The following is a 115,343-nucleotide window of genomic DNA, read 5'->3' as shown; positions in this document are numbered from 1 at the left end:
GCTGATAGGATTTACGAATATCCTCATTTGAATATTTAACCAGGTGTATTTCTTCATATACCTTCTTAAGCCTTTTCAGCGTGAGCTCACTTAACTCATCTTGAAGAATGGCACCCTGAAATAGATTTTCCCCTGTATCTGCAAGTGCCTCAAGGTAACTGTAGGATAATTCCTCTTGTAAAATAAGTGCTGTTTCATTAAATAGTGTAAATAACTGTTCAACCGGAGACAGTTTCATTATTTCCCCTCCACTCCTAAATTTCCTTATTTATTCTATACGAGTATGTATTTTTTAAACAAGTATAAAGGCCTCGCTTTTGAGCCGAGGCCTTTTAAAGATTTATAATTATTTTGCCGCTTTTGCAGCTTCAATTGCAGCTTCGTAGTTTGGATGGTTCGTTGCTTCGCTAACATACTCGACGTAGGTCACGGTATCATTCGAGTCAACAACAAAAACCGCGCGAGCTAATAAGCGTAATTCTTGGATTGCAACCCCATATGCTTCTCCAAAAGATAAATCGCGGTGATCAGAAAGTGTTTGAACATTTTCAATGCCGCTTGCCGCACACCAGCGTTTTTGTGCAAATGGTAAGTCCACACTTACTGTTAAAATTTTTACATTACCTAAGCCGTTTGCTTCTTCATTGAAACGGCGTGTTTCTGCATCACATACGCCTGTATCCAAAGAAGGTACAGAAGAGATTAGACGAACTTGACCTTTTGTATTTTCTAACGTTACTTCCGATAGATCATTTGCAAGTACAGTAAAGTTTGGAGCTTTGTCCCCAACCTTCACTTCACTTCCTAACAAGGTAATCGCATTTCCTTTAAATGTTACATTTGCCATTCTTTTCATCCTCCTTTGTCTTTTAAAGTCATCCACAATGAGATGAATTGACTTTAATATGTACAGTGTAAATATATCTTTTCAACAGTGTATTTGCAATTATTTAAACCTCAAGAAAAAAGTTAACCTTCCTTTGATGAGGAAGATTAACCTTCTCCTTATAATTCAAGATCCACTTTTGGCTGCTGCTGTTGTTGGCTTTGCTGTTGCCTATTCTCTTCTTTCTTCGAGAACATTTGCTGAATTTTATCGACTGCCTGCGGTGCAAGTTCTAAAATCTTTTCATATAAATGGGTACTTTCATCAAGATGCAGCATTTTGACACCATGTGAATTTACAATTAAAAAAGCGATTGGCGTGATGGAAACACCGCCGCCGCTTCCGCCGCCAAATGGAAGGGCTGATTTTCCTCCGCTTTGCCCTTGGCTTTGACCTTGGCCTTGACCCCCACTTTGGCCGCCTTGCGACTGGGAGCTGTCGAGTTTAAACTCACTCCCTCCAGCAGCAAATCCAAACCCTACCTTCGATACTGTTAAAATGACACTTCCGTCAGGGGTTTCAACAGGATCCCCGATGATAGTATTCACATCAATCATTTCTTTCAAGCTTTCCATTGCGGTCGTCATCAAACCTTGAATTGGGTGGTCAGACATGTCTATTTCCTCCTCTTTCAAACTGATTTCGTTTTTTCACTTTTAAAATTACTGGGCGGTTTCCCGCCTTTCCAGAATTTAATCAGCTTTAATCCTGCGAGAATAGCATACCCGATTCGAAACTGAAACATACACGTTAACTGTGTTTGAATGACAGCAGCTTGAAAATGGGGGGTAACCGATAAATGCGGCATCTGCTTTAACCGAAAATAATGACTAAGAATGCTGACAATACTCCCTTTTATTGCCCAAATCGCACCTGTCATCATTCCGGTATGCGCCGCATCACCAACACCCATCAGTGTCTGCCATTCAAAACTCTTTATTGTAACCCTTTTTAAAAATTTCCTAACAATCACATGCAAATGGATAACCTTTTCTAACAGTTCTTTTGTTTTTTGAAAGCTACTCGTAACGTCATTTTGGGTAATTTGGTTTACCGTAGAATCTGGGTCTTCAGGAGCCGTCTCCCCCATATGTGAATGACTTTCTACCACCAAACTTGGTGAATTATCATCAATTTTTATCAAAGGGACATTTAGCTTATATTTTATGAGTCCAAACCATATCTTAAACACTACCTTTAAATCATCATTGTCATTATGATGATAATAATTTACAAGAATCGTTAACTTCGTAAAAATAATTAAAATGAAAAAGAACAATAGGACCATTATAGAAAGCCAGAGCCAAAACAATTTGTTCACAACCTTTCAGCCTATTATTATTCGCTTTTATGAAAAAAATAAACCTGCCAACTTAATGTTGACAGGCCCTGAATCCTTATCTATCTACATGTATTACCGTGGTATCAGTAAAGATATCATGCAACCCTTGCTTTTTCGGTAAAAAGGCAACAATGATATAGCCAATGATGATCGTTGCCGAGATAAACCGACCAATCCATTCACGAAAAATAATCGTTCCCCAGGACATCTCATCATGTTTTAAGTCCACAACTTTTAAGCCAAAGACCATTTTGCCAAGCGTTTGCTTAAAGAATTTTGTCATTAACACAAAATATAAATAAAAGATGACCGCAGATGCAATCGAAACGGGGGCGAATATAGAAAATTCGGTTAGAGAAATGTCAAACGCTCGAAATATCGGGTTTATTAGCAGGCGTTCGAAACTTCCCACTACTAGCAAATCAAGCAAATATGCCCAAAAACGCATCCAGAAGCCCGCATATCGAAAAGGGTGATCCTGTAAAACAGGTTCATTCGATTCCATTTAACTTCCCCCCCTTATTCTGCATATAAGTACATTAGGCGTGGAGAATTGGGCTTGGAAAGGATTTTCATGAGCCCCGCCATTTCTACATCACCACTGATTAATTTTTGCGCTTGAAACTTAAATAACGAGCCTAAACCGAGATCATCCGAATAGCGAACTACCTTTGCACCTTTAAGCTTCTCCTGCTTTTTCATTTGATTAATGACATCTTCAAGGTAACCAAAATCATCGATGAGATTGATTTCTTTTGCCTGCCGTCCATCGTACACCCGTCCATCTGCTATCTGTTTTACTTCCTCGACACTCATATGGCGGCCCTCAGAAATGACCTTTACAAATCCCTCATACGAATTATCGATCATTTTTTGTAAAATTTGCCGCTCTTCATCCGTCATTTCTCTCGTAGGGCTCATAATGTCTTTATATTTACCACTTTTAATCGTGACAAAATCGACACCATATTTATCTGCCAATCCCTTGTAGTTATATCCTTCCATTATGACGCCAAGTGACCCTGTTAATGTTTCCGGGCTGGCAAAGATTTTTTTGGCTGCTGTTGAAATATAATATCCACCTGAAGCTGCCATCGACCCCATCGAAATATAAACTGGTTTTTTACTACCCTTTTGGATATCAATTAGCTTATCGTGTATTTCTGCACTCTCAACGACACCGCCGCCTGGTGAATTTACTCTAATAATGACGCCCTTCACCGAATCATCCTCTTGCAAGTAGGTTAACTTTTTCATAAAATCTTGATGGTTATAACCTGCGCTTTGCAGGAATGATCCTGTTTCACCACTATCTTGGATGACACCATCAACATCAAGAATGGCAATTTTCTTTAATTCACTGCCTTCCTTAACGACTTCCTCTGTAAATGGTTGTTCAGCAGTCGCCATAAAATCACTGAAATCTGTTTTAATCCCTTTAAAGGCAAATGCCGACAAAAAATTAATCACAATCGATACAAAAAATAATGCCGCGGCAATTCCTAGGGCGGCCCAACGTTTTCCATTCAACTGTATCTCCCCCTCACTTTTCTTTCGTCTAGAATTCACATCCCTGCTTTCATATTGTTTCAAAAAAGTGCTAAACTAATTTCAGACTATCATTATTTTAACAAAGATTAATTTCCAAATGTTACATTTTCATCTTTAAAATGGAGGGATAGGGAATGGAAATAAGACGTAATATTTATTTTTATCACAAGCGGGATGCGGACATGCTCTCTAAAATGGCTCCCCTAGTCGAAGTGGCTGACCGATATGGTTTTACCATCGTAAATGATTATCGTAAAGCTAATATCATTGCCAGCGTGGGTGATGATGGTACTTTTCTTCAAGCGGTGAGAAAAACGGGTTTCCGAGATGATTGTTTATATATGGGGATATCAATCAAGGATAGTTTGAGCATGTATTGCGATTTTCGTATAAGTGATACCTCCAAACTGATTGAGGCCATCACAACGAATGAACAAATCGAGGTTCGCCGCTATCCGATGATTGAAGTGAACGTTGATGGCCAAGGCACCTTCACATGTTTAAACGAATTTAGTATTCGCTCATCGATTATTAAAACACTCGTCATTGATGTTTTTGTGGATCAGCTTCACTTAGAAACGTTCCGTGGTGACGGATTAATTGTTTCAACGCCAACGGGCAGTACTGCCTATAATAAATCCGTGAATGGATCGATTGTTGACCCGCTTCTATCCTGCATGCAGGTGAGTGAGGTGGCTTCTGTTAATACAAATCGCTACCGTACACTTGGTGCCTCATTTATTATTGGCAGTGAACGGACACTTACACTTAAGGTTATTTCCGAAGGCAACGACCATCCAACAATGGGAATGGACAATGAAGCCTTAAGTATTCGTCATGTGGATAAAATAAACATAAAAATAAGCGGTAACAAAATTAAAACCTTAAAGTTAAAAGACAATTCCTTCTGGGATAAAGTGAAGAGAACCTTCCTATAAGAAAAGCGCAGGGCGCGCGGAGCTAGACAATTCTCAAAGTCCAAACTTATACTTCTTTTCATTTTTAAAAAACCTTATCCGCAAATAGGATAAGGTTTTTTCTTTATTATAGTGTCGCTCGCTTTTCTTTACGCCATTTCATTTCTGTCACGAGCTTTGTTTTTGAAAGTGAATAAATGGTTAGTGCTGTCCAAATAAACATGAAAGCTAAGAGCTGTGATTTTGAAAAATGCTCTTGATAGACAAATACGCCTAAAATAAGGGTTAAGGTTGGTGCAATATATTGCAAGAAACCAAGTAAAGAGAGCGGAATCTTTTGTGCCCCTTTTGCAAAATAAAGGAGTGGCACAGCGGTTGCAACTCCTGCCCCCATCAATAATAAATCCGTTCCTATACTCGCTGTTAAAAAGGAGTTTGAGCCTTGTATAATTAAGTAAATCATGTAGATAGCTGCAATGGGTGCAACAACAAGGGTTTCTAAGCTCAGTCCCACGGACGAATCCACGTTAATCAACTTTTTCGCTAACCCATATAACCCAAAACTTAGTGCCAAGGAAATCGCAATCCAAGGAAATGCACCATGAGAAACGGTGACGATTACTACGCCAACTGCCGCCAAAATAAAGGAGATATATTGGTAGATCGTTAACTTTTCCTTCAGTACCACCATTCCCAATAAAATACTTACAAGGGGATTTATATAATAGCCAAGGCTCGCTTCAATCATATGCCCGCTATTCACTGCCCAAATATAAATAAACCAATTCACGCTAATTAATATAGAGGCAATCCCCAATGCGTACATTTGCTTTTTATTTTGAGCAAAACCTTTTAAGGTTCGGACAAATAATCCCCATTTTTTCGTAAAGAAAAGAATAATTAACATAAAAATAAAGGACCAAAATATCCGATTTGCAAGAATCTCCTTGGCATTTACATGATTCAATAATTTCCAATAGATTGGCAATAGCCCCCAAATAAAATAAGAAAAGGCAGCATGAATGGCCCCTATCTGTGTGTCCGTCTTTTTCATATGTCTCCCCAAGCCCCTATTCTTTCTAGTTTCGAAATATCTTCATTATAACGTGAAACTCCAAAAATGGGGGATTTTTTTACTTAGCACCTACTCTTTTTCAAATACAATTGTGCCGCCAATAACCGTCATTTGAACAGGAACCTTAGGTATTTCAAAAGGTTGGAGGCTGAATATATTATGTTCCAGCACAGTAAAGTCAGCTAAATAACCTTCCTTAATCATCCCACGGTCGTGTTCATGACATGCCGCAAAGGCGCTACCCTTCGTAAATAAACAGATAGCCTCATAAACACTTAATGCCTGTTCTTTGCCATAAACGATTCCTTTAGGATCATTTCTATCTGTTCTTGTTACCGCTGCGTGGATCCCAAACAATGGATTAGGCATTTCAATCGGTGCATCGGAACCACCGGCACAGTGGAGACCTGCATGTAAGAGGGTTTTCCACGCATAGCAATAATCCATATTTTTATGGCCAATCCGATCCATAACCCACGGAAAATCTGACGCAAGAAAAACAGGTTGGATATCAAGGATGACAGGAAGCTTCTTCGCCCTGTCAATTAGGTCTTGACGTACAATTTGAGCATGAATTAGCCGGTCTCTACCAGGTCCCATGAGTGGATGGACTTCGATTGCATTTAGTACATATTCAAATGCCAAATCGCCAATGGCATGGACGGCTACAGGAAGATTGCGGGAACGTGCCTTAGCGACTAAAACATTTAATTCCTCTTGATTAAATATGGCTACACCATTCGTATCTGGTGCATCATTATAGGGATGGCTTAGAAGTGCAGTCCTTCCGCCGAGCGCACCATCAGCAAAAATCTTCATTGCACCGATTTCAATCCATTCATTACCCGAATGGAAACTTGCACCTTCATTCACCATATCATCCACAACCCCATGGTGAACAAGTAAATGAGTACGGAATTTATTTCCCTCTTCTTCAATTACTTTTTTAAACGTCTCAAATGTACGATGGTATCCCCCGTAATAATGTAAATCCTCTGTGTGAACACCTGTAATCCCTAGCCGACATAAATCTTTTATGGCAGCCTTCATTGCCTTTTGTAAATATCCTTCTGAAACAATAGGCACCACTTTGTTGATGAGGTCCTGTGCTGTATCCTTTAAAAGACCTGTTAACCCAGACTTGGCCTCCTTTTCAATCACCCCTCCGGGGGGACAAACTGTTTCCTCTGATACTCCAGCCAATTCAAGTGCTTTCGTATTAACAACCATCGCATGACGGCAAATCCGTTTTAGAAGAACCGGATTTTCGGGGAAAATTTCGTCTAATTCCGTTCGATGGATCATTTCCGACTGTCCCCATAGGTTCTCATTCCAACCATCACCAATAATCCATTCGCCCTTTTTAAACTGACTTCCATATTCCTTAACGGCTGCAAAAATGGCTTCTTTTGAGGTCATCTTTGATAGGTCAAGACGGATTAATGTTTCCCCGTGTCCAATTAAATGGATATGGCTATCAATAAAGCCGGGGAACATCGTCCCGCCGTTTAGGTCGACCCGTTCCGTAATCCTTTGGTTAAAAATTTCTTCTAATTGCCCTTTTTCACCTGTTTGTACAATTTGATCTTCCTCCGTAAAAATGGCTTCAACCGTTGATCCCTCACTTTCTAATGTATAGATGGTTCCTCCGTACCATAACTTGCCCATTTTTAGTTCCTCCCTTCGTTTCTAAAAAAGACTAGCAGACGGTAAACACCGCCTGCCAATATGTCCTGAAAAATTATACTTGTTTCAGCGATTCCATTTCTTTTTGACGAAGCTCAATCCGGCGAATTTTTCCAGAGGTTGTTTTTGGGAGTTCGGTCAAATACTCAATTTTTCTAGGATATTTATACGGAGCTGTAAGAGTTTTTACGTGCTCCTGTAAGGTTTTCGTTAACTCCGGGTCGACAGGACTGACATCGTCCTGTAAAACAACAAACGCTTTAACAATAAAGCCGCGAATTTCATCGGGACTAGCAACAACGGCACATTCCTTAACAAACGGATGTTTCACAAGCGCATCCTCTACTTCAAACGGCCCAATCGTATAGCCTGAGCTAATAATAATATCATCACTGCGGCCTTCGAACCAGAAGTAGCCTTCTTCATCCATTTTGGCTCTATCGCCCGTGACATAATAATCTCCGCGGAACTGCATGGCCGTTCTTTCGGGGTCTTTATAATAATTTTTAAATAAGGCAGGAGTTTCAACATGGACGGCGATATCACCAACTTCCCCAACGGCACAAACTTGGCCATCCTCATTGATAATCTCTACCCTATTTCCAGGTGTCGGCTTGCCCATTGAGCCCGACTTCAATTCCATCCCTTTTGTAACTCCCACAAGTAATGTATTTTCGGTTTGCCCATAACCGTCACGAACATCAATGGCAAAATATTTTCTAAATGTGTCAATTACCTCACGATTTAACGGCTCCCCTGCGGAGACGGCGCTGTGAAGGTTTGGCAACTGATAATCAGCTAAATTGTCTACTTTTGCCATTAACCGATATTCCGTCGGTGTGCAGCAAAGGACATTGACATCATATTTTTGCAAGAGTGCTAAATATTTTTTCGGTTCAAATTTTCCGTTATACACTAAACCAGTTCCACCTGAACCAAGGACAGAAAGGAACGGGCTCCAAATCCATTTTTGCCAGCCTGGGCCTGCTGTTGCCCAAACCGTATCGCCCTCTTCAATACAAAGCCATTTAGATGCTGCTGTTTTTAAATGAGCGAATGCCCAGCCATGAGTATGGACTACACCTTTAGGATTTCCAGTTGTCCCTGATGTATAGGATAAAAAGGCCATATCATCACGAAGAGTTTCAGCAATCGCAAATTGTTCACTAGCTTTTTCCATTTCAGCATCTAGATGAATCCAGCCTTCTTCCTCAGCTCCCAATGTGAACTTAACCAATGGTTGTGTTTCGGTAATATGTTCAAATTGATCAACATATGGGTAATAACTGATGACTGCCTTTACATCTCCGTGTGAAATACGGTACTGCAGATCTTTCTCCCTTAGCATTTCCGAACTAGGGATGACCACCATTCCCGTTTTTAATGCGGCCAAATACACCACGTACGCTTCAATCAAACGCGGTACAATAACGAGAACCACATCACCCTTGTTTAAACCATTCTGAGTAAACACATTCCCCGCTTTGTTCACTCGCTTCATTAGTTGCTCATATGTAACTTGTTTTGTTTCACCTGACTCATTTTCCCATTTTAATGCCACTCTTTGTGGATTTGCTGCAAATCGCTCCATTTCAGAAACTAGATTATACTGTTCTGGTGCAATTAGATCTTCCCTCTTCATGACTTCTCCTCCTTAAAAATAATGATCTTATATAATAATTATACAGAAATAAATAAAAATTTGGATATATTAATTAATTTTTATTTAGTCCTAGTACCTGATGCTAATTATAAACCTATTATCTAAAAGTGAAAATAAAAAAGAGAGCGGGAGTTATCCTCCACACTCTCTGTAGCCATTGTATTTATTTTTGATTAACGAGAGAATCCGCCGCCTAATTGTTGTTCAGCCATTGCTACTAGACGTTTTGTGATTTCACCACCAACGGAACCGTTAGCACGTGAAGTAGTATCTGCTCCAAGGTTTACACCAAATTCGTTTGCAATTTCAAATTTCATTTGGTCAAGAGCTTGTTCCACACCAGGAACTAATAATTGATTTGAATTGTTGCTTGCCATGTGATATCACCTCCTTGTGAGTATAGAATGTGTAAATCTTATTAGCTTCATTCTATAATCCATTTGGTAATTGTTCACAAAAAATTCAAATTTTGCTTTTAAAATAATGATTGAAATTCTGTATGCTTGTCGTCAACTGGTTTAATAACGATAGTCTCCACTTCATTGATGGCAACTTGAATCATTGGCTCAAAATCAAAAAAGCTTTCAAAATGTTGTACTTTTTCCCTTTTCGGCTTGGTTTTCGGAGAAGACGGCACAAAAATCGTACAGCAATCTTCAAACGGCCTATTAGAAATTTCCAAGGTATCGATCTCCTCGGCAAGTTTAATAATATCCGTTTTATCCATCGTAATCAAAGGACGTAAAATTGGTGTATTTGTCACTTCATTAATCGCGAACATACTTTCTACCGTTTGGCTGGCTACTTGTCCAAGGCTTTCACCGGTAATAATAGCCAGACCTTCACGCTTTTGTCTAATTCCCTCAGTTATTCGAAGCATCATTCTTCTTGTCGATGTCATGGAGTAATTCTCTGGAATTTGCTCACGAATCGCCTGTTGAATAGCTGTAAAGGGCACGATATGAAGGGTAATCGCACCGTAAATCTCAGCAAGCTTCCGTGATAAATCGATCACTTTTTCCTTTGAACGCTCACTTGTGAATGGTGGACTGAAGAAATGGACGGCTTCAATTTCTAATCCCCGCTTCATGGCTAAATATCCGGCTACAGGGCTGTCAATCCCACCAGATAACATGAGCATCGCCTTTCCGCTTGAACCCATAGGAAGACCGCCAGCACCTTGAATGGTTTCACATGAAAGATAAATAGCTTCCTTTCTGACCTCAATTCGTAAATTGATATCAGGGTTCCTCACGTCTACTTTAAGTCCTGGAATGGATTGAAGCAAATGACCGCCAATTGTGTGGTTAATTCCGTCTGTATTTAATTCAAACGATTTATCCGATCGTTTTGGCGTAATTTTGAAGGTCTGCCCTTCCATGTAAAGAGATGAGACTAAATCTAGTGAGGCTTGTTTTAATACCTCAACATCCCTTTCCACCTTGATGGCGGGACTGAAGGATTGAATCCCAAATATATTCTTTAATTTTTCGATAATTTCTATCCCATCTTCACCATTTAATAATACATACATCCGATCACGACTTGATTCGATTTTAACTTTTGGGAAGGGAGCGAGGGCAATTCTGACGCTTTTTCTAAGTTTATCGACAAATTTATTGCGATTTCGGCCCTTTGTTGAAATCTCCCCATAGCGTATGAGTATACGATCATATTTCATTTATTCCATAACCTTTCTTAATTGGTTTGCTGTATTTTTCATTGCTAAGATTACCGTTTTTGCTTCCTCTTCCGTATTTTCGAAAGAAAGGCTAATCCTGATTGCACTTTCAGCTAAACTTTCGGGAACACCCATAGCCAACAGTGTTTTACTTGGTGACTTCCTTTTGGAAGAACAGGCACTAGTCGTCGAAACAAATACCCCTAGCTGCTCAAGAGCATGGATAAACACTTCCGATTTCATTCCGGCAAGGGAAAAGTTAACGATATGGGGCGCTGAATTTTCAATAGGTGTATGGATGACAACACCTTCTATTTCGGAAAGCCCTGCCCTTAGGATCGACTGAATTTTTTCCATTTTTTTAATCCCCGTATCACTTTTATCCATTGTCATTCTTAGGGCTTTTGCCATTGCCACAAACCCAGCAACATTTTCAGTACCGCTGCGCATCCTTCGTTCTTGATCACCGCCTGAAAATAAGGGAGTAATTTTTGCCCCTTCACGTATAAACAAGGCACCTGTCCCTTTTAACCCATGAAACTTATGCGCAGAAAGCGAACAAAGATCCACATTGCTGCTATATAGTGACAAGGGAACTTTTCCAATTCCCTGGACAGTATCAACATGAAATAATATTGTTGGATGATTTTTGACCAGTTCCCCAATTTCTTTAATCGGCTGAACAGTCCCTACTTCATTGTTCACCTGCATGATGGAAATTAAAATAGTATCTTTCCGGATAGCCTTTTCCACATACTCAACACGAATTCTACCATTTTCGTCAACCGGCAGATAGGTAATTTCGAAGCCCTCCTGCTCAAGCTGTTCCATGGCAGCACGTACCGAGGCATGTTCAATACTGGATGTTATGATGTGGCGGCCTTTATTTCGGTTCATGAATGCAGCACCTTTTATCGCAATGTTGTTACTTTCTGTCCCGCCCGAGGTAAAATAAATTTCAGTGGCTTTTACCTTTAAAAGTTTTGCCACCTGTTCCCTCGCTTGCGATAATAGCTTCTCAGCCTGCCCTCCCATACTGTGAAGTGAGGATGGATTACCATAATATTCACTTGAAACTGTTAAAAAGGAATCTAATACTTCTTTATATGGTTTAGTCGTTGCACTATTATCAAAATAAATCATCTTATCTCCTCCGTACAAATGTAAATCTTATCATAAAGATCATCAATTTAAAAAGAAAAACCGATTTGACCATTAAGGGTCGAATCGGTTTTATCTATTCGGTTACAATAGTTGCTTTTATTTTTTTCAAAGCTTCTGGGTCTATTCCTTCAAGTGACGCGGCAACTTGCTCCAATGCCTCTTGATAATCGTAGTGCCTAAATGCCATTTCTGCATCAGTTAATCCTTTGGCAATAGATGGATACTGACTTCTATATCGATTTCCATACTGAATGGCTCTTTCAGCTAGCGTCACATTTTCTATTAATTCATAGGTTGTATTAACAAGTTTCTCAACAGTTAAAACAGCGACTTCCAAATACTGATTAAGGGCGGAAACATTAAGCGGCTTTTCTTCAAGCTGATAACGAACATTTTGAATGCTTTCGTTCGTATCTTCGAATAAATAATGATAATCTGCGGGCACTCCCGGTACATTATTTTTCTTCACAAGACGGACAGTATCGCCAACCCTTTTCGTTAGTTCCATGATTTTTTCTCTTGCTTCAAGTTCATCTTTCCTAAGTGCCTGGAGTTTAACGGCAAATAACTGCTGCCCCTCAAGGATGACATCGAGTTGATCTTTAATATCACTTAATTCTTCACTGAGTACGGTTTGTGCAGTTCCGTTTAGTTTTAACTTTTCAACCAAAATTTCATAGTGCTTATAAACAGCCGCAAGTTCCTTTTCAAGCTCCCTCAGTGTTTCAAGGTCACTATCCGATATTTGATAACTTTGCTGTACCTGCAGCACCTCATTGGAAAGAAGCTCATTTTCTCTTTGTGCCGAAACTAGTAGTTCATAGGCTGCCTTTTCATTTTTTTGCACGTAATGCTTGGCATGTACTTCCTTCTCCAAAAGGTCAAAAAGAATGTCGATTCGATCTTTTACTTCTTTTACACCTTCTTCAGCTTTATCAATTTCAATCGCTTCAATGAATGCCAGGTTTTCAGCCAGTTTTTCCTCCAGGCGTTTAATTTCCTGCCCAACATTAATATGTTCCAAATAATATTCCTGCTCCACCATTTCTCGTTGTCCTTCTATACAGTCGGAAAGTTGATTTGGAAGCAATGAGTGACACTCAATTAACAGCTGTGGAATGACATCCATATGCTGTTTTATGGTTCCAAGCTGACCTTGCATCTGTAAAACCACTTCTCTTGCCTCGAGGTAATTGCCAAGTTCCGTTTTCTCATCGAATTCCTGAAACTTTTGTGCCGTTTCATTAAGCTTCATTTCTAAATGCTTTTCAGCAATACCAAAGCTATGCCGGTGAGCAAGCAGCGTTTTCTTCGCTTCTCGATATAATTCTTTTAACTCCTCTATTTCTAATCTATTTTTTTCTTCACTGCCAACTAGCTCATGTAGCTCTTCCAAGATCTTTTTTATCTGATTCTCAGTTTCTTGCAATCTTGAATCAATTGCTTGTTGAACCTCTTTAGCCTTTTTGAATCGGTACTTGTCAATGTATTCCTCCGCATCAAATAGCATTTCCTCTAAGTTTGGGAGCTTTACTGTTACTACGTCATCCCACTCGCTCCGCCAACCCTCGAAAAGCTCTTCTGTTTGTCCAGTCATATTTAATTGCTTTACCTTGGACATTTCATCTGGTATTGGTCGATTTAATAAATCAATTTTCCATGCTTCCAATCGATCCATTTCTTTAAAGTACTTTTTCTTTATTAAATATCCTACTAGAAACAAGGCCAGTAATAGGATGAAAAATCCAATGAAATATTTCACAAGTAAGCCCCCTAATTCAAACAACATGATTCTCCTGATTCAGTAACACATCTATATTAATAAATCTCTTCCTGTTCTATTCAATGCTTTTATGATACCATGTAAACGACAATTTTTGACTATAATTTTCAATTTTTTTGTAAAAAGAAAAAAAATAGCGATTTCCGCTATTTAATGATTGCGCCCTTTTTAATGGACAGATCTGAGCATAATGTTTTATCAATCCAAAAATGAATATCCTTTAAATATTTTTGTTCAAAAAATGGTTCATTTGGAAAGATGTACAATACCTCCCGCATATAGTGATTATTCATATATGGCATCATCAAAAAACTTTTTAGTTGGATGATTAAATAAGGAATCGAATGGGGCCGAAATTCATTCCACTCAAACCCTCTTTCAAAAATCTGCTGGAAATAGTATTTTTCTTTAAGTGAATAAGTCGACATGATTTCCCTCACCACTTGGGAATCCATGGACATTTCTCGATAAACAAAACTTGTGAGTTGGATATTTTCAGATTGAAAATGGAGCAGATCAGCCGCAATCTTCTTCAAGCACTCCTTAGCGCCGCGATCAATGGATGCATAGGCCCCCTCAATTTTACTCATGTATTGTTCAAAAAAATGCATAAAACAATATTCCAAGAGACCTGGTTTATTATGGAAGTGATATGCTATCGCTGCAGTATTAACTTTTGCGAGACTAGCAATATCCCTAATAGATGTTCCTGAATACCCATTTGTATTAAACAACGATATTGCAGCCTTCACAATCGCATCTTTTGCATTTTTCTTCATTCCTTCTCCCCCTTCAGGATCCCCTTATATAATGATTCTTGATGTCACAATTGTTTCCTTTATGAAAATATCGACAAAGTCTGCTCTTTTTCTTTTTATTTTGATAAAATGAATAGTAAATCTTAAAGGAAAAAGGTGAAAATACTTGTTTAACGTCGAAATGTATACTGGCAGTCGTGAAGAAAATTATGAACTTGTAAAAAAACAGCTACAGGCCCTGCTTCATGATGAGCCAAATCAAATTGCAAATCTTAGTAACGCCTCTGCACTATTAAACCAATTTCTCGACCGTGTTAACTGGGTTGGATTTTACTTAATGGATACCAATGGGGAACTTGTGCTTGGACCATTTCAAGGATTACCTGCCTGTATCCGGATTCCCCTTGGTAAAGGAGTGTGCGGCACAGCAGCCTTGAAAAGGGAAACGATCCGTGTGATGGACGTTAATCAATTTCCCGGCCATATTGCTTGCGATTCCGCAACACAATCAGAAATTGTCATTCCACTTCTCAAAAGGCATCAATTAATCGGGGTCTTAGATATTGATTCTCCCGAAACAGACCGCTTTGACGAACTTGACCAAGAAAAACTGGAAGAATTTGTTGCCGTATTAATGGAACATATCTAAAAAACTCGCCACGCTGGCGAGTTTTCTTTAAATTTTTTGAAATGCCTGTTCTAAATCTTCCTTAATATCTTCCCAAGCCTCCAGACCAACAGAGAGACGCAGCAAGGTATTTTCAATCCCCATTTTTTGTCGTTCTTTCTCCGGCACAACCGCATGGGTCATGGTTGCCGGGTGCTGGATTAACGTTTCGGCATCACCAAGACTAACGGCTATTTTTATCAATTGCAATTGATTCATAAATTTTTGCGCTGTTTCCTTTGTTCCTTTTATCGAAAATGCGATGAGTCCGCCCGGGGTTTTCATTTGTTTTTTCATAATCACATAATCCTTGTTTTCGGGATCGCCGGGATAATAAACATCCTCAATTTTTGGATGATGTTTTAAAAATCCAAATATTCGGCTTGCATTTTCTGCGTGACGATCCATCCTCACCGGAAGAGTTTTTATTCCTCTTAGAAGCAGCCATGCATCGAAGGGTGAGATGATCCCGCCGATGTCTTTTTGCGTCGTTCGTGCTACATGCCGGATAAATTCCTTCTTCGCGATCACTAATCCGGCAATGACATCCCCATGGCCACAAATATATTTCGTCGCGCTATGAATGACGATGTCACAGCCCCATGTGAGAGGGGTTTGTAAATAGGGTGAACAAAAGGTATTGTCAACAACAACAGGTATTCCCTTTTTAGTTGCTATTCTTGCGACCATTTCAAGATCTACAAGCTTCATTGTTGGGTTAATCGGGGTTTCGATGTAGATACACGCTGTATTTGCCAGAATTGCATTTTCTACTGTTTCCATTGAATCCATCAAGGAAAAGTCATGACTAATCCCATACTTTTCCTTTAAAAGTTCAAGCAATCCAAAGGTACAACCATACACGCCTTGTGAACAAAGGATATGATCGCCTGTCTTAGTTAATGTCAATAACACCGCACTAACTGCTGCCATTCCCGAAGAAAAAGCTAAAGCCGCCTCACCGTTTTCTAATGCTGCCACCCTGTCTTCCAATACTTTTACTGTTGGATTACTTAACCGTGAATAAATGTAACCCTCTTCCCTCCCGGCAAACCTATTTTCTCCTTGTTCCGCATTGGCAAAGGTAAAGGTTGATGTTTGATACAGTGGCGGAACTAAACTACCTTGATGTTTATCGGCCTCGTATCCCGCGTGAATAGCCTTTGTTTCAAACCTTGAGTTGTTTTCTTCCAAAGTGGTCCCTCCTGTATTTGAATGCGCTCTCATATTTTGCTATAGATTATGTATTTGGCAGTAATATCGGTAGGGCACCCAGTTAAATGAGTGCCTCATTTACCCTACTATGATTGCCTTCTATCACAACTTTGTTCTTTCCGGTTTCTTTTGCCATATATAACGCCTCATCAGCCCTTTTAAATAAGGATTGATAGGAATCTTTACTCTCTTTATTCCAATAAGAAACGCCACATGAAACCGTAATATGAGGCTTGGAACGTTTTGCAACTTTTTTTACCAACCGACACGCTATTGCTGCTCCTGTATCTAAAGGAACTTTAGGAAGATAAATGGCGAGCTCTTCGCCACCCCAACGGGCACCAATATCATGTTCGCGCATGTTTCCCCTTATAAGATTGGCGACTTGTATTAACACTTCATCACCAATTTGATGTCCATATGTATCATTTATTTCTTTAAAATTATCAATATCCAGCAAAATAAAGGTACCTTCCTCGTCGTTCTTCATGGAACACTGAATTTTTTCATCCAAAAATTTTCGCGAATGAAGTTTTGTCAAATGGTCAGTGGTAACCATTATTTTTAATTCTTCTCTCAGCATGGAGTTGGTTAACGCTAATGAAGTATGGTGCACCAGCGACTGAAGAAGCGTAAAAGACTCAAAGGTAAAGAAATATGGACAATGATGCATGATCATGCAAAAGCCTCTTAATCTTTCGCCGACAACTACTGGTACAGCCATAATAGAATGAAAGCTTGTTCCATGATTTTTTTCTGGAAGAGTAAAATCCCCTATAAAAAGCGGTTCGTTTTCCTTTTGCAACTTTTCTATTATGTGGTTTACATAGACTCGGGCCTGCCTTGTGAAAAAGTAGGGGGTTGACCCTGGAAGTATTTTTGCTTTTGTTTGTTTTTGGGAAAATAGAAAAAAACCAACCTCGTTCGCTTCAAAAGATGTCTTAATTTGTGTAGACATAAATTCAAAAGTCTCAGCCATCGGCCGGTTAGAATTTAGTTGGTGTGAGGTTTCGTTTATTAATTGCAGGTCAGAAATAGTTCGTAGTGATAGTTGATATAACTGAGCGTTTTCCAACGCTCCTCCCGCACAGCTCGATAATAATGCCATAAACTCTACATCGTTTATAGGAAATCCCTTTGTATGAGGTGCAATCACCTGTAGGACCCCATAGATCTCCCGCTTCCCTTTTAGGGGTGCATAAAGGACAGCATGTCCCGTTTGAGTACTCTCAAATTGAACAGCGCCGGATTCAAATGCCTGTATGGCAGCAATATTTTCACCATCGTATTCAAGGTCAATAATAGGAAGGTCATTATGGCTATATGTATCCATTGAAAGAAGTAATTGATATGAGAAATTGGGATAAATTTCTTTTAGTACAATAAATAATTCCCCTAATAAGACATCTACATCAAGGGATAAATGAAGTCTTTCCGCTATTTGAAATAATTTTTTATATTTCACAACATCCAATAGTAAATCTCCTTCAAGATCGAACATTTATCATCTCACCTATTTTAATTCCATATATATACATCGTAACCTAATTATAGATAATATTGGGATACTTTTGTTATATTTTTTTGAATAATTTATTATTTTTTTATAAATTGTTTTTCGATACTTATCTTTGTTTAGAACAAATAAACTTGACTATTAAGGAATAAAAATTATATAATACTCCTTGTGTAAAATATTGCAGCCTATAAGAATAAACTTAACTGGCTCATTTTGTTCCTCACACCTTTGTGATGGTGCATCGAGTAACCCTCCGCTGCTAGGGCGATGGTGCATGAAAACAAAATGACTATTATTGTGTTTCTTAACGGTTTTTATTTTACCAAAATAAAAACACGAAGGAGGAGTCATTCATGGCTCGTTATACTGGCTCTAGCTGGAAAATATCCCGTCGTCTTGGAATCTCTCTAAGCGGCACAGGTAAAGAATTAGAAAAGCGTCCTTACGCTCCTGGACAACATGGTCCAAACCAACGCAAAAAGCTTTCTGAATACGGATTGCAATTACAAGAGAAGCAAAAGCTTCGTCATATGTATGGTGTAAATGAGCGCCAATTCCGCAACCTTTTCGTTAAGGCTGGCAAAATGAGCGGCGTTCACGGCGAAAACTTCATGATTCTTCTTGAATCACGCCTAGACAACCTAGTTTACCGTTTAGGTCTTGCTCGCACTCGTCGTGCAGCACGTCAATTAGTTAACCACGGACACATTATGGTTGATGGTTCTCGCGTAGATATCCCATCATACCGCGTAGCTCCTGGTCAAACAATCAGCGTTCGTGAAAAGTCACGCAACCTTGACGTCATCAAAGAAGCAATCGAAGTGACAAACTTCATTCCTGATTACTTAACATTTGATGCAGACAAATTAGAAGGTACATTCACTCGCTTACCAGAGCGTTCTGAACTTGCTGCTGAAATTAACGAAACATTCATCGTTGAGTTCTACTCACGTTAATTGATTTGTTTCCTAAAGAGTAATTTCAAAAACCCTAGAAACTGCGTTTTAACACGGTTTCTAGGGTTTTTCTTTGCTTACATTTGGCTCTCCTAGGTATGCAGCCTTCCTTTTAACCAGGCGCGGGGACGATAGGGACCGACCGGGATTTGGATTAAGCTTGTTTTTTCTTTCGAATCAATCCCGTAAAGTTCATCACATGGGTTCACGTCAAATCCTAATAACGGATGTCCTCCCATTCCTAATGCACACGATACCAAAAGCAATCGTTGCAAGAGTATGCCTGCTTCCATTTGTTGAATGCGATATCCTCTATATCCCAATTCCTTTTTGAGGTGTTCCCGGTCTCCAATGACATGCAGTACTAGTGGAACTTGGAACAGATTTACATTGGGCATTGTTAATCCATTTTGTAAATACTCCCGAAAATCCCCCCGAGCTATTCTTCGAAGTGCATGAGCGCTTTTGTCATACGCGTAGGCACCGTTTGGAACTCCTTCCACATTATAAAAACAGCCATTTAACGAAACACGGTTCTCAATCCCCCCCTGTCTGTCGTCAAGGTCACTAAGATACGAGAAGGAAAATGTTTCTTTTAACAAAACGGAAAGTTGTAATAGACTCACCCTTCCGATAATAAAATCAAGATCTGGAGAATGCCGCTCTCTAAAAATGGATGCAAGATCGTATGAAAAGTGCTCAGCGAAGGGAAGAAAAATTATTTCCGAATCTAAGGAATGTTTCACATTACTTTCTTTCTTTATCTTCACAATTGACTCTGTTGTTTCAAACATTGATGCTCCATTTAATTTTCTTATACTAGGATAATCGATAACCCTCTTTGAGCGGTTATCGGAAAAAGGCTCCAACAGTGGCACTTCCCGGCACAATTCAGTGGCAGAAACACCTTCCAGTTTACTATATTGGTTATCTGCACGATAGATGTTTGGATTAACAGATAAAGGAATAACCGCATATACACTTTCATCCTGATCTGACAGCCCAAGCAGATGATTAATCGACTTATCGAGAAATTGGTAGCATACCGCAGGCGTTATCCCCATCGCATTGGCCACTTCTAAAGATTGCCCTATTAGCACACCGGCATCAAGCCCTTGGAGCCTGTAGGAAAAATTATTGTATTTGTAAAAGTTCTTCCAAAAAAATGTCGTGACAAAAACAGTACAAAAACTTTCAGAAAGATCATAGCTATTTCCAAGACTTCTTGATAAGTAGGAATCGTAATTTCCTTCCCGCAGTAATAGGAGGCGGTGGTGAGCCGCATCGTAATGGTAAATTCCTACTGGTGCATCCTTCAGCTTTACATACACATATAATTCATTGGGATATAATGCCCCTCCTGAGGGAACAAATCTACGGAATAACTGGGCATAGCTCATATCGGCTGTTTTCTTGTTGTCTTCGATTAAAGCGGTATGGGCGTACTGAGAAATACCGTATACATACCATAAGAAATGCCCTAGTTCCTTAAGACTCAGTTCCGTTTGAACCTTCCCTTTGGCCAGTGTTAACGGTACATCTGCACTTAGTGGAATCTCTGGTAAGTCCCGGTACAGTTTAAATGGAAGCGGTGCATCCTCCCAGTCCACTTGCCAATCTGGAGGAGCAACTTTTTCCGTATTAAAGTGCAGATGATGGACAAATGTTTCAAGCTCCATTCTTACACCTCTTTTCTATTATGGGAATGGGTGGGGATATGGATTAAGCTGTTCATACGATAAAGGCTGTTTCATAAATCCAAGTTTCATTGGCACGCTAAGAACCCTCTCCAGTCCTTTTACACGAGTTAGGTGATGTCCGAATGTCATCGGCAACATACCTGGGATTAATACTTTCACACAGAATAATCCATTCCGTTTGGTTATCGGTGACGTTTGGTCCACCACAATGACCTCAAGATCTAATCGGCGGAACCTTTGAAGAATATCCTGAAGATCTTCAAGCAAATCAGTGTTTGCGGGCGGTTCCTTGAATTCTTCCGCAAATGTACATAACGGACGTTGATCATCTAATAAAAAATTCAGCCGTTCCTCTGCTTCTCGCAGCCCATAGAGCAAACCATGATCCTCCATGCTGCGTACGGCAAAGGAATTCTGTAACATTTTTTGATATTTCTGCTGGTTTGCCTCCAATTTTTCGTCATGCACCATCATTCCTGCAAGCTCGTAAATAGCACTTTTTACAGCCGATACTGGATCAAGGCTAGCACCAGCTGCACAAATGAGATTTACACCCTTTGATCTTCTGTTCTTTGCCACTGCCCACACGCTTGGAATTCCATGTTCCATTGTCGAATTGAACATATGAAGGTCATATCCCGCCACTTCTCGTATCCGCTCAATCATCAGCTGTAATTCTTTATCGTTCACCGAACGAATGTCAAGACGCGGTAGGGGGAGTTTTGCATACCAAGTTATCAAGAATGAATCTCGCTCGACAACTTCCATTATGGCATGGAAAATAGCTTCTTCTATACTTCCCCCTAAGGCACATCCATTGGAGGTTTCATAAACAAATCCCTCACCATTCCCCAGACTGTAATAAGCGAGTAACTCTGGTACAAGTATGGGACGTTCTTGAGAAAACGAATATCCCCAAACCCAATTCATTGGGACATCAGGATGAAACGGTTTAAACGGAAAATGGGGCGTGGCATATTGTTCCTTTTCATGCAAACCAACACTTGCAGGATTTAGTGCATTTTGCTTTACATTATGATAACTATCACGAACTACTTTCCTTTTTCCTCGAGGACCGATCCCGCAATATCGTTCCAGCCCCTCTAAAATGGCAGTCAGCTCACTCATTTCATAGGAGTTAGACCGGCCCGCAACTCCCTCGTCCACTTCAAATAATGGCATGTTCACTAAAACATCAGCAAATGGCAGCGTGAAATCCTGCATTTTTCCATTCATGATACCAGTTCGGTAATCCAGATAGTCCTTGGCCAGTACTGTTTTAAATTCATCCATAGAAAGGCTGCGATAACCACTTCCATTAAATTTAGGACTAGATTTTAACTTAATTTGAGCTAATTCTACTGTATCATCAGGTAATGGACTGCAAATCGGGCACAAGGGATCTGGTAAGAAAAGGTGAATAGAATTGGTTAACGTTCTCAGGTTCAAAATGAAAACCCTTTCTTCTAAATGGCTGGGCTTCCTTTGAAGAACCCTATCCACTTCCTTACAAATTAAAGATGCCATTTGTGATAGACCTGTTCTTGATGCCCATGCATCTCGATTTCCACTTTTGCCTGCTGCCCTCCTTAGCTGCAACTGCCACATTTCTTTCCGATCGGATCCAGCTATCAAGCGCCGAATATCTGCGCAGCAAGAACAGCCTGCACTATCAGGGTGTACAAAAGGACCAATAATTCCTTCCCCAAATGAAACAAAACCCCTAAGCCACGGGATACCTTTTTTCCTATATTTTTCTTCTGCTTTTTGATAGATGGCTGGCTTCCAGTCATCGTGCAGAACCAGAGCTATTTCTGTTTCTTCCGGAACCTCTTCAAATAGGCTTTGACGCCTAACGGGATGATTACCAGACAGATGATCAAAGACATAGTCCGCTAATAAACCATCTCCATTAATGAGAATATGGGCGGCCATCAGGAGTCCTCCTCTCGAACCTTCACACCATACACCCCCGCCAATTCCTGTTTTAAAAAAGGCTCGAATGTCAGATCATAAACGAGAAGGCGTTTATTGTTGTCGTTCAATACCTGAATGGAAGATTGCAAGAGCTCCAACTGCGTGATTTCTTCACAAGATGGGATTCCGAGTTTAAATTCTTTTTCTTTCAGAAAAACAGCTGATTCCGTTGTCCTTTCGGTTGCATGCAGCTGATTTTGTTTATCCGAAAGCGCTTGTTGTAAGGCCATTCGTAAAGCCAAAGTTGTATTTAAACCTGTACCAGTGTATTTTCGCCCTTGCGACTTTACCCATATTACAGGGAAACCTAGTATTTCATTTTCTAAACCGATGGTCGGTGCACCATTTAGGGTCGTTAAGGTTTTTAAATAATATCTACAGTGTTGATCTTCAATTTCTCCTAATTGTACGCGAAAAACAGGATTCAATGGATCCACCTTTTTATTTCTCAATTCTTCCACTAAATAAGATTGTAAACCGCGGCAAACCGCCTCTTCGACTATTTCTCCTGCACCAATTCCTATCATGCCCCTTGAAATGTTTTCACCAGCCATATCAATTTGTTTACAACATGCCTTGAACAATTGTGAAACATACATTTCAATGCCAGTCAGCCCCGCTTCCCGCCTTGCCTCCTCATGTGTAAGACCCGAACAGGTAACCTCTGGCAGGAGATCTGCCGGTCCCTCTGAGACTGGATTAACCGCTTGAACATAGCACTGCGAAAGAGGGAGCTGTTTCAAGTCTCGCTCCTCCCAGGTATGGAAAATTCCTGTTTCTTCAGATGTTAATAGATTGAAGTATTCCAAGAAGTTACTTGAGGATTCATTTTTACTCTTTTCTTGCTTTATCCTTACATCGAGATCTTCCACTAGTCTGGGCGAGACCCTTTTATTTGTCACCAATGGATGTTTGATGTATGAAATCCAGTCTCCCTCCAGCGTTTCAAGATCGAGTTTATAAATTTTATTACCCTGATCTGATCCTGCAATTCCTGTTGCCTTCTTAAAAAGTTCGAATACGGTGACATTGGCCAGAATGGATCCAGTAGTGGTAGAGTAAGATTGCGGCTGCCGCTCTCTTTGCAAGGAGGATTGATGGATTCGACGCCAGGCGGACTCCCAGCACCCCTTTGATTCCGGGTGTACCAATGGACCAGCAAGCCCCACATGCTCTAAATATATGGCAGGCAAAAATGTCTTCCTTTGCTCTTTGCAAACCATATTCAGATCCTTTAGTTCTTTTACATTTCCATCCTGTGTGACATATAGAATCCAATCATACGGAAGCAAAGCCTCTTGCCAAAAACTCCTTTCGTCCCTTTTTTCAAATGGTATTTGCTCAACCTCTACATCAGAGTCAGCATTGTAGGCATTGCGTACTAACTCATTTATCCGCAATTGATTTGTAGGGACTGAGTCAGTTAAGATGAAATGGAATTTGGGAAGTCCCGATTCAATTAATGCGGAAGAAAGTGAAACCATTAGCGGTCCAGAACCGATAACCAGAACTTTAGTCTGACGGTATTCTTGAAAACGATACGCTCCGGAATCCACAAAATTCTCGATAAATTCAATTTGTGAAGCATACTTTTCCAGCACTTTTGGGTTTAAATCATGTTTCCTATCTTGGCTTACATCGCGAACAAAGCCACTCTTGTACAACGTTTCACCAATCTCAAATACCCTGTTGCGATACGGTGCCGTTAATCCCTCTGTTAATTCTCCCAGTGATTTCTCCCCGTTAAACATCGGCATTAATTGTTCAATCCATTGGTAAATCGTATGTCCTTCCATTCGAAATGAACTTACGTTATTTCTAAAATACACACCACCTTTTGGATCTGGCAGGTAAAATGAATCCCTTTTGACCTTTAAACGTGTGGACGGGGTAAGTTTTGTCATTCAACTCCTCCTTCATTCAAAGCAATCCTAATGATCCCCTACCATTTTATGTCCTTTAATTTGTCCATTAGAATAAACAAAAAAAAGTGCCTCCTGCCGCACATGTTCGCGCAGGGGCACTTTTTTCGAAACATAACTATTATTTTCTGAGACTCCAAGACAACTATATAAAACCGATACCGAATCCAAAACAGCCGAAACCGAAACCGAAACAGCCGCCACCGAAGCAGCCGCCGCAACCTCCACATCGAAAACCGCAGCCGCCACAACGAAATCCGCAGCCCCCGCAACGAAATCCAATCAACCGCATATCTTGGCTCTGAGGATCTATAGGAACAATTGGACCAACTTGGTAATGATCCATTCCTAATAATTGTAAACCATTCTGAAAATTATGCATTTCTTCCTCCCCTTTGTATTTATTCAACAGGTTGCACCTAATACGAGAGTGGAAACGAAGGTAATTTGTCAGTTTTGTGTAAATTAAACTTTAAAGTACCACGAGTGCTCTCTTCAACAAAATATGATTTTTTTAGGTTGTTGCCACTGATTTAATAGCCTATTTTACATACGCTAGCCACCTTATGGATTGGCAAGTTGAGGGAGGTTTTAAAAACATACGATGCCTTTTATACAACAAAAAAGGCCCCGGAAATCCAAAGGGCCCAAACTCAGTTAATATTTAATTAACGTGTACTTCTTTTTTCCTCTTCTGATAATCGTAAATTGCCCTTCAATCCGATCATTTACATTAAGGACATAATTTGTATCCGTGATCTTCTCACCATTAACGGTAACAGCACCATTTGTTATGTCCTCACGTGCCTGTCTTTTAGATGAGGAAATTTTCGCTGAAACGAGCAAATCAACTAAATCACCCTCTGCTTCTTGTGCATGAAAGGAAGGAACATCCTTAAAGCCTTGTTTGATTTCCACAGCGGATAGATCTTTTACATTTCCGCTAAATAAAGCTTGCGAAATCTTAATCGCTTGCTGTAATGCTTCCTCACCATGGATTAGTCGTGTCATCTCTTCTGCTAACGCCTTTTGTGCTTTACGAAGATGCGGTTCTTCCTCAACAGACATTCCTAATTCCTCAATTTCTTCATGTGATAAGAAAGTGAAAAATTTAAGGTATTTGACAACATCCGCATCAGCCGTATTAATCCAGAACTGGTAGAACTCATAAGGTGTTGTCTTCTCTGGATCAAGCCAGACGGCGCCGCCTTCTGTCTTTCCAAACTTTGTCCCGTCTGCTTTCGTCACAAGCGGAATCGTTAAACCAAATGCTTTTGCGCCTTCTGGCTGCATTTTTCGAATTAATTCCAAGCCTGAGGTAATATTACCCCATTGATCACTGCCGCCAATTTGTAATTTACAATTATGATGTTCATACAAATGATTGAAATCCATCGCCTGTAAAATGGTGTAGGTAAATTCAGTAAAGGAAATACCTGTTTCAAGTCGGGAAGCAATAGTATCTTTTGCAAGCATGTAATTCACCCCAATATGCTTACCGATATCACGTAAAAACGAAACAATATCCATGGACCCTGCCCAATCATAGTTATTCACCATAACAGCGCCATTTTCACCCTCAAAATCAAAGATAGCTGCTAATTGCTTTTGGATGCCGGCAACATTTTCCTGCACCTTCTCTAAAGTTTGCAGATTTCTCTCTTCACTTTTTCCGCTAGGATCTCCAATTAAGCCTGTTGCACCACCAACTAATACAATCGGGCGATGACCATGTTGCTGAAATCTTCTCAACGTTAAAAATGGTACCAAGTGACCAATATGCAAGCTGTCTGCTGTTGGATCAGCACCGCAGTATAAAGAGATTTTCTGGTTACTTAAAACATCTTTTAGTCCTTCTTCATCTGACTGTTGGTAAATAATCCCTCTCCAAGCTAAATCCTCTAATAAATTCATTCAAAATCCCTCCGTTAAAAAAATAAAAACGCCCCTGCAATCATGCAGGGACGTAAAATACGCGGTACCACCCAGCTTGAGGAACAAACTCCTCCAACTTAAAAAAGATAACGGTTTGACCGTTTTCCGCTACTCGCCATTGGTTTCACAGAAAAAGCTCAAGGAGGTAATTCATTCTTCTATATGTATCAGCTTTCACCACCGCTGACTCTCTACAAACAGGGATAGAAGAACTACAGTTGGTTCCCTTCACAGCTTCAAAATTATTATTTTGTTATCATTTTTTTAACATATTTCCCCCCTCCTGTCAAATAGCAACTGGAAATTTCAGAAAAATGTAGAAGGTTGTCAGTTTTTACCCTTCTGTATGCTATAATGAAGGGGATTTTATATTGAGGTGATGCCCTGAATGAAAGAAAGAATACAAGTGTGGATGGAAAAAGCAAAATCCGTACTTACATTGATTACCCATAGAAAAACCGTTAAAAGTGCTAGAATCACCTATCAGGTTTTTTGGAACCTGTTTCTCCTTGTGCTGACTGTCCTCATTCTTGGAGGATCCTTTGCAACAGGGGTGGGTGCCGGCTATTTTGCCTCACTTGTTAAGGATGAACCCATCCATTCATACGATAGTATGAAGAAAGATATTTATAATTACACGGAAACCTCAGATTTATATTTTGCCAATGATGTCTATCTTGGCAGGCTTCGAACCGACCTCGTCCGTGAAGAAGTAAAGCTTGATCATGTTTCGAAGGATTTGGCCAATGCTGTAATTGCAACTGAAGATGAATACTTCTATCAGCATAAGGGGGTTGTTCCTAAGGCCGTTTTCCGTGCTCTCTTTCAAGAGGTGACAAACTCTGCCGTTCAATCTGGCGGAAGTACATTAACCCAGCAATTAATTAAAAATCAAATTTTAACAAATGAAGTTTCATTCCAGCGGAAAGCAAATGAAATTCTACTTGCGCTTCGGTTAGAGAAATTTTTCGATAAAAAGGAAATTCTAGAGGCCTATCTAAATGTTTCAACGTTTGGAAGAAATTCCTCCGGTCAGAATATTGCCGGAGTGCAAGCAGCGGCAAAAGGGATCTTTGGGAAAAATGCTAGTGATTTGTCACTGCCACAAGCAGCTTTCATTGCCGGACTTCCGCAAAGCCCGTTTGGATATACACCTTTTACAAGGGAAGGTACGGTGAAGAATAATCTTGAGCCGGGTCTGACACGAATGAAGACCGTATTGAAAAGAATGGTTGATGGGGGGTACATCAACCAACAGCAATATGCAGAAGCTTCGGCTTACGATATTACAAAGGATTTTACTCCGCCTGCCCCTAATCCGCTTGAAAAATATCCATGGCTTACGTTTGAAATTGAAAAGCGTGCCGTTGAGGTTCTTACCACTGTGCTTGCCGAAAAAGACGGATACACTGAAAAGGACCTAAAAAATGATGATACTCTATTTTATAAATATAAAACGTTAGCTACCCATGATCTGCATCAAAATGGGTATCAAATTCATTCGACTATTGACAAAGATATTTTCGATGCCATGCAAGTCGTAAAGGATAATTATAAAAACTATGGCCCTGATAAAGCCCAGCAAAAAGAGGATCCTGAAACAAAAGAAACAATTACGGTGATGGAGCCGGTCGAGGTTGGGGCAGAACTGATTGAAAATAAGACGGGAAAAATTATCAGCTTCGTTGCCGGTAGAGATTATGATAAACAAAAGCTCAACCATGCAACAAGTGCTGTCAGACAAAACGGCTCCACCATGAAGCCGCTGCTTGTTTACGGCCCAGCAATTGAATTGGGGAAAGCCGCACCGGGAACACCTCTGCCAGACGTAGCATTAAGCTTGGCTCCAGGCAAAAGCACACCTTGGCCACGAAACTACGATTTAAGGTATAGCGGGATTGTTTCTGCCCGTTATGCATTGGCAAAATCATATAACGTTCCTGCAGTAAAATTATACAAGGATATCGTTGATCAACAACCGGCTAAATATCTTGAGAAGATGGGCTTTACTTCGCTTATTAAACCGGATTTCGAAAACCTATCTACGGCCATCGGCTCGTTGGAAAACGGGGTTACAATTGAAGAAAATACGAATGCATTTAGCACATTTGCAAACAACGGGAAATTTATCGACGCGTATATGATAGATAAAATTGTCGATAAAGACGGAAAGGTTGTTTATCAGCACGAAGTGAAGCCGGTTGATGTCTTTAAGCCTCAAACTGCTTATTTAACACTTGACATGATGCGTGATGTTATTAAGTCTGGTACTGCAGCGGGAGTGAACAGCAAATTAAACTTCAGAGCCGACTGGGCCGGTAAAACCGGTACAGGGAATGAATATATTGATTCTTGGTTCGTTGCAACCAACCCTAATGTTACGTTCGGGATTTGGACAGGATATGATACACCAAAATCCCTTAAGACCTCCGGCATGTCCTATAGCCAGCGGACAAATAACCTTTGGGCAGAATTACTAAATTCTGCTTATAGCATTAAGCCGGAATTAGTGGCTCCAAAAGAGACCTTTCAAATGCCTGAAGGAATTGTAAAACGTTCCTATTGCGCTGTGTCTGGTTTGTTGCCATCTTCAGCTTGTTCAAAAGCAGGTTTGGTTGAAAGTGATTATTTTAATGTGAATGATGTTCCTAAAAAAGTTGATGATAGCTTGGTGGAAAGCAAGTTTGTCACCATTAACGGGAAAAAATATTTGGCTCTGGATTCCACACCACAAGAGTTTTCCCAGTTTGGTGTGATCTTAAACCCTGACTTTATTACGCGAATGGTCGGAAAGAACTTTAGGAACACAAGTCAACTTATTCCAAAGAAAGATCGTTGGGGGAAAATTCTCGTTCCTGATGCTAAAATGGTAGATAACGGGAAAAGTCCTGATGGAGTAAGCCTTACCGTTTCCGGTAATACGATCACCTGGACGTCGTCACCGGATAATGACATTGTCGGTTATCGAGTCTATCAAGGCGGCACTAAGGTAGCGAGTATTATCAGCGGCTCTAGCCTTTCCTTTACAGGAGGCAACGGGGACTATCATGTCACAGCCGTCGATATTGCCGGCAAAGAATCCGCACCATCGAATCATGTTGCGATAGGGGCAGTTACAGAAACTGAACAACCAACACCTTAAACAGAACAAAACTTTCTATACTTTAGGGGTGCAACCAAATAAGCGGAGTTTTTCCGGCTAAATGCAGAATGGGACACGTTTTAGGGCAAAATAAACGGAGCTTTTCCGGTTATGCCAAGCAAAATCCCTCATTTTGATATTTTTCGAGCCAATAGTCGGAATTTCTCCGTTTATTTTAGCTATTTTCAGTGCTATTTCCTAATTAAGCGGAATTTCTCCGCTTATTTTTCTAACTCGCAGTCATGCGGCTAATGAACTTGTACCACTTATGGGTGCTTATTCAAAAAAGGCTTAGAGATAGTAGCATCTCTAAGCCTTTTTGACTGTGACGTTTATGTGATTGAATCTGCGATTTATCGTTTTGCACCTCACAAGTAAATCCGTTAAATACTTTCCGCAGCGGTTTTTTATTTATTAGTCTTCCATTGTAGACAAGTCGCCTGTTGGTAGGTTTAGTTCCCAAGCCTTCAAGACACGTCTCATAATTTTCCCACTTCGTGTTTTAGGCAGCTTATCACGGAAATCGATCTCTCTTGGTGCCGCGTGGGCAGCGAGTCCCTTTTTCACAAACTGTCTGATTTCCTCTTTCAGTTCATCCGTAGCATCATAGCCATCTCGAAGGGCAACAAAGGCTTTAATAATTTCGCCCCGGACAGGATCTGGCTTACCAATAACCCCGGCTTCCGCTACTGCCGGATGCTCGACAAGTTTACTTTCCACTTCAAATGGGCCAACCCGCTCTCCTGATGTCATAATAACATCATCTACTCTTCCCTGGAACCAGAAATAGCCATCCTCATCCATGTATGCAGAATCCCCGGATACGTACCAGTCACCCGGCATGAAGTAGGATTCAAATTTCTCAGGATTATTCCAAATAGTGTACATCATCGAGGGCCAGCCTTTTTTTATGGCAAGATTCCCCATCCGATATGGCGGCAGCTCATTCCCCTGGTTGTCGACAATTGCTGCCTCAACACCTGGAATTGGTTTACCCATTGAACCTGGCTTGATCGTCATACATGGGTAGTTACTAATAAGCTGTGCGCCTGTTTCTGTCATCCACCAGTTATCATGAATGCGCTTATTAAATACCTTTGATCCCCATTTAACAACTTCTGGGTTTAACGGCTCACCTACACTTAATACATGGCGAAGGCTGCTAAGATCGAATTTCTTTACTAATTCATCCCCTGCACCCATCAACATCCGAAATGCGGTAGGAGCACTGTACCAAACCGTTACACCGAAATCTTCAATCATTTGGTACCAAGATTCGGGGCTGAAACGGCCGCCAATAATGACGTTGGACGTTCCCGTTAACCACGGTCCAAAAATACCGTAGGATGTCCCTGTAACCCAGCCTGGGTCGGCTGTGCACCAATATACATCGTCTTCTTTTAAATCAAGAACCCATTTTGCTGTTTGATAATGCTGAATCATGGCATTATGTACATGCAAGACCCCTTTTGGTTTTCCTGTAGAGCCGGAGGTATAATGCAGGATCAGGCCATCTGTCCGATCAACCCATTCAATTTTGAGGTCCTTGCTGGCCGATTCAAATTTCCCCAAAAAGTCAATTACCTGCCCTTGATCCTGGACATTTTTTCCAATAAGAAAAATATGCTTCAAATCAGGTAATTCATGAACTGGTACACGTTCCAACAATTCAGGCGTCGTCACTAAGACTTTTGCTTCACTGTCTTGAAGGCGGTCTCTTACAGCCCCTTCCATAAATGCTTCAAATAATGGCCCCACGATGGCACCGAGTTTGATCGCACCTAAAACAGTAAAATAAAGCTCCGGAGACCTTGGCATGAAAATAAAAACGCGATCGCCTTTTTCCACATCCCCGTAACTCTTTAATACATTTCCCGCCTTATTTGATAGTTCTTTCATTTCCTTAAATGTATATTTCTCATTTCGGGAGCCATCACGATAGTATAGGGCAATCTTATTTTTCCGGTGAGTTTTCGCATGACGGTCAATGGCTTCATAGGCCAAATTAACAAGTCCTGTTTCACTCCAAGAGAATTCCTTTTCTGCTTCCTTCCAGTCAAAATGCTTGTATGTTTCATCATAATTGCTCAGATTATGCTCCCCTTGCACAACTGGCAGCGCTTCCACTTTCATTTCCATCTCCCCCTCTTTGCTAATATGAGATTATTATAGTACAAATAGTAAGTATTCACAATTTTAAAAATAATATTTAAGAAAATTTTGTTAACAAAATAATTTTATATAAAGCAGAAAATTTTGTGAAATCGCTTTCTATCGATAAATTTTATGTATAATAGAATTAATACTAACGATCTCTCAGGTAGGTGACCGTATGGAACACAAGAAGATTTACAATGCAAAACAATTAAAAACTCCACGGGGAACCCTTATTATTGAAGGCCCCATTCCTTCTAATAAACTAGCAGGCTATGAATTCCATGAAGACCTTGTTGCATTCCGTCCGCCTGAACAGCAGCATCAGGCCTTAATCGGTATTGCTGAACTACCGGAAGGTCGAATTATTATTGCACGACACCGGAATACAATCGTTGGTTATGTCACCTATCTATACCCTGATCCGCTTGAACGCTGGTCTGAGGGTAAAATGGATAATTTAATTGAATTAGGTGCGATTGAGGTAATTCCTGAATTTCGCGGCAGTTCAGTTGGTAAAAACCTTTTAATCGTTTCAATGATGGATGATGCGATGGAAGATTATATTACCATCACTACTGAGTATTATTGGCATTGGGATTTAAAGGGAACCAAATTAAATGTCTGGGATTATCGCAAGGTCATGGAGAAAATGATGAATGCCGGTGGCCTCGAGTGGTATGCGACCGATGATCCTGAAATTTGCTCCCACCCTGCCAACTGTCTGATGGCGCGGATGGGGAAACGAGTCGATTTAGAGTCCATTCAAAAGTTTGACCGGTTACGATTTATGAACAGATTTATGTATTAACATTTTCCTGACATTACTCTGGATTGAGGGTGATTTCTTATGATAGTAGAAGAAATTATGAAAACAGATGTTGCAACACTATTTCCGACTGATACCATTGCAGATGCTATGAAAGTAATGGAGACACGAAAAATCCGTCATATCCCAATCGTTAATGATGAAGGGCATTTGGTTGGCTTGGTTACTGTAGCAAAAATACAGGAGGCCACCCCATCCATTTTTCATGCCAATGAACATCCTGAAGATTTGAAAAAATCACTTGCGACGATCATGGAGCAAAATATCATAACAGGGCATCCACTTGATTTTGTAGAAGAGGTGGCGGGACTTTTCTATGAACACAAGATCAGCTGTATCCCCATCATAAATGATAGGAAACTAGTGGGAATTGTAACTGAAACGGATTTGCTGCGCACAATGGTTGAGCTAACTGGTGCCCATCAGCCGGGTTCACAAATCGAAATTAAGGTACCTAACCTTGCAGGTGTACTTAGTGATATTACTACTGTTATCAAAAGACGGAAGGCGAACATTCTAAGTGTCCTTGTTTATCCGGATAAAACGGATGATCATTTTAAAATTCTAGTGATTAGGGTTCAAACCATGAACCCGACGGCACTTATTCAGGAACTTAATCAAGCAGGACATCATGTCCTATGGCCAAATCTTCCGGGGATTTCCCAATGAGTGATCGCTGCTCCTTTGTTTTTTCAGAAGAACTGCTGAACTATAAATTCAGCAGTCATCATCCTTTTAATCAATTCCGGCTTAAATTAACAGTAGACCTATTAAATAAACTGAATGCACTAGATCCTGAACAGGTGATTCCGCCTAAAATGGCATCTGAAGAAGAGCTGTCCCTAATTCATGACAGTAGTTACATAGAAGCGGTGAAAAAAGCAGGACAGGGACAACTACCGAAGGAAATAGCTGAAAATTATGGGTTAGGTACAGAAGATACCCCGATTTTTCCTAATATGCATGAAGCAAGTTCCTTATTGGTTGGCGGTACATTAACAGCTGTGGATCAAGTGATGACTGGTAAGTCCCTCCATGCTCTCCATCTTGGTGGAGGATTGCATCATGGCTTTCGCGGCAAAGCATCCGGATTTTGCATATATAATGATAGTTCAGTAGCCATTAAGTATTTACAGGAAAAATACCATGCACGCGTGTTATATGTGGATACGGATGCCCATCACGGTGATGGTGTTCAATGGTCATTTTATGATGACCCTACTGTATGTACCTTATCGATTCATGAGACCGGGAGATATTTGTTTCCGGGCACAGGAAATCTAAATGAGCGGGGACAAGGGAAAGGCTATGGCTATTCCTTTAATATCCCTGTCGATGCTTTTACCGAAGATGAATCATGGCTGCATGCCTACACACAATCCATTAAGGATGTGGCTGCCTTTTTTAAACCGGATGTTATTCTGACTCAAAATGGTGCCGATTCACATTATTACGATCCATTAACGCATTTATCAGCAACAATGAATATCTACCGGGAAATACCAAAAGTTGCCCATGAAATTGCCCATCAATATTGCAATGGGAAGTGGATTGCAGTTGGTGGCGGCGGGTATGACATCTGGAGAGTAGTCCCAAGGGCGTGGGCACTTATTTGGCTCGAAATGACGGAAAACTCAAATTGTTATGGCAGATTACCGGAGGCTTGGCTCAATCAGTGGCAAAAAGAATCACCGGTTACATTACCAAAAGAATGGGACGACCCTGAGGATTTATATACTCCAATCCCAAGAAAAGCGGAAATTACCGAAAAAAACTTACTGACGCTTGAAAAGGCACTATATCCGATTCGTAATCAGCAAAAAAGTGAATCAATGTAAAAAAGGCTGCCGTATTGGCAGCCTTTTTTGGTTATTTTGTTGATTGCCTGTGTTCAATCCGATGTGGAAGAACCACACTATTTTCTTCCGTTTTTTCTTTATTCATTAATTTGGTTAAGAGTCGCATGGCAACAGCCCCCATGTCATATAAAGGTTGTACAATCGTGGTAAGCTGTGGACGTACCATCAGTGCCAGTCTTGTATTATCTGAGGTGATGATCTCAAAATCCTTAGGAACATTAAAGCCCTTGTCCTCTGCACCATGAACGACTCCCAGAGCCATTTCATCTGAACCCACTAAAATAGCAGTTGGTCTTTCAGTAGCTTCCAGTAATTTTTCTATAGCTTCAATCCCGGAGTCGTACGTATAATCCCCTTCAAAAAGTAGCTCTTCATTAAAGGGGAGGCCGGCTTCCACAAGCGCACGCTGATAGCCTTTTAATTTTTTCTGGGCATTTTTTGGCTCATGAAGCGGTCCAACCACAAAGGCAATCTGTTTATGACCTTTTTCAATGAACTCTTTGGTCGAATCATAAACGGCAGCCTCATAATCGATATTGACAGATGGAATTTGATTTGATTCTTCAATAGAGCCAGCTAAAACAATTGGCACCGGTGATTTTTCAAATTCCGCCACATGGTCAGCACTAATATTTCCACCCATAAATACAATTCCATCAACTTGTTTTCCAAGCATGGTATTCAGCAAGTGTAATTCCTTCTCTTTGTTTTGGTCGGAATTGCTTAAAATAATATTGTATTTATACATGGTGGCGATATCTTCAATACCGCGTGCTAATTCAGCGAAAAAGATATTTGAAATATCAGGAATGATCACACCCACAGTAGTGGTTTTCTTACTTGCTAATCCTCTTGCTACTGCATTTGGCCGATAGCCTAATCTTTCAATAACCTCTAACACCTTTTTACGGGTTACCGGTTTTACATTTGGATTTCCATTAACAACACGGGAAACCGTTGCCATTGATACATTTGCTTCCCTTGCCACATCATAAATAGTGATATTCACTTAAAACACTCTCCTAAAACGTACATTGTTTTTCTTTATTTTACAACAGCTTGAATAAACTTAGTCATGAAATGTATGTGATAAGTTAAACAATCTTAACATGTACTTAATGATACGACAAGAATAGTAAAGCCGCAATTGCATTTGTCAATTATTTTTTAAAAATACCTCTTTTTCATGAAAAAACCTTCTGCAAAGGCTGCAGAAGGTTTTTTCGGAAAATAGCTAAATTAAAGCTTAACAAAGTTGGATGCAAGCAATTCACTAAAGAAATGGTCAAATTGATCAAGATTCATTTGTTGTTGCGCATCAGATAGGGCAACTGCAGGATCTGGATGAACTTCAGCCATTACTCCGTCAGCACCGATGGCAATAGCAGCCTTCGCACATGGAAGCAGTAAATCTCTTCTGCCGGTGGAGTGCGTAACATCTACCATAACCGGTAAATGTGTTTCTTGTTTTAAAATAGGAACGGCAGATATATCCAGTGTATTCCTTGTTGCGCGTTCGTAGGTTCTAATTCCACGCTCACACAGAATAATTTGTCCGTTTCCTTGTGCCATTATATATTCTGCAGCATTAATAAATTCTTCTATCGTTGCTGAAATTCCCCTTTTTAACAAGACTGGCTTTTTCACCGCACCGGCGGCTTTTAATAGTTCAAAGTTCTGCATATTGCGGGCACCAATTTGAATGACGTCAATATAGTCGCAGGCCATTTCAATATCAGCCGGGTTTACAATTTCACTGATGACAGCCATATCAAACTCATCTGCTACACGTTTTAAAATTTTCAGTCCCTCTACGCCCAACCCTTGGAAATCATATGGAGAGGTTCTTGGTTTATAAGCACCCCCGCGAAGTAGCTTTAACCCTTTTTCCTTCATTGCTTTTGCCACTGTTGCTACCTGCTCATAGGACTCAACCGCACAAGGGCCAAAGACGAAATGCTGCTTTCCATCGCCAATCGTTTCGCCTTTTAGATTCACAATCGTATTTTCAGGCTTTTTCTTCCTCGAGACAAGCAATGCTTTTTCATGGTCATCTTTTTGTAAATCTAATCCTGCTTTAAATATTTCTTTGAAAAGATGGTCAATAGTTGAATTCTCAAATGGTCCATCATTATGCTCTTTAATCACTTCAAGCATTTTTCTTTCACGGACTGGGTCATAACGGTATACCCCTTGATTTCCTTTAACCTGCCCTATCTCTTGAACAAGCTGCGCTCTCTCGTTAATAATCTTCAACAATTCTAAGTTTAGTTCATCAACCCGCGTTCTCAATTGATCCAATTCATTATTAGCCATTATTGATCCCCGTCCTTTCTCCCCGCAAATCATTATATCCAGAAATATTAAGTAGTATTTTCCGCCATTAACGAATGATTTACAAGCTCTAAGTGTTAAATTTTAAAAATTTTAATAATTAGGCTTTATTATAGCTGAAATGGTTTCCTTTGTCATCTCTTTTTTCTTTAATAATTAAACGCTTTTAAGCACTAAAGTAAAATGATATAATAGCTTATTTTATGTGAAAGAATCTCAATATGTTCGTTTTTTCAATAAATAAAAGGATGAACGATTCATCCTTTTTGTCATTCAATCGTTATTCCTTCTCACTGCCTGCATTTCCCAAAGAACGACTGGTAATTTTCCAGTGTGAAGCGTTCCATTCCACTTTCCCATTTGCAAAAAGAAAAGCTTGTGGTGATTCGTGCTTAATCTGAAATCTCTCTGCGACCTCATTTGATAGTGGGCGTGAATCTTGAACGGCTAAATAATAGGTTGGTACATTCTGATTTTCATTCGCAAATTTTTCATACTCCTTGTATGCTGCATGGCTGATTGGACATGTTAAACTATGCTTTAAGAGATAAAATTTGCTTTCATTTGTTAGCAATTGATCAAATTGTTCAATGGATTCAATTTTCTTAAGCATTTATACACCCTCCAGTTGAAAAGCGGAAGCGCCTTGATCAGGGGTTTATGGCCCCGATCCCCTAGGCGCTGGAGCTAGACATAAAATTAGTAAACGGTGAAGTCATTTTATCACTTCACCGTTTTTATCACAAATAATTAAATTTTAACCTTGCTTTCCTCTTCGTCAAACGCCTTTTGCGCTGCCTCTAATTTTTTTCTGATCTCACTGCTGTCTACTGATTTAATTTCAATTGAATTTTTAGCGGGACGATTTTCGTTTGGAGAATGAATGGGAATATAGTTTACTTCCGATTCCACCGCTTTTTCTTTTGGATTTTCGTATTTTCCTTTTACTTTACTGATTAACTCGTTGGATTGCTGAACAAGTTCTTGGGATAGGGATGACGTTTTACCCTTAAGCGTTCCTGCTGAACCGCTCAATGTACCCCTGAGCTCCTTTCCTGTCTTCGGAGCCAAGAGAAATGCCGCTGCGGCTCCAAGCACACCGCCGATTAATGCACCTAGTAAAAAGCTATTAGAAGACTCCTCATTGCGGCCCTGACTCGTTTCTCGTGATTCATATTCTCTACTGGACATGTTATAACCTCCTTTATTTAGTGAGCTCTAACCTTCTGTCTTTCCTCTGTGCTACCTTCCGCCTTTGATTGCTTTCTTGCCTGCCACTTATCCTTTAATTCAAGAAAAATATTACTCCATTGAACAAGTTGCGAGATTTTCTCCTTACTCTCTTCTACCTGTTGATCAACTGTATTAGTAATATTCTTAAGTGTTCCATTAAATTGGGAGACTGTTGTTCCCACATCTTTTACCGCTTCCACTACACTATTTAACCGTTCGGATTTTTGCTGAATATCGTCGGCAAGGGCATTGGTCTTTTGTAAAAGTACCGTGGTTTCTGTTGTCACGCCGTCTAATTGTTTTTCTAAACCAGTCAATGTGTTTGAAACACTTGTAAGTGTACCTTGTAGTGATTTAAGCGTTTTTGATAAGTAGATGACAAGCACCAAAAAAGCAATGGCTATCAAGGCTACGCTTAAGTATAAAATAATTTCCATCGTGCACCTCCGTAGTAACTATCCATATGTATTACCCATCCATTACGGATATAAACCTCGTTCATTATCTTATACTACTTCCCTATTTTTGTCTTGTTTTCCTGCCATTTATTAAAAAATTTGCCAATACTATTTGTTGTTAGTTCAACTTTCCCTACCCGTTCGGGTACAATAGATGTGTATGGTCATATATTTTTGATGGAGGCGTTAGTGTGAAAGATCCTCGTATAGAGAAACTGGCTAAAAATTTAATCAATTATTCGGTGCAGCTCCAAAAAGGCGAAAAGGTATTAATTGAAAACTTCGGATTGCAGCGTGAACTTGTTACTGCACTCGTGAAAGAGGCATATGCAGCAGGGGGATCGCCCTTCGTACTGCTAAAAGATCATCAGGTCGACCGCTCTTTGCTATTAGGCGCACAGGAAGAGCAATTTGGCATGATCGCTGAATTCGAGGCAAATGTCATGAGTAAAATGGATGCATACATAGGATTGCGCTCAGGAGATAACATCAATGAACAGGCTGATGTCCCGGATGAAAAAATGAAAATCCACGGGAATACAATCGGCAAAAAGGTCCACCGAGATATCCGCGTTCCAAAAACGAAATGGGTGGTGCTACGATATCCAACCTCAAATATGGCGCAATTAGCCAAAATGAGCACAGAGTCGTTTGAAAACTTCTACTTTGATGTATGTAACCTGGATTACAGCAAAATGGATCAGGCCATGGACGGCCTTGTTGAACTGATGAACAAAACAGACAAGGTTCGCATCACAGGCCCTGGGACAGACCTTAGCTTCTCAATAAAGGATATCCCAGCCATTAAGTGTGCGGGACGGCTAAATATCCCTGACGGTGAGGTTTACACTGCCCCTGTTCGTAACTCAGTTAACGGAGTGGTAACGTATAATACACCATCCCCCTATCAAGGTTTTACGTTTGAAAATGTGAAGCTAACATTTAAGGATGGAAAAATTGTTGAGGCCGTGTCGAACGACACGGATAGGATTAATAAAGTATTTGATACCGATGAAGGGGCCCGCTATGTTGGGGAATTCGCCATTGGCGTAAATCCATTTATCCTAACCCCTATGCAGGACATTTTGTTCGATGAAAAAATTGCCGGCAGTTTCCACTTCACACCTGGGCAATGTTATGATGATGCTTTTAATGATAACCATTCTAATATTCACTGGGATATGGTCAATATTCAGCGACCAGAGTACGGCGGCGGAGAAATCTATTTTGATGATGTATTAATTCGAAAAGATGGATTATTTGTAATATCGGAGCTAGAAGTATTAAACCCGGATAATCTCAAATAAGTAAAAGGATGCCAACTAAACGCTGGCATCCTTCCTTTTTATAAAAGTTGTTTTTCATATGATTCCTGGAATTTTTGTATATCACCGGCGCCCATAAAAATAATCACACTGTTGTCAAATCCGTTTAATACGGAAGTGTTTTCTTCGGAAAGGATTTCAGCGCCCTCAATTTTATCTTGTAAATCTTTGATCGTCAGCTTCCCATGATTTTCTCTTGCTGATCCAAAAATTTCACATAAATACGTTTTATCTGCCTGCCGTAAGCTCTCCGCAAAATCCTCTAAAAATGCCTGTGTTCGTGTGAAAGTATGCGGCTGAAATACTGTAACAATTTTTCGGTCAGGATATTTCTGTTTTGCCGCCTCAATCGTTGCCTTAATTTCAGTCGGATGATGGGCATAATCGTCGATTAAGATTTGAGAACCAATTCTTTTTTCAGAAAACCTTCTTTTGACACCTTGGAACGTTTGTAAGTTCTCTTTCACCACTTCTACCTTAATTTCTTCGTAATGACATAAACCAATGACTGCAAGTGCATTCAGTACACTATGATCGCCGAAGGTTGGGATTGAAAATGTGTCATAGAAGGTATTACGGATAAAGACATCAAAGCTTGTTCCATGTGTGGTTTTCACAAGATTTTTAGCTTGATAATCGTTTTCTTCGCCAAATCCATAAAATAAAACCGGAACCTTGGCCTGGATTTTTTGCAGCTGTTCGTCATCCCCATAAGCAAAAATTCCTTTTTTCACCTGAACAGCCATCTCTTGAAAGGCGGAGAAGACATCATCAATATTGGCAAAATAGTCGGGATGGTCAAAATCAATATTCGTCATGATGGCATAGTCCGGAAAATACGATAGAAAGTGTCTTCTGTATTCACATGCCTCAAAGACAAAATACTCCGCCCCCTCTTCCCCTTTTCCTGTTCCATCGCCGATTAAAAAGGAAGTAGGCTTTGCCCCTGCAATGGTATGGGCCAGGAGGCCTGTGGTAGACGTTTTTCCGTGTGCACCTGTAATGGCGATACTAGTAAAATTTTGCATAAAGTCGCCTAAAAAGCGATGGTACCGAACTATAGGAAGGCCAAGCTTCATAGCCTCTTGAATTTCTTCATGGGTATCAGGAAACGCATTTCCTGCAATTATGGTCAATCCCGGCTTAATATTTTCCTTTTGGAAGGGAAGAATCGTGATCCCCGATTTTTCAAGGGCATCTTGGGTAAAAAAGTGCTTTTCGACATCGGAGCCTTGCACCTGAAATTTCATATCATGCAGAACTTGTGCAAGTGCACTCATTCCAGACCCCTTAATACCTACAAAATGGTAAATAGTCATAGAAGAACCTCCAACCAAACGTAATACTGTAAAACAGTATATGACATCTGTCTGTATTTGCTAATTGTCTTTTAGAATCTAAGAAACGTATCGATTAATTATTACTTGAATGAAAACCATTTAGTTATTATACCACTGTTCTTTTGTAAAAACTATTTGCATTCTAATATTTTATATGGGCAAGACCGTTCTCCAGTATATTATTTGTCCCGGAAAATAAAGAATGCGACAGGTTACGAAAATGTACTAATCCTGCATTGTCTCTAGATCAGCTTCCGTTATTAATACATCACGCGGCTTGCTGCCATTCGCCCCGGTAATATATCCGTTTTGTTCAAGCATATCCATTAATCTGGCTGCCCGGTTATAGCCAATTTTGAAGCGCCTTTGTAAGCTTGAAGTGGATGCACCACCTTGATCGACGATAAACTCACACGCCTCATAGAAAAGCTCATCTTCTTCTTCCATTACCTGTGCCTTTTTAAGCAATTCTTCCTGTTCAAACAAATACTCAGGCTCCCGTTGCTCTTTTACATGGGCAACGACAAGATCAATTTCTTCATCCGATACGAACGTACCTTGGAGGCGTACAGGTTTGGAGGAGCCATTTTCTAAAAATAACATGTCGCCTCGTCCAAGCAATTTCTCTGCACCGCTAATATCGATAATCGTGCGCGAATCTACCTGTGAAGAAACGGAGAAGGCTACACGTGTCGGGATATTAGCTTTAATTAATCCTGTTATGACATCCACTGATGGTCTTTGTGTCGCAACAATTAAATGAATACCACAGGCTCTTGCTTTTTGGGCAATCCTGCAAATCGCCTCTTCGACATCTGCCGGCGACATCATCATCAAATCAGCTAACTCATCAATGATGATCACAATAAACGGCAGCTTATCAGAATAGCGCTTATGCTTCATCGCTAACTCATTAAAACGATTGATGTCACGGACCCCAGTATGGGCAAATAGTTCATACCGTCTCTCCATCTCATCCACAGCCCATTTTAATGCTGCTGTTGCTGCTTTCACATCCGTGATTACGGGACTGACTAAGTGTGGGATCCGGTTATAAGGTGCAAGCTCGACCATTTTCGGATCAATTAGTAATAGTTTTAAATCTTCCGGGCTTGCCTTATACAACAGACTAATCAAAATGGAGTTAATACATACACTCTTTCCTGATCCGGTCGCCCCGGCAATTAATCCATGCGGCATTTTTTTCAAATCGGTCACAATCGGTTTTCCAGCGATATCAAGTCCGAGCACAGCAGTTAAGGGTGAAGAGGATTCATGAAAAACGCTGCTCCGGATAATTTCGTTAATTAGTACTGGTCTTGATTTTTGATTTGGCACCTCAATCCCAATCGTATGTTTTCCGGGGATAGGAGCCTCAATTCGGATATCCCGTGCTGCAAGACTTAGTTTTATATCATCGCTTAAGTTGGTTATTTTATTTACTTTTACCCCAGGCTCCGGTTGGACCTCAAAGCGGGTGACGGAAGGCCCCTGTGTCACATTGACTACACTTGCACCGACATTAAAGTTTTTCAATGTTTGGTTTAACAGCTCTTCTTGTCCCTGTAACCACTCGTGGTCCCTGACCTCGGTTACAGGCGGGTTTAACAAACTAGATTCAGGGAGTACATATAGACCATCTTCCGAGAATATTTCAACTTCACTATTTCCTCTGGATTCCACTATTGGCTTTTCGATTGGAATAATCTCAGCATTTACCGCTGACTGCTGTTCTAATTCCCTTTTTCGCTTTTGTTCCAAGAATTCTTCCAATTCCTTTTTTCGCTTTTGTTCTAATTGCTCTTCCAATTCTCTTTTTCGCTTTTGTTCTAATTGCTCTTCCAATTCTCTTTTTCGCTTTTGTTCTAATTGCTCTTCCAATTCTCTTTTTCGCTTTTGTTCTAATTGCTGCTCAAGTTCCCTTTTGCGTTTTTGTTCTTCCCATTTTTGTTTGTCCTGCTTTAGCATCATTACGTTGAAAGGTAAACGCGACCGTTTTGGAGCTTGGGGTTCGGGGTCAGGGATGGCTGCATCTACGTCCTCCCTCTCCTCACTTTCAACTGCCAATTCCGCTTCCGGAGTGACAAACTTCACTTCAGTTACCGCTTCTTCTTTTTCTTCCATTGGTTTTGTAAACAAAACCTCAATCGGTTCTTCCTCGACAATAAATGGTTGATCATGTTGATTTTCAAACTCCTCATGTGAAAAGTGGCTTAACTCATGCTCCACAATTACATCGGACTTTTTAGGCCTGTTAAATCCAAAAACGGGCGAAGGAATCTCAGTAGGATGAAACGGCCCTCTGGTTTTTGGTGAAATTTCTTTTTTAGTTTTGGGGATTTCCTTTTTAACAACCCCTTCTTCTGAAGCTTCTGATTTTCTGCGTCTTTCACTAAGCTTCTCAGGTCTATTTGGCAGCAAGCGTTCCGGCTTTTCCTTTTGAAGCCTCTTTGGCGGAAGCAGCGAAGGATTACTGCCTTTAGGGTATTGATACGAAATTCTGGTATCTAAGTCTTTTAGACTATCATATTGAAATTGAGGCGAATGGGTATCCGGATAATGATTATGTATGGGGATATCGTTATATTCCTCTTCATCATCCTTTTTAAACTTTTGTAACAAATCGTGAATCCAACTCAAAACTATCACTCTTTCTACTTCTTCTATCATTCTATTTTATACAGTAATGCTTATTTTTTCGAGATAATTTTTGAGAATGAGTCGAAATATGCCCCATTTGGATATATCAGGAATAACTTTAAAGAAAAAAGACCACCTTTTGATGTGATCCTCATTCTCCTTCATTTTCACTTATTTTTACCTAAAATAAATATCGGTTCTAACTCTCCATCTTCATAGTAAAAGGACAAGGCAGTAATTGGCACACGTCCACTCGTAAAAAAGCTCATTGCCATTTGCGCAAGAACATCATAACCCCTGTCATTGCGAATATCCGCGATAATTAACACATCCTGATGCGGAACGGCAAGCACCATTTTACCAGTAATTCGTTTCTCCATCTCATTAAGAAATCCTTTATTTAATATCCTGCTGGCATCATATCCATCATTGGTATTAAGAAAGTAAAAGCTGTTCCCGGCAACTTGATCCTCTCTTAGTTCCGTTGACAGAGACCGAACATTAAACAAGGCAATTTCCTTAATTCTGCTGGCGTCCCATCCCTCTTTTTCCATGATCTTTGCGTCGATCATACGGTACGTTTTCCCCATGTCATATGCATAATAAATGTTTGTTTCCGCTGTATGTTTGTCAATCAAGAACGGAATACCTTCATCAGCCTCTCGCGGAAAAGACGCAGAGCGGATGACAGGAAAGATTTTTCTCTCGTGATCTGTTAACTGTATAGGATCCTCCATAGCGCGCAGACCCTCATCCACGTAATAGACAATCTCATCAATCGCCTTTTCTCCTTCTTCATCCCATTTTCCAATGACTCCCGGGATGGAAACGGTAATTCCTTTACCGATTACTTCACTTTCGATGCGGAGCTGATCCTTTTCACGATCATAGGAAAGTACTCTGTCTTTCCCAGCTAGGCGCGCTTCTAATTCACGACGCATTTTTTTGCTATCCATTTTCATATGTAACCCACCATTTCTAGGAGCTGTGTATCCTATTGTACATGAAAAAATCCCCTACTCAAAAGAAAGGGGATTTAGATTTCAAAATTACTTTAGACCAGAAATGAAGGCCTCGATTTCTTCTTGTGTTTTTCGGTCTTTACTAACAAAGCGGCCAAGCTCTTTTCCGTTTTCATACGCGATAAAGCTCGGAATTCCGTAAACATCTACTTGTTGGCATAAATCAATAAATTGATCACGATCCACATGAATAAACGTAAATTCAGTAAATTTTGCTTCTATTTCCGGCAGCGCCGGTTCGATAAAACGGCAATCACCGCACCATTTTGCTGAAAACATAAAGATTGTCTTTGATCCGCCCTTAAGTTGTTCAAATTGCTCCATTGACTCTAAGTTCTTCAAGTTCAACGCCTCCGATTTGCATGGTTGTTAGTTTCTTCTCAAATCATAGCAGTACTAAAGCATTTCCGTCCAATGATAAGCATCTCGTTTATTATTCCTTTGTTACTGTTGGATATTCTACGGAATTGACGATTTTCATCATTGATTTAGATTCTGCATCCAAGTCACTTGTTTTTATTTGAGTGGTTATTTTCGCACCACCAACACCGATGGTTACCTCATTCAAGCCGTCTTTCAACTGTTTAATTGTCAAAAAGCCAAATTTATTTTCTTTGTTTGTCAACGTTTCATCCATATCGAGCTTTTTATATTGTTCAATCGTTGATTGATAAACCACCTTGCTTGAAGAATCCTCCTGTGGATTAATAAATAAAATATAGGTGTCAGAGCCCTTTTGTAAAATAATATTATTGGATGATTGATCTTTAATGCTATAACCGGAAGGTAGATAAAAGTGGATTTTTCCACTTCTTTTATTGGGCTTGTTCACTTTTTCCGTAAACGTCTTTTTTACAGTTTTAATAGTGGCTTTACTTTCATCCTTAAACGAAGCATTATTGCACGCACTTAATAGCAGAATCGATAGCATGAAAATGATCATTGTTTTGGTTACTTTCAGATTTCCCGCCTCCTTGCATATGTAAAAAGTCCTATTTATATCATACCTTCCAGAATATTCAAAAGACAAGACTTTTGTCGATTATTGCTGTCGAAAAAATATGATTATCTCCGAAGTTGATTTTGCCGATAGCTATATTGTCCGACTAATAGCTTTGTTACATGTGTAAACATATCCATTCGATTAATCATTTCATTTGTAAAAATCCCAATTGCCCCTTCGTGCTTCCTCACATTTTCCTTCTTGGAATATTCATCCATAACCGGGCCGAGTTCATCCCCTGCCTTCAGTCTCTCTGCTACCTGCTCTGGAAGAAGAATTCTCGCTCCTCCGGCAATGATTGGCTCCATGTTGCGAGTTGCGAGCGCACCCCAGTTACATAGCAGCAATCCATGGCTTGTTTCATGAACACCACCCTCGAGTCCAATAGCTATATCGCCATTGCCTTGTTTTAACGCACCGACCGCGCGATTGATAGCTCCTTGGATGGTTTCCTCATCAGAAAATGGTTGTGCGTTTACTCCGGAGGGAATATCAATCGAAACAAACTCTGCTTCTTGGCCTTCAAAACTATTCTTTACTGCATTTATTTTAGCTGGATTCATTGACCCGATGATAATTTTCATGAAGCTATCTCCTTTTTTATCGCTAAAAAGGAGGCACGATAAGTGCCTCCTGCATGATTAGCTGTTTGATTTAATGGTGTTAACGGTTGTTTGGTCACAAGCTTTGACGAGTTTAACTAATAATTCTTTAGCGGCAGCGTAATCGTCCACATGAATCATGGAGGCATGTGTATGAATATACCGTGAACAAATACCGATGACCGCACTTGGAACGCCCTCATTGGATAAATGAACGCGGCCGGCGTCTGTTCCACCTTGGGAAACGAAATATTGATAGGGAATATGGTGTGTTTCTGCTGTATCAAGAACAAACTCGCGCATACCGCGATGTGTAACCATGGAACGGTCAAGAATACGAAGTAATGTTCCTTTGCCTAATTGACCAAATTCATTTTTATCTCCGGACATATCATTGGCCGGACTGGCATCCATAGCAAAAAAGATATCAGGCTTAATCATGTTGGCTGACGTTTGCGCACCGCGTAAACCAACTTCCTCTTGAACGGTTGCACCAGAATACAAAATGTTTGGCAATGTTTCATCTTTTAGTTCCTGGAGCAATTCGATCGCTAGGCCGCAGCCGTAACGGTTATCCCAAGCCTTTGCCATAATCTTCTTTGGATTTGCCATTGGTGTAAATGGACAAATTGGCAAGATTGCTTGACCAGGCTTGATACCAATCTGCAGGGCATCTTCACGATTGTCCGCACCAATATCGATCAGCATGTTTTTTACTTCCATTGGTTTGTTTTTCTTCGATTCATCTAAAAGATGCGGCGGAATCGAGCCCACCACGCCAACAACTGGGCCATTCTTGGTCATGACTTGTACGCGCTGGGCAAGGAGAACTTGACTCCACCAGCCCCCAAGCGGTTGAAAACGGAGCATCCCATTATCAGTGATGGCCGTTACCATGAAGCCAACTTCATCCATATGCCCTGCAGCCATGATGGTCGGGCCTTTTCCATTCCCTTTTTTCACCCCGAAAATACTTCCTAGATTATCTTGGACAATTTCATCTGAGTATTGAGATAATTGCTCTTTCATAAAATTTCTTACTAAATGCTCATTTCCTGGCGCACCGGGAAGCTCGGTTAACGTTTGAAAAAGTTTTAATGTTTGCTCGTTCATTTTTCAGGCTCCTTTTAAATTTTCTGAATTTGTATGTATAACTGTATTTTACAGAAACTTCGCGATTGTTACCAATAATTCATTTCGAACCCTGAAATATTCCCTTCTAACTGGTAAATACGCTATACTTAGATGTGTAATCTTTTCCAATTTGGGGGTGTGCTTATGAACTGGAAATCCTTTTTCCTTGGTGCTGCAGTTGGGCTAGCCGGTGGCTATGTAACCAAAGAAATCCTTGCTAAAAAAACAAATGTATCACCAGAAAAAGTGCTGGAACATGTTAAAAAACAATTTACGCAGAATGAACCCATCAGCGGCTCATGGATTCATATGGTTGCGGAGCCCTATGAAAAACAACAGATTAACTATCAGGTTTACAAAGGCGGCATTTCCAAAAATAAGAACGGAACTACTGAACAATTTGAATTCATTGCGGACGCACAAACAGGAACCTTATTGGATATTCGTCCAGTTACAGAAGAATTAGGATAAGAAACGAAATAGCCGCATTACTGTTTATACGGCTATTTTTCGTTTTACCTTATTCTTTTAATGCTCTCCACTATTTCTTTCCCATCAGGGCTCCATTTAACAGCTCGGTAATATGCATCATGGTAAAAGGTGAACCATGCATTCTTTTCTAAGCCCAATGGGAGCCATTTTTCCTTCGCCACAATGGAAGTCATTGGGTAATCGTCATAGGCCATGACCCACAGAACATTTTGATGGGCATGTGTCGCCATCAGGTCTGCCATGTGAATGGACATTTCGCCACCGTCCTCGATGAGTAGAATCGAATGGCCGTCACTATGCCCACCCGTATGAATCATCGTGATTGCTCCTAGGTTCCACTTTTCCTCAAAAGGAATCACTTGTGATTCAATGGCTTCCCAGTTTTCTTTCCAGTATGTATTTTTTGACCGAATATTGGGATTGCGCATTTCATCCCATTCCACTTGTGAGGCAATAATTTTCGCATTTGGGAAGGTGGAAACATAGTTACCATTGACAAGCTTTGTCAAGCCGCCCGCATGGTCAAAGTGCAAATGGGTCATTAATACATAATCAATGTTCTCAGCCTGTAAACCAACCCTTTCTAATGATTCCTCTAGCTCAGATTCCCTAGCAACGCCAAAATTTCTTAATTGTTTCTCGGATAATTTCCCTTTTCCAAGTCCTGCTTCCACTAATAGGTTTTTCCCATCCATCTGAATGAGAATTGGATCTGTAGGCAACTCTATTTGATTTTTTTCGTTAGCTGGATATTTTCTTGACCATAACCCTTTTGGAACAACCCCAAACATTGCACCGCCGTCTAAATTTGTAACCCCTCCGGATAACCATGTTAGGGTAATGTTCCCCACTTTTAACGTCTCCATTAAAATTCCTCCTCCCATTTTCTATATTTTAACATTGACTAACAAATTGGAGAAACAAAAAAGACAGCTCAACATGAGAACTGTCCTTTTTTGTTAGTTTTGATATTTAACCTCACAGCGATAAATCCGATTTCCTTGTTCCGAAAATTTCTCTTCGTATTCGGTCATGATATTTCCTTCATACTCACTCTTATGAAAATCGAGACTCACGTATTTTAATAATAAGCCATATGCAGAAAAACTCATCAATGAGTATTCGAATAAACCTTGATTATCAGTTTTAAAATGAATTTCGCCGCCATCGACCAGTATATCTTCATAAAGTTTTAAGAAATCTTTATAGGTTAATCTTCTTTTTTCATGACGGACCTTTGGCCAAGGATCTGAAAAATTCAAATAAACCCGGTCCACGTCATTTTTCGTAAAATATTTAGCTAAATCTGCCGCATTCACGTTTAAAAGTTTCAGATTTGGTAGATCAGCTTCAATTAATCGATCCAATGCCGCCACGATGACGCTGTCATATAATTCAATCCCCATATAATTAATGCCGGGATTAGCTCTTGCCATTTCGGTGATGAATTGCCCTTTTCCTGTACCGACTTCGATATGAAGAGGCTGCTCTTTTTCGAAAACCTCATGCCACTTCCCTTTACACTGTTCGGGGTTTGCGACAATATATTGCGGATGCTGCTCAATTTTCTCCTTTGCCCATGGCTTATGTCTAAGTCTCATTATGACACTCCTAATAAAAAATTATTGTTTAAAACGTAACACGCTACCTTTTTTCTTTCAAGTAAAACTAAATGGAAAAATGGTTCACGCATAAACTAAAAAAGAATTCACAACCTAACTGTGAATTCCTTTTTTCATTTCCACTTGAAAGGATGTGCTTTTATGCCATTAAGTCATGAACACCAAGTTACATTACTTAAAGATATCTTAACCAATCATCAATCAGATTGCTGCGGTTCGGTAGCTGAATGCGAGCAGCTCGAACGCTTAGTGAAGTCCCTCATGGTCAACACCCAAGTTGATCAGAATGTAAAAAGCATTCTGCAGGAGGTCTATCATTACGGCCAGCACGGCGCACAGACGGCTGATTTAGATCAGCATATTTTATCAAACCAAGATAACCTATCACAGTGGGTTAGTGATATTGGTCAATTGTCGTAGAAAAGCGGAAGCGCCCCTAAGCGCTGGATCTGGACATTTACTTAGACAATGTCGTTTAAAAACGTAATCCACTTATTCATTTCTTCCAAGCGGTTTTTATTTTTATACCACTGTATGGAAGATAGCGTTTGAATCGTCACATACCATTTCATTCTAAGCTTTAGATGATCTGTTAGCTCTTTACCGTATAGCTCGAGCCAATCCTGCCACTTTGCCTCAGGAATGTACCAATAAAGCAGTAATCCGAGGTCAATGGCTGGGTCGGCAATCATCGCCCCGTCCCAATCAATCAAGTACAGCTGGTTGTCTTCCGCAAGCAGCCAGTTGTTATGGTTGACATCTCCATGACAAACCACTTTTTCATCACAATAAATGTGGATTGCTTCCTTCTTTAAAAAATTCATCGCTTTTTGCGATTCAAGTAAGGAAAGTACCTCATCATCTAACTCTTTTACCACCGATTGTAGAATGGGCTCCGGATTTATTGGTGAATTTTCGATCCTACTTAACATTCCAAGCATGGGCTCAGAACAATGAATTTTTTTAAGCAATTTTGCAACATTCTCATGGTTCATTTCTGAGGGCTTTAACTCTCGGCCAGGAAGCCACTGTTGTGCTGTAATTACATCTCCATTTTCCAATCGTTTTGTCCACACAAGCTTCGGGACGATGCCCTCCGCGGAAAGTACTGCCAGGAATGGAGAGGAATTGCGCTTTAAAAAAAGCCTCTGATCTTCATATTCTGCATAAAAGGCTTCTCCTGTTTTGCCTCCAGCAGGGGTAATTTCCCACTCTTGTCCTAATAAATGTTCCAAAATTGCTCACCTTCAATTTATGCCGTTCTATTGGGCTTGTTCCTCCTAAATCGGAGGGTAAACCTGTGCTGCCGGAAGGATTTAGTCATACACCATTATACCAGTAGCTTTTTTTTGAAATAAAAAAAAAAGCTATTGAAACCATTGCACACAATAGCCATCTTACTAAATTTTATCTCCAATTGCCTTTTTTCGTCAAGTCATCTTGAAAAACTATTTTTTTAGCAAAACATTTAGCGAAATGGGATCCATCGTGTTCTCTCCCTCTTGAAGGACCGCTTTGGAAGAAATTCCCGCATTTTTTTGATTAACCAAAACAGACCATTCTCCATCAGGGAGGTGAATGATTTGTTTTATAGTGGAAGGATTAATGATGATGATGACTTCCTTATGATTCTTTTTGAAAAGGAAGCCAACTACCGGTGCAGGAAAAGATAATAGATGTATTTGACTGTGAATTTCTTTGGAAGTCCTCATTCTAAAACATGAAAATGTTTTTCGAATTTGAATAAGCCCCTTAATATATTCCACATTTTCTTTAAACTGACTTTTTCGATCCCAATCAAGCTGGTTAACCAAATCTGTGGAACGATAGCTATTTCCCTCTCCGAATTTGGTCCGAAAAAATTCTTGACCGCTATGAAGAAAGGGTATTCCCTGCGATAAAAGAACGATGCCTGTTGCAAGACGGTGGTATTTCATTCGTGTTTCCTCATCCACATCAGGAAAGCAGGCTTGAAGCTTATCCCAAAGTGTATGATTATCATGACATTCCACATAATTCACGGATTGGTAAGGCTCATTAAAGAGCCGAGTGCCTCGCTTTGTCAAACCAATACTACCCGTTATCACTTCTATGGCCGCATCCAAATGGTGATCATTTCCTAAAGCAAACCCCTTGTCAAATAGGTTAAAGGTGCTCCCTTTAATACTATCACGAAATTTATCGTTGAACTGGGCAATATCCGGCATTTTTGCTTGATTCCCAATTGTTGCCTTTTGATCCATAGGGAGTGGCGTGTTAAGGTTCCATCCTTCACCAATGATCAATGTACCTTCCTTAATACTCTCACACGTTTTTTTTACCTCGGTCATTGTCTCCACATCTAAAATCCCCATTAAATCAAAACGAAACCCGTCGATATGATATTCTTCCATCCAATAGCGAACGGAGTCAACAATATACTTTCTGACCATTTTTCGCTCTGACGCAATATCATTTCCGACACCAGTCCCGTTAGAAGGCAGCCCCACTTCATTGTGGCGAAAATAATAACCAGGGACTACCTTTTCAAAAGAAGATTTTTCACGAATGTAGACATGATTATAGACCACATCCATCATCACTCTGAGGCCAATCCTGTGAATCTGATCAATCAGTTCCTTCAATTCGGTAATTCTTGAATAAGGATTTTCCGGATCCGTTGCATAGCTGCCTTCGGGGGCATTAAAATGAAGGGGATTATATCCCCAATTATAATCTTTAGTAGGATGTAATTCATCGACACCGGCAAAATCATGGAAGGGAAGAAATTCAATATGGGTGATCCCCAGCTCTTTTAAATAGGATAATCCAGTAGGTTCGCCATCTTTTCCTTTCGTGTTCCATTCACCTGCCCCAAGATACAATCCCTTATTTCGGATACCACTATTCGGATGGATGGAAAAATCTCTTATATGCGTTTCATAAATAATCGCATCGACTGGGTGTTCGATTGGTGGTACGTCAGGTCTAGGCCTTGATGTTTTTTCGAGTTTTACAATAACTCCCTGCTCCCCATTTGCCGTTACCGCCTTCGCATATGGGTCTATCACTTCATGCCATTCATGATTAACTTGAACGAGAAAGCTATATCGATAAGCTTCTACATCTTGAGTAGTACTTACTGACCAAATGCCGCAATCCTCTCGTCTCATCTTGATGATTTCTGAATACTGGCCGGCTGCAGGACGATATTTTAATTTTACTCCAGTCGCTGTCGGGGCCCACAGCTTAAAACGGGTTTGATTGGTATGAAAGGTCACCCCGAGGTCCTGACCATCATAATAGAATTTTTCATCAAAAGAGTTGGTTCTAATTACGGCACCAATTTGCAAATCGGTTTTCTCGCCATGTTGATCAACGATCCAATATTGCTTGCCAAATGAAAAATCACCCTCAAATCGGCATATATATTTATGATTATGTTCAATTTCCAAACTTTTCAGGATCTCAAGTGGTATTTTCAAAGCATCAGCCGTCAAATAAAAAGCGGAAGACAAGCCGTTATGATATGAAAGGGGAAGAAGAATCGTAATGATATTCATCTCATCCAAGTAGGCAAGAAACTTCCTGTCAGCAGAAATCATTCGAATTCCTCTCCTTTAACTGAATTTCTTCTCTCTTGGGTCTTCTAGTTAACACTCCTAACACTTTGGGTTGAAGATGAATGGAGAGTGGTGTAAATCCGATATGTTCCCCATCTGCATGAGCATACAGGGCTGCCGGAGAATGAATCGAAATTACACTTCCTTTAAAGGTTTTGACCTCTTTAAAATGGGTATGCTTACCCCAGAAAACACTGATAAAAACGAGAAGCAACTTTAACCGCGATAATTGATGGACAACGGTAATATCAAAAAGTCCATCATCAGGCACAGCATTCGGGGCAATTTGCATTCCACCGCCATAAAAAGGCTGGTTGGAAACGGTCACAAACCATGTTTGTTCAAATATATGCTTATTCCCGTCAATTGATAAATCAATTGTTGATGTTTTGTAAGTAAATAGTTTTTTTAATAGAAAATAGACATAGACCAGCCTGCCTAGTGAAAGTTTATTAAGCAGTGCCTTCACCCGTGAATGGTTAACCTCATAGGAAATGACGGCATCAAATCCTGCCCCCATATTATTAATAAAGAAATGCTCATTCATATTCCCCGTCATTACTTTCCCAATATCGATGTGTACCGCCTCTTGCTTCATCAAGCGGAGAATGACTTGTAATGCTTCTACTGGATCAGCAGGTAATTGAAACCCTCTTGAAAAGTCATTTCCGGAGCCGCCGGGAATAAAGCCAAGTGTAATATTCTTTTCCTTAACGATTCCATTCATCACCTCGTGCATCGTTCCATCACCGCCAACGGCAATGATCAACTTTTGCTCTCGATTCTTAGTTGCCATTTGGCTGGCAAGGTGTTGAGCGTGTCCAGGATATTCGGTAAACACAGCGAGATAGGATAATTTTTCAATCCTTACTTGTTCTTCAATTCTCTCCCATATTTTAAGGCAGTAGCCATTTCTTGCTTTAGGATTCACAATAAAATAAATATGCTTCATAAAACCAACCTTTATGTTTGTAATGGAAATGTGGCGATTGCTTCATATTTTGGTGATTGCTTGAGATGTGTTTGATATAAAACGATTTCATTCGCTTGAAAGAATAAGGGTTCAGGCTGTAACTCATTCCATCGTTCTAATAACTTCTTTTGAAATGGCTCCGCCCCGTTCCACTTTCTTGCTAGTGTGATATGGGGCCTGAATGGCCTTGTTTCCAGTTGAAATCCCGCCCTCTCACAGGCTGAAAATACTTTATTTCTAATTGCTTTTAGCTCCGTACTTTCCTCCGTATCCACCCAAAATATACGCGGTGAATCTTCTTGACCGAAAATTCCCAGTTTGTTCATTTTCAATGGTATTGACCTTCCCTCTTTTAAGGTCTGTTTCACATTTTTTTCTGCCGCGGTTAGCCTTTTAGGATCAGCAGCACCCAGGAAGGCCAGCGTAATATGCAAATCTTGATGATGTACCCAACGGCTAAAAGGGAAGGTTTCCTTCATTTCTTCCATATGGTCTTTCATGATTCGTTTTGTTTCCTTAGGAATTCTTACCGCAAAGAAAAAATGAGTTCGTTGTTGTTCCATTGTATGGTTCAGTCCTTTCGTTCATTTTAGTCTATTTTCCCCAAATTGTATCTATTAGAAAACGATTATTTCCAACATAACCAAGGAAAAAGACGTGTTGCCCGATAACACGTCCTTTTCTAAAAATTGTCTATTCAGTTTTTTCCTAATTCATAAATAGCCTGAGCATAGATGGCCGTGGCTTTTAACAAGTCTTCAATATACATATATTCATCTTTTTGATGGGCGATATCTGGCCTTCCGGGAAATAATGGACCAAATGCGACTCCTGCTTTTAAGGAGCGGGCATACGTCCCGCCGCCAATTGCAATCAATTCTGCTTTTTCTCCTGTTTGTTCTTCATAAACCTTTTTTAAGGTTTGAATCAGGAATTCCTGTTCATCCACATGATGCGGTTTTGAATCAGAAAAGTTTTCAATCGAAAAACCCTCGTCTATCAAAAGTGCATCCAACTTTGCCTTGGTTTCTTCCATATTATTTGTTACGGGGTATCGGCATGTCATCCCAATACTGCCGCCAGTTTCAGTAGTAAAGCTAAGTTTTCCAGGATTAATCGTTAATTCTCCGGAAATCTCGTCCGAATAGGAAACCCCAAGATTCACACCCCTTGAATCATCAAAGAAATACCGGGAAAGGAATCGGAAATAATGAGCAGCATTTGCCTCTATCGCTTGTTTTGAAAGAAATTCCGCTAAAAACAACCCGGCATTTTTCCCATTTCTCGGCTCCATACCATGTGCAGAAACGCCAACAACTTCTAAAATTAGCTCCTCGTTTTGGATACGATAATTATATTCCAATTCAACTTTCTTCATGTAGGTAATAAATTGCTGTACCATTTCCTCTTTTTGTTCCTTTACAAGCAGGGTAGCCTTGGCATGATCCGGAACCATATTGTATCTTTTTCCAGAAACAAAACTTTCAATCTTAATACCTGTCACAGTTGCTCCTTCTTTTACTGAACCCGTCTGAACCATATCAAAATCAGCAATTCCTTTTTCCGCATTAATGATTGGGAAATCTGCATCAGGGGCGAATCCTACTGTTGGCATTTCTTCCTGCTGAAAATAATGCTCGACACAACGCCAATTGCTTTCTTCATCAGTTCCAATAATCATCCGGACGCGCTTTTTAAGCGGCAGGCCAAGTTCTTTAACAATTTTCATCGCATAATAGGCTGCCATTGTCGGCCCCTTGTCATCAAGCGCACCACGAGCGTAAATCTTTCCATCGCGAATTTCCGCTCCAAAGGGGTCACTTGTCCAGCCATCCCCTTCTGGCACCACATCTACATGGCAAAGGATTCCCAGTAGTTCTGTTCCCTCACCAAATTCGAGATGACCAGCAAGATTGCCTACATTTTTCGGCGTGAATCCATCCTTTTCCCCTAGTTGGAGCATGTAATCAAGTGCATCCTTCACCCCTTGTCCAAGTGGTGCTTCAGGTGAGGTATTTTCCTCGTCTAAAAGACTTTTAATATGTAATAATCCTTGTGTATCCTTAATTAATGAATCTTTTCTTTTTTCAACCTCACTCATCCAATTAATCTCTGTCATTTGAGTTACCTCCTATATCTATATACTCTTTTAACCATATCATTTCTCCACTAATCTTAGCAATTTAGCATGTGTAACGGATCGATTGAATATTTTGACTAAAAATTCAAATAATTTATCATAAACCAAACACCCTAAGCCATAACCTATAGTAAGAGAATGATAAAGGAGGCAATAATCCGAGTAAGTAATGGAAAATTGGAAGATTATTTTGCAAACTTTGCTATAGTGGTAGAAATTTTCAGAAATTATGGGTACAATAAGGTTAGATGTATGACATCTAAGTACTCACTCCATAAAAAAGGAGATGGCTGCGCGGAAAAGAAACTACATATTCTTGAAGAGTATTCTTCAAATAGGCTGTCGGTAGATGGATTAAGCCATAGGTTTGAAATTAGGATAGGGAGTGGTTCTTTGAAACCTTCAACTAACCGGATGTTAAACCGCATCAAATGTATCTACATGTTTATTCGCAATAACGGCACTGTCACGACCCAAGAACTTGTAGAGGAATTTGGTATCACTCCTCGCACCATACAACGAGATTTAAATGTCTTAGCCTATAATGACTTGGTCATAAGCCCAAGCCGCGGAAAATGGACGACAACACAAAAGAAAGTGAAGATGTCATCTTAACACAAAAATAGTAGTGATTTACCATAAAAAATGCACGCGTGAGCCAATCAGCGCGTGCTTTTATTTGTCTGAACAATTACCGCTTTTCCTGTAATGGGGAAAAATTAGTGATTTGCTTATATTCTTGTTCAGTAAGAATTCCAAGCTTTTTAAAAACATATGAATAAATGAAGATCCTCCGCTGCATTCGAGGGGTTGCGATCATGGTAACCATCACCTCTTTTAAACTAGTTTATTCACCTCCACCAATAATGTTTCCTTCAGGCAAAAGAATATTTCACCTCGTCCGGAACCTATTAACCACATTGACAGTTTTAAAAAATATGATATATTAGTATAAAAATACTTTAGTGCTTAAAAGCGTCTAAGTAAAATAGAGAAGTAGGTAAAGTCATCATGGAGAATAATCATCAGGACTTAAAAAAAGGGCTAATGCCGAGGCATGTGCAGTTCATTGCATTAGCGGGTATGATTGGAACAGGGATTTTTAAAGGGAGCTCAGATACGTTAAGTATCGCTGGGCCAAGCGTTATAGTAGCCTATTTAATTGGCGGTCTATTGTTATTTATTATTATGGCTGCATTAGGAGAAATGGCCTTGGCTTTTCCCAATATGAATGTGCAGCATCTCGTCAATAAAGCTTTTGGCTTCCAGGTATCCTTTCTGGTCGGATGGCTTTACTGGATCAATTGGATTATCGTAACAGTTGTTGAACTATTAGCAGCAGGTAGTTTTTTGCAGTTCTGGTTTCCTACAATCCCATTATGGCTGCTAAGTCTTCTCTGTGCCGTCGTCATCGTAGGTATCAATTTATTTCAAGTCAAATATTACGGGGAATTTGAGTTTTGGTTTGCGGGAATCAAGATTATTGCCCTAGTTGCCTTTATATTTCTAGGCTGCCTTCTTCTTTTTGGACTAATTCCTAGTACCATTCAGGATCCATTTTCAAACTACACCGCACATGGCGGATTTTTCCCACACGGTTTAGGTGGAACATTTAGCGCATTTTTGGTTGTAATGTTTTCTTATGGCGGTGCAGAATTAATCGGGGTTGCGGTAACTGAAACAAAGGATGCAGAACGAGTATTACCGAAAATCATTAAAGGAGCCGTTTGGCGTGTTATTATATTTTATATTTTTCCAATCCTGATCATCTGCGGCATGATGCCTTGGGACAAGGTTGGTGGTGCCGACAGTCCTTTCGTACAGGTATTCACTAGTACCGGTTTACCCGGGGCAGCGCATATTATGAACTTTGTGTTATTAACAGCCGTACTTTCGGCTGCCAATTCCGGAATATATGCTACATCAAGGACGCTGTTTTCGATGGCTCAAAGCGGTGTGGCTCCAAAGGGGTTAGCAAAATTATCTACTAAAGGAATTCCATTAACAGGAATTATGATTACAAGTGTTTGTATTATAGCAGGTGTTTACCTAGCCTACCTAACACCAAGCCAAGTTATTAGCTATCTCATGACCATCCCAGGTTTTACGGTTATGATCATTTGGATCAGCATTTGTGCCGCTCAATTAAAATTACGGCCACATTATAAAAATCAACCGGCATTTAAGGTGAAGTGGTTCCCATTTACGACCATTTTCGCGATTATTTCGTTGAGTGTGATCTTTATTGGATTTTTGTTAAATCCAAATAATATGATTGGTTCAACCGTTTGTATTCTAACCATTGGAATTCTTATCATTCTTTCGTTTGTTAATAGGAAAACGGGGGCTAATGAGATTACTGTTTAGTGGCCAGCATTTTGCTGGCCTTTTTCTGTGTACACTTCACGTGATTGCTGAAAAGCCAGGCTCTATGCCTGGCTCTGGTAACTTATTCATCCTGATCATCCGACTCCACAAATAATTTCAGTGCTGTTAGCTTATTTTCCCAAAATAGTTCAAAATACTGGAGCCAATCTTTTAATTCAACTAGCGGCTCTGGCTGAAGCTTGTACCGTGTTTCTCTGCCGACTTTCCGCTCCTTCACTAATCCAGCATCTGCTAACACACGCAAATGTTTAGAAACAGCAGTCCGGCTCATTGGGAAGTGTCCGCTAATCACCGTGACAGGCATTTCTTCCGTGCTAAGAAGTTTCAACAACTTCCGTCTTGTTGGATCAGCGATGGCTTGAAAGACATCATGCTTTGCTGATGACGCAACCATTTACGCCTCAACATATGCTTGTAATTTTTGAACAAGACCTGCCCAGCCCTGATTCATATTGTCACGGATTGGAGTATGAGGCGCACCAAACTCAGTAACTTTATTAACATCCCAACCGCCATGAATGAGGGTAAATTCTGTTTTGCCATCCACTTCCTTTAATTCAAATGTTAGTGTCCAATCTTTTCCCCAATTGAACGATAGGCTGTTAGGCGGATCGACCTTTGTTACCTTACATGGAGACATCCCAAATTGTCCGGCATTTAGATGAAATTCATGACCTTCCACAGGCTCCATATCATTGGGCATGAACCAAGCTGCTAAGCCTTCTGAAGTGGCAACTGCATTCCATACCTTCGAAATGGGTGCATTGTATACTAGGGTGTAGCGAATGTCTTCTAATGTTTGTGTTTGATTTTCCATTTTGAATGCTCCTCTATTTTTAAAATACGAAACTAATTGGTTTATCTTTAAAATAATATAACACCTTTTGGTTTCATGTCAATCGTAAAAAGGCGACTCTACACATTTTGTAGAGTCACCTTAACTATCTTTTTTCATTCAAAATTATTGACCGCTGGAAAGCAGCGCCCGAGCTATACCCACAAAGTACTCGGATTCACGAATGATATGATTTAAAACTACTTTAGCGGTATGATTACCGCTGACTGCTTGGCTATGTGTCTTGATTTGCTCACATAATTGAATAAATGATTCACTCTCCTCCAAGCAAAAGGAGACGAGCTGGAGCACCTGCTGATACAATTGATTTGATACCTGTGAACCCGACCGAATGACGGATTCAATGAAACTGACAACCTGTTTGTGTGTTTCCCCAAGAGCTTGTTCCCATTTTTTCAAGGCATCGACAAACTCAGGCTCCAGTCCTGACACCAGCTCGCGAATAACAACCGTATGTTCCTCTTCCTGATGCTTCCAAAATTCTGCCTCATCCAAAATACGCAGCGGCATTTGCGATCCATAGTAAAATTGCATAGACATCCCCCCATCCTCTTGTCATTTCAATGTATGGGATAGGCATTAGAAATATGCGTTTACAGCTAACTTATCGCTCCATCATTTACCACTTTCCATGATACAATGATTAAAAAATGAAGGGGTAGGATTTATGTTAACCACTCAATATATAAGAAGTATCCAAATAAAGCGAGATGAAATCCCTTCTTTTAAAAAATACCCCTTCAACCTGCCGAGTTTGAAGGCATTAGACGAACTTTCTTTTCATCCGAAGGTCACGTTTCTTATTGGTGAAAATGGGATGGGTAAATCCACTTTGCTTGAGGCGGTTGCGGTTGCTTTAGGCTTCAATCCGGAAGGCGGTTCGTTTAATTTTAACTTTTCCACCTTTGACTCCCATTCATCCCTTGGTGACTATCTCAGATTGATCAAAGGGATTGAAAAACCGAAGGATGGCTTTTTCTTGCGGGCAGAAAGTTTTTATAATGTGGCTTCGAACATTGAGGAATTGGATCAGGCAGGTCGCGGCCGGCCAATCATTGATTCCTTTGGCGGTCTATCCTTGCATGAACAGTCACATGGCGAGGCATTTTTTGCTACGTTTCTTCATCGCTTCGGAGGAAACGGACTCTATCTTTTGGACGAACCAGAAGCAGCACTTTCACCTCTTCGGCAAATGTCGATGCTGACGCGGATTCACGACTTGGTTAACGAGAACTCCCAATTTATTATTGCTACCCATTCGCCGATCATCATGGCGTATCCGGATGCAAAAATCTTCGAATTCAGCGAAAAAGGAATTCGAGAGTGCAAACTCGAAGAAACAAACCATTATCGGATAATGAAGCAATTTTTTGATGATAAAAATCGAATGCTGCATCATTTGTTAAATAGTTAATTAATCTTACACATGGAGAATGTACTGCACCCCAAAAGGTAGAGTAAAATCTGACTCTTGGGGTGCAGTACAAACCGTACTCTCTTTCATGGAACGATATTTTTTCCATAAAAAATTTCATCCATCTCTTGCTTCAATCTTTCGGTAATTTCAATATGTTCATCTGGTGTCAGCTTCTCTTTCGTATAGCCAAATAAATAGTTATTTAAATCAAATTCACGCAGCTTACATTTTGTGTGAAAAATATGCTCCTGATAGACATTGACGTCAATCATATCGAATAACTCGCCAACATCTTCTGGAATGTAATTCTGAATCGAGTTGATTTCGTGGTCAATAAATAGCTTGTGCCCCGTTTTATCCCTTGTAAAACCGCGAACACGGTAATCAATCGTCATAACATCTGTCTCAAACGCCCGGATTAAATAATGGAGTGCCTTAAGCGGCGAAATCTCACCACAGGTGGAGACATCAATATCCGCCCGAAATGTACTGATCCCCTCATCAGGATGAAATTCCGGATATGTATGGACCGTAATATGGCTTTTATCTAACTGCATGACTACTGATTCCGGGAGCGGACCCGGGGATTCCTCAAAGGACTCTGAAGGGGCATTGGCAACCGGGCCTTCTGATACCAACAAAGTCACACTTGCCCCCGCCGGTTCAAAATCCTGACTTGCTACATTAAGAACATGGGCACCAATTATATCGGAAACATGTGTTAATATTTTCTGCAATCTTTCCCCACTATATTGTTCATCAATATAGTTTAAATACGCTTCCCGCTCTTCCCGCGTTTTTGTAAAACAAATGTCATACATATTAAAGCTTAGTGACTTCGTAAGGTTATTGAAGCCATGTAACTCAATGGCCTGTTCATGTGTAAGTCTCATGATTCTTCCCCCTTCATATCCTAAAACCTATTTAGGATTTATAGTACCCATTGTTACACCCTGTTACTTATTTTTTTCCCAAAGATACTCTATCAAAAAAATCCAAATTCTGCGGTTAATTATATATTCATATTTCATATTAACTTGTGGAAAATAATTTAAGGTCTTCTAGTATGAGGTGAAAGGATGAAAAAAAAAGCTTTGTTTCGTAATGATGTTTCTATTATTGCTGCCAATGAGTTTGGTAAACGCGTAAACAGTCACTTCGAAGTAATGGATGTAATGAATGTGGTCACTATTGTAAAATGGTCATTCCACAAAAATCACTTAGGCTATATTGACGACGGCAGAATTGTTTTTGGATTTAAGGATAAAAATATGAAGGTGAATTACAGAGAGACCTGTGGATTGCCGACCAAAATGGTGAAAACGCAAGGATTTGGATAAAAAATGTTAATGGGTATGACTTTTTTTCAAAAAAATAATCATAACCTTATTTATAATTATTATAATTTAGTATTGATTATAAAATGATATATGTTATAATAAAAGCAGATAAGAAATTAGGAGGAATGTTAAATGACAATCGAACAAGTACTTAACCAACAAATCGCAAACTGGAACGTATTATACACAAAATTACACCATTTTCACTGGTATGTGAAAGGACCTCACTTCTTTACCCTGCATGCCAAATTTGAAGAACTTTACGAAGAAGCAACAGCAACGATGGATGAATTTGCCGAACAATTACTGGCAATTGGCGGCAGCCCCGTTTCAACTTTAAAAGAGGTGCTTCAAATTGCTACAATCGAAGAAACCAATGAAAAGGTATCAGCTGAAGAAATGGTACAAGCAGTGATTCACGACTTTACTCTAATCATTGATGAATTAAAAGCCGGAATGGAAGTAGCGGAGCAAGCTAATGACGAAGTGACCAGCGATATGTTCCTTGGACTTATTGGCAAGCTTACTAAGCATAATTGGATGTTGAAGTCCTTTCTAAATGCTTAAAGTAGTCATGAACGGGGCTCAAAGAGGTATCGTAAAGGAATATTAGCGTATATCAGTAGAAATGAGAAAAAGCAGCTGACAAATTAGCTGCTTTTTCTCTATTTTACTTGATACTCTCTCAATAGCTCGACTTCTTCATCCGTTAATTCCCGGTATTCACCAAGTTCAAGTGTTTCATCTAACGGAAGAGGGCCCATTGAAATCCGCTTAAGATAAACGACCTTTTTTCCAACAGCTTCAAACATTCTTTTCACCTGATGAAATTTGCCTTCGGTAATGGTTAGTTCAATATCGGAGCGAATGCCGGATTTTAAGATTTTTAATTCGCCGGGCTTTGTTTCGTAGCCGTCGTCCAAGGTTACACCTTTCGCGAAGACCTCAATATCCTTCTCCGTTACCTCACTATCAATCACTGCGAAATACGTCTTTGGCACATGTTTTTTCGGAGAAAGCAACTTGTGTGCCAATTGACCATCATTCGTGATCAGCAGCAATCCTTCCGTATCCTTGTCTAACCGACCGACTGGGAATGGCTCATATACCTGATCCTCCATCTCCAACAAATCGATGACGGTCTCGCAGGAATTATCCTCTGTTGCTGATAATACTCCTTGCGGCTTGTTCATCATTAAATAAATAAATTCCCTGTATTCTACCACTTCACCATTTAAGGTGACAGTTTGTTTGGCGGTATCGACATGCTGCTTGGCATCCTTGACAACAATATCATCAACCTTAACCGCGCCGCCTTTGAGCAGTTGCTTGACTTCCTTGCGGCTACCGTAACCTAGGTTCGCTAGCATTTTATCAATTCTCAACGCTTCTCCTCCTTCCAGGCAATTTGGTCAATAAGCGATCAAGTTTATCGCCAAATAATCGGTGAGCAAGACCTGATTTTAAACCAAGGTAAAAGTAAATCCCGGCTCCCACTGCGGCACAAATAACGATCATTAATACGGATTCAATCTTCGATGCAGGAGAAAGGAATAACGATAATAGTTTGTACATTAATTCTGTGCCCACCCACATGCATCCGGCAAAGATGACGATTAACAAGCTCCTCCTCCAAACGAGTCGGAATGGATAACGGGCATAGGCCTTAATAACAAAAAAATTGATGAGTATGGCGGCAACGTATCCAAGTGTAGTCGCCAATACTGCCCCTCTTGTCTCCATCATTTTGATTAACGGAATATTTAGTGACAATTTTATTAATAAGCCTACAAGTAAACTTAACACCGTATATCGCTGTTCGTTGATCCCTTGTAATATGGCTGCCGTGACAGAATATAAGGAAAAGAGTATGGCAACTGGTGCGTAAGCTCTTAACACCTCCGTACCAATAACATCATGCTGATAAAATGCGGTATATACTGGTTCTGCCAATAACGAAAGTCCGATGGCCGCAGGCAATGTTAAAAATAATAGCACCTGAAATGTCTGATTTAACTGGCGGTTTAGGCTTGCCCCTTCTCCCTCAACGAATGCCCTTGTAATACTTGGTACAAGCGTTAACGAAAAACCTGTTGCCAGCGAGACAGGAATAATCACAATTTTATGGGATTCAAAATTCAAAATAGAGAAGAAGGATTCAGCAAATTTCTTTTTCCCGATTTCAGCCATGGCCTGACTAAAGGTAAATTGATCAATCGCCTGGAATAAAGGGTTTGCAATACCAACTAACACGAAAGGGAAGGCATAAATAAGAATTTCCTTATAAATATCCTTAAGGGAGATATCAATTGTGCCCTTGTCATGTGTAAGCAGATCATCCAAATACGGTTTTCGTTTATACCAATACCAAAATAAAACGACTAGACCACCAATGGCGCCAATAAAAGCAGCAAATGTAGCCACACTTACGGCCGTTACCATCTTACCATTAAACATATGTAAGACAGCGAACGCCCCTAGAAGAGTAAACGCAATCCTGACGATTTGCTCTACCACTTGGGATAGTGCTGAAGGTCCCATCGATTGGTGCCCTTGAAAGAAGCCTCTGATTAGACTCATAAATGGAACAACAATTAACGCAAAGCTGACGGCACGCATGACCGTTGTAACATTATCTAAATTGGCCTTTTTATCACCAACACTCATTTCTGCTAATGTGGGTGCTGCTAGATACATAACTAAAAAGGCCATAATCCCAGTTGCCAGCATGATAACTAAACCCGATTTAAACAGCTTTCTGCCAACTGCATATTCCTCAAGTGCATTATATTTTGAAATGAATTTTGAAACGGCAAGTGGCACTCCAGCAGTTGCAATACTTATAAAAATGGTATAGGGAACATACGAGAATTGATAAAGTGTTGTCCCTTCCCTGCCAACAATTTGAAAGAATGGAATAACGTAAATTAAGCCGATTACCTTTGAAAGAATCGTTCCTAACGTTAAAATAAATGTTCCTCTTAAAAGCTTAGACTGCATAAAATCCCTTCCTACCCGAAGAAATATGTGTGGGGTTTCAAAAAAATTCGACCTTTTTTGCACACTATTAGTAGTTTACAACTTCTTTCCCTCAGACGCTACTCACAACCTAGTTATTTTTATCAAGATTCCTACTGTTTTCGTTTTATTTTCACAAGTTTTGTTTATAATGAAGGGATGATTACTATAAAGTTGGTGTAAATATGGAATATGATGTCATTGTCATTGGCGGTGGTCCTTCCGGGTTAATGGCTGCTATTGCTGCCGGTGAAAAAGGGGCAAAGGTTTTATTAATTGATAAAGGAGACAAGCTTGGGCGGAAGTTGGCGATTTCCGGTGGTGGGCGCTGTAATGTTACCAACCGCCTGCCTATCGAAGAAATCATTAAACACTTGCCGGGAAATGGGAAGTTTTTATATAGTGCTTTTTCGATTTTTAGTAATGAAGATATTATTAAATTCTTTGAAAAATTAGGCGTCGGTTTAAAGGAAGAGGATCACGGACGGATGTTCCCGGTTTCGAATAAAGCCCAATCGGTTGTCGACGCACTTTTAGAACAATTAGAAAAGCTCCATGTAAGAATTTTCAGAAACAGCCCGGTTGCAGACGTTATTTATGAAAATGGAACTGTTGCAACGGTTTTGTTGAAGGACGGGCAAAAGATCGGGACAAAATCGATTGTCATTGCCGTTGGCGGAAAGTCTGTTCCCCATACTGGTTCGACGGGTGATGGTTATGCCTGGGCGAAGAAAGCTGGGCACACGATTACAGAACTGTTTCCGACGGAAGTACCCATTACGTCCAACGAACCCTTTATCAAAAATAAATCACTTCAAGGTTTAGCTTTAAGGGACGTTAATTTGAGTGTGTTGAATCCAAAGGGCAAACCCATTATCTCACACCGAATGGATATGCTGTTTACCCATTTTGGTCTCAGCGGACCAGCAGTTCTACGCTGCAGCCAGTTTGTTGTTAAAGCAATGAAGAAGTGGAATCTGAAAGAAGTTACGATGAGTATTGATGTATTGCCGGACAAAAAGGAAGAAGGAATTTTTCAAGAAATCAACATGCTTGTAAAAAGTGAGCCTAAGAAAAGTATTAAAAATACGTTAAAAGGTCTTGTTCCTGAACGATATCTACTATTCCTTTTAGAACAAAGTGGGATTGACCCATCTGAACAAGGCAGCACCATTTCAAATGAAAAAATTCGTAGTTTTGCCAAAAGCTGCAAGCAATTCTCAATCAAGGTAAATGGCACCCTTCCACTGGAAAAGGCATTCGTGACCGGTGGAGGTGTGTCTGTTAAAGAAATCGAACCGCAAACGATGGGCTCCAAATTAATGGGAGGTTTGTATTTTTGCGGTGAAATTCTTGATGTGCATGGGTACACCGGAGGATATAATATTACCTCTGCCCTCGTAACCGGCAGGCTTGCCGGAACCAATGCTGCTTTGTTGACCAAAAATGGCCTGATGTAATATCAGGCCTTATAAATTATCATCGCCGAAAAGCAATAAATCTGCTCTTCCTCTTCTTCCTCCGTCATCGCCGCAACATTATATTTTATATCTAGCAGACTCTTTTCATCTATTCCTTTTAAAAAGCGATTCATTTCCTTCTCTAGATCCTTCTCATGCTCCCGATCAAATAGTTTAACCTGTATCACCGCGAACTTCCTCTCTTATTTTTCTATCATTATTGACAACTTTTCAGAATTTTAAAGATACGGAGGTTACGTTTATTTTTAGATGAATCAAGTAACCTTCTTTTTGAGGTTAAATTGAAAGGTGCATCATGAAGGGAATCCAATTCAGTATCTATTGGTTACAAACATATTAGAAAAACCGATTCCATAAAAGGAATCGGTTAGTTTGTTTCTCCTGTCCATTGCAACATACCGCCAACCATGTTACGGACTTTGTAGCCCTGATCCTGCAGGTAATGACAAACATTCCCACTGCGCCCGCTTGAACGGCAGATAAAGATATACTCTTTATCCTTATCAAAATAATCCAAGTTAACAGGAATATCCCCCATGCGAATATGCTTGGCACCTGGAATCATTCCCGCTGCTACTTCTTCATCTTCTCTCACATCGACAAGTTCAAGTTTCTCCCCTGCTTCAAGCTTCTTTTGTAACTCTTCTGGTGTAATCGTTTGAATTTCTTCCATCCCACTCATCCTTCCAGAAAGATATCCCCCCAGAAATTAGGGGGGATATTCCTTTGTTTTAATTTGCTACGATATTTACTAATTTCCCTGGCACTGTGATGACTTTACGAATTGTTTTTCCTTCGATTTGTTCCTTCACCCGGTCATCATCCATTGCAATTCCTTCTAATGCCTCTTTACTGGCATCCGTTGGTACCATCAATTTAGTTTTTACCTTGCCGTTAACTTGAATGACAATTTCAACTTCCTCATCAACCAGTTTTGCTTCATCATATGCAGGCCATGCCTCATAGGAAATCGTGCCGCTATGTCCTAGCTTTTCCCAAAGTTCTTCAGCAATATGCGGGCTAACAGGGGCAAGCATTTTAACTAAGCCCTCCACATAATCCTTAGGAAGGACAGTTGCTTTGTACGCTTCATTAATGAAAACCATCATTTGTGAAATTGCGGTATTGAAGCGTAAACCTTCGTAATCCTCGGTCACTTTCTTAACTGTTTGATGATAAACTTTCTCCAAGTTGGTAGTCTCATCTGTTGACTGGATTTTCGGACTTAATGAGCCATCTTCTTCGACAAATAAGCGCCAGATCCGGTCAAGGAAGCGACGGGAACCGTCCAATCCATTTGTTGACCACGCAATTGAGGCATCAAGCGGGCCCATAAACATTTCATATAAACGAAGTGTATCCGCACCATGACTATCGATAATATCATCAGGATTAACAACATTTCCTTTTGATTTACTCATTTTTTCATTGCCTTCGCCTAAAATCATCCCTTGGTTAAATAGCTTTTGAAATGGCTCTTTGGTTGGGACCACACCGATATCATATAAAAATTTATGCCAGAAGCGGGCATATAGCAAGTGAAGCACGGCATGCTCAGCACCGCCAATGTAAATATCAACCGGTAACCAATGTTTTAATTTTTCGGCGGAAGCAAGTGCTTCGCTGTTTTTCGGATCAATATACCGTAAATAGTACCAGCAGCTGCCGGCCCATTGTGGCATTGTATTGGTTTCACGACGACCCTTTTTGCCTGTTTCCGGATCCACAACATTTACCCAATCAGCAATATTGGCAAGTGGTGATTCACCTGTTCCGGATGGTTTGATATCTTTTGTTTTTGGTAACATCAATGGAAGCTGCTCTTCAGGAACAGCTGTCATTGTGCCATCTTCCCAATGGATAATCGGAATCGGTTCACCCCAATAACGCTGACGACTGAACAACCAATCGCGTAAACGGAATGTTACTTTTTTCGTACCGATGCCTTTTTCCTCTAACCAGGAAATCATTTTAGAAATCGCGTCTTCTTTATTTAAGCCATTTAAGAATTCAGAGTTGATGTGTTCCCCGTCACCAGTGTAGGCTTCTTTCTCGACATCACCGCCGGCGACAACTGGCTTGATTGCTAAATTGAATTCTTTGGCAAAATCATAATCACGTTCATCATGTGCTGGAACAGCCATGATGGCGCCAGTTCCGTAGCTGACCAATACATAATCAGCAATCCAGATTGGCATTTTTTCACCATTGGCTGGATTAATGGCATATGCACCGGTGAAAACACCTGTTTTCTCTTTTGCAAGGTCAGTACGCTCAAGGTCGCTCTTAGTTTTGACTTTATCTAAATAGGCTTCAACCGCCGCACGTTGCTCAGCTGTCGTAATTTTATCAACAAATGCGTGTTCCGGAGCTAATACGGCATATGTGGCACCAAATAAAGTATCTGGACGGGTTGTAAAAACAGTGAAGGTTTCCTCATGTCCATCAATAGCGAAAGTAACTTCCGCACCTTCAGAGCGGCCAATCCAATTGCGTTGCATTTCCTTCAAGCTCTCAGGCCAATCTAATTCTTCTAGGTCTTCAAGTAAACGATCACCATAGGCGGTGATTTTTAACATCCATTGCTTCATCGGACGGCGCTCTACTGGATGTCCGCCGCGTTCACTTTTGCCATCGATTACTTCTTCATTTGCTAATACGGTTCCTAGTGCCGGACACCAGTTTACGGCGACCTCATCAATATAGGCGAGGCCTTTTTCCCAAAGCTTTAAGAAAATCCACTGTGTCCATTTATAATATTCCGGATCTGTTGTGTTTACTTCACGATCCCAGTCATAGGAGAAACCTAATGCTTTAATTTGTCTGCGAAAAGTATTAATGTTCTGTTCGGTAAATTCTGCGGGGTCGTTGCCTGTATCTAGCGCATATTGTTCCGCCGGAAGTCCGAATGCATCCCAGCCCATTGGATGAAGAACATTATATCCCTGCATCCGTTTTAAACGGGAAAGAATATCCGTTGCTGTGTAACCTTCAGGGTGTCCAACATGGAGTCCAGCCCCCGATGGATATGGAAACATATCTAACGCGTAGAATTTGCGTTTATCGTATTCTTCACTTGTTTTGAATATTTTTTCTGTTTCCCATTTTTGTTGCCATTTCTTTTCAATTTGCTGATGGTCGAAACTCATTGTCTGTTCCTCCTAGATAAAAATAAAAAACCTCTCATCCCAAAAGGGACGAGAGGATTGTATGTATCTTCCCGCGGTACCACCCACATTAGTGCTCATGCACTCGCTTCATTCATCCTTAACGCGGAAAACGGCAAACATTACTGCTCCTTCATGCTTGCAACTCAAAGGCGAGTTCATGATGTACCCGGTTGACTTCCACCAGCCGCCAACTCTCTTTGGTTTCGGGTATGAACCACTACTACTCCTGATCACTGTTTTTCTAATATAAAAAGTATTACGGTTATTGTATTAAATTTTCCGGCAGTATGCAAGTAAACTTGCGCCTATTTTCATGATGGACAAGAATACCTCCATTTAAACAAGCAAAAAAAAGAACAATGTGATAACAATCAACACTGTCCTTTCCACGTGGACAAATACCTACATTTGTCCACGAACGGTGCCTGACACCATTTTCCTTTTTATTCCACGATCATACATTAGTGTGGTGACGATGGCGATGAGGAATAGTCCAATCAATAGGATAAATAATGTGGACATGCTCTGCATGTCGACAATTATTCCGCCTAGTAAGGGGCCAATCATTCTGCCACCGGTTGCGGTGCTGTTGACGATTCCTTGATAGAAGCCTTCTCTCCCCTTAGGAGCTAAATCGAAAGCGATCGTAGGAACGGCTGGCCAGATGAACATCTCACCGATGGATAAGATGATCATCGCAACTAAGAATCCTGAAAAGGCGCTCGCCTTTCCGGCAACTAAAAAGGAAACGATGAAGATTCCAATTCCAATAAGGATTTGCACCTTAAGTGAAGCTGATAAATACTTTAGGACACCATTTAATAGCGGCTGCCCGAGAACGATGATGGCACCGTTTATCGTCCAAAGTAAACTATATTGCGTCAATGAAATATTGATTTCCTGGGTGTAAGAGGCAATCGTTGTCGTCCATTGGCTATAAGCAACCCAGCACAGCAAATAGCCCGCACAAACAATCAATAATGCCTGTAAGTTCACTTTACTTCTTACAACATTTAACGCTTTTTCTTTATGATCATGTATGACAGCGTCGACCACGATTCCCTTATATCCAATCACAGCTATTAGTAAAAAGATGACATACATGATCGTATTCGCTAAGAAGATTAATTGGAAAGAGTAATCTGCTACCATCCCGCCGAGCGATGCACCTACCGCAACCCCAAGATTTTGCGCGACATAAAGAGCATTGAACGATTTACGCCCGCCTTCTTTCCAAACTGAACCCGCCATCGCATACATAGATGGAAAAATAATTCCTGTTCCAAATCCGGTGATGGTCAGAAAAATAACGTATTGTGGCCAATCATGCCAAATAGATAAGCCGATAAGCGCTAAAAGGGAAATACCAATCCCTAGTATGATAGATTTATAGCCACCCATTTTATCGAATAAATGGCCGCCATAAAGATTTCCGATGACATTTGCTCCCGAGTTGAGCATAAGGACAACCCCTGCAACAGATAAGGACTTTCCTAAATGATCGTGAATATAGATTGTATTTAAAGGCCATAAAAAAGAAGAGCCTATTACATTCACTGCCATCCCGATGATTAAAAGCCATAAGGCTCGTGGCATGAAAAACGCTCCTTTATCATTAACTATTTCAATTCCCTTGGTTATTTTAATTGTTTTTCTGATAAGGTGCAATCCTTTTATATTTCCATATTTCGCAGGGAAATGTTGCGGCTGGTTTTGTAGGGGAATATCGCCAAGTTTGTAGTTTATTCCGCCAAGCTCCGGTTGGATTCCGCCATCTTCACGATTAATTCCGCCACCCCCCCTATGGAAGCCACACAAATTGACACTCAACGGCAATTTTGTCACAATAAAAGCAGGAAAACACTGTCTCCAAAAAGGAAACAGTGTTTTCCAAGACAATTTCAACGGCTCTTTCCAAATTTCTTCTTCCTTCTTGGTCGGACGAAAAAGAATTTCATCATGGAAAGAGTCTATTTTTTTGGCGATGCTGGTACAACTGGTGCCTGTGCTGGGAAATAGCTGTTAACAGCATGGTCTTTTTTCTTCTCATTTACTTTCTCATCAGCTACAGCCTTTTTAGCCTTTTCAATTTCCTGATCAAGCACTTCCATGTTGACACCTTTTTTCACAAGTTCTTCTGTTGCAAGGCGAATCGCTTTGTTAGACTGTTCAATCGAAATCCTCAATGAATCCATCGACCCTTGTGGATTATGGAAGCCTGAAGAGTTTTCAGCCGCAATTATATCCCAGAACCATTGACCCTTACGCACAAATTCCTGCGCTTCTTTGATTTTCTCCGCACTCACACCCGAAGTAATCATTTTGTTCACATAGTAATGAGCGGAAGTGGAAATATCTTGAGCATCATGTAATCCGCTTACGTTTGCTTCCTGAATTTCAAGCACACGATCTTTTAATTTATCTAAATCACGGTCACCGTGACACTGGCCGCAAGATGTTTGCATGGTCTTAAGCGGTGAAGTCCACCAGTGTGACGTGATCTTTCTTTTTCCATCAACCCGTTCATATGGCATATGGCAATCGGCACAGGATACATTTGCCTTCCCATGTGTACCCGATAAATGGGTTTCAAATTCCGGATGCTGAGCCTTTAGCATCGGTGTTCCGGAAATATTGCTGACCCAGTCCTTCTCAAAGCCGTTTTCCTTGGCAATGGTATTGTAGTATTCATACATTTCTTCCGGTTTGAAGCCTTTTGTCCATGGGAAGGTAACTTCACTATTATTGGCAGCAAAGTAATATTCATCATGACACTGGCCGCAAACATAACTGCGCATTTCATTTTTCGTTGGGTTTGACACATCTACACCTTTTGCTTCTAATGCTTTAAAAAGACTTGGGCGAGTAACACGTAAATCCATTGTTTTAGGATCATGACAGTCGGAACAGCCGATTGGTGAGTGACCCATTGCTTCCCCTTTTGGCCAAATATCTTTGTTAAAATTAGCGCCCCAATAGCTGTCGCCCATTTCTTCAATCATTTTTGGCACAGCGGTTGATTTACAGGTATAACATGAACCAACTGACTTATCAGTGATCCGTTTGACATTACGAATATCTTCTAACGCATACGTGTGGCCGCGATCTTCATTGTATTCCGTTGCAAATCCATAGCCGTTAAACAGGATTGGCAATAGTGGTTCTTTGTCTGCATCATATTTACTTCGTTTGACCGAACCATTATATTTTGTATCTTCCATCTTTTCGTTTTTCTTGTAACTGTTGTATTGAAGTGGAAATAAGTCCTTAAATGCTTCATTGCTTATTTCATCTGCTGAAAGGCCTGTCGTTTTCTTACCTGCAGCTGAAGCGGTTTTATCACTGGATTCGTTACCGCAGCCAGTAATGATTAACATTAATGCAAGCAGGAAAAGATATGCCCCATATCGGAACCTTCCCATTTTTTAAAATCCTCCCTTATTTTCTAATAACTCTCCTGATACAGGCGGCTTATTATAGTGATCATCTTTAAAGCCTTTCCCGTGTGGTACCGTTTTGTGACAGGAAATACAGCTATCCTTGGCATCATGGGATACGTTGCTAAGCGTACTCTTGTGGCAGGAGATACAATTATCATTCATAATCCCCTTCGTGCGTGCGGTTGCTTCAATTACATCCGGGATCTTTTCTGTTCCGAGTGTATTGAAATAAATATGCGTCATCCCGGCACGGCCTTTGAAAAATAACTTTCCGACTTCACTCTTATGCGGTAGATGACAGTCATTACACTGCAAATCCGAATGTGTGGAATCCAAGAATGAAGTATAGACGGATTTCATCGTATGACAGTTTTGACAAAAACCCGGTGAATCCAAATAGGCCATTGTTTTCACTGTTGAAAATGATAAAAACACGCCAATAAGCAAGACCAATACAACTAAAAACTTTTTGTTCATCTTCAGAAGCTTTTTGAACATTTCTTCACCTCCCATAATCTCTTTACTCTCTCTTTTTATTTATTAACGTACCTTTTAGGGTACCTTAATCCCAATATTGACGGCGCTTATGCCTTCTTCTTTCTTTTTTTTAATAAAATGGTCAATGCCCCAACCGATATCACACTAATTCCACTAAATGCCCCAAGTGCGAGGCCAGTAGATTTTCTATTTCCTTCAGACAGATCTCTTTCATTTAGTTCTGTAGTTGGTCTTGGTTCACGGCGTTCATAGGATAAGGTGAAGTTTTTTTCCTCACCTGCTTTTACATCCTGAAAAAGATAGGAAAAGGTTTGATCTTCGGTACCATGATTCTGTTTCTCTTCCGGAGCCGGTGTGAGCTTCATATTTTTCGCCTTGGACGGTTTGGTAAAAATGACATTGACCAATCCGATATCTGCAAAACTTTTAAACTGATAGGATAATGATTTCTTTTCCTTATGTACCTTTAAACTGTCCGAATAAAATTCGATCACAAATTTATATCGTTCCTTCGGAGCTATCTCTTCACTTGTTGTCCAGGAAATCGTTCCTTTTTCACGGTCAATCACATACTCAATTTCATAGGTTGTTCGTAAATCACTGGAATAATCGGCGACATAGCCCACCCGAAAGTCCTTCTCATCCATGGGAAGGGGAATTTCAATTTTTCCCTTCTGGGGCTGGTCAGAATCGTTTACCATTGACCCTTGATACCCAATTAACAGTGGGGCATGATCCTTCTTCTGATCATTTGGATGATAGGCATACTCCGGCATGACACGAACCGATAATTCTTCCATCTTTAAAATCGTTTCATTTTGAGCGTAACTGCTTGTGGGACATATGAAGGCTAAAACAATACTTACAATTACAAGGAATTTTTTCATATTTAACTTCCTTTCCTATTGGACAAAATTATGGATAAAATGTGAACTCATTCACATAAAGTTCTAAAAAAGTGTTAGGCTGACCGTGTGATTTCCTAACAACTGGTGGAGGTTTTGGAAATAAAATTTGAATCCATACCTTATTTAAAACATGTTAAATATTGCTAATCTGTGACGCACATCACATGATAAACGCCAGTTGTTGCCAAAGTGTGAACACAAATTTATTCTATTTTCAAGTTGTTTTTATTAAGAAATTGAATCCCCGGGTACTTTTTTACTTATTTTAAAATAATTTTTTGTAAACGCTTGAAAAAAAATCTCCCAACAAATTGTTGAGAGATTTTCTACATTTTATATAATCGAGCTTATTCTGGATGCATTTTCGATTTTACGGGCTGCCCGCCTGATTGTTCATATTTCTTTTTCGCTCGTTTGACAAGATCCACATCCTGCCCCAGTTCGAGATCTTGATTATTAATTCCATTACGTGTTGTTTGTTCAGGATTTTGCTGCTTTGACCGTTTTTTCAAAAAGGTTCCCCTCCTTTTAAAGCTCTTCTAGAATCATTGAATTTTGCAGTTGCTGAAGCTGAAGTCTCATTCTATGGAGCTGCTCTCGCTGCTGTGAATTAGCACTATGCGCCATTTTGGCAATATCTTGATAGGTCTCTTCTAGCTGTTGAAGCGCTGTTGTATAATTATCATCATTATATTGCTCCTGAAGACTGCTTTGTTTATATTGTTCTTCGGCATTGCGAATGGTATCCTCAACCTGCTGCATAAGATTGTTCATTGAGTCACGAGTAGCCATTTAAGAACCTCCTCCATGTTGTGGCACAATCTCTTCTTGAAGCACACACTGCTTCATTTCTTATTGTGTTCTCCATTCTGTTTCCTATTACACGAACAGTTGGCAAAATGTTGGCAATTCCACTTGAAACAATTACATTTGGATAAGCCTTTCACTTCATGTTAAAATTGAACGTATGTGAATTTAATTTTAAAAAGGAGGTTTTCTGACATGCTTCAGACAAAACCTTTCCAATATGCATCAGATGATAAACGCTACCATACATGGAATTATCACCTTCGCGGGCAATTTGGCCATAAGGTGTTTAAAGTAGCGCTTGACGGCGGCTTTGACTGTCCGAATCGAGACGGTACAGTCGCGCATGGCGGTTGCACGTTTTGTAGTGCAGCAGGTTCTGGTGATTTTGCCGGAAACCGGGTGGAAACCTTAGAAACACAATTCAATGAGATTAAAGAAAAGATGCACACAAAATGGAAAGACGGCAAATATATGGCCTACTTTCAGGCATTTACCAATACCCATGCACCTGTGGATGTACTTCGTGAAAAATATGAAACCGTCCTAAAACAGGAAGATGTCGTAGGATTATCGATTGCCACTCGCCCCGATTGCCTTCCGGATGATGTTGTCGAATATTTAGCAGAGCTAAATAAACGCACCTATTTATGGGTTGAACTCGGGCTGCAGACAGTCCATGAACGCACCGCCCTATTGATCAATCGTGCCCATGATTTTCAATCGTATGTTGAGGGAGTCAATAAATTACGAAAACATGGGATTCGCATTTGTTCCCATATCATTAATGGTTTGCCACTTGAATCCTATGACATGATGATGGAAACAGCTCGTGAAGTGGCGAAATTGGATGTGCAAGGAATTAAAATTCACCTGCTGCATCTTTTAAAAGGCACACCGATGGTCAAGCAATATGAAAAAGGCATGCTTGAATTTCTTACACAAGAGGACTATGTAAACTTAGTATGCGACCAATTGGAGATTTTACCACCAGAAATGATTGTTCACCGCATTACGGGTGATGGGCCGATTGACTTGATGGTTGGTCCGATGTGGAGTGTCAATAAGTGGGAAGTGTTGAATGCCATTGATGCGGAACTTAAGCGACGGGACAGTTGGCAGGGTAAATTTTATCAAAAGGCTTTGATCAAATGAAAATGGAACGGATCCTTCCATTTGCGAAGAGTTTACTCGAAAAAGCAGTCCTTCCCGGTGATGTAGTAATTGATGCTACTGTCGGAAATGGACATGACACTGTTTTTTTAGCAGAACTTGTTGGTGAAACAGGAAAAGTTTATGGATTTGACGTACAGCAAGAAGCGATTGGGGCAACACGAGATCGTTTAACGGAGCATGGTCTTTTAAAGGGTGTTACCCTGTTTCATGCAGGTCATGAACAGCTTTCGGAAAGGATTCCGATCGATGATCATGGAAAAATTCGGGGAGCCATTTTTAATCTAGGCTATCTTCCTGGCAGTGATAAAACGATTGTTACTCGTGCGGAAACGACAATTGCCGCCATCGAGCAATTAATGGAAATGATGACTCCAGAGGGGATCATCGTCCTTGTGATTTACCATGGCCATGTGGAAGGTGCGGTCGAACGTGACTTACTTCTTCGCTATTGCCAACAATTGGATCAAAAAAAAGCCCATGTCCTGCAATATCAATTTATTAATCAACAAAACACCCCGCCGTTTATTGTTGCGATTGAAAAAAGGTAAAACCAGGCCATGCCTGGTTTTTTATTTTGCTAATATTCTCGTCAAAAACGCTGGAACAGATTTTTGAAACGAACGGTAGGCCAGTCCATTAAAATAAAAGAAGTAGCTAATCCAGCCGCCAGATTTAATAATGCCTCTAGCAAGCCGGCGAACATTTTTCTGTTTACGAACTTTCCCATCTGATAGGTAAATCCCTAACAGGCCGCGATTAATTAATTGATGGAAATTTTTATGCGGCAAGAATTCGGTATGCTTATCTGCCTCCGTCAAAAAGTGTTTTAAGCGTTGAAAAAGGGTTTCTTCACTTTTATAGAAAGAGCAGAAATTCAAGTCGCCTCCTGCTATATCCTCTTCTTGATCGATAAAATAGTCCAAAAGAATATGTAATCCTTGAATATAAGGGAAGTATCCCTTACGAATATTATCGGCATCACTTGCCCGAAAATCATCGCGCATCGCATAGGAAATTAAACAAAAAATCCCCAGTGTGGAACCAGAGCAAGCCGAAAATTCATACCATTCCATTTCAGGAAGCTCTTCCTGATAGTGATGAAACCACTTTTCAAGACGGGGCACGCGTTGCTCCTTCGCGACATGCTTATGGATTTGTAAATCACAATAGTATTGGCATAATTCAAGCAGGTAATCTTTAATGAGAGGATAATGCTTGATCTCTCTTAAAACAGAACGGCAGGTTTCAGACAAATCCTGCAAATAACCAGCGTCATCCTGATCGGTACGAAGCCGGTAGTAATTTCTCTGATCCGCATGAAGGACAAGTGCATCTGTCATCGATTTGTGTAAAGCGGCGAAATCATCAGGATCAAGTGAGGTACTCCGATCACAAAGATTATCCAAATAATCGCTGATTGTTTGGTAGGCAACGATAAACTTAACTGCCTTTTTATAATCCACACCTGCAGTAAGTGCAAGGATTGCCCCTCCCTCACAGTGGAAGGTTTTGTGCTCAATACTGGCAAGTGCTTGATTTCTTAATTCCAGATTTGGTATTTTTTCAGCACGGCTTCTCCAATAAGCCAATTCTTGATGGACTGCAGGAAGTATTTTGCGATAGACCCTTGACATGAGGGTGATTGGCTTCATGGATTACACACCTTTCTAAACGATATAGCCAATTGCTTTTAATTGACTGGTAACGAAATCCTTTGCGTATTCAAAAACCTCTTCTCGCTCTGGCTCGTTAAAGATTTCATGATAGCATTTCGGCCATTCTTTAAATCTTTTTTCGGATAATGGAACGTTATTAAACCATTCCTTGACCGTCGTTTTATTGACAATTTTATCATCCCCGCCCTGCATCACGAGCATGGGGATATCCTGCATTCTTTCAAGATTTACGAATGCTTCCTTCATTGCACCCGCCAATTCACGATACCATCTGACAGAAACCTTTGTCACGTAAAGTGTATCGTTGGAATCCGCTTCCCTTACGTCCTCGTTTCTTGTCGCCATTTGGACGGTTAATCCTGAATTGATCCTGAGGGAAGGATAAACCACATTTAAAAAATGTGACATGATATCTAAAAATTTCGACGGTGTATGAATGAGTCCTAAACAAGGGGAGGAAAGAATCACACCGGCAATATTTAAGCGTTCTTCCTGTAACAAACGGATAGAAATTAAGCCCCCCATACTATGCCCTAGTAAAAACACGGGCAGTTCATAACGGTATGCGGCTTGAACCCAATCCTTTACCTCTATTGTATAGTCATCGAAAGAATCAATGTGACCGCGGTTGGCCCGTGTTGTCATCCCCTGCCCTGGAAGGTCGGCCATGATAACATGAAAGCCGGATAACCGCCACATTTCAATCAGCCAGCCATATCTGCCATGATGTTCCATTGCCCCATGAACAATTACAATCACGGCCTTTGCTTCCCCTTCTGCTTCCCACTTCCACATATTTTTTCCCCCTAGACATGAAATAAGGTAAATTTTTTGAAAATCACATTCAGCATCGGTAAAATAGATTTATTAAAGAAAAGCGCAAGCGCCTTGGTCAGCCTCAGGCATAGCATAAGACGCTTCTAAATAGATGGCGTTCTTTGCCTTCAATTCAGAAGTGGCTTATGACCTCGAGGGGCTAGGCGCTGGAGCTAGACATACTAAAAGGAGCGACCCTGATGATCTATCCCTATAAAGATAAATACCCGCTAATTGCTGAAACTGCCTTTATTGCTGATTATGTAACAATTACTGGTGATGTTGAAATTGGTGAACATTCCAGTGTCTGGTTTAACTCAAGTATAAGAGGTGACGTTGCACCAACGAGGATTGGCAATAAGGTGAATATCCAAGATAACTCTATCTTACACCAAAGTCCTAATAACCCGCTAATTTTAGAAGATGAAGTCACGATTGGCCACCAAGTGATCCTGCACAGCTGCATGATAAGAAAACGTGCCTTAATCGGAATGGGATCCATTATCCTTGATAATGCCGAAATCGGTGAAGGAGCCTTTATTGGCGCAGGCAGTCTTGTACCGCAAGGAAAAAAAATCCCTCCTAATACTTTAGCATTTGGCAGACCCGCAAAAGTTATTAGAGAATTGACTTCAGAGGATAAGAAAGAAATGGAACGCATTTATACAGAATATGCGGAGAAGGGTCAATATTATAAGTCCTTACAATCTTAAAATTTGGAAAAGCACCCACTTTATAAATGGGTGCTTCCTCTGTTTAATATTGTAATTCTTTTTGTAAGGCAGAATCACGTTGGAATGAGTAAACATTCTCCACATATACTTGATGCCAAACCATGAACATCAGAACCGTCCAGATCTTCCGACTATTGTCGGCTTTACCCTGGCAATGATCCTCAAGCAATTGCAACACATATGTTTTATTTAGTAAATGATCTGTATTGCTTTCACGGATAATTTTTTTTGCCCATTCATTCATTTCATTTTTTAACCAGTGGCGGATTGGCACTGGGAAACCAAGTTTCTTTCGATCAAGCACATGTGCCGGTACAATTCCTTCTGCTGCTTTACGCAAAATATACTTGGTGGTGCCATTTGCTGTTTTCAAGCTCGTCGGGATTTTCGATGCGATCTCAAACACGGCCTTATCAAGGAATGGCACCCGTAGCTCAAGCGAATGGGCCATTGTCACTCTATCGGCCTTCAGTAAGATATCCCCGCGCATCCACGTATGGATATCAATATATTGCATCCGATCAACCGGGTCATAGCCCCTCGATTCTTGATAAAGCGGGTTTGTTATATCCAAGTAATTTAAACCCTCATGGTAAACATTTAAAAGATCACGTTTTTCTTCCTCTGTGAACATCTTCGCGTTCCCGATATACCGTTCTTCCATTGGCGTTACACCGCGTTCAATAAAGCTTTTGCCTTTCATACCTTCAGGCATCATATTGGCAATCCTTTTTAATAGCACTTTACCTACTCGTGGGATTTTATTAAACACCTCTAGCGATTGTGGTTCACGGTAAATATTGTAGCCGCCAAATAACTCATCGGCACCTTCACCTGAAAGCACAACCGTTACATGTTTACGGGCCTCTCGAGCCACGAAATACAGCGGCACGCAGGCCGGGTCAGCAAGGGGGTCGTCCATATGCCACATGATTTTTGGAACTTCATTCATATATTCTTCCGGTGAAATCACGTAGCTGATGTTTTCGACACCAAGTTTTTCAGCCGTTTCTTTGGCCACATCAATTTCACTGAAGCCATTGTGTTCAAAACCAACAGAGAACGTTTTTATGGCAGGGTGAAATTGTTTGGCAATAGAGGCAATAATGGAGGAATCAATCCCCCCGGAAAGGAACGACCCAACAGGTACATCGCTGCGCATATGCTTTTCAACTGAATCAATTAACACTTCACGAATTTCTTTAACGAAATCATCTTCTGATTTTTGTACTGGCTTAAACTGTGCCTTCCAATATCTTTTGATGTCCATCTTGGCGCCAATTTTTTTGGTAAAATAATGACCTGGCTCAAGCTTATAAATCCCTTCAGACAAGGTATTTGGCTCAGGAACAAATTGATAGGTCAAATAGTGTTGCAAGGAATCATAATTAAGGACATCATTTTCTAATGCCATCAGAATACTCTTTTTCTCAGAACCAAAGAATGTTCTTTCCCCGTCTTCCATATAGAAGAACGGTTTAATTCCAAACGGATCACGCGCCCCGTAAAGTGTCTGCTCTTGTTTATCCCAAATCACAAACGCAAACATCCCGCGCAGTTTTTCAACAGCCTTTTCTTTTAAATGGCTGTAAAGGGCAATAATAACTTCTGTATCGGAACTTGTCGAAAAAGATAAGCCTTCCTTAAGCAGCTCATCTCGAAGCTCAACATAATTATAAATCTCACCATTAAAAATAATCCAATACCGCTCATTTTCATACGTAAGAGGCTGATGGCCGCTCTCAATATCAATAATACTCAAGCGACGGAAGCCAAATTGGATATGGTCATCATAATAAAACCCATCATCATCTGGTCCGCGATGGGTAATGATATCATTCATATTTTTAAATTGTTGTGTTTGTTCTTCACTATAATTTTGTGTTTTGTCGTGTACACAACCAATAAAACCACACATTATGTACCTCACCTACTCCATTTAAAATATCCTCTAAAAACATCCCTCTAATACTACCACTTTTTTTAGAAAAATGGCACTGTGAACAGAAGGAAAAATAGTATACCTTCATTTTTCACATCTATAGACCTACTTAAACATGGTATTCCAATCGTTGGGATTACTGTACAGGAATTTAGACGAAAAATAAAAACGGGAGTTACATTTAAAAATGCAACTCCCCATTCTATTATAGATTAGCTTGTCCGCGTAAGGCTTCGGCTTTATCTGTACGCTCCCATGGAAGATCAACATCTGTACGTCCAAAATGGCCGTATGCAGCTGTTTGCTTGTAAATTGGGCGGCGAAGGTCAAGCATCTTAATGATTCCTGCCGGACGAAGATCAAAGTTCTCACTTACAAGATCAACAAGGATCTCTTCGCTTACTTTACCTGTACCAAATGTATCGACAGCAATTGAAACGGGTCTAGCAACACCAATGGCATAGGCAAGCTGAACTTCTACTTTGTCAGCAAGGCCCGCCGCTACGATGTTTTTAGCTACATAACGTGCTGCATAGGCAGCTGAACGGTCAACCTTTGTTGGATCCTTACCAGAGAAGGCACCGCCGCCATGACGAGCATAGCCGCCGTACGTATCAACAATAATTTTACGTCCTGTTAAGCCGGCATCACCTTGTGGTCCGCCAATAACGAAACGGCCTGTTGGATTGATGAAATACTTTGTATTTTCATCAATCAGTTCTTTTGGAACAACTGGATTGATAACATATTCCTTCAAGTTCCGCTGAATTTGCTCAAGCGTAACTTCCGGGTTATGTTGCGTGGAGATAACAATGGTATCAATACGAACCGGTTTGTCATTTTCATCATACTCAACCGTTACTTGCGTTTTTCCATCTGGACGAAGGTACTCAAGAACCTTATCTTTACGCACCTCTGTTAATTTGCGTGCAAGCTTGTGTGCTAGAGAAATCGGAAGAGGCATTAGCTCATTTGTTTCATTACAAGCAAAACCAAACATTAATCCTTGGTCGCCAGCTCCAATTGCTTCGATTTCTTCATCGGACATTAACCCTTCACGCGCTTCAAGGGCCTGATCAACACCCATGGCAATGTCAGGACTTTGTTCACCAATGGAAGTTAAAACGGCACAAGTTTCCGAATCGAAGCCATATTTAGCACGATCGTAGCCAATACCTTTTACGGTTTCACGAACAATTTTTGGAATATCTACATAAGTAGAAGTCGTGATTTCACCGGCAACTAGCACTAATCCAGTTGTTACGGAAGTTTCAGCAGCGACGCGGGCATTAGCATCCTTCGCTAAAATAGCATCTAAAATGGAATCAGAAATTTGGTCACAGATCTTATCCGGATGACCTTCAGTTACTGATTCAGACGTGAACAAACGCACGTTTCTTGACATCTGAATTCCTCCTATATTATGAGTCATCGAGGTTTTATGAAGGTTACAGGAATACTTCTTGGACCTCGTGAATTGATACGGTACTCATTCCCTTAGTATGAAATAAACAAAGGATTTTTATTAGAGACTATTTTTATAAAAGGACTTATACAAAACAAAAAACCTTACCATTATGAGGAAAGGTTGTTCCGGGCCTTTCACTCTTATCGTTCAAGGCAGGAGCCTTGCGTCAGATTAGCACCTTCGCATCCTGAAAAGGACCTGTTTCGTGGTCATTCTTTCCATATTGCAGGTTGCTGGGTTTCATTGGGCCTGTCCCTCCACCAGCTCGGGATAAGAGAGTATCCGTTCAAATCAGAATATTACGCTACAATGGTGAGCAATGTCAATGAATTTTTCAAGAATTTCTTGTATTGTTTTGACTGTTTAAAAATTCTTTGAAAAATGTATAAAAACAAACTTAAATTTACGTAATAGTATAGACTATTAATCTCAATGTGTTATACTATTTGTAATTATTAAGATTATAAAATCACAATAAAGGATGGTTTCTATAAAATGAATTCTGTTCATATTCCGAATGAATTAAAACAACTATTACAAGGAAGACATGTACAATTACAATTGTCTGTACCCCAATTAGTCGAAAAAATCTTAAGCCGTAAAGAAGGAAAGTTAACCTCGACAGGTGCAGTAAGTGTCGCAACCGGAAAATACACAGGTCGTTCGCCACAGGATAAATTTATTGTAATGGAAGAGACCTCGAAGGATAAAATCGCTTGGGGACCGACGAATCAACCCATTTCTGAATCCGTTTTCACTAACCTCTATCATAAAGTTCTAGAATACTTAAAGCAACAAGATGAAATTTTTGTTTTCAAAGGGTTTGCCGGAGCGGATAAAAAGTCCCGCTTACCCATTCAGGTTGTCAATGAGTTTGCATGGCATAATTTATTTGCGCAGCAATTGTTCATTCGCCCGTCTGAAGATGATTTATTGGCAGATGATACTGGATTTACGGTGATTACTGCCCCAAATTTCAAGGCTAATCCGGCGATAGATGGCACGAACTCGGAAACCTTTATTATTATATCATTTGAACAAAGAATTGTCTTAATCGGCGGTACTGAGTATGCCGGTGAAATGAAAAAATCCATTTTTTCTGTCATGAATTATCTGTTGCCGGAGAATAATATTTTATCGATGCATTGTTCGGCGAATGTCGGTTCCGAAGGGGATGTTGCTTTATTCTTCGGTTTATCCGGTACAGGGAAAACGACTTTATCAGCAGATCCTAATCGCAGGTTGATCGGCGACGATGAACATGGCTGGTCCTCTAATGGCGTCTTTAATGTTGAGGGAGGCTGCTATGCGAAATGCATTAATCTCTCTCGTGAAAAGGAGCCGCAAATTTTTGATGCTATCCGCTTTGGAACAGTCCTTGAAAATGTCGTCATGAATCAAGAATCGCGAATTCCGGATTATGATGACGGAACTTTGACTGAGAATACACGTGCGGCGTATCCAATCGAAGCGATTGATAATATTATTCAACCAAGCATTGCCGGTCATCCAAATACAATCGTGTTTTTAACAGCAGATGCCTTCGGCGTACTGCCCCCCATTTCCAAATTAACGAAAGAACAAGCCATGTACCATTTCTTAAGCGGTTACACATCAAAGCTTGCAGGAACTGAGCGCGGTGTAACAGCACCGGAAGCAACCTTTTCTACCTGCTTTGGTGCACCGTTCTTGCCGCTTCCTGCCACACGTTACGCGGAGATGCTTGGGGAAAAAATACTAGAACACAATGCGAATGTCTTTTTAGTGAACACAGGCTGGACTGGCGGCGAATACGGTGTTGGCAGCCGAATGAAACTTTCCTACACAAGAGCCATGGTTCAAGCAGCACTGGAAGGCGAACTAAACCATGTGGAACTAGTCAAAGATGAAATTTTCGGTTTAAATATTCCGCTGCATATTGCCGGTGTTCCTGATGAGGTCTTGCAGCCAAATAAAACATGGGCAGATTCACAAGCGTATGAAGTGAAGGCGAAGGAACTTGCCGGTAAGTTCCGTGAAAACTTTAAGAAGTTTACCGATGTATCTGCTGAAATTGAGCAAAAAGGCGGCCCTGTCGCATAACTGACCATTAGCAAAAAGCGATTCCGTTGGGGAATCGCTTTTTGCTTTTATTGATCTGTCGGCTTTCCTATGATGACAAGATTCGATTCGCCTAGTACACCAAAACTATATCTTCCGCTTTTTTTAATTTGGAAATCTCCTTTGTACATCGAGATTTTTTCTCCATTCGTCGTCGTATAATCTGTTTTTTCTTTAAAGGTAAACTTGGAGGTATCCGAAGGGTCTTCTTCACTATTGATCTCTAATTCGATTTCTTCAGGTAGGTTTTCTCCTGAAACCTCGATATAGGCATCATTATAAAAACCGGCATACAAATCTTCTTGGGAAATCAATAAGGTACCCTTAGAACCTAATAAGACATAGTGATCCTTCACATAAATAGGAAATTCGCCAATCTTCTTCTTTTCTCCCACAGTGTTGGATACAGTGAATTCAAGATTCCATTTTCCTCTTTTATCAAAAGGTGTAAAGGTTACTAGAGCATGGGCATCGGCCCCATATTTCCCACCTGATAAGCGGGCGTTAGTAAGATGTTGTTTTATTCCGGTTGCTTCATGTGTAGCATCGATAGAAAGTGTTGGATCTGACGCAAAATCCTTCCCCCATACAAAAACCATGATTTTGCTTGTTCCTCGCTGATCCCATACTACCCATTCCTTTGGAGCCAGTAAGCTGACCTTGTTGGGTATTCCGAAATTACTGTCTCCGTAAAGTGGTTTACCGCTCTCATCTCTTAAAGCAAAATAGTCACCTTCCTGGACTTCTATTTTTGTGGAACCTGTTTTTGGTGTACGTTCTTCCCTGCTAGTAAAATAGAGGATCGGAGCGATTAGAATTAAGATAAACACGGCTGCTAATGCTGTGATTCTCTGAAAAGGAAATGGCCTTTTGAGTTTATAAGAATCTGTGCTACCAAACTTTTTTAACATTTCCGTCCGTTGATTGGTGGTTAATTCATGCTTGGGGAAATCCGCCAACACGTCAAGCAGTTCTTTATCCGATAAATGACTCAAAATAATCCCCCTCCTTTAACTGCTCATTTAGTTTTTTCACTGCCCGAAAAAAGGTTACATTCACTTTATTTTCTGACCAGCCAAGAACCTGACCTACTTCCTGCGATGAAAGCTCCGCGATCCCCCTTAATAAAACCACATCACGGTAATTTGGTTTCAGTTCGTTAATGGCGTGGTATAGCTGGGCATATTCTATTTTTCTTATAAATTTCTCTTCTGTTTGGCGTTCATGTTGTTTTGGTGACTCGTGATCCAGCCGTTCTTTTAACCGCTGCCACATAGATTTTTTTCGATAAAAATCGATCGCTGTATTTCTCGCTATCGAGATCAGCCACGTTTTCGGATTTGATTCGTTTTTAAAACTGCTAAAAGAGCGAAAAGCCCTTAAGAAGGTTTCCTGAACCAAATCCTCTACGTCCGTGGTGCCTGTATAATAAACTAGATAATTCGTGATATCCTTCTCATATTGAATAAACCATGTCTCTATCTGATGACCCCGTTCCAATCAAACTCCCCCTTCCTTAAAATCTCTTTTTCTATATCTAAAAATTAGACGGCCGATTTAAGCATTTATTACACTTTTGATTCCATAAGAAAAAGCAGGCATGAACACCTGCCTGCTTTAGTTTGTCGAATTTAATGATACTAATTGATAGGTTAGCGTTGTATTACTATTCTCCCATACCACTTTTTTGATCACAGCAGATCCGGTTGAATCACTGTCCATCGTTTTCTTTACATCAATGGGAATCTCGATTGGATAGAGGCGATAACCTTCTTTTACGAGCACAAAAAGATTCTCCTCAACTCGCTTCTCTCTGCCTTTTGTCACGATCATGGTATTTAACTCAAGGGGCATACCCATAAAAATCCGCTCCTCTGCTTGTATTAACTATATATTACCATCAATTGCACCTGTTTTTCATCCACTTTGATAAATCCGTCACGACTTTTCTATTTATTGCCGGTGGGAAATAGTGAGTAAATTCATCAAAATACCAACAATCAACTGGTTTTCCCAGTGACCTGAGTCTCCTTTCAAGACGGTAGGCATGCTCTACGGATACATTATGATCCTTTACACCATGAATGATCAGGACTGGTGCTGCTAGTCTTTCTATATCGTATAAGGGTGTGCGCTCTTGATATCGTTCCGGAAATTTCGCGGGGGTACCGCCAATTACCCTTTTCATCATTTTGCGTAGATCTTCCCGTTCCTGATAGGTCAAGATCATATCACTCACCCCACCCCAGGTAACAACGGATGCCGCTTCCGGAAAGTAGATTCCAGTCATTAATGCCATCACACCACCACGTGAAAAGCCAAATATATGGATAGTTCGAACCCGCGAAAGAGATTTCAACAGCAAATAAGCTGAAAATGCATCCTCCCTGTCTTCACCGCCAAAATCCTCACTCCCCTCCCCGCCTTGATTTCCTCGATAAAAAGGAGCGAAGACGATAAAGCCCTCTGCCGCAAACTGGGCAATGCGGGCGGGACGTACTTTTCCAACATTTTTTATACCGCCTCGCAAATAGAGAAAGCCATCCAGCGGTTCAGCACCTTTTGGGGCCGCAAGCATCCCTTTCACCTTTAATCCATTTGAAAGATAGGTAATAACCGTTAACTCAACCTTAGGATTTGGTGATGGAAAGCGTGTATTTTCTAGGATTTTTCCATTATCGATGTACATCTGCCATACTTCCTTTTAAAATTTTTTGTCATGGGTATTCACACATTTTTCCACTGTTCATACGATATCTTAGGCAATTAGCCCAGAATTCTTAACGGTATGTAAGGAGGTTTATTTTATGAAAAAATCATTAAAGTTCAGTTTCTCCTTTCTTCTCATTGCTATCCTCATGTTTTCATTAGCCGCTTGTAATAATGATTCCAAACCGGAGACAAAGAAATTGAAAAAGGTTCGAATTGCAGAAGTAACCCGTTCCATTTTCTATGCTCCACAATATATTGCCCTGGCAAAAGGTTTTTTCAAGGCTGAAGGGTTGGATGTTACTCTAACAACTACTCCTGGCGGCGATAAAACCATGACAGCCCTTATTTCGGGTGGGGCAGATGTTGCCCTTGTTGGATCGGAAACATCGATTTATGTTTACGCCCAAGGCGCAAATGACCCGGTCATCAATTTTGCGCAGGTAACGCAGACCGACGGCACTTTCCTAGTTGCCAGAGATAAAATCGACAATTTCTCATGGGATTTACTAAAAGGGAAAACCTTCTTAGGTCAGCGTAAAGGCGGTATGCCACAAATGGTCGGTGAATTTGTTTTAAAGAAGCACGGTATTGATCCACACCAGGATTTAAATTTAATCCAAAATATTGACTTTGCGAACATTGCCAATGCCTTTGCCTCCGGGACGGGGGAATTTGTTCAATTATTTGAACCAACTGCAAGCATTTTTGAAAAAGAAGGAAAGGGCCATATTGTCGCTTCCTTCGGCAAAGAATCCGGTCATGTTCCATATACCACCTTCATGTCAAAAGAAAGCTATATGAAAGAAAACAAAGCAACGATTGAAAAATTTACGCGAGCCGTTTACAAGGCCCAACAGTGGGTGGAATCCCATAGTGCCGAAGAGATTGCCAAAGCGGTTGAACCGTACTTCCCTGATACCGACCTTGCCATCATGACAACTGTTGTCGAGCGCTATAAGAGTCAAGGCTCATTTGCAACTGACCCGATATTGGATGAAGAGGAATGGAACAATCTGCAAAACATCATGAAGGAAGCGGGTGAACTTCCAAAAGAAGTCGATCATAAAACGCTTGTAAATACACAAGTAGCTGAGAAAGTCATAAAAAAATAATAGGAAAGGGAGGCCGTTATTATGAGCTTTTTACACGTTCAAGATATCCATCATACCTATTTCACCAAAGCCTCTGCCACCACGGCCCTCTCCGATATTACACTTACAGTTGAGGAGGGGGAATTTGTCTCCCTTCTCGGCCCAAGTGGCTGTGGTAAGACAACCCTGCTTTCCATCATTTCAAGTTTACTAAAACCAACCCAGGGAACTGTTTTGTTAGAAAACAAACCGGTTTCTACAGCAAAAAATGAAATCGGCTATATGCTGCAGCAGGATTATTTGTTTCCCTGGAAAACGATTGAGGAAAATATCCTAATGGGTCTGAAATTATCCAAGCAGCTAAACGATAAAAACAAAACCGCGGCATTAAATCTACTAGACCAGATCGGCCTTGTCGGTGTGGAAAAACAACTGCCTAAGCAATTGTCAGGCGGAATGAGACAGCGCGTTGCCCTTGTAAGGACATTAGCAACAGAACCAAAACTGCTGATGCTTGATGAGCCCTTTTCCGCTCTCGATTATCAAACAAAGTTGAAATTAGAGGATTTAGTGTCGCAAACCTTAGATGAATTTGGGAAAACAGCGATTCTCGTAACACATGATATCGGTGAGGCTATTGCCATGAGTGATCGGGTCTATTTACTTTCGCCCAGTCCCGGGAGGATCCATAAAATTTTTGAAATACCTGAGGAGCTAAGAAAGGTAACCCCTTTTGAAGCAAGAAATCATGAACTATATCCAAGTATCTTTCAAACCATATGGAAGGAGTTGGAGTCACTTGAGCCAGGAAAGGAAAAAACTTGAACTCCTCCATAAAAACTATATTCATTCGTTAAAAATTGAACGGAGGTGGGTTCGCTTTTATCAAGCTGTCATCTTTGTCGTCTTTTTTTCCAGTTGGGAGCTAGCAAGTGGGAAGCAATGGATTGACCCGCTGATTTTCAGTTCTCCGTCTAAAATATGGAACCTATTGATAACGAAAATTCAAGATGGGTCACTATTAACCCATACAGGTGTAACCCTGACCGAAACAATTTTTGGTTTTATCCTGGGAACACTACTTGGTACCATTTTAGCTGCCATCCTTTGGTGGTCTCCGTTGGTTCAAAAAATTCTGGATCCCTATCTTGTTGTCCTTAATGCCATGCCGAAGGTGGCACTAGGACCAATTTTGATTGTTGCTCTGAGTCCAGGCTACCCATCGATTATTGCCATGGGTGCGATAATCTCAGTCATCATTACCACAATTGTCGTTTATACCTCATTTAAAGAGGTGGATCCAAATTATATAAAAGTCCTGCGAACGTTTGGTGCAACACGGTTTCAATGTTTTAAAGAGGCGATTCTCCCGGCAAGTTTTCCAACGATTATTTCGACCTTGAAGGTAAATGTCGGCTTATCATGGGTCGGTGTCATTGTTGGTGAATTCCTGGTATCGTCACGCGGTCTTGGGTACATGATTATTTACGGTTTCCAAGTATTTAATTTTACCCTTGTTTTCTTATCGCTTTTAGTCATTGCAGTGATTGCAACGATTATGTACCAGCTCGTAGAACTTTTAGAGAAAAAACTCATTAAGGAATAGTGTTGACGGCTATTCCTTTTTGAGTATTTGCTTTATACATTCCTCAATCACTTCATCCTGCATGATGAAGCTAAAATCATCCCGAAAACGCTGCTGCAAAATGTCCCCCTTGATTATAACAGGGCCATTTGTTTCAAAGTAAGAGTTCGTTTCCATTACACTTTCCACCTGCCCCCAAAAAACGGTCTTTACGAAAGGACCATTTGGGTCAGTAACCTTATACTCAGCAATAAATTGCAGACTGCCAAGAATTGCACCTGTTTCCTCTAGTGTCTCGCGTCTTGCTGCCTCCTCTAGCGTTTCCCCAAGTTCTACTTTACCGCCAGGAAATTCAAGACCGCGTTGTTTATGATTCGTTAAAAACCAGTCATCCTTATATTGGCAAATGATTAATACATGTTTGGCTTCCTGGTTGAAGGCACCTTGAGAAAAAGCTAGTTTAACTTCATTTTCGTTTCGATCCACAAATTGTTTCATAAAAAACCGCCTCTGTTTTTCTTTAATGGTATAATTATAATAAAAAAAAGGAAAATCCTAAAGAACCGGATTTCCCTGGTTATTGTTATTTCGGTAAGATATTCATGCTCTCAATATGACTTTTTGCCTCATCATCACCAAGCTTATGGAGCAAACCATACACTTGGTGAATTGTACTATCATAAGCATCATTTTCTTTATCGTGATGATATTCCAAAAACGGAACATGAGCACGAAAGAAATTTTTCCATTCAGTTGAATAGTTTTGGTCAAACAGCTCGCGTAACTGAGTAATCTCTTCATCAGTAGCTTCGATTTTATAGCTCCATGTTGAACTTGTTGCATTACTTGTTATATGACCGGTTCCAACATCAATATAATAGGATTTCTTGTGTCCATCCATTGCATCATCCCCTTTTACTCTTTAGTAATGTACAAATAGAAAAAATTTATTCTTTTTCAAATTTCGACTCATATTTTAGAAATGAATACGCTATAATAAACATACAATCAAAGAAACAGATTTTTCAGTCAATTTAAAATGGTAAGGCAGGGATGATTTTATCCTTTTATGGGTATTCAATAAGGGAACAATATATTTAATATGGAGGTGTTGTAATGAAAATAGTCGATGAATTATATCAGATGTACAGAAACAAGTTAACAGGGGATGAAGAGGATATTGACATGCTGACATTTGCTTTTTTAGAAGAAATGTCACATGAGGACCTTCTTGCATTAATTCAAGAAATGGATAAACAAGAATTATACGATTTAATGGGGCTGTACCTTATTGAAAGCCTGAAAGGTAAATTTGCTCAAGAAGAGTACGGACAGCATCGAACACATACTTACTATCCTAGAAATATTCATTGATTTTACATACCACTTAAACCGGAAGCTGTTAAGGCTTCCTTTTTTGCGCCAATTTTTCAATTTCCATGATACAATGGAATAAAGGGGGGAAAATGAATATGTATGTTGTCATGGTAGTAGGTATTATTATTGTTATTATCGTTCTCCTTCTCGCAGTCATTACCACATCGAAAGCATACGATTATAAACATAGCGTGGATCCTTTAGAAGGTAATCCATATTTAACTCAGGACAACGAACAACAGAAATCTGACCAAAACCAAAAGAATGGCTAAAAAAATTCCTATTCGAGATGAATAGGAATTTTTTTAGTACATAAAACATTGAACTTTGCTAACTGTCTAGTTACAGAACCAAGAGGCTTCCGCTTTCCTATGCAAAAACTTGCTTTAAATCCTCTTTACTTTGCTCAAGCCAGAATCGCATTAAACGCTTAGCACCTTCTAAATCATGGAGTTTTGCCTGGCCGCATTGTCTTTCATTCGCAGCAGGGATCTCGACAATTTCAACCGCATCCCTCATGGTATCTTCAAGAAGATCAATAATTTCCTCTACAGTTGGTTCGCCGCTAACAACTAAATAGTAGCCAGTTTGGCAGCCCATTGGCGAAATATCAATAATGTCAAAGTGGTCATATTTTTCCGAATGCTTGCGAATATTGAAGGCTAACAAATGTTCAAGCGTATGAATCACATCAGGCTTCATCGCCTGCTTATTAGGCTGGCAAAAACGAATATCATATTTATTAACAATACCGTCACTCCCTACCTTGTGTACACCGCAGTGTCTTACGTATGGAGCCTTAACGGCATTATGATCTAAATCAAAGCTTTCAACTGAAGGCATCACTATCACTCCTCTTCTTATCTATCTACCATCATACAATAAATCCCGACTTTTTTCATCCATTTAGTTATATTTAACAATTTAGACGAAGCATTAAATTTATGTTATGTTGATATGTAAGGAGCGATGATGATGTTGAAAAAGATCTTTCTTGCGATTATTCGTTTTTATCAAGTGGCCATTTCACCCATAAAACCACCCACCTGCCGATTTTATCCCACATGTTCGCATTATGGCTTTGAAGCGGTCCAACGCTTTGGTGCTGTAAAAGGCGGCTGGCTCGCCATAAAACGGATTTTAAAGTGTCATCCCTTTCATCCCGGCGGTTTTGACCCTGTTCCGGAAAAAAAGAAGGATTAATCTTGATATCCATCCACAACTAAGTCAAGTTTTCCAGTCTTCGGATCGATAACCAATCCATGAACAGGAACACCCGACGGCAATAGTGGGTGATTTTTAATCATATCTACACTATGTGCGACACTCTCAGTCACATTTTCAAATCCTTGAAGCCACTGTTTAATGTCGATGCCGGAATAGGAGAGATTGGCAAACGTTTCATCACTAATCCCCCGCGCTTTCATACTCTCAATTACTGGTTCTGGCTTCATACCGCTCATGCCGCAATCATGGTGGCCAATGACCAAAACTTCCTGTGCCTGCAATTGATATACCGCAACCAGAATACTTCTCATCACACTTCCAAAAGGATGTGAAACAAGTGCACCGGCATCCTTAATAAGCTTAGCATCTCCGTTTCCCAAGTTTAAGGCTTTCGGTAATAATTCTAATAATCGTGTATCCATGCATGTAAGAATGACCATTTTCTTATTCGGGTATTTCGTTGTTTCGTATTTCTCATATTCGTGATTATCTACAAATTTCTGGTTGTGGTCCAACATATCATTCAATATTGTCATATTAATCCCACCTTTCTATTTAAGCATACATAATATGCCATGGCTGAAACAAATATTATACTTGCAATTAGGCTTTTTTTTTTGTAAGATACATATGGAAATCGGAATCGTTCCGTATTATGCACTTATTTCTTTTCTGTTAATTAAAAATTTTTCGAATATAAATCGTAATAAATCCGATTTAATATTATTTTAAGGAGTTCTTATGAAAAAAATCATCCTTATTCTTTCTGTTCTGTTACCATTGGGTCTTATTCTATCCGCTTGTTCGAATGATAAAGAGCCGACAAAAAAGAAAGATCAATTAACTGTTTATACAACCGTATTCCCGCTTCAATATTTTACAGAACGAATTGGCGGAAAATATGTAGATGTAAAAACCATCTATCCTCCAGGTGCTGATGAACACACATTTGAACCATCGCAAAAGGATATGATGAATTTAGCTGATTCAGACTTATTTTTCTACATAGGGCTCGGACTTGAAGGGTTTGTTGAAAAGGCAAAGGGTACATTAAAAAATGAAGATGTGACATTAGTACCCACAGCCGACCAACTGCAATTGCCGAAAGAGACTCATTCTGATGTGGAAGATACCCATGACCACGGTGATACCAACCCACACGTATGGCTTGATCCCGTTTATTCAAAAGAAATGGCTGCGGTCATTCGAGATGCCTTAGAAAAAAAGCTGCCGCAAAACAAAGATTTATTCAATGAAAATTATCAAAAGCTTGCAGAAGAATTAGATGAATTAAATAATGAATTCGAGCAAACCATTTCAACTGCCAAGCATAAAAAGATGATCGTCACCCACGCTGCCTTCGGCTATTGGGAAACCCGTTATCATATTGATCAAATCAGTATTTCAGGTCTTTCAACAACAAATGAACCGACACAAAAGGAACTTGAAAAAATAATCTCGCTTGCCGACCATGACGGGTTACACTATATTTTGTTTGAAGAGAATGTTAAGTCAAAGCTAGGCAAAGTTGTCCAAAAAGAAATCGGTGCACGGGCATTGCCGATTCACAATTTGTCTGTCTTATCAAAAGACAATATCGAAAATAAAGAAACCTATTTTTCATTAATGAAGAAAAATCTGGAGTCATTAAAAACAGCGTTAAATAATTAATGGGTTCATTTCCAATTTCCGACCCATTTTCCTGCTACTTTGGGGGATACCGTTTAATTTAATTTCACATGCTATTACTGTATTACCGACATACTTTAAGGAGTGATACGAATGGCTAAGGATGTTTTGTGTGAAGTAAATAACTGCACGTTTTGGGCAAATGGAAATAAATGCAATGCCGACCGCATTTACGTTGTCAGTCATACGGGTGATACAGCAGGCAATAGCAAAGAAACTGATTGTCAGACTTTTGAAGCAAGTAAATTATCGTGAAATTATTACCAGGCAAACTACTTTGCCTGGTTTTTTATTGTGGAAAAGAAAACGATTTTTTTGCTAATAAGACTTCCAGAAGCCTGTTTTCATTTATTTCATACCCGATACCCGGGCTCTCCGGTACTGTAATAAACCCATTTTCCACAGTAACTTCAGGTGTGATTATATCCTCGTCCCAAAACCGGCTTGATGCGGATATATCCCCTGGAATGGAAAAGCCAGGGAGGGAAGCTAGTGCAATATTATGGGCACGGGAAATTCCGAACTCAATCATTCCACCGCACCAAACCGGAATTCCTCTTTCAAAACAATAATCATGAATTCGCTTCGCTTCATAAAGTCCACCAACGCGGCCCACTTTAATATTGATTACCTTACAGCTCCCAAATTCTATCGCTTTACGTGCATCGTCAAAGGTGACAATGCTTTCATCCAAACAAATAGGTGTCCGAATTTCTTTTTGCAACTGAGCATGTTCGATAATATCATCGTGTGCCAGGGGCTGCTCAATCATCATTAAGTTAAAATCGTCTAATGCTTTTAAGCGATCTATATCCTGTAGCGAATAGGAGGAATTGGCATCTACCATGATGGACAGGTCTGGGTAGTGGTGACGGATTTCTGAAAGAAAAGCGTAATCCTGTTTGGGATTTATTTTTACTTTAATCCGCTGATAACCTTGGTCAAGGTATTGCTCAATTTGCTGTAATGCTTTTACGGTCGAGTCCGTTGCCACCACCACACCAGAAGCAATGAGGGGGCGTGTGCCGCAGATTACTTTTGACAGCGGCTCTGATCTAGACTTCGCATATAAATCCCACAGGGCTGTTTCTAAGGCTGCCTTAGCCATATTGTTTCTTCTGATTCTGCTAAAAAGATGGGAGGCCTCCTTAGGGTGTTGGATTGGATGTTTTTGCAGTAATGGAATCAACATATCCGTTAACATATGTAAACTGGTTGCAACCGTTTCTTCGGTATACCACGGCGTAGAAAAAGCAACTCCTTCCCCATACCCTGTCAGACCATCTTTGCTGGTAACCTTTACGATGATTCCTTCACGGTCATTCACCGCACCTAAATGCGTCAGAAACGGAGACCTTAATGGCATTTGAATCACAAAGAGCTCAATCGAGGCTATTTTCATCGTTTGTCACCCACTCGCGCAATGTTCTTCTCAGTAGTTTTTTAGCCGCGTTTCTTGGGAGCTTTTCAGTAAAATAAAAAGCTTTTGGCACCTTGTATTTAGCAAGTTGCTTTTGGCAAAATTGCTGAAGCTCATCCGTGGAAACAAAGTTGTTTTTTACGATGAAAGCAACAGGTACCTGTCCCCATTTCACATCATCGACGCCTGTGACACCAGCTTCTACAACTGCTGGATGGGCCAATAAAACCGCTTCGATTTCAGCTGGGTATATGTTTTCTCCGCCCGAAATAATCAAATCAGAACGGCGGTCGATGACATATAAAAATCCTTCAGCATCTAAATAGCCAATATCTCCCGTATAAAACCAGCCATCACGAAATCCTTCTTCCATAGCTTTTGGACGATATAAATATCCTGGTGTAACGTTTGGTCCCTTTACGGTAATTTCACCAGCTTCCCCCGCTTCGGCCGGATTCCCATTATCCTTGACAATGATAAGTTGAGACGGGAACAATGGTTTTCCAGCTGAGCCAAGCTTTATCAGGCTGTATTCTGGTGAAAGCGTCACAATTTGCGAGGAGGATTCTGTCATGCCATACGACTGAAAGACAGGAATATCTTTTTCCACACAAGCCTCTAGTAATGGTAATGGAGCAGGGCCCCCACCTAACAGCATGCAGCGGAATTGATTGGGAAGCCTTCTGTCCCCCAATGCATCGACAATTCCAGTTAACATTGTCCCGACCACTGACATAATGGTAACCTTTTTTACCTGAATATCCCTAATCGTTTTTTCTACGTCAAAATGTTCATGCAGGACAATCGGCATGCCATAGATGACACTGCGCATAAGGATAGAGAAGCCGCTAATATGGAACAGTGGAACAGAACAAAGCCAGCAATCCATCTCCATTTTGCCCAAGTTTAATGCAGAGCCGACTGAACTCCACCAATGGTTTCCATATGTCTGTATGACACCTTTCGGGTTTCCAGTCGTTCCCGAAGTGTACATAATCGTACAGATGTCAGATAGATTGACTTCATTTTGGATTACTGGTTCCACTGGCTTTAGTTGAAATAGGTCTTCTTTCGTTATCGCCTTCAATGCTGCCTTTTCTTCAAGTTCTTTCGTGGCAAAAGCCTCTTCTAAAATTAGGAATGCTGCTTTGGAATCATTGAGTTGCCAAACTAATTCTGATGTAGTTAATCTATTGTTTAATATAACTGCTTTGACGCCTATTATCTGAAGTGCAAATAAGATTATCACTGTATCAAGATGATTTTTTAATAGTACTCCAACAAATTGACCCTTTTGAACACCTTGAGTCTGAAGTTGCCCTGCAGTATCCAGAGAACAATGGTAAAGCTCTTTAAATGTTAAGGATTTCTCCTGAAAATATATGGCTGTTCGGTCAGGAGTAAGAAAAGCTCTATTCTTTATAAAATTGGGCATGACTTCCTTTGACATTTTTAACACCCTCTTGAAAAACTCTTTGTTTGATTCTAAACTTTTATTAGCAGGGAGGAAAACGGTTCTACTTAACCTTTTTCGATTCTGTTCCTCGTTTCGGTCACGGAGAACCACTCCACTCCCATTTATAAAAAACAGCCTGATGGAGTCCATCAAGCTGCTTTTACATGATCAAGGGAAACGCGGGAATTGACCGAAATCGGGCTTGCGCTTTTCTTTAAAAGCGTCGCGGCCTTCTTTTGCCTCATCAGTTGTATAGTAAAGCAATGTTGCATCACCAGCAAATTGCTGAAGTCCTGCTAAACCATCCGTATCGGCATTCATGGCAGCTTTTATGAAACGAAGAGCTGTTGGACTTTTCTCAAGCATTTCTTCACACCATTTAATGGTCTCATCTTCAACTTGCTCCAGAGGAACAACCGTGTTAACTAAGCCCATATCAAGCGCTTCTTGCGCATTATACTGACGGCATAAATACCAGATTTCACGGGCTTTCTTATGACCGATAATTCTTGCTAGGTAACCTGAACCATAACCGGCATCAAAACTTCCAACCTTAGGACCTGTTTGGCCAAACACAGCATTATCTGCAGCAATTGTTAAATCACAGACAACGTGAAGTACATGTCCGCCACCGATTGCATATCCTTTTACCATTGCTATCACTGGCTTAGGAATTACACGGATTAAACGCTGTAAATCAAGCACGTTTAAGCGAGGAATTTGATCCTCCCCAACATAGCCTCCATGTCCGCGAACACTTTGATCTCCGCCGGAACAGAATGCTTTTTCCCCTGCACCGGTCAACACAATTACACCAATGCTGGAATCATCACGTGCATGTGCAAAAGCATCAAACATTTCCGATACCGTTTTCGGTGTAAAGGCATTATGTACATGTGGTCGGTTAATGGTGATTTTTGCTATTCCGTTATAAGTCTCATATAAAATTTCTTCATACTTGCGTCCTGGAACCCATTCTACTGTCAAAATAAAATCCTCCTTTATCGCTTTTTTGACAAAAAGTCACTTACTATTGTACCAAACTTTTGTGATTCTTCCACATGAATTGCATGGCCACAATTTTCAACGGCAACCCAAGAACCCTTTTTAAGAGACTTCAGCATTCTCTCTGCAATCCCACAAAACTTTTTATCCTCCGCACCGGTTAGCAGCAAAACCTCACATTCAAGCTTTTTTATAGGGGAACCCCACCAGGAAGGCTGTGCGCCTGTCCCCATTCCAAGTAAACTATTTGCCAGACCTAAAACAGAATTATGTAACCGCTGAGACCTGATAGATTGAATAACCTCTGCGGGGAGTCGTTTCATTGATGAAAACAGGGGAATATCCTCCCAATAATCAACAAATGATGTAATCCCCTCATTAACAATAAATTTTGCAAGTTCCGTATCTTTCATACGACGGAGTTCTCTCTCATCCTCTGTTTCCAGCCCTGGAGAGGCGCTTTCTAAGATTAACCTCCGAACTCTATTTGGAAATAGCAGTGCAAAAGTAAGGGCAAGTCTGCCCCCCATTGAATAGCCAAGTAAATCTATTTGCTCCACAGCTAATTCATCAAGAATCCGATTCAAGTCACTAGCAGCTACTTCTATTTGATAACGTTTAATCTCATTAGGTGACTCCGTCTTACCGTGTCCAATAATGTCCGGAGCAATTACCAAAGAATGCTGGCCCCAGGACTCAAAAAATGGCATCCATGTAGAGGCATCTCCCGTAAATCCATGCAATACGACAAGCGCTGAGGTTCCATTACCACAAACCTCCACATGATAGCGAATTCTATCGACAGTAATGTCCATTACTGCTTACCTTTGACGAAACTTGATATTTCCTGGGAAACAGATGCCCAAAATCCACGATGCTCCTGGAGATTTTCATCTCTTTTTGTCGCAACTTCGTACACGTGAATACCGGATTGACCCTTACTCTTTTTCATTTCTAACTCCAAATGCTGCCAATTCATTATTTTCACAAATTCTCCGTTAAACATCCTGACAGCGTGCTCGAATTCGATTGTAAGAGGTGTTCCAAATAAAAGCTCAAAGTTTTTCGGATGTTCCGATTGCGGTAAGAAGGAAAAAATACCCCCGCCATTATTGTTCACAAGAATAATATGAATATCGATATCATAAAGTTTTGCCGCGATCAGTCCATTTAAATCATGGAAAAAGGTTAAATCCCCAAGAACCAAATATAAGGACTTTGAGTATAATGCTGCACCTAATGCCGTAGAAACGGTACCATCAATGCCATTAGCACCTCTGTTTGCCATTATCTTAATTGATTTACGATTATTTAAGAAAAAGCTATCTACGTCACGGATTGGCATGCTATTGCCAACAAATAGGGTCGCACCTTCAGGTAGCATTTCTGCTATTTGATAAAATAACCTGCCTTCACTTAAATCCGTTATGTCACGAAGGAGCGTCATATTTTCCTTTGTGAGCGCATTAACCTGTTTCCAATCCTCAAGATAATCTCCTGGCGTCCCGCTGCCGACACGCGCCAACAGTTTTTCGCAAAACAACGTTTCATTACAAAAAATCATGTTCGTTGATAATGCTGCCGGATCACGCCAGCCCCCGCCGCCATCCACGACAAATTGATCAGCCTGGTGATTTTCTTTTAGAAAAATCGTTAATGCTTTAGAAACCGGCATCGCCCCAAACCGTATAACGACATCAGGCTTTAGGAAACCTTTTGCCTCTTCATTTCTTAAAAACGTATCATAGGATTCAATAATTTGGACATTGCTGTGGGTACCACTTCGCAATTGCGATAACGGGTCTGCTAAAATAGGATAGTGTAATACCTCGGAAAGCTCCGTTACAGCTTTAGCAAATTGCTGGTCAGCGATGTTGCCACAGACAATAATTCCTCTTTCCTTCCCCTTTAATGTTTCAGCAATCATTTTAATTTGTTCATCATTAATCGTGAATTCACCATTTTGAACTTTAACATATCCATTTGGCCGTTCTGAGATCTGAAAAAGTGAATCATCCAATTTTGGTATAAGCGGTTCGCGGAACGGAAAATTCAAATGGACGGGCCCTGCTGGAGAAGCAGCCGCGATGGCTGCAGCTCGGGCGCATACAGTCCGGGCATGGCGGATGATTTCATCGTTTTTCTCCGGTAGAGCCATTTCAGCAAACCATTTTACATGATGACCATATAAATGAATTTGATCAATTGCCTGCGGTGCCCCTACTTCTCTTAGCTCGTGCGGCCTGTCAGCAGTTAGCACAATTAAGGGCACCCGTGAATACCTTGCCTCGATAATCGCTGGAAAGTAGTTGGCTGCTGCTGTACCTGATGTACAGAGCATCGCAACGGGTTTATTTGATGCCTTGGCAATTCCTAAAGCAAAAAAAGCGGCTGAGCGTTCATCTACATGAATATGAACGTTTAATTCAGGATGCTCTGCCATCACCATTGCCATCGGAGTAGAGCGTGAACCGGGACTGACAACAACATCCGTTACCCCTGTTGAAACAAGTTCTGAAATAAATGCGGCAATATAAGCCGTTAATGCTTCCTGATGATCCATGTTATTTTCCCCCAAGAGCTCGAAGCATTGGTGTAAACTTCAAGCTGGTTTCCAAATATTCACTTTCTGAATCTGAATCGGCTACAACACCACAGCCGGCAAACAACGATACCTCGTCACCCTGTAATAATCCACAGCGAATAGAGACAGCAAATTCACCATTTTGCTTATAGTCGACCCAGCCGAGTGGCGCACCGTAGAAGCCACGGTCAAGTTCTTCCACCTGTCTTATTTTTTCAACTGCTGCTTTCTTCGGCAAGCCTCCCAGCGCAGGTGTTGGATGAAGTCTTTCAACCAATAAGAGTAGTGATGTTTCTTTGCTGCACTTCCCGATTACCGGTGTATAGAGATGCTGGATATCCCGATTTTTTAACAATTGCGGTTTGTCCGGTAGAATAATTTCTTCGCACGATTCCTCTAAAGCTTCTTTAATCATTTCTACCACAAACCCATGCTCAATCAGGTTTTTCTGATCATTTAGCAATGTTTGGCCTAAAATCTGATCTTCTTCTTCTGAAGCCCCGCGTGAGATCGAGCCAGCTAAGCAGGTGGAATAGACTTCAGAACCACGCTTTTTCACTAGCCGCTCTGGCGTTGCCCCAATAAAACAATCTCCATTTGATTCGAACGCAAAGATATAGCTTGCAGGCTGTTGAGTATATAAATTTTCTAACACTGCCTCTGCCTCTACCTTGTCTGTAAAGAAAAGCCGAAGCTCACGGGCAAGGACGACTTTTTTTAATGGACCGTTTGTTAATTCTGTCACAACTCCATCAACAGTCTGTTTCCATTCCTCAGGCGAAATTTCATTCGTTTCTACTAAAACTGCAGGCTTCGCTCCATGATTCTGTTTCAGCGAAAGAAGCAGCTGATTCCTCTCATCCACAATCTTACTAAAGAGCGACGAATCATCATTTGGTGTAATAACGATATTAGTGGTTAAATAGGTCTCACCATCAATCACACTCAATAAATATTTGGGAATATGGAACAATGAATCAGCAAATTTGGACCACAGATCCGTTTTTTCTTTATAGGGATCAAAGGAAAATCCACCGAACATGAGAGGTCCAACAGCCAATTTTGAATATGGGTTAAAAATGATGCTATCCTCTAAAAAACTCTTCCACTCTCTTTCAACATGAAAAAAGCGGTCAGTAGCCTGATCCGACTGAATTTGTTTTGAAATTCCAAGCCCAATTAGTACAATCTCGTTTGTTGGGTCTTTCCAGAAAAAACGTTCCCCACAATAGCGGTCTTTTCCTATGTTAAAAAAAGACAAAGGGTTAATCGTATCGATAGGATGGACTTCACTTATTAAAATAGGCCGGCCAAGTTCCTTCGCACGATTTACTGCCAAAAGACCTCTTTCTTTCATTTCTGTTTCTTGAATGGTAACCAAACAAATCCCTCCAAAACAGCCGAAATGACTGTTATCCATTCATTTTAATACTTTTAAATTACTACTCCCATTGTAAAGAAGTCAATAATTGTTGTCACTACAATACCGTTTCATTCCTTATTATATATCAAAATTGTTACAATTAGGTTGAAAACAACTTTTTCCCTCTTTTCATTTTCTCACTAACCACATAATAATAATCAGGCAGGGATAATCTTCCGGTTATGAAAGCAAAAACCCATTGACACTATTAGGGGAATTACATAAACTAATGGTTGGGCAACAAACCTAATGGATTAGACTTTGACATTTATAATAGATAGAGAAAAATTTTATAAAAGGGGAGAGAAGAATATGCAGCCAAATGTACAGCATCATTCGAAACCTGCCGTTTCATCAAACCGAGGCTTTCAGGTTTGGTGGCAAATGACCCGTCCACATACCTTAACCGCCTCGTTTGTACCGGTCTTACTTGGTACGGCATTGGCACTAAAACACGAACGTTTTCATCTTGGTCTTTTTGCTGCGATGTTGATTGCCAGCATTTTGATTCAAGCTGCGACCAATATGTTTAACGAATACTTTGATTACAAACGCGGTCTTGATACTGAACACTCGGTTGGGATTGGCGGAACGATTGTCCGCGATGGTATAAAACCAAAAACGGTCATCAACCTTGCTTTTGGATTTTATGGAATTGCCCTGTTATTAGGAGTATATATTTGTGCGAATAGCAGCTGGTGGCTAGCCGTTGTTGGCCTTGTATGTATGGCTGTCGGCTATTTTTATACCGGAGGCCCATTCCCGATTGCCTATACACCATTTGGTGAACTTTTTTCCGGATTTTTTATGGGGATGTTGATTATTTTAATCTCCTTCTTTATTCAAACGGGAACAGTCACGAGCACAAGCATCCTTGTCTCCGTTCCAAGTATGATTTTAGTTGGGATGATTATGTTATCCAATAATATCCGCGACCTTGATGGTGATAAGGAAAATGGCCGTAAAACCGTTGCCATTCTTTTAGGAAAAAAGAGAGCTATTTATTTATTAGCCGGGATGTTCACCTTTTCCTATCTATGGGTTTTGGGGCTTATCATTAGCGGAAATGTTCCATTTTGGACAGCAATCGTTATTCTGAGTGCTCCGAAAGCGATTAAAGCAACCAAAGGTTTCATCGCAAATACTATTCCAATCAAAATGGCACCAGCAATGATTGCGACGGCTCAAACGAACACCATTTTTGGATTTCTACTTGCAGTCGGTATTTTTATCGGTCACTATTTTTCATAAGAAAAGCGCAAGCGCCCTGGTCAGCGGCGTATGGCCTGGAGCGCTCCAACTGAGATAAAGGAAACACGGAGAGCGGAGTGATCCGATGTTGACTTATCGTAGGGCGGAGAGCGAAGGACACTAGCCGCTAGGGTGCTGGAGCTGGACATTTCTCAAAGTCGAAAATTTATATTTTCATATCTTTTTAAGCAAAAGACTTCTGCCGTAACGGCAGAAGCCTTTTTTAATACAGTGGTTTAATCCTCCATATTTCATCAGCATATTCCTTTATCGTTCGGTCACTCGAGAAATAGCCGGCCTGTGCAATATTTGCCAAGCTCATTTTTTGCCACTTTGCCTTATCCATAAACGTTTCACCAATTGTACGTTGAATGTCGGTATAGGCGGCAAAATCCTTTAAAACAAAATATTGATCATTTTCCTCTACTAACGAATCAACTATCGGCTCAAATTCATTTTGAACCCCCGGGAAAAATCCATTTACAAGCTGATCGACAGCCTGTTTGATTCGATAATCATGATGATAATACTCGCGCGATTGGTAGCCGCCATACTGATAATAATGAAGCACTTCATCTGCCGTTAATCCAAAAGTAAAAATATTTTCATCGCCAACTAACTCACGAATCTCAATATTGGCACCATCCAATGTCCCTACAGTTAAGGCACCATTAATCATAAATTTCATATTTCCGGTACCTGATGCCTCTTTACTTGCTGTAGAGATTTGTTCACTTACATCCGAGGCAGGAAAGATTTTTTCAGCTAGGGAAACACGATAATTCTCTAGAAAGATTACCTTCATCTTATCCCCGATTTGTGGGTCATTATTTACTTTCTCGGCAACCGTGTTAATTAATTTGATAATCTTTTTCGCATAATAATAACCAGGTGATGCCTTAGCTCCAAAAATAAACACCCTCGGTGCGGTTGAAAAGTTTGAATCCTCTTTCATCCGGTTATATAAATGCATAATGTGTAATACGTTTAACAGCTGCCGCTTATAGGCATGAAGCCTTTTTACCTGAACGTCAAAAATAGCTCCAGTATCAACACCTACTCCTGTTTTATCCAAAATAATATCCGCAAGCCTCTGTTTATTTTCATTTTTAATTTTTAACAGCTGCTCTAAAAAGGCAGAATCATTTTGATACCTAAGTAACTGGGAAAGTTCCTCGGCCGAATAAGTCCAAGAAGGCCCTATTGAATCCGTGATAAGTGCTGATAAATTTGGATTGGCTTTTAACAGCCAGCGCCGATAAGCTATTCCATTGGTTTTATTGTTAAATTTCTCTGGAAACAATTCATAAAACGGTTTCATCTCTCGTTTCTTCAATATTTCCGTATGCAACTTGGCCACACCATTTACACTAAAGCTGCCGACAATCGCCAAATGGGCCATTTTCACATAGTTATCCGCTATAATGGCTAGTTCACCAATTCTCTGCCAATCGCCAGGAGTCTGTTCCCAAAGCTCCTGGCAAAAACGCTCATTGATTTCTTCGACAATCATAAAGATTCTTGGCAATAACGGTTGAAAAATATGTATTGGCCATTTTTCTAACGCTTCCGATAATGTCGTATGATTGGTATAGGAAATGGTATGTTTCGTTACATGCCATGCCTTGTCCCAATCATAGCCTTCCTCATCAATCAAGATTCTCATTAGCTCTGGAATAGCCAAGACAGGGTGGGTGTCGTTTATATGGATACAAATATGTTTATGGAGCTGCTCCAAGCTGGCGTGCTGCTTCCTGTAGGTTCTTACAATCGATTGGATGCTCGCCGATACTAAAAAGTATTGCTGCTTCAACCGTAAAATTTTCCCCTCATCATGGGTATCATCAGGGTATAAAAACTCGGAAATCGACTCAGTCTCACGCTTGTATTTTAAAATATCCTTATGAATCGGAAAGGGTGAAGGCTCCGCATTCCAAAGCCTTAGCGTATTGATGTTATTCGATTGAAACCCGATAACAGGCATATCATGTGGGACGGCCGTTACAGTTTCAGCATTCTGATGATGAAAAACGAGGCGATTATTTTCCATCTTGGCCTCCACCTTACCCCAAAACGGGATTTTCACTGCACGATCCGCCTTTCGAATTTCCCAAACATTACCGCTTCGTAACCATTGCTCCGGCAATTCCACTTGATAGCCATCGACAATTTTTTGTTCAAACAGGCCGTGTTTATAACGAATACCGTGGCCATGACCCGGTAGATTTAAGGAGGCAAGTGAGTCTAGAAAACAGGCGGCTAATCTTCCTAAACCGCCGTTTCCTAGGCCTGCATCCGCTTCTAATTCCTCGAGTGCATCCAAATCAATTCCTAACTCCTGAAGTCCAACTTGCACTGTTTGCTCTACACCTAAGTTAATTAAATTTTGCCTTAATAACTTTCCTAATAAATACTCAATTGATAAATAATAGACCTGCTTTCCCTCTGAAGCAAGATATCGTTCATTCGTTGCAATCCAGTCATTACTGACAAACTCACGAATCATACTGCCCAGGGTTTGATAATGATCCCTTGATGAGCTCTCTGAAAAACTCTTTCCGCACTGCATCTCGAGTCTTTTAAGAAAGGTGTTCTTAAACTCTATTGTACTAGAAAACATGCGTTTCACTCCTTGAAACAAGCGCAGCATAGAGCTGGTTATAACTAAATGCCGATTGGGCCCAGCTATAGTCCTTTTTCATTGCCTGCCTGACAATCGATTCCCAACTCTTTTTATCATAATAAAAGCTGACCGCTCTTTGAATGGTAAAAAGCATATCGTGGGCATTAAAGTTACTGAAGGAGAAGCCGTTTCCTTCACCGGTAAATTCATTCCATGCCTTAACGGTATCATTTAAGCCTCCCGTTTCACGAACGATTGGGATGGCACCGTATTTCATCGCAATCAGTTGACCAAGACCGCACGGTTCAAATAGCGATGGCATTAAAAATAAGTCTGCAGCGGCATAAAGCTTATGGGCAAGTTCCTCATTAAAACCGGTATGAACCTTTAACTTTTCAGGATAGATTCGAGCCGCCTGCCTTAAATGTTCCTCATATTCATAATCACCTGTTCCGAGAATGATTACCTGTACATCCTCTTGCAAAATTTCACGAAGGACACACTTAACCAGTTCTAAACCCTTTTGCCTTGTTAGCCTTGAAATCATCACAAGTAATGGTGTCCCGGCACTTTGCGCCAAGCCAAATCTTTTTTGAATCTCTTTTTTGTTAATTGCCTTCTTTTGAACCGTTTCTGCTTTAAATGTCTGATCAATGAGCGGGTCAATTGCCGGATTGTAAAATTCCTCATCAATTCCATTTAATATTCCGGTCAGATCCTCATCTCTTTCCCGCAAAAGACCATCAAGCTTTTCTCCATATACAGGTGTTTGAATTTCCTTTTTATACGTAGGGCTCACGGTCGTTATTTTATCAGCTGCCACAAGCGCCCCCTTCATAAAATTGATATTCCCGAAGAACTCTAATTGGCCAGTGTGGAATGAATGGTTATCCATACCTAGCAAATCGCCCAGTACCTCTTTTGGAAAAATCCCTTGAAATTGCAGATTATGAATGGTGAACACTGTCCGGATTTGCCCATATCCTTTTCGCTTGAAATATTCCGTTCTAAGGAGAAATGGAATCATCGCGGTATGCCAATCATGGCAATGAAGAACATCCGGAATAAAATCCAGTTGTGCTAAGGACTCGAGTACTGCCCGATTAAAATAGGCAAATCTTTCGCCATCATCAAAATATCCATAAAGATTATCCCGTTTAAAATAGTATTCATTATCAATGAAATAATAGGTAACCCCTTGATAAGTAAGCTCATCAACTCCACAATATTGATTTCTCCAGCCAACAGGTACGGTAAATTCCTTGACCTTTTTCATTTTTTGCTTATATTCTTCAGCAATGGTTCCATATTTGGGAACCATCACTCTAACGTCTGTTCCTTGGCTCTTTAATTCTTTTGGGAGAGAGCCTGCAACATCAGCAAGCCCTCCCGATTTAGCAAATGGTCCACACTCCGAAACGGCAAATAATACTTTCACGAGTTCATCAACGCTCCTTGTTTCAAACCTTTACGAATAACATATGGTGAATGTGCAGTTCCGGTTAACCGTGTTCCTGCTTCAATCTTTACATCTTTATCCAAAATAACGGAGTCTAAATAACAATTCTCCTCGATTTGGCACTTTTGCATGATAATACAGTTCTTAATAACCGCACCCTTCCCAATTTTAACCCCACGAGAGATGATACTATTTTCCACCGTCCCGCTGATGAAGCAGCCATTCGCAATCATTGCATTTTTAACCACGGAATCTGTTACATATTTAGTGGGCGGTTCATCCTTTACTTTCGTCAAAATCGGCTGCTCTTTTAAAAATAGTTTCCTCCACACATCCGACTGCAGCAGTTTCATACTTGTAGAGAAGTAGCTTTCAATCGAATCTATCATTACGGCATAGCCGTCATATTCATAGTGACAAATAGCATATTCGTTATGAATAGCCGTTACAACATCCTTTATACAGGTATAGCCTGTTTCATGTCTTCCTTCAATCAATTTGATAAGTAAGGAAGTTTTGATCATATACATTTCCATTGAACTTCCATCCTCGTGATGGATTTCAGTAATATCACATTTTGCCTGTCTATGCCAATCAAATATTGGTCTAAGATCCATATTCAAAATCGTGTTACAGTTCGCAATAATTGCATACTCTTGTGTACTGCGATGAAAATAGTCCATATTGGCTGCGAAATGTTCAAACGAGCCAATTTTATTGCCGTCATTATCCACTATCGGGGATGGGAAAAAGAACAGACCGTCACGCTTTCGGTTTAAGTCCCAATTCTTCCCTGAACCTAAATGGTCCATGAGCGAGCGATATTGCATTTTTGGAAAAATCGCCACACTGCGAATCCCTGAATTCACCATATTTGAAAGTACAAAGTCAATAATCCGGTACCGACCCGCAAAAGGTAATGCGGCAAGTGAGCGATGTGTTAAAAGATCTTCTAAATCATCATGATAAGTTGTGGCATCAATAACGCCTAATAGCTTTCTTTTCACTCCAAATTCCCCTCCAGTTTTTCTAATTAACAAATGTATGAGATTTAATAGGCAGGATATAGTCCTTTTAACACTTCTTCGGTAACAAGAATAATTTCGTCATCAAGGGAACGAATGACTGTCCCGTCTGGTACAGTAACATCACATGGGACAATCGCCTTTTCTATCAAGCAGTTATTTCCAATCTTTGCGTCAGGCATAATGACCGATTCTTTTATCGTGCTGCCCTTACCAACCGCTACACCTTGAAACAAAACAGACTTTTCAATTTCCCCTTCGATGGTACAACCTTCATTAATCAGTGACTCTCTAACAATTGCATCCGAAGAAATATATTGTGGCGGTTGATTCGGATTGACCGAATAAATTCTCCAATCATGGTCAAATAAGTCTAACTCGCAATCTTCACCTAAAAGATCCATGTTTGCCTCCCACAGGCTTTGGACTGTACCGACATCCTTCCAATACCCCTGAAACGGATAGGCGAACAATTTCTTATTTTCCTCTAATAGCAGTGGTAATACATCTTTCCCAAAGTCATGGCTTGAATCTGGATTGCGTTCATCCATTTCTAAATATTCCTTCAATATATTCCAGTTAAAGATATAAATGCCCATGGATGCAAGATTATTTTTGGGATTGCTAGGCTTTTCTTCAAACTCTGATATTCTCATATCGTCGGTTGTATTCATGATCCCAAAACGGCTGGCTTCAACCCAGGGAACCTCTATTAAGGAAATCGTCACATCCGCTCTTTTTTCAATATGATATTCGAGCATGCTTTCGTAATTCATTTTGTAAATATGGTCTCCAGATAGGATTAATACATATTCCGGATTATATTGTTTCAAATAATTCAGGTTTTGATAAATGGCGCTTGCTGTTCCGGTATACCACTTTACTTCCGAAGACTCACTATAAGGTGGTAGAACGGTTACCCCGCCATCCTTACGATCAAGATCCCAAGCACTGCCAATTCCAATATACGAATTTAATAGAAGCGGTTGGTACTGCGTTAACACCCCTACTGTATCAATACCAGAATTAACGCAGTTACTTAAGGTAAAATCAATGATTCGGTATTTCCCGCCAAATGGAACGGCTGGTTTTGCCAAATCTCTTGTCAGCGAATTAAGTCTGCTTCCTTTCCCTCCTGCTAACAACATGGCTACGCACTTTTTCTTTCCCATTTCCTTTTCGCTCCTTTCGTTTTTTAACTGGTCTGATAATTTGAAAACCAAACGGGGGAATCGTTATCTCTAATGAGAATGGCTGGCCATGAAACGGCTTTTCGCTGGCCAAAATTGTCTTCTTATTCGTTAATCCGGTCCCACCGTATTCTTGTAGGTCGCTATTCAAAACTTCTCGATACTCGCCTTCTTTAGGGACACCGATTTTATAAACCGGGTAATTTACTCCCGTAAAGTTACAAATAACGAGTAAAAAATCCTCTGCCTTTTTTCCTTTTCGAATAAAGGAGAAAATCGATTGATGACTATTATTAGCATCAATCCATTCAAATCCATCCTGCAAATGATCTAATTCATACAATGCTTTCGAGCGTTTATAAAGTTTCATTAATACTTTTACATATGTGTTTAAGTTACGGTGCATGTCATACTCTAGTAAGTTCCAATCCAGTTGTTCTCTGTCTTTCCATTCAGCAAACTGACCAAATTCAAAGCCCATAAATAAGAGTTTCTTCCCCGGGTGGGCAAACATATAACCTAATAACAGTCTTAGCTGGGCAAATTTCTCCCAATAATCCCCCGGCATCTTATCTAAAAGTGACTTTTTCCCATGGACTACTTCATCATGAGATAACGGCAGCATAAAATTTTCTAAAAAGGCATACAAAAGCGAAAACGTAACCTTTGAATGAACCTGTGAGCGAGCATATGGGGGTGTTTCCATATATTTAAGCATGTCATTCATCCAGCCCATATTCCATTTATAATCAAAGCCCAAACCGCCATAAAGGACTGGTGCAGTCACATTTGGAAACTCGGTAGAATCTTCACCAATCATTAGAAAATGGGGATCAAATTCATGAATTTCTTTATTTAACCTTTTTAAAAATTGAATTCCAAACGGATTTTCTCGTTTTCCACCAGTTGAATTGGGCCAATAAATAATGTTTGCAACAGCATCCATTCGAAAACCATCAATATGGAAATAGTCGATCCAAAAGAGGGCGTTTGAGATAAGGAAGCTTTGCACTTCACCTTTTCCTAAGTCAAAATTGGCCGTCCCCCATATGACATTTTCCCTATCATGAGCGTTACTATAAGAATAAATGTGTGTTCCATCGAAGCGATATAAACCATGTGCATCCTTACAAAAGTGACCTGGGACCCAATCCAGAATGACACCAATTCCGTGCTGATGGCACTGATCCACGAAGTATCTGAATTCGTCAGGCGTACCATACCTGGATGTGACTGAAAAATAGCCAGTTCCTTGATAACCCCATGATGCATCGAGCGGGTGCTCGACAATAGGTAAAATTTCAATATGGGTAAAACCATGCTCTACCACATAGGGAATTAGTGCTGAAGCCAACTCCTGATAGGTTAGGTAGTCTTCAATGTCATGCTTCTTCCAAGATCCTAGGTGTACCTCATAAATAATGGCTGCATCTGATAAGAAGTTCTTTTTTTCCCTGCGATTCATCCAATGTCCATCATTCCATTTATACTTGTTTAAGGAATAAACGATGGAGGCGGTATCGGGTCTTTCTTCGGAATAAAAGGCAAACGGATCTGCCTTCAGCAGCCTCTCTCCTGTTTGTGAAATAATTTCATACTTGTAAATCTTTCCTCCAAAGTCTTGATTGACAACAATAATCCATATTCCCCCATCATTAACCTTTTGCAGTTCATATCCTTCACCATTCCAGTTATTAAAATCGCCCAGTAGCCTTACATGAATGGCATTTGGGGCCCACACGCAAAATCGGGTATATACCTGATTGGAATCCCTTAAGATATGAGCGCCAAAAAGCTGATGACTTTGAAAGTAGCTGCCTTCGTGAAATAAATGCAGCTGATAATCCGTTGGAAAAAACGTGTTCACTGTCATGGCTCTCCTCATCCTCAATGAAAATATGTATTTCAAAGACCAATTATAAGCGGTATTGCTTCATATTCCTCGAAATACTTTTTTATCTTTTCTGACAACATATGAGGTTAGCTTCTATAAAGAACTCTATTCCAACAAACTTCGACAGGATACGTCCAAATATTCAACAACAACCGACAGGAATCTATTAAGTTTTTCTGAACTTTTTTTAAAAAAAGTTATTTATTCATTAACAATTTAACGGGATAAAATGTGGGTAAAAAGGAGTAGATGTAAGCGGTATCAATGATTTTGGCGAAAATCATTTCCATAAGATTATTATGTTAAAATAATGTTTTTAGTAAATTGGAGGTTTTTCCTTTTGACATGATTTATCACATACCTGGTGCAAAAATAAAATACAAAAAAACTGATAACAGTTTGTTATCAGTTTTTCCGATGACCCCTACGGGATTCGAACCCGTGTTACCGCCGTGAAAGGGCGGTGTCTTAACCGCTTGACCAAGGGGCCGTGTATGAATATGTGTATGGCGGAGAAGGAGGGATTTGAACCCTCGCGCCGGTCACCCGACCTACACCCTTAGCAGGGGCGCCTCTTCAGCCTCTTGAGTACTTCCCCATAGTTGGCTCCGCAGGTAGGACTCGAACCTACGACCGATCGGTTAACAGCCGATAGCTCTACCACTGAGCTACTGCGGAATAAAAAATGAATGGGCCTAAATGGACTCGAACCATCGACCTCACGCTTATCAGGCGTGCGCTCTAACCAGCTGAGCTATAGGCCCATATAATGGAGCGGGTGATGAGAATCGAACTCACAACATCAGCTTGGAAGGCTGAGGTTTTACCACTAAACTACACCCGCATAAAAATGGGGCGACTGATGGGAATCGAACCCACGAATGCCTGAACCACAATCAGGTGCGTTAACCACTTCGCCACAATCGCCATAATGAAATTGTAAAAAGTAAAATGGTGGCTCAGGACGGAATCGAACCGCCGACACAAGGATTTTCAGTCCTTTGCTCTACCGACTGAGCTACTGAGCCACTCTAGATGGCGGTCTGGACGGGACTCGAACCCGCGACCTCCTGCGTGACAGGCAGGCATTCTAACCAACTGAACTACCAGACCAAATTGCGGGGACAGGATTTGAACCTGCGACCTTCGGGTTATGAGCCCGACGAGCTACCAGACTGCTCCACCCCGCGATAATAAAAATGAATCGTTTTGAAAAATAATATGGCGGAGGAAGAGGGATTCGAACCCCCGCGCGGTTTAACCCGCCTGTCGGTTTTCAAGACCGATCCCTTCAGCCAAACTTGGGTATTCCTCCATATTATAAAGCGATACTGGTGGACCTTGTAGGACTCGAACCTACGACCGGACGGTTATGAGCCGTCTGCTCTAACCAGCTGAGCTAAAGGTCCAAGTTAAAGTTCTTCATAAATCATTTGGTAGCGGCGGAGGGGATCGAACCCCCGACCTTACGGGTATGAACCGTACGCTCTAGCCAGCTGAGCTACACCGCCATAAAGAATAGTTTATAATTGGTGGAGTCTAGGGGGATCGAACCCCTGACCTCCTGCGTGCAAAGCAGGCGCTCTCCCAGCTGAGCTAAGACCCCAAGAGAATAGTAATTGAATGGTCGGGAAGACAGGATTCGAACCTGCGACCCCTTGGTCCCAAACCAAGTGCTCTACCAAGCTGAGCTACTTCCCGTTTATATGGCGCGCCCGGAAGAAGTCGAATCCACAACCTTCTGATCCGTAGTCAGACGCTCTATCCAATTGAGCTACGGGCGCATTATTGAAAGTTATTTTGCTTTCGCAAAAAACTTTGGTGCCGAGGACCGGAATCGAACCGGTACGGTAGTCACCTACCGCAGGATTTTAAGTCCTGTGCGTCTGCCAGTTCCGCCACCCCGGCTTAATAGAGAGCGGAAGACGGGATTCGAACCCGCGACCCCCACCTTGGCAAGGTGGTGTTCTACCACTGAACTACTTCCGCAAAATAAATGCGGGTGAAGGGAGTCGAACCCCCACGCCTTGCGGCGCCAGATCCTAAGTCTGGTGCGTCTGCCAATTCCGCCACACCCGCTAAATTGAAAGTTATTTTGCTAGCGCAAAAAACTTTGGTGAGCCATGAAGGACTCGAACCTTCGACCCTCTGATTAAAAGTCAGATGCTCTACCAACTGAGCTAATGGCTCGTACAACGTGCCGGCGAGAGGACTTGAACCCCCAACCTACTGATTACAAGTCAGTTGCTCTACCAATTGAGCTACCCCGGCATAGTAAAGTGAAAATAATATGGTGGAGGATGACGGGATCGAACCGCCGACCCTCTGCTTGTAAGGCAGATGCTCTCCCAGCTGAGCTAATCCTCCATTGATAACAGCCTGGCAACGTCCTACTCTCACAGGGGCGCATGCCCCAACTACCATCGGCGCTGAGAAGCTTAACTTCCGTGTTCGGTATGGGAACGGGTGTGACCTTCTCGCCATTGTTACCAGACTATTTTATCTGAGGTATCATTCCCTCAAAACTAGATAATGCAGAAGAAGTTGTAAAAACGAATAATCAATTGGTTAAGTCCTCGAACGATTAGTATCAGTCAGCTCCACATGTCGCCACGCTTCCACCTCTGACCTATCAACCTGATCATCTTTCAGGGTTCTTACTAGCTTGCGCTATGGGAAATCTCATCTTGAGGGGGGCTTCATGCTTAGATGCTTTCAGCACTTATCCCGTCCGCACATAGCTACCCAGCGATGCCCTTGGCAGAACAACTGGTACACCAGCGGTGCGTCCATCCC

Annotated in this window: 108 protein-coding genes, 21 tRNA genes, 2 rRNA genes, 1 riboswitch and 2 other annotated features (1 of these 134 running past the window's edge); of the genes, 29 read left to right on the top strand and 102 right to left on the bottom strand. The window is 40.5% G+C overall.

Annotated elements, in window-relative coordinates:
- The 6 genes from G6554_RS04310 to sppA all read right to left on the bottom strand — a co-directional run.
- Positions 1 to 238 carry the start of a class I SAM-dependent methyltransferase gene (locus tag G6554_RS04310; RefSeq protein ID WP_166239113.1) on the bottom strand. 746 nt of this gene lie to the left of the window's left edge, so the window shows 238 of its 984 coding nt (coding positions 1-238); it begins with the start codon at positions 236 to 238; the stop codon falls past the left edge of the window.
- Between the two features lie 108 nt (positions 239 to 346).
- Positions 347 to 847 carry a thiol peroxidase gene (gene tpx / locus G6554_RS04305; RefSeq protein ID WP_166239111.1) on the bottom strand — a complete coding sequence of 167 codons (501 nt, stop codon included), beginning with the start codon at positions 845 to 847 and terminating at the stop codon, positions 347 to 349.
- 158 nt (positions 848 to 1,005) lie between these two features.
- Positions 1,006 to 1,500, bottom strand: a complete 495-nt coding sequence (ytfJ, locus tag G6554_RS04300) for a GerW family sporulation protein (protein WP_166239109.1) — start codon at positions 1,498 to 1,500, stop codon at positions 1,006 to 1,008.
- A 17-nt stretch (positions 1,501 to 1,517) separates the two neighbouring features.
- Positions 1,518 to 2,207 (bottom strand): DUF2953 domain-containing protein, encoded by a 690-nt coding sequence (locus tag G6554_RS04295; protein WP_347564276.1) that lies wholly within the window; start codon positions 2,205 to 2,207, stop codon positions 1,518 to 1,520.
- 76 nt (positions 2,208 to 2,283) lie between these two features.
- Positions 2,284 to 2,733, bottom strand: coding sequence for an RDD family protein (locus G6554_RS04290; RefSeq protein WP_166239107.1), 450 nt, complete (start codon positions 2,731 to 2,733; stop codon positions 2,284 to 2,286).
- A 14-nt stretch (positions 2,734 to 2,747) separates the two neighbouring features.
- Positions 2,748 to 3,758: a signal peptide peptidase SppA gene (gene sppA / locus G6554_RS04285; protein WP_166239105.1), complete on the bottom strand. Its 1,011-nt coding sequence runs from the start codon at positions 3,756 to 3,758 to the stop codon at positions 2,748 to 2,750.
- A 155-nt stretch (positions 3,759 to 3,913) separates the two neighbouring features.
- Here sppA and G6554_RS04280 point away from each other — a divergent pair, with 155 nt between their 5' ends.
- Positions 3,914 to 4,717, top strand: coding sequence for an NAD kinase (locus tag G6554_RS04280; protein ID WP_166239103.1), 804 nt, complete (start codon positions 3,914 to 3,916; stop codon positions 4,715 to 4,717).
- Positions 4,718 to 4,823: 106 nt separating this feature from the next.
- On the opposite strand, the gene rarD is transcribed toward G6554_RS04280, so the two are convergent.
- From rarD to refZ, 8 genes are all read right to left on the bottom strand, one after another.
- Complete coding sequence (gene rarD / locus G6554_RS04275; protein ID WP_166239101.1) at positions 4,824 to 5,750, bottom strand: EamA family transporter RarD; 927 nt, start codon at positions 5,748 to 5,750, stop codon at positions 4,824 to 4,826.
- Positions 5,751 to 5,840: 90 nt separating this feature from the next.
- Positions 5,841 to 7,439, bottom strand: coding sequence for an amidohydrolase (locus G6554_RS04270; protein ID WP_166239099.1), 1,599 nt, complete (start codon positions 7,437 to 7,439; stop codon positions 5,841 to 5,843).
- Positions 7,440 to 7,512: 73 nt separating this feature from the next.
- Positions 7,513 to 9,099, bottom strand: coding sequence for an acyl-CoA synthetase MbcS (mbcS, locus tag G6554_RS04265; RefSeq protein ID WP_166239097.1), 1,587 nt, complete (start codon positions 9,097 to 9,099; stop codon positions 7,513 to 7,515).
- A 194-nt stretch (positions 9,100 to 9,293) separates the two neighbouring features.
- Positions 9,294 to 9,497: an alpha/beta-type small acid-soluble spore protein gene (locus G6554_RS04260; RefSeq protein WP_166239095.1), complete on the bottom strand. Its 204-nt coding sequence runs from the start codon at positions 9,495 to 9,497 to the stop codon at positions 9,294 to 9,296.
- 98 nt (positions 9,498 to 9,595) lie between these two features.
- Positions 9,596 to 10,801 carry a tRNA uracil 4-sulfurtransferase ThiI gene (thiI, locus tag G6554_RS04255; protein WP_166239092.1) on the bottom strand — a complete coding sequence of 402 codons (1,206 nt, stop codon included), beginning with the start codon at positions 10,799 to 10,801 and terminating at the stop codon, positions 9,596 to 9,598.
- Complete coding sequence (locus G6554_RS04250) at positions 10,802 to 11,944, bottom strand: cysteine desulfurase family protein (protein WP_166239090.1); 1,143 nt, start codon at positions 11,942 to 11,944, stop codon at positions 10,802 to 10,804. It abuts the gene before it with no gap.
- A 94-nt stretch (positions 11,945 to 12,038) separates the two neighbouring features.
- A complete protein-coding gene (ezrA, locus tag G6554_RS04245) occupies positions 12,039 to 13,727 on the bottom strand; it encodes a septation ring formation regulator EzrA (protein ID WP_166239088.1) in 1,689 nt (562 codons plus the stop codon).
- Between the two features lie 167 nt (positions 13,728 to 13,894).
- Positions 13,895 to 14,527, bottom strand: coding sequence for a forespore capture DNA-binding protein RefZ (gene refZ / locus G6554_RS04240; RefSeq protein ID WP_166239086.1), 633 nt, complete (start codon positions 14,525 to 14,527; stop codon positions 13,895 to 13,897).
- Positions 14,528 to 14,672: 145 nt separating this feature from the next.
- On the opposite strand from refZ, the gene G6554_RS04235 reads away from it, so the two are divergent.
- On the top strand, positions 14,673 to 15,155 hold the full coding sequence (locus tag G6554_RS04235) for a GAF domain-containing protein (RefSeq protein WP_166239084.1): 483 nt from the start codon (positions 14,673 to 14,675) through the stop codon (positions 15,153 to 15,155).
- A 27-nt stretch (positions 15,156 to 15,182) separates the two neighbouring features.
- Here G6554_RS04235 and megL read toward each other — a convergent pair whose 3' ends face one another.
- Positions 15,183 to 16,367, bottom strand: coding sequence for a methionine gamma-lyase (gene megL / locus G6554_RS04230; RefSeq protein WP_207342989.1), 1,185 nt, complete (start codon positions 16,365 to 16,367; stop codon positions 15,183 to 15,185).
- Positions 16,368 to 16,449: 82 nt separating this feature from the next.
- On the bottom strand, positions 16,450 to 17,889 hold the full coding sequence (locus G6554_RS04225; RefSeq protein WP_166239080.1) for a sensor domain-containing diguanylate cyclase: 1,440 nt from the start codon (positions 17,887 to 17,889) through the stop codon (positions 16,450 to 16,452).
- Between the two features lie 371 nt (positions 17,890 to 18,260).
- On the opposite strand from G6554_RS04225, the gene rpsD reads away from it, so the two are divergent.
- On the top strand, positions 18,261 to 18,863 hold the full coding sequence (gene rpsD / locus G6554_RS04220; protein WP_166239078.1) for a 30S ribosomal protein S4: 603 nt from the start codon (positions 18,261 to 18,263) through the stop codon (positions 18,861 to 18,863).
- A 92-nt stretch (positions 18,864 to 18,955) separates the two neighbouring features.
- On the opposite strand, the gene G6554_RS04215 is transcribed toward rpsD, so the two are convergent.
- From G6554_RS04215 to tyrS, 5 genes are all read right to left on the bottom strand, one after another.
- Entirely contained in the window at positions 18,956 to 20,542 is a 1,587-nt protein-coding gene (locus tag G6554_RS04215) for a SagB family peptide dehydrogenase (RefSeq protein ID WP_166239076.1), read from the bottom strand.
- A gap of 18 nt (positions 20,543 to 20,560) precedes the next feature.
- On the bottom strand, positions 20,561 to 22,498 hold the full coding sequence (locus tag G6554_RS04210) for a TOMM precursor leader peptide-binding protein (RefSeq protein ID WP_166239074.1): 1,938 nt from the start codon (positions 22,496 to 22,498) through the stop codon (positions 20,561 to 20,563).
- Positions 22,498 to 24,444, bottom strand: coding sequence for a putative thiazole-containing bacteriocin maturation protein (locus G6554_RS04205; RefSeq protein WP_166239072.1), 1,947 nt, complete (start codon positions 24,442 to 24,444; stop codon positions 22,498 to 22,500). Before G6554_RS04205 ends, G6554_RS04210 begins: the two co-directional genes overlap by 1 nt.
- 163 nt (positions 24,445 to 24,607) lie before the next feature.
- Complete coding sequence (locus G6554_RS26305) at positions 24,608 to 24,808, bottom strand: heterocycloanthracin/sonorensin family bacteriocin (RefSeq protein WP_481747900.1); 201 nt, start codon at positions 24,806 to 24,808, stop codon at positions 24,608 to 24,610.
- Positions 24,809 to 25,119: 311 nt separating this feature from the next.
- Positions 25,120 to 26,376: a tyrosine--tRNA ligase gene (tyrS, locus tag G6554_RS04195; RefSeq protein WP_166239070.1), complete on the bottom strand. Its 1,257-nt coding sequence runs from the start codon at positions 26,374 to 26,376 to the stop codon at positions 25,120 to 25,122.
- Between the two features lie 43 nt (positions 26,377 to 26,419).
- Positions 26,420 to 26,638 (bottom strand) — a binding site (T-box leader).
- A 147-nt stretch (positions 26,639 to 26,785) separates the two neighbouring features.
- Between tyrS and G6554_RS04190 the strand changes: the two genes are divergently transcribed.
- A complete protein-coding gene (locus tag G6554_RS04190) occupies positions 26,786 to 29,539 on the top strand; it encodes a transglycosylase domain-containing protein (protein ID WP_166239067.1) in 2,754 nt (917 codons plus the stop codon).
- Positions 29,540 to 29,953: 414 nt separating this feature from the next.
- Here G6554_RS04190 and acsA read toward each other — a convergent pair whose 3' ends face one another.
- On the bottom strand, positions 29,954 to 31,672 hold the full coding sequence (gene acsA, locus G6554_RS04185) for an acetate--CoA ligase (RefSeq protein ID WP_166239065.1): 1,719 nt from the start codon (positions 31,670 to 31,672) through the stop codon (positions 29,954 to 29,956).
- Positions 31,673 to 31,871: 199 nt separating this feature from the next.
- On the opposite strand from acsA, the gene G6554_RS04180 reads away from it, so the two are divergent.
- Genes G6554_RS04180 through G6554_RS04170 form a run of 3 tightly spaced genes read left to right on the top strand, consistent with a single transcriptional unit; the run spans position 31,872 to position 34,360 of the window.
- Complete coding sequence (locus G6554_RS04180; protein WP_166239063.1) at positions 31,872 to 32,504, top strand: GNAT family N-acetyltransferase; 633 nt, start codon at positions 31,872 to 31,874, stop codon at positions 32,502 to 32,504.
- A 39-nt stretch (positions 32,505 to 32,543) separates the two neighbouring features.
- The gene (locus G6554_RS04175; RefSeq protein ID WP_166239061.1) at positions 32,544 to 33,191 is read left to right on the top strand and encodes an acetoin utilization AcuB family protein; all 648 of its coding nucleotides are present in this window, start codon (positions 32,544 to 32,546) and stop codon (positions 33,189 to 33,191) included.
- Positions 33,188 to 34,360: an acetoin utilization protein AcuC gene (locus tag G6554_RS04170; protein ID WP_166239059.1), complete on the top strand. Its 1,173-nt coding sequence runs from the start codon at positions 33,188 to 33,190 to the stop codon at positions 34,358 to 34,360. The genes G6554_RS04175 and G6554_RS04170 overlap by 4 nt, the downstream gene beginning before the upstream one ends.
- Before the next feature lie 31 nt (positions 34,361 to 34,391).
- On the opposite strand, the gene ccpA is transcribed toward G6554_RS04170, so the two are convergent.
- The 5 genes from ccpA to G6554_RS04145 all read right to left on the bottom strand — a co-directional run bounded on the left by ccpA (position 34,392) and on the right by G6554_RS04145 (position 38,385).
- A complete protein-coding gene (gene ccpA / locus G6554_RS04165) occupies positions 34,392 to 35,390 on the bottom strand; it encodes a catabolite control protein A (protein WP_166239057.1) in 999 nt (332 codons plus the stop codon).
- Between the two features lie 230 nt (positions 35,391 to 35,620).
- Complete coding sequence (locus tag G6554_RS04160) at positions 35,621 to 36,697, bottom strand: bifunctional 3-deoxy-7-phosphoheptulonate synthase/chorismate mutase (RefSeq protein WP_166239055.1); 1,077 nt, start codon at positions 36,695 to 36,697, stop codon at positions 35,621 to 35,623.
- Positions 36,698 to 36,995: 298 nt separating this feature from the next.
- Entirely contained in the window at positions 36,996 to 37,328 is a 333-nt protein-coding gene (gene ytxJ, locus G6554_RS04155) for a bacillithiol system redox-active protein YtxJ (protein ID WP_166239053.1), read from the bottom strand.
- 137 nt (positions 37,329 to 37,465) lie between these two features.
- On the bottom strand, positions 37,466 to 37,906 hold the full coding sequence (locus tag G6554_RS04150; RefSeq protein WP_166239051.1) for a YtxH domain-containing protein: 441 nt from the start codon (positions 37,904 to 37,906) through the stop codon (positions 37,466 to 37,468).
- Positions 37,907 to 37,923: 17 nt separating this feature from the next.
- Positions 37,924 to 38,385: a DUF948 domain-containing protein gene (locus tag G6554_RS04145; RefSeq protein WP_166239049.1), complete on the bottom strand. Its 462-nt coding sequence runs from the start codon at positions 38,383 to 38,385 to the stop codon at positions 37,924 to 37,926.
- Positions 38,386 to 38,597: 212 nt separating this feature from the next.
- Here G6554_RS04145 and G6554_RS04140 point away from each other — a divergent pair, with 212 nt between their 5' ends.
- On the top strand, positions 38,598 to 39,713 hold the full coding sequence (locus G6554_RS04140; RefSeq protein ID WP_166239047.1) for an aminopeptidase: 1,116 nt from the start codon (positions 38,598 to 38,600) through the stop codon (positions 39,711 to 39,713).
- Positions 39,714 to 39,751: 38 nt separating this feature from the next.
- On the opposite strand, the gene murC is transcribed toward G6554_RS04140, so the two are convergent.
- The 7 genes from murC to G6554_RS04105 form a co-directional block, all read right to left on the bottom strand.
- Entirely contained in the window at positions 39,752 to 41,050 is a 1,299-nt protein-coding gene (gene murC / locus G6554_RS04135; protein WP_166239045.1) for a UDP-N-acetylmuramate--L-alanine ligase, read from the bottom strand.
- A 246-nt stretch (positions 41,051 to 41,296) separates the two neighbouring features.
- Positions 41,297 to 43,711, bottom strand: a complete 2,415-nt coding sequence (locus G6554_RS04130) for a DNA translocase FtsK (protein WP_242637797.1) — start codon at positions 43,709 to 43,711, stop codon at positions 41,297 to 41,299.
- A 167-nt stretch (positions 43,712 to 43,878) separates the two neighbouring features.
- Positions 43,879 to 44,673 (bottom strand): DUF1444 domain-containing protein, encoded by a 795-nt coding sequence (locus G6554_RS04125; RefSeq protein WP_481747898.1) that lies wholly within the window; start codon positions 44,671 to 44,673, stop codon positions 43,879 to 43,881.
- Between the two features lie 87 nt (positions 44,674 to 44,760).
- Complete coding sequence (locus G6554_RS04120; protein ID WP_166239041.1) at positions 44,761 to 45,075, bottom strand: thioredoxin family protein; 315 nt, start codon at positions 45,073 to 45,075, stop codon at positions 44,761 to 44,763.
- Positions 45,076 to 45,166: 91 nt separating this feature from the next.
- Positions 45,167 to 45,676, bottom strand: a complete 510-nt coding sequence (locus G6554_RS04115; RefSeq protein ID WP_166239039.1) for a hypothetical protein — start codon at positions 45,674 to 45,676, stop codon at positions 45,167 to 45,169.
- A gap of 122 nt (positions 45,677 to 45,798) precedes the next feature.
- Positions 45,799 to 46,320 (bottom strand): DUF84 family protein, encoded by a 522-nt coding sequence (locus G6554_RS04110; protein ID WP_166239037.1) that lies wholly within the window; start codon positions 46,318 to 46,320, stop codon positions 45,799 to 45,801.
- A gap of 57 nt (positions 46,321 to 46,377) precedes the next feature.
- Positions 46,378 to 47,451 (bottom strand): M42 family metallopeptidase, encoded by a 1,074-nt coding sequence (locus tag G6554_RS04105; RefSeq protein WP_166239035.1) that lies wholly within the window; start codon positions 47,449 to 47,451, stop codon positions 46,378 to 46,380.
- 165 nt (positions 47,452 to 47,616) lie between these two features.
- On the opposite strand from G6554_RS04105, the gene G6554_RS04100 reads away from it, so the two are divergent.
- The gene (locus tag G6554_RS04100) at positions 47,617 to 47,943 is read left to right on the top strand and encodes a PepSY domain-containing protein (protein ID WP_166239033.1); all 327 of its coding nucleotides are present in this window, start codon (positions 47,617 to 47,619) and stop codon (positions 47,941 to 47,943) included.
- A gap of 44 nt (positions 47,944 to 47,987) precedes the next feature.
- On the opposite strand, the gene G6554_RS04095 is transcribed toward G6554_RS04100, so the two are convergent.
- On the bottom strand, positions 47,988 to 48,830 hold the full coding sequence (locus G6554_RS04095) for a YtnP family quorum-quenching lactonase (RefSeq protein ID WP_166239031.1): 843 nt from the start codon (positions 48,828 to 48,830) through the stop codon (positions 47,988 to 47,990).
- 93 nt (positions 48,831 to 48,923) lie between these two features.
- A complete protein-coding gene (gene trmB, locus G6554_RS04090; protein WP_166239029.1) occupies positions 48,924 to 49,565 on the bottom strand; it encodes a tRNA (guanosine(46)-N7)-methyltransferase TrmB in 642 nt (213 codons plus the stop codon).
- Positions 49,566 to 49,727: 162 nt separating this feature from the next.
- Between trmB and G6554_RS04085 the strand changes: the two genes are divergently transcribed.
- Positions 49,728 to 50,006 (top strand): YtzH-like family protein, encoded by a 279-nt coding sequence (locus G6554_RS04085; protein ID WP_166239027.1) that lies wholly within the window; start codon positions 49,728 to 49,730, stop codon positions 50,004 to 50,006.
- Positions 50,007 to 50,047: 41 nt separating this feature from the next.
- Here G6554_RS04085 and G6554_RS04080 read toward each other — a convergent pair whose 3' ends face one another.
- The 5 genes from G6554_RS04080 to pepV form a co-directional block, all read right to left on the bottom strand.
- Entirely contained in the window at positions 50,048 to 50,821 is a 774-nt protein-coding gene (locus G6554_RS04080; protein ID WP_166239025.1) for a phosphotransferase family protein, read from the bottom strand.
- A gap of 213 nt (positions 50,822 to 51,034) precedes the next feature.
- Positions 51,035 to 53,170, bottom strand: a complete 2,136-nt coding sequence (gene pulA, locus G6554_RS04075) for a type I pullulanase (protein ID WP_166239023.1) — start codon at positions 53,168 to 53,170, stop codon at positions 51,035 to 51,037.
- The gene (locus G6554_RS04070) at positions 53,157 to 54,140 is read right to left on the bottom strand and encodes a diacylglycerol/lipid kinase family protein (RefSeq protein WP_166239021.1); all 984 of its coding nucleotides are present in this window, start codon (positions 54,138 to 54,140) and stop codon (positions 53,157 to 53,159) included. The genes pulA and G6554_RS04070 overlap by 14 nt, the downstream gene beginning before the upstream one ends.
- An 11-nt stretch (positions 54,141 to 54,151) precedes the next feature.
- Positions 54,152 to 54,724 (bottom strand): RNA 2',3'-cyclic phosphodiesterase, encoded by a 573-nt coding sequence (gene thpR / locus G6554_RS04065; protein WP_166239019.1) that lies wholly within the window; start codon positions 54,722 to 54,724, stop codon positions 54,152 to 54,154.
- A 134-nt stretch (positions 54,725 to 54,858) separates the two neighbouring features.
- Entirely contained in the window at positions 54,859 to 56,280 is a 1,422-nt protein-coding gene (pepV, locus tag G6554_RS04060) for a dipeptidase PepV (protein ID WP_166239017.1), read from the bottom strand.
- Between the two features lie 414 nt (positions 56,281 to 56,694).
- Here pepV and G6554_RS04055 point away from each other — a divergent pair, with 414 nt between their 5' ends.
- Positions 56,695 to 56,916, top strand: a complete 222-nt coding sequence (locus G6554_RS04055; RefSeq protein ID WP_007086548.1) for a DeoR family transcriptional regulator — start codon at positions 56,695 to 56,697, stop codon at positions 56,914 to 56,916.
- A 396-nt stretch (positions 56,917 to 57,312) separates the two neighbouring features.
- The gene (locus G6554_RS04050; RefSeq protein WP_166239015.1) at positions 57,313 to 58,668 is read left to right on the top strand and encodes an amino acid permease; all 1,356 of its coding nucleotides are present in this window, start codon (positions 57,313 to 57,315) and stop codon (positions 58,666 to 58,668) included.
- Positions 58,669 to 58,750: 82 nt separating this feature from the next.
- Here the strand turns inward: G6554_RS04050 and G6554_RS04045 are convergent, their stop codons facing one another.
- The 3 genes from G6554_RS04045 to G6554_RS04035 all read right to left on the bottom strand — a co-directional run bounded on the left by G6554_RS04045 (position 58,751) and on the right by G6554_RS04035 (position 60,079).
- Complete coding sequence (locus G6554_RS04045; RefSeq protein WP_166239013.1) at positions 58,751 to 59,083, bottom strand: ArsR/SmtB family transcription factor; 333 nt, start codon at positions 59,081 to 59,083, stop codon at positions 58,751 to 58,753.
- A complete protein-coding gene (locus G6554_RS04040; RefSeq protein WP_166239011.1) occupies positions 59,084 to 59,506 on the bottom strand; it encodes an SRPBCC family protein in 423 nt (140 codons plus the stop codon). It abuts the gene before it with no gap.
- 144 nt (positions 59,507 to 59,650) lie between these two features.
- A complete protein-coding gene (locus G6554_RS04035; RefSeq protein WP_166239009.1) occupies positions 59,651 to 60,079 on the bottom strand; it encodes a DUF2935 domain-containing protein in 429 nt (142 codons plus the stop codon).
- Positions 60,080 to 60,212: 133 nt separating this feature from the next.
- Between G6554_RS04035 and G6554_RS04030 the strand changes: the two genes are divergently transcribed.
- Positions 60,213 to 60,959 (top strand): AAA family ATPase, encoded by a 747-nt coding sequence (locus G6554_RS04030; RefSeq protein WP_166239007.1) that lies wholly within the window; start codon positions 60,213 to 60,215, stop codon positions 60,957 to 60,959.
- A gap of 86 nt (positions 60,960 to 61,045) precedes the next feature.
- Here G6554_RS04030 and speD read toward each other — a convergent pair whose 3' ends face one another.
- On the bottom strand, positions 61,046 to 61,855 hold the full coding sequence (gene speD / locus G6554_RS04025) for an adenosylmethionine decarboxylase (protein WP_166239005.1): 810 nt from the start codon (positions 61,853 to 61,855) through the stop codon (positions 61,046 to 61,048).
- A 186-nt stretch (positions 61,856 to 62,041) separates the two neighbouring features.
- On the opposite strand from speD, the gene G6554_RS04020 reads away from it, so the two are divergent.
- Together G6554_RS04020 and G6554_RS04015 are read left to right on the top strand one after the other, a co-directional pair.
- Complete coding sequence (locus G6554_RS04020; RefSeq protein ID WP_166239003.1) at positions 62,042 to 62,302, top strand: hypothetical protein; 261 nt, start codon at positions 62,042 to 62,044, stop codon at positions 62,300 to 62,302.
- Positions 62,303 to 62,434: 132 nt separating this feature from the next.
- The gene (locus G6554_RS04015) at positions 62,435 to 62,869 is read left to right on the top strand and encodes a Dps family protein (RefSeq protein ID WP_166239001.1); all 435 of its coding nucleotides are present in this window, start codon (positions 62,435 to 62,437) and stop codon (positions 62,867 to 62,869) included.
- A 98-nt stretch (positions 62,870 to 62,967) separates the two neighbouring features.
- On the opposite strand, the gene G6554_RS04010 is transcribed toward G6554_RS04015, so the two are convergent.
- Together G6554_RS04010 and G6554_RS04005 are read right to left on the bottom strand one after the other, a co-directional pair.
- Positions 62,968 to 63,687 (bottom strand): pseudouridine synthase, encoded by a 720-nt coding sequence (locus G6554_RS04010; RefSeq protein ID WP_166238999.1) that lies wholly within the window; start codon positions 63,685 to 63,687, stop codon positions 62,968 to 62,970.
- Positions 63,677 to 65,302 carry a putative polysaccharide biosynthesis protein gene (locus tag G6554_RS04005; protein WP_166238997.1) on the bottom strand — a complete coding sequence of 542 codons (1,626 nt, stop codon included), beginning with the start codon at positions 65,300 to 65,302 and terminating at the stop codon, positions 63,677 to 63,679. The genes G6554_RS04010 and G6554_RS04005 overlap by 11 nt, the downstream gene beginning before the upstream one ends.
- A 203-nt stretch (positions 65,303 to 65,505) precedes the next feature.
- Here G6554_RS04005 and G6554_RS04000 point away from each other — a divergent pair, with 203 nt between their 5' ends.
- A complete protein-coding gene (locus G6554_RS04000) occupies positions 65,506 to 66,780 on the top strand; it encodes a BaiN/RdsA family NAD(P)/FAD-dependent oxidoreductase (RefSeq protein WP_166238995.1) in 1,275 nt (424 codons plus the stop codon).
- Between the two features lie 2 nt (positions 66,781 to 66,782).
- Here G6554_RS04000 and G6554_RS03995 read toward each other — a convergent pair whose 3' ends face one another.
- From G6554_RS03995 to G6554_RS03955, 9 genes are all read right to left on the bottom strand, one after another.
- Positions 66,783 to 66,968, bottom strand: a complete 186-nt coding sequence (locus G6554_RS03995) for a sporulation protein Cse60 (RefSeq protein WP_166238993.1) — start codon at positions 66,966 to 66,968, stop codon at positions 66,783 to 66,785.
- Between the two features lie 200 nt (positions 66,969 to 67,168).
- A complete protein-coding gene (locus G6554_RS03990) occupies positions 67,169 to 67,474 on the bottom strand; it encodes a rhodanese-like domain-containing protein (protein WP_166238991.1) in 306 nt (101 codons plus the stop codon).
- A 58-nt stretch (positions 67,475 to 67,532) separates the two neighbouring features.
- Entirely contained in the window at positions 67,533 to 69,950 is a 2,418-nt protein-coding gene (gene leuS, locus G6554_RS03985) for a leucine--tRNA ligase (protein ID WP_166238989.1), read from the bottom strand.
- A 41-nt stretch (positions 69,951 to 69,991) separates the two neighbouring features.
- Positions 69,992 to 70,214 (bottom strand) — a binding site (T-box leader).
- A 159-nt stretch (positions 70,215 to 70,373) separates the two neighbouring features.
- Entirely contained in the window at positions 70,374 to 71,567 is a 1,194-nt protein-coding gene (locus G6554_RS03980; RefSeq protein WP_166239295.1) for an MDR family MFS transporter, read from the bottom strand.
- A 374-nt stretch (positions 71,568 to 71,941) separates the two neighbouring features.
- Entirely contained in the window at positions 71,942 to 73,393 is a 1,452-nt protein-coding gene (locus tag G6554_RS03975) for an ammonia-forming cytochrome c nitrite reductase subunit c552 (protein ID WP_166238987.1), read from the bottom strand.
- A gap of 3 nt (positions 73,394 to 73,396) precedes the next feature.
- Positions 73,397 to 73,909, bottom strand: coding sequence for a NapC/NirT family cytochrome c (locus G6554_RS03970; RefSeq protein ID WP_166238985.1), 513 nt, complete (start codon positions 73,907 to 73,909; stop codon positions 73,397 to 73,399).
- 86 nt (positions 73,910 to 73,995) lie between these two features.
- Complete coding sequence (locus G6554_RS03965; protein WP_166238983.1) at positions 73,996 to 74,796, bottom strand: hypothetical protein; 801 nt, start codon at positions 74,794 to 74,796, stop codon at positions 73,996 to 73,998.
- Positions 74,797 to 75,164: 368 nt separating this feature from the next.
- Positions 75,165 to 75,329, bottom strand: coding sequence for a glycogen biosynthesis protein GlgD (locus tag G6554_RS03960; RefSeq protein ID WP_166238981.1), 165 nt, complete (start codon positions 75,327 to 75,329; stop codon positions 75,165 to 75,167).
- 16 nt (positions 75,330 to 75,345) lie between these two features.
- The gene (locus G6554_RS03955; protein WP_166238979.1) at positions 75,346 to 75,609 is read right to left on the bottom strand and encodes a YtzC family protein; all 264 of its coding nucleotides are present in this window, start codon (positions 75,607 to 75,609) and stop codon (positions 75,346 to 75,348) included.
- 210 nt (positions 75,610 to 75,819) lie between these two features.
- Between G6554_RS03955 and mnmL the strand changes: the two genes are divergently transcribed.
- On the top strand, positions 75,820 to 76,779 hold the full coding sequence (gene mnmL / locus G6554_RS03950) for a tRNA modification radical SAM protein MnmL/YtqA (RefSeq protein ID WP_166238977.1): 960 nt from the start codon (positions 75,820 to 75,822) through the stop codon (positions 76,777 to 76,779).
- Positions 76,776 to 77,348, top strand: a complete 573-nt coding sequence (mnmM, locus tag G6554_RS03945; RefSeq protein WP_166238975.1) for a tRNA 5-(aminomethyl)-2-thiouridylate-methyltransferase MnmM — start codon at positions 76,776 to 76,778, stop codon at positions 77,346 to 77,348. Before mnmL ends, mnmM begins: the two co-directional genes overlap by 4 nt.
- Before the next feature lie 21 nt (positions 77,349 to 77,369).
- Here mnmM and G6554_RS03940 read toward each other — a convergent pair whose 3' ends face one another.
- Positions 77,370 to 78,452, bottom strand: coding sequence for a tetraprenyl-beta-curcumene synthase family protein (locus G6554_RS03940; RefSeq protein WP_166238973.1), 1,083 nt, complete (start codon positions 78,450 to 78,452; stop codon positions 77,370 to 77,372).
- A 15-nt stretch (positions 78,453 to 78,467) separates the two neighbouring features.
- The gene (locus tag G6554_RS03935; RefSeq protein ID WP_166238971.1) at positions 78,468 to 79,271 is read right to left on the bottom strand and encodes an alpha/beta hydrolase; all 804 of its coding nucleotides are present in this window, start codon (positions 79,269 to 79,271) and stop codon (positions 78,468 to 78,470) included.
- Positions 79,272 to 79,492: 221 nt separating this feature from the next.
- On the opposite strand from G6554_RS03935, the gene G6554_RS03930 reads away from it, so the two are divergent.
- Positions 79,493 to 80,005, top strand: a complete 513-nt coding sequence (locus G6554_RS03930) for a gamma carbonic anhydrase (protein WP_166238969.1) — start codon at positions 79,493 to 79,495, stop codon at positions 80,003 to 80,005.
- A gap of 43 nt (positions 80,006 to 80,048) precedes the next feature.
- Here the strand turns inward: G6554_RS03930 and asnB are convergent, their stop codons facing one another.
- The gene (gene asnB, locus G6554_RS03925; RefSeq protein WP_166238967.1) at positions 80,049 to 81,944 is read right to left on the bottom strand and encodes an asparagine synthase (glutamine-hydrolyzing); all 1,896 of its coding nucleotides are present in this window, start codon (positions 81,942 to 81,944) and stop codon (positions 80,049 to 80,051) included.
- A 229-nt stretch (positions 81,945 to 82,173) separates the two neighbouring features.
- Positions 82,174 to 83,373 (bottom strand): methionine adenosyltransferase, encoded by a 1,200-nt coding sequence (gene metK / locus G6554_RS03920; RefSeq protein WP_166238965.1) that lies wholly within the window; start codon positions 83,371 to 83,373, stop codon positions 82,174 to 82,176.
- A 200-nt stretch (positions 83,374 to 83,573) separates the two neighbouring features.
- A riboswitch (SAM riboswitch) is annotated at positions 83,574 to 83,713 on the bottom strand.
- A 218-nt stretch (positions 83,714 to 83,931) separates the two neighbouring features.
- On the opposite strand from metK, the gene pckA reads away from it, so the two are divergent.
- Positions 83,932 to 85,518, top strand: coding sequence for a phosphoenolpyruvate carboxykinase (ATP) (pckA, locus tag G6554_RS03915; protein ID WP_166238963.1), 1,587 nt, complete (start codon positions 83,932 to 83,934; stop codon positions 85,516 to 85,518).
- A gap of 47 nt (positions 85,519 to 85,565) precedes the next feature.
- Here the strand turns inward: pckA and G6554_RS03910 are convergent, their stop codons facing one another.
- The 4 genes from G6554_RS03910 to G6554_RS03895 form a co-directional block, all read right to left on the bottom strand.
- Positions 85,566 to 86,531, bottom strand: coding sequence for a hypothetical protein (locus G6554_RS03910; RefSeq protein ID WP_166238961.1), 966 nt, complete (start codon positions 86,529 to 86,531; stop codon positions 85,566 to 85,568).
- The gene (locus tag G6554_RS03905) at positions 86,512 to 87,036 is read right to left on the bottom strand and encodes an RNA polymerase sigma factor (protein WP_166238959.1); all 525 of its coding nucleotides are present in this window, start codon (positions 87,034 to 87,036) and stop codon (positions 86,512 to 86,514) included. Before G6554_RS03905 ends, G6554_RS03910 begins: the two co-directional genes overlap by 20 nt.
- Positions 87,037 to 87,153: 117 nt before the next feature.
- On the bottom strand, positions 87,154 to 87,396 hold the full coding sequence (locus tag G6554_RS03900) for a DUF2584 domain-containing protein (RefSeq protein WP_166238957.1): 243 nt from the start codon (positions 87,394 to 87,396) through the stop codon (positions 87,154 to 87,156).
- A gap of 40 nt (positions 87,397 to 87,436) precedes the next feature.
- Positions 87,437 to 88,225, bottom strand: a complete 789-nt coding sequence (locus G6554_RS03895) for an alpha/beta hydrolase family protein (protein WP_166238955.1) — start codon at positions 88,223 to 88,225, stop codon at positions 87,437 to 87,439.
- Positions 88,226 to 88,343: 118 nt separating this feature from the next.
- Here G6554_RS03895 and G6554_RS03890 point away from each other — a divergent pair, with 118 nt between their 5' ends.
- Genes G6554_RS03890 through G6554_RS03880 form a run of 3 tightly spaced genes read left to right on the top strand, consistent with a single transcriptional unit; the run spans position 88,344 to position 90,945 of the window.
- A complete protein-coding gene (locus G6554_RS03890; protein ID WP_166238953.1) occupies positions 88,344 to 89,360 on the top strand; it encodes an ABC transporter substrate-binding protein in 1,017 nt (338 codons plus the stop codon).
- Between the two features lie 21 nt (positions 89,361 to 89,381).
- Positions 89,382 to 90,164 carry an ABC transporter ATP-binding protein gene (locus G6554_RS03885; protein ID WP_166238951.1) on the top strand — a complete coding sequence of 261 codons (783 nt, stop codon included), beginning with the start codon at positions 89,382 to 89,384 and terminating at the stop codon, positions 90,162 to 90,164.
- Positions 90,139 to 90,945 carry an ABC transporter permease gene (locus G6554_RS03880; RefSeq protein WP_166238949.1) on the top strand — a complete coding sequence of 269 codons (807 nt, stop codon included), beginning with the start codon at positions 90,139 to 90,141 and terminating at the stop codon, positions 90,943 to 90,945. Before G6554_RS03885 ends, G6554_RS03880 begins: the two co-directional genes overlap by 26 nt.
- Before the next feature lie 9 nt (positions 90,946 to 90,954).
- Here the strand turns inward: G6554_RS03880 and ytkD are convergent, their stop codons facing one another.
- Both ytkD and G6554_RS03870 read right to left on the bottom strand, forming a co-directional pair.
- Positions 90,955 to 91,422 carry an RNA deprotection pyrophosphohydrolase gene (gene ytkD, locus G6554_RS03875; protein ID WP_166238947.1) on the bottom strand — a complete coding sequence of 156 codons (468 nt, stop codon included), beginning with the start codon at positions 91,420 to 91,422 and terminating at the stop codon, positions 90,955 to 90,957.
- Between the two features lie 85 nt (positions 91,423 to 91,507).
- On the bottom strand, positions 91,508 to 91,825 hold the full coding sequence (locus G6554_RS03870; protein WP_166238945.1) for a hydrolase: 318 nt from the start codon (positions 91,823 to 91,825) through the stop codon (positions 91,508 to 91,510).
- Between the two features lie 215 nt (positions 91,826 to 92,040).
- On the opposite strand from G6554_RS03870, the gene G6554_RS03865 reads away from it, so the two are divergent.
- Both G6554_RS03865 and ytzI read left to right on the top strand, forming a co-directional pair.
- Positions 92,041 to 92,298, top strand: coding sequence for a DUF6154 family protein (locus tag G6554_RS03865; protein ID WP_166238943.1), 258 nt, complete (start codon positions 92,041 to 92,043; stop codon positions 92,296 to 92,298).
- 98 nt (positions 92,299 to 92,396) lie between these two features.
- A complete protein-coding gene (gene ytzI / locus G6554_RS03860; protein ID WP_166239293.1) occupies positions 92,397 to 92,573 on the top strand; it encodes a YtzI protein in 177 nt (58 codons plus the stop codon).
- Between the two features lie 97 nt (positions 92,574 to 92,670).
- Here ytzI and G6554_RS03855 read toward each other — a convergent pair whose 3' ends face one another.
- Positions 92,671 to 93,144, bottom strand: coding sequence for an S-ribosylhomocysteine lyase (locus G6554_RS03855; protein WP_166238942.1), 474 nt, complete (start codon positions 93,142 to 93,144; stop codon positions 92,671 to 92,673).
- 132 nt (positions 93,145 to 93,276) lie between these two features.
- Here G6554_RS03855 and yidD point away from each other — a divergent pair, with 132 nt between their 5' ends.
- A complete protein-coding gene (gene yidD, locus G6554_RS03850; RefSeq protein ID WP_166238940.1) occupies positions 93,277 to 93,504 on the top strand; it encodes a membrane protein insertion efficiency factor YidD in 228 nt (75 codons plus the stop codon).
- On the opposite strand, the gene G6554_RS03845 is transcribed toward yidD, so the two are convergent.
- On the bottom strand, positions 93,501 to 94,064 hold the full coding sequence (locus tag G6554_RS03845; protein WP_166238938.1) for a beta-class carbonic anhydrase: 564 nt from the start codon (positions 94,062 to 94,064) through the stop codon (positions 93,501 to 93,503). The genes yidD and G6554_RS03845 overlap by 4 nt on opposite strands.
- A gap of 205 nt (positions 94,065 to 94,269) precedes the next feature.
- On the opposite strand from G6554_RS03845, the gene G6554_RS03840 reads away from it, so the two are divergent.
- Together G6554_RS03840 and G6554_RS03835 are read left to right on the top strand one after the other, a co-directional pair.
- A complete protein-coding gene (locus G6554_RS03840; RefSeq protein ID WP_166238936.1) occupies positions 94,270 to 95,199 on the top strand; it encodes a metal ABC transporter solute-binding protein, Zn/Mn family in 930 nt (309 codons plus the stop codon).
- Positions 95,200 to 95,310: 111 nt separating this feature from the next.
- Positions 95,311 to 95,472, top strand: a complete 162-nt coding sequence (locus G6554_RS03835; RefSeq protein WP_166238934.1) for a DUF1540 domain-containing protein — start codon at positions 95,311 to 95,313, stop codon at positions 95,470 to 95,472.
- A gap of 34 nt (positions 95,473 to 95,506) precedes the next feature.
- On the opposite strand, the gene menC is transcribed toward G6554_RS03835, so the two are convergent.
- From menC to G6554_RS03805, 6 genes are all read right to left on the bottom strand, one after another.
- A complete protein-coding gene (gene menC / locus G6554_RS03830; RefSeq protein ID WP_166238931.1) occupies positions 95,507 to 96,619 on the bottom strand; it encodes an o-succinylbenzoate synthase in 1,113 nt (370 codons plus the stop codon).
- Complete coding sequence (locus tag G6554_RS03825; protein ID WP_166238929.1) at positions 96,600 to 98,087, bottom strand: o-succinylbenzoate--CoA ligase; 1,488 nt, start codon at positions 98,085 to 98,087, stop codon at positions 96,600 to 96,602. Before G6554_RS03825 ends, menC begins: the two co-directional genes overlap by 20 nt.
- A gap of 174 nt (positions 98,088 to 98,261) precedes the next feature.
- Complete coding sequence (menB, locus tag G6554_RS03820) at positions 98,262 to 99,080, bottom strand: 1,4-dihydroxy-2-naphthoyl-CoA synthase (RefSeq protein ID WP_166238927.1); 819 nt, start codon at positions 99,078 to 99,080, stop codon at positions 98,262 to 98,264.
- 14 nt (positions 99,081 to 99,094) lie between these two features.
- Entirely contained in the window at positions 99,095 to 99,913 is an 819-nt protein-coding gene (gene menH, locus G6554_RS03815; RefSeq protein WP_166238925.1) for a 2-succinyl-6-hydroxy-2,4-cyclohexadiene-1-carboxylate synthase, read from the bottom strand.
- The gene (menD, locus tag G6554_RS03810; RefSeq protein ID WP_166238923.1) at positions 99,913 to 101,661 is read right to left on the bottom strand and encodes a 2-succinyl-5-enolpyruvyl-6-hydroxy-3-cyclohexene-1-carboxylic-acid synthase; all 1,749 of its coding nucleotides are present in this window, start codon (positions 101,659 to 101,661) and stop codon (positions 99,913 to 99,915) included. Before menD ends, menH begins: the two co-directional genes overlap by 1 nt.
- Before the next feature lies 1 nt (position 101,662).
- Positions 101,663 to 103,063 (bottom strand): isochorismate synthase, encoded by a 1,401-nt coding sequence (locus G6554_RS03805; protein WP_166238921.1) that lies wholly within the window; start codon positions 103,061 to 103,063, stop codon positions 101,663 to 101,665.
- Between the two features lie 354 nt (positions 103,064 to 103,417).
- Here G6554_RS03805 and G6554_RS03800 point away from each other — a divergent pair, with 354 nt between their 5' ends.
- Entirely contained in the window at positions 103,418 to 104,356 is a 939-nt protein-coding gene (locus G6554_RS03800) for a 1,4-dihydroxy-2-naphthoate polyprenyltransferase (RefSeq protein ID WP_166238919.1), read from the top strand.
- A 223-nt stretch (positions 104,357 to 104,579) separates the two neighbouring features.
- Here the strand turns inward: G6554_RS03800 and G6554_RS03795 are convergent, their stop codons facing one another.
- From G6554_RS03795 to G6554_RS03660, 28 genes are all read right to left on the bottom strand, one after another.
- Complete coding sequence (locus G6554_RS03795; RefSeq protein WP_166238917.1) at positions 104,580 to 106,976, bottom strand: glycogen/starch/alpha-glucan phosphorylase; 2,397 nt, start codon at positions 106,974 to 106,976, stop codon at positions 104,580 to 104,582.
- Positions 106,966 to 108,417: a glycogen synthase GlgA gene (gene glgA, locus G6554_RS03790; protein WP_166238915.1), complete on the bottom strand. Its 1,452-nt coding sequence runs from the start codon at positions 108,415 to 108,417 to the stop codon at positions 106,966 to 106,968. Before glgA ends, G6554_RS03795 begins: the two co-directional genes overlap by 11 nt.
- Positions 108,414 to 109,445, bottom strand: coding sequence for a GlgC family sugar phosphate nucleotidyltransferase (locus G6554_RS03785; RefSeq protein ID WP_166238913.1), 1,032 nt, complete (start codon positions 109,443 to 109,445; stop codon positions 108,414 to 108,416). The genes glgA and G6554_RS03785 overlap by 4 nt, the downstream gene beginning before the upstream one ends.
- Before the next feature lie 44 nt (positions 109,446 to 109,489).
- Positions 109,490 to 110,635, bottom strand: a complete 1,146-nt coding sequence (locus G6554_RS03780) for a glucose-1-phosphate adenylyltransferase (RefSeq protein ID WP_166238911.1) — start codon at positions 110,633 to 110,635, stop codon at positions 109,490 to 109,492.
- Positions 110,577 to 112,526 (bottom strand): 1,4-alpha-glucan branching protein GlgB, encoded by a 1,950-nt coding sequence (gene glgB / locus G6554_RS03775; RefSeq protein WP_166238909.1) that lies wholly within the window; start codon positions 112,524 to 112,526, stop codon positions 110,577 to 110,579. Before glgB ends, G6554_RS03780 begins: the two co-directional genes overlap by 59 nt.
- 439 nt (positions 112,527 to 112,965) lie before the next feature.
- Positions 112,966 to 113,037: transfer RNA gene (locus G6554_RS03770), tRNA-Glu, on the bottom strand.
- A 17-nt stretch (positions 113,038 to 113,054) separates the two neighbouring features.
- Positions 113,055 to 113,145, bottom strand: a tRNA-Ser gene (locus G6554_RS03765).
- Positions 113,146 to 113,150: 5 nt separating this feature from the next.
- Positions 113,151 to 113,225: transfer RNA gene (locus G6554_RS03760), tRNA-Asn, on the bottom strand.
- Between the two features lie 12 nt (positions 113,226 to 113,237).
- A tRNA-Ile gene (locus tag G6554_RS03755) sits at positions 113,238 to 113,311 on the bottom strand.
- Positions 113,312 to 113,317: 6 nt separating this feature from the next.
- Positions 113,318 to 113,391 (bottom strand) — tRNA-Gly (locus G6554_RS03750).
- Between the two features lie 7 nt (positions 113,392 to 113,398).
- A tRNA-His gene (locus G6554_RS03745) sits at positions 113,399 to 113,474 on the bottom strand.
- A 25-nt stretch (positions 113,475 to 113,499) separates the two neighbouring features.
- Positions 113,500 to 113,575, bottom strand: a tRNA-Phe gene (locus G6554_RS03740).
- An 8-nt stretch (positions 113,576 to 113,583) separates the two neighbouring features.
- A tRNA-Asp gene (locus tag G6554_RS03735) sits at positions 113,584 to 113,660 on the bottom strand.
- A 3-nt stretch (positions 113,661 to 113,663) separates the two neighbouring features.
- Positions 113,664 to 113,737, bottom strand: a tRNA-Met gene (locus G6554_RS03730).
- A gap of 32 nt (positions 113,738 to 113,769) precedes the next feature.
- Positions 113,770 to 113,862, bottom strand: a tRNA-Ser gene (locus G6554_RS03725).
- A 17-nt stretch (positions 113,863 to 113,879) separates the two neighbouring features.
- Positions 113,880 to 113,956, bottom strand: a tRNA-Ile gene (locus tag G6554_RS03720).
- A 25-nt stretch (positions 113,957 to 113,981) separates the two neighbouring features.
- Positions 113,982 to 114,058: transfer RNA gene (locus G6554_RS03715), tRNA-Met, on the bottom strand.
- A 19-nt stretch (positions 114,059 to 114,077) separates the two neighbouring features.
- A tRNA-Ala gene (locus tag G6554_RS03710) sits at positions 114,078 to 114,153 on the bottom strand.
- Between the two features lie 18 nt (positions 114,154 to 114,171).
- Positions 114,172 to 114,248, bottom strand: a tRNA-Pro gene (locus G6554_RS03705).
- Between the two features lie 6 nt (positions 114,249 to 114,254).
- Positions 114,255 to 114,331, bottom strand: a tRNA-Arg gene (locus G6554_RS03700).
- 35 nt (positions 114,332 to 114,366) lie between these two features.
- A tRNA-Leu gene (locus tag G6554_RS03695) sits at positions 114,367 to 114,455 on the bottom strand.
- A gap of 9 nt (positions 114,456 to 114,464) precedes the next feature.
- Positions 114,465 to 114,536 (bottom strand) — tRNA-Gly (locus G6554_RS03690).
- An 8-nt stretch (positions 114,537 to 114,544) separates the two neighbouring features.
- Positions 114,545 to 114,626, bottom strand: a tRNA-Leu gene (locus G6554_RS03685).
- A 35-nt stretch (positions 114,627 to 114,661) separates the two neighbouring features.
- Positions 114,662 to 114,737, bottom strand: a tRNA-Lys gene (locus G6554_RS03680).
- An 8-nt stretch (positions 114,738 to 114,745) separates the two neighbouring features.
- Positions 114,746 to 114,818, bottom strand: a tRNA-Thr gene (locus G6554_RS03675).
- Positions 114,819 to 114,838: 20 nt separating this feature from the next.
- Positions 114,839 to 114,914, bottom strand: a tRNA-Val gene (locus G6554_RS03670).
- A 10-nt stretch (positions 114,915 to 114,924) separates the two neighbouring features.
- Positions 114,925 to 115,041 (bottom strand): 5S ribosomal RNA (gene rrf, locus G6554_RS03665).
- 70 nt (positions 115,042 to 115,111) lie between these two features.
- A 23S ribosomal RNA gene (locus tag G6554_RS03660) occupies positions 115,112 to 115,343 on the bottom strand; the annotation flags it as partial.

Source organism: Bacillus sp. MM2020_4, assembly GCF_011250555.1.
Classification (GTDB): Bacteria; Bacillota; Bacilli; order Bacillales; family Cytobacillaceae; genus Neobacillus.
Note: the sequence above shows the minus strand (reverse complement) of the source record. Positions and strands in the feature narration are given on the sequence as shown.

What these genes read in the sequence shown, in the direction of transcription:
- G6554_RS03845 (WP_166238938.1), bottom strand. Translation starts at nt 94,064, where the DNA reads ATGACAATATTGAATGATATGTTGGACCACAACCAGAAATTTGTAGAT.
- G6554_RS03955 (WP_166238979.1), bottom strand. Translation starts at nt 75,609, where the DNA reads ATGGCTACTCGTGACTCAATGAACAATCTTATGCAGCAGGTTGAGGAT.
- mnmM (WP_166238975.1), top strand. Translation starts at nt 76,776, where the DNA reads ATGAAAATGGAACGGATCCTTCCATTTGCGAAGAGTTTACTCGAAAAA.
- pulA (WP_166239023.1), bottom strand. Translation starts at nt 53,170, where the DNA reads ATGATTTCTGCTGACAGGAAGTTTCTTGCCTACTTGGATGAGATGAAT.
- G6554_RS04115 (WP_166239039.1), bottom strand. Translation starts at nt 45,676, where the DNA reads ATGATCATTTTCATGCTATCGATTCTGCTATTAAGTGCGTGCAATAAT.
- G6554_RS03990 (WP_166238991.1), bottom strand. Translation starts at nt 67,474, where the DNA reads ATGGAAGAAATTCAAACGATTACACCAGAAGAGTTACAAAAGAAGCTT.
- G6554_RS04250 (WP_166239090.1), bottom strand. Translation starts at nt 11,944, where the DNA reads ATGATTTATTTTGATAATAGTGCAACGACTAAACCATATAAAGAAGTA.
- G6554_RS04145 (WP_166239049.1), bottom strand. Translation starts at nt 38,385, where the DNA reads ATGGAAATTATTTTATACTTAAGCGTAGCCTTGATAGCCATTGCTTTT.
- G6554_RS04040 (WP_166239011.1), bottom strand. Translation starts at nt 59,506, where the DNA reads ATGGAAAATCAAACACAAACATTAGAAGACATTCGCTACACCCTAGTA.
- G6554_RS03855 (WP_166238942.1), bottom strand. Translation starts at nt 93,144, where the DNA reads ATGCCTTCAGTTGAAAGCTTTGATTTAGATCATAATGCCGTTAAGGCT.
- speD (WP_166239005.1), bottom strand. Translation starts at nt 61,855, where the DNA reads ATGAGACTTACACATGAACAGGCCATTGAGTTACATGGCTTCAATAAC.
- G6554_RS04030 (WP_166239007.1), top strand. Translation starts at nt 60,213, where the DNA reads ATGTTAACCACTCAATATATAAGAAGTATCCAAATAAAGCGAGATGAA.
- G6554_RS26305 (WP_481747900.1), bottom strand. Translation starts at nt 24,808, where the DNA reads ATGGATCATTACCAAGTTGGTCCAATTGTTCCTATAGATCCTCAGAGC.
- G6554_RS03935 (WP_166238971.1), bottom strand. Translation starts at nt 79,271, where the DNA reads ATGTGGAAGTGGGAAGCAGAAGGGGAAGCAAAGGCCGTGATTGTAATT.
- rpsD (WP_166239078.1), top strand. Translation starts at nt 18,261, where the DNA reads ATGGCTCGTTATACTGGCTCTAGCTGGAAAATATCCCGTCGTCTTGGA.
- thpR (WP_166239019.1), bottom strand. Translation starts at nt 54,724, where the DNA reads ATGGAACAACAACGAACTCATTTTTTCTTTGCGGTAAGAATTCCTAAG.
- G6554_RS03895 (WP_166238955.1), bottom strand. Translation starts at nt 88,225, where the DNA reads ATGTACATCGATAATGGAAAAATCCTAGAAAATACACGCTTTCCATCA.
- G6554_RS03780 (WP_166238911.1), bottom strand. Translation starts at nt 110,635, where the DNA reads ATGGGAAAGAAAAAGTGCGTAGCCATGTTGTTAGCAGGAGGGAAAGGA.
- G6554_RS04110 (WP_166239037.1), bottom strand. Translation starts at nt 46,320, where the DNA reads ATGAAAATTATCATCGGGTCAATGAATCCAGCTAAAATAAATGCAGTA.
- G6554_RS04270 (WP_166239099.1), bottom strand. Translation starts at nt 7,439, where the DNA reads ATGGGCAAGTTATGGTACGGAGGAACCATCTATACATTAGAAAGTGAG.
- glgB (WP_166238909.1), bottom strand. Translation starts at nt 112,526, where the DNA reads ATGACAGTGAACACGTTTTTTCCAACGGATTATCAGCTGCATTTATTT.
- G6554_RS03885 (WP_166238951.1), top strand. Translation starts at nt 89,382, where the DNA reads ATGAGCTTTTTACACGTTCAAGATATCCATCATACCTATTTCACCAAA.
- G6554_RS03970 (WP_166238985.1), bottom strand. Translation starts at nt 73,909, where the DNA reads ATGTTCAAAAAGCTTCTGAAGATGAACAAAAAGTTTTTAGTTGTATTG.
- yidD (WP_166238940.1), top strand. Translation starts at nt 93,277, where the DNA reads ATGTTGAAAAAGATCTTTCTTGCGATTATTCGTTTTTATCAAGTGGCC.
- menD (WP_166238923.1), bottom strand. Translation starts at nt 101,661, where the DNA reads ATGGATCATCAGGAAGCATTAACGGCTTATATTGCCGCATTTATTTCA.
- G6554_RS04105 (WP_166239035.1), bottom strand. Translation starts at nt 47,451, where the DNA reads ATGAACGAGCAAACATTAAAACTTTTTCAAACGTTAACCGAGCTTCCC.
- pepV (WP_166239017.1), bottom strand. Translation starts at nt 56,280, where the DNA reads ATGACAGAGATTAATTGGATGAGTGAGGTTGAAAAAAGAAAAGATTCA.
- thiI (WP_166239092.1), bottom strand. Translation starts at nt 10,801, where the DNA reads ATGAAATATGATCGTATACTCATACGCTATGGGGAGATTTCAACAAAG.
- G6554_RS04205 (WP_166239072.1), bottom strand. Translation starts at nt 24,444, where the DNA reads ATGACAAAACTTACCCCGTCCACACGTTTAAAGGTCAAAAGGGATTCA.
- G6554_RS04260 (WP_166239095.1), bottom strand. Translation starts at nt 9,497, where the DNA reads ATGGCAAGCAACAATTCAAATCAATTATTAGTTCCTGGTGTGGAACAA.
- G6554_RS04125 (WP_481747898.1), bottom strand. Translation starts at nt 44,673, where the DNA reads ATGAAAATGGATAGCAAAAAAATGCGTCGTGAATTAGAAGCGCGCCTA.
- ytxJ (WP_166239053.1), bottom strand. Translation starts at nt 37,328, where the DNA reads ATGCTTAAGAAAATTGAATCCATTGAACAATTTGATCAATTGCTAACA.
- G6554_RS03870 (WP_166238945.1), bottom strand. Translation starts at nt 91,825, where the DNA reads ATGGATGGACACAAGAAATCCTATTATATTGATGTTGGAACCGGTCAT.
- G6554_RS04035 (WP_166239009.1), bottom strand. Translation starts at nt 60,079, where the DNA reads ATGCAATTTTACTATGGATCGCAAATGCCGCTGCGTATTTTGGATGAG.
- G6554_RS04005 (WP_166238997.1), bottom strand. Translation starts at nt 65,302, where the DNA reads ATGCAGTCTAAGCTTTTAAGAGGAACATTTATTTTAACGTTAGGAACG.
- G6554_RS03980 (WP_166239295.1), bottom strand. Translation starts at nt 71,567, where the DNA reads ATGCCACGAGCCTTATGGCTTTTAATCATCGGGATGGCAGTGAATGTA.
- G6554_RS03940 (WP_166238973.1), bottom strand. Translation starts at nt 78,452, where the DNA reads ATGAAGCCAATCACCCTCATGTCAAGGGTCTATCGCAAAATACTTCCT.
- trmB (WP_166239029.1), bottom strand. Translation starts at nt 49,565, where the DNA reads ATGAGACTTAGACATAAGCCATGGGCAAAGGAGAAAATTGAGCAGCAT.
- G6554_RS04100 (WP_166239033.1), top strand. Translation starts at nt 47,617, where the DNA reads ATGAACTGGAAATCCTTTTTCCTTGGTGCTGCAGTTGGGCTAGCCGGT.
- G6554_RS04015 (WP_166239001.1), top strand. Translation starts at nt 62,435, where the DNA reads ATGACAATCGAACAAGTACTTAACCAACAAATCGCAAACTGGAACGTA.
- G6554_RS03975 (WP_166238987.1), bottom strand. Translation starts at nt 73,393, where the DNA reads ATGGGAAGGTTCCGATATGGGGCATATCTTTTCCTGCTTGCATTAATG.
- G6554_RS03800 (WP_166238919.1), top strand. Translation starts at nt 103,418, where the DNA reads ATGCAGCCAAATGTACAGCATCATTCGAAACCTGCCGTTTCATCAAAC.
- G6554_RS03835 (WP_166238934.1), top strand. Translation starts at nt 95,311, where the DNA reads ATGGCTAAGGATGTTTTGTGTGAAGTAAATAACTGCACGTTTTGGGCA.
- G6554_RS04070 (WP_166239021.1), bottom strand. Translation starts at nt 54,140, where the DNA reads ATGAAGCATATTTATTTTATTGTGAATCCTAAAGCAAGAAATGGCTAC.
- G6554_RS03795 (WP_166238917.1), bottom strand. Translation starts at nt 106,976, where the DNA reads ATGTTTTCTAGTACAATAGAGTTTAAGAACACCTTTCTTAAAAGACTC.
- ytfJ (WP_166239109.1), bottom strand. Translation starts at nt 1,500, where the DNA reads ATGTCTGACCACCCAATTCAAGGTTTGATGACGACCGCAATGGAAAGC.
- G6554_RS04280 (WP_166239103.1), top strand. Translation starts at nt 3,914, where the DNA reads ATGGAAATAAGACGTAATATTTATTTTTATCACAAGCGGGATGCGGAC.
- G6554_RS04000 (WP_166238995.1), top strand. Translation starts at nt 65,506, where the DNA reads ATGGAATATGATGTCATTGTCATTGGCGGTGGTCCTTCCGGGTTAATG.
- G6554_RS04160 (WP_166239055.1), bottom strand. Translation starts at nt 36,697, where the DNA reads ATGGCTAATAATGAATTGGATCAATTGAGAACGCGGGTTGATGAACTA.
- G6554_RS04290 (WP_166239107.1), bottom strand. Translation starts at nt 2,733, where the DNA reads ATGGAATCGAATGAACCTGTTTTACAGGATCACCCTTTTCGATATGCG.
- refZ (WP_166239086.1), bottom strand. Translation starts at nt 14,527, where the DNA reads ATGAAGAAAAATGCAAAAGATGCGATTGTGAAGGCTGCAATATCGTTG.
- G6554_RS04150 (WP_166239051.1), bottom strand. Translation starts at nt 37,906, where the DNA reads ATGTCCAGTAGAGAATATGAATCACGAGAAACGAGTCAGGGCCGCAAT.
- G6554_RS03965 (WP_166238983.1), bottom strand. Translation starts at nt 74,796, where the DNA reads ATGAAAAAATTCCTTGTAATTGTAAGTATTGTTTTAGCCTTCATATGT.
- tyrS (WP_166239070.1), bottom strand. Translation starts at nt 26,376, where the DNA reads ATGAATTTATTAGAGGATTTAGCTTGGAGAGGGATTATTTACCAACAG.
- menC (WP_166238931.1), bottom strand. Translation starts at nt 96,619, where the DNA reads ATGAAAATAGCCTCGATTGAGCTCTTTGTGATTCAAATGCCATTAAGG.
- G6554_RS04020 (WP_166239003.1), top strand. Translation starts at nt 62,042, where the DNA reads ATGAAAAAAAAAGCTTTGTTTCGTAATGATGTTTCTATTATTGCTGCC.
- G6554_RS03930 (WP_166238969.1), top strand. Translation starts at nt 79,493, where the DNA reads ATGATCTATCCCTATAAAGATAAATACCCGCTAATTGCTGAAACTGCC.
- metK (WP_166238965.1), bottom strand. Translation starts at nt 83,373, where the DNA reads ATGTCAAGAAACGTGCGTTTGTTCACGTCTGAATCAGTAACTGAAGGT.
- ytzI (WP_166239293.1), top strand. Translation starts at nt 92,397, where the DNA reads ATGTATGTTGTCATGGTAGTAGGTATTATTATTGTTATTATCGTTCTC.
- G6554_RS04175 (WP_166239061.1), top strand. Translation starts at nt 32,544, where the DNA reads ATGATAGTAGAAGAAATTATGAAAACAGATGTTGCAACACTATTTCCG.
- G6554_RS04095 (WP_166239031.1), bottom strand. Translation starts at nt 48,830, where the DNA reads ATGGAGACGTTAAAAGTGGGGAACATTACCCTAACATGGTTATCCGGA.
- G6554_RS03865 (WP_166238943.1), top strand. Translation starts at nt 92,041, where the DNA reads ATGAAAATAGTCGATGAATTATATCAGATGTACAGAAACAAGTTAACA.
- menH (WP_166238925.1), bottom strand. Translation starts at nt 99,913, where the DNA reads ATGGACATTACTGTCGATAGAATTCGCTATCATGTGGAGGTTTGTGGT.
- G6554_RS03900 (WP_166238957.1), bottom strand. Translation starts at nt 87,396, where the DNA reads ATGGGTATGCCCCTTGAGTTAAATACCATGATCGTGACAAAAGGCAGA.
- asnB (WP_166238967.1), bottom strand. Translation starts at nt 81,944, where the DNA reads ATGTGTGGTTTTATTGGTTGTGTACACGACAAAACACAAAATTATAGT.
- ytkD (WP_166238947.1), bottom strand. Translation starts at nt 91,422, where the DNA reads ATGAAACAATTTGTGGATCGAAACGAAAATGAAGTTAAACTAGCTTTT.
- G6554_RS04215 (WP_166239076.1), bottom strand. Translation starts at nt 20,542, where the DNA reads ATGGAGCTTGAAACATTTGTCCATCATCTGCACTTTAATACGGAAAAA.
- G6554_RS04045 (WP_166239013.1), bottom strand. Translation starts at nt 59,083, where the DNA reads ATGGTTGCGTCATCAGCAAAGCATGATGTCTTTCAAGCCATCGCTGAT.
- G6554_RS03840 (WP_166238936.1), top strand. Translation starts at nt 94,270, where the DNA reads ATGAAAAAAATCATCCTTATTCTTTCTGTTCTGTTACCATTGGGTCTT.
- G6554_RS04190 (WP_166239067.1), top strand. Translation starts at nt 26,786, where the DNA reads ATGAAAGAAAGAATACAAGTGTGGATGGAAAAAGCAAAATCCGTACTT.
- tpx (WP_166239111.1), bottom strand. Translation starts at nt 847, where the DNA reads ATGGCAAATGTAACATTTAAAGGAAATGCGATTACCTTGTTAGGAAGT.
- G6554_RS04210 (WP_166239074.1), bottom strand. Translation starts at nt 22,498, where the DNA reads ATGGCCGCCCATATTCTCATTAATGGAGATGGTTTATTAGCGGACTAT.
- leuS (WP_166238989.1), bottom strand. Translation starts at nt 69,950, where the DNA reads ATGAGTTTCGACCATCAGCAAATTGAAAAGAAATGGCAACAAAAATGG.
- G6554_RS04180 (WP_166239063.1), top strand. Translation starts at nt 31,872, where the DNA reads ATGGAACACAAGAAGATTTACAATGCAAAACAATTAAAAACTCCACGG.
- acsA (WP_166239065.1), bottom strand. Translation starts at nt 31,672, where the DNA reads ATGAAAGTGGAAGCGCTGCCAGTTGTGCAAGGGGAGCATAATCTGAGC.
- G6554_RS03825 (WP_166238929.1), bottom strand. Translation starts at nt 98,087, where the DNA reads ATGTCAAAGGAAGTCATGCCCAATTTTATAAAGAATAGAGCTTTTCTT.
- mnmL (WP_166238977.1), top strand. Translation starts at nt 75,820, where the DNA reads ATGCTTCAGACAAAACCTTTCCAATATGCATCAGATGATAAACGCTAC.
- rarD (WP_166239101.1), bottom strand. Translation starts at nt 5,750, where the DNA reads ATGAAAAAGACGGACACACAGATAGGGGCCATTCATGCTGCCTTTTCT.
- G6554_RS04170 (WP_166239059.1), top strand. Translation starts at nt 33,188, where the DNA reads ATGAGTGATCGCTGCTCCTTTGTTTTTTCAGAAGAACTGCTGAACTAT.
- G6554_RS04050 (WP_166239015.1), top strand. Translation starts at nt 57,313, where the DNA reads ATGGAGAATAATCATCAGGACTTAAAAAAAGGGCTAATGCCGAGGCAT.
- pckA (WP_166238963.1), top strand. Translation starts at nt 83,932, where the DNA reads ATGAATTCTGTTCATATTCCGAATGAATTAAAACAACTATTACAAGGA.
- G6554_RS04225 (WP_166239080.1), bottom strand. Translation starts at nt 17,889, where the DNA reads ATGTTCGATCTTGAAGGAGATTTACTATTGGATGTTGTGAAATATAAA.
- mbcS (WP_166239097.1), bottom strand. Translation starts at nt 9,099, where the DNA reads ATGAAGAGGGAAGATCTAATTGCACCAGAACAGTATAATCTAGTTTCT.
- murC (WP_166239045.1), bottom strand. Translation starts at nt 41,050, where the DNA reads ATGACTATTTACCATTTTGTAGGTATTAAGGGGTCTGGAATGAGTGCA.
- G6554_RS03890 (WP_166238953.1), top strand. Translation starts at nt 88,344, where the DNA reads ATGAAAAAATCATTAAAGTTCAGTTTCTCCTTTCTTCTCATTGCTATC.
- G6554_RS04085 (WP_166239027.1), top strand. Translation starts at nt 49,728, where the DNA reads ATGCCATTAAGTCATGAACACCAAGTTACATTACTTAAAGATATCTTA.